At 67.8% G+C, this 115,343-nt stretch carries 95 protein-coding genes, 3 tRNA genes and 1 riboswitch (1 of these 99 running past the window's edge); of the genes, 46 read left to right on the top strand and 52 right to left on the bottom strand.

Features of this window, described 5'->3' with window-relative positions; genetic code table 11:
- Both V2S85_RS05930 and V2S85_RS05925 read right to left on the bottom strand, forming a co-directional pair.
- Positions 1-972: the 5' end (the start) of a MacB family efflux pump subunit gene (locus tag V2S85_RS05930; RefSeq protein ID WP_330701944.1), read on the bottom strand. 978 nt of this gene lie to the left of the window's left edge; 972 of the gene's 1,950 nt are visible here — the first part of the coding sequence; the start codon lies at positions 970-972; the stop codon falls past the left edge of the window.
- Positions 973-986: 14 nt separating this feature from the next.
- Positions 987-2,186 (bottom strand): efflux RND transporter periplasmic adaptor subunit, encoded by a 1,200-nt coding sequence (locus tag V2S85_RS05925; protein WP_330701943.1) that lies wholly within the window; start codon positions 2,184-2,186, stop codon positions 987-989.
- Positions 2,187-2,392: 206 nt separating this feature from the next.
- On the opposite strand from V2S85_RS05925, the gene V2S85_RS05920 reads away from it, so the two are divergent.
- Entirely contained in the window at positions 2,393-3,514 is a 1,122-nt protein-coding gene (locus V2S85_RS05920; RefSeq protein WP_330701942.1) for an acyltransferase, read from the top strand.
- 6 nt (positions 3,515-3,520) lie between these two features.
- On the opposite strand, the gene V2S85_RS05915 is transcribed toward V2S85_RS05920, so the two are convergent.
- From V2S85_RS05915 to V2S85_RS05905, 3 genes are all read right to left on the bottom strand, one after another.
- A complete protein-coding gene (locus tag V2S85_RS05915) occupies positions 3,521-4,375 on the bottom strand; it encodes an SMP-30/gluconolactonase/LRE family protein (protein ID WP_330701941.1) in 855 nt (284 codons plus the stop codon).
- Between the two features lie 156 nt (positions 4,376-4,531).
- Entirely contained in the window at positions 4,532-6,328 is a 1,797-nt protein-coding gene (locus V2S85_RS05910; RefSeq protein ID WP_330701940.1) for an IlvD/Edd family dehydratase, read from the bottom strand.
- 21 nt (positions 6,329-6,349) lie between these two features.
- Complete coding sequence (locus tag V2S85_RS05905) at positions 6,350-7,501, bottom strand: aldose epimerase family protein (RefSeq protein ID WP_330701939.1); 1,152 nt, start codon at positions 7,499-7,501, stop codon at positions 6,350-6,352.
- A 156-nt stretch (positions 7,502-7,657) separates the two neighbouring features.
- Here V2S85_RS05905 and V2S85_RS05900 point away from each other — a divergent pair, with 156 nt between their 5' ends.
- A complete protein-coding gene (locus V2S85_RS05900) occupies positions 7,658-8,971 on the top strand; it encodes a sugar MFS transporter (protein WP_330701938.1) in 1,314 nt (437 codons plus the stop codon).
- A 255-nt stretch (positions 8,972-9,226) separates the two neighbouring features.
- Here V2S85_RS05900 and V2S85_RS05895 read toward each other — a convergent pair whose 3' ends face one another.
- Entirely contained in the window at positions 9,227-9,982 is a 756-nt protein-coding gene (locus V2S85_RS05895) for a FadR/GntR family transcriptional regulator (RefSeq protein ID WP_330701937.1), read from the bottom strand.
- A gap of 111 nt (positions 9,983-10,093) precedes the next feature.
- On the opposite strand from V2S85_RS05895, the gene V2S85_RS05890 reads away from it, so the two are divergent.
- The 8 genes from V2S85_RS05890 to V2S85_RS05855 all read left to right on the top strand — a co-directional run bounded on the left by V2S85_RS05890 (position 10,094) and on the right by V2S85_RS05855 (position 23,115).
- On the top strand, positions 10,094-11,623 hold the full coding sequence (locus V2S85_RS05890; protein ID WP_330701936.1) for an aldehyde dehydrogenase (NADP(+)): 1,530 nt from the start codon (positions 10,094-10,096) through the stop codon (positions 11,621-11,623).
- Between the two features lie 71 nt (positions 11,624-11,694).
- Positions 11,695-12,690 carry an AraD1 family protein gene (gene araD1 / locus V2S85_RS05885; RefSeq protein WP_330701935.1) on the top strand — a complete coding sequence of 332 codons (996 nt, stop codon included), beginning with the start codon at positions 11,695-11,697 and terminating at the stop codon, positions 12,688-12,690.
- Between the two features lie 2 nt (positions 12,691-12,692).
- Positions 12,693-13,619, top strand: coding sequence for a Gfo/Idh/MocA family oxidoreductase (locus tag V2S85_RS05880; RefSeq protein WP_330701934.1), 927 nt, complete (start codon positions 12,693-12,695; stop codon positions 13,617-13,619).
- Between the two features lie 24 nt (positions 13,620-13,643).
- Positions 13,644-15,209 carry an alpha-N-arabinofuranosidase gene (locus V2S85_RS05875; RefSeq protein WP_330701933.1) on the top strand — a complete coding sequence of 522 codons (1,566 nt, stop codon included), beginning with the start codon at positions 13,644-13,646 and terminating at the stop codon, positions 15,207-15,209.
- Positions 15,209-16,213, top strand: coding sequence for an arabinan endo-1,5-alpha-L-arabinosidase (locus tag V2S85_RS05870; RefSeq protein ID WP_330701932.1), 1,005 nt, complete (start codon positions 15,209-15,211; stop codon positions 16,211-16,213). The genes V2S85_RS05875 and V2S85_RS05870 overlap by 1 nt, the downstream gene beginning before the upstream one ends.
- Before the next feature lie 131 nt (positions 16,214-16,344).
- Entirely contained in the window at positions 16,345-17,790 is a 1,446-nt protein-coding gene (locus tag V2S85_RS05865; protein ID WP_330702057.1) for a glycoside hydrolase family 43 protein, read from the top strand.
- A 271-nt stretch (positions 17,791-18,061) separates the two neighbouring features.
- On the top strand, positions 18,062-20,866 hold the full coding sequence (locus tag V2S85_RS05860; protein ID WP_330701931.1) for a TonB-dependent receptor: 2,805 nt from the start codon (positions 18,062-18,064) through the stop codon (positions 20,864-20,866).
- 263 nt (positions 20,867-21,129) lie between these two features.
- Positions 21,130-23,115 (top strand): MGH1-like glycoside hydrolase domain-containing protein, encoded by a 1,986-nt coding sequence (locus V2S85_RS05855; protein WP_330701930.1) that lies wholly within the window; start codon positions 21,130-21,132, stop codon positions 23,113-23,115.
- 130 nt (positions 23,116-23,245) lie between these two features.
- Here V2S85_RS05855 and V2S85_RS05850 read toward each other — a convergent pair whose 3' ends face one another.
- Together V2S85_RS05850 and V2S85_RS05845 are read right to left on the bottom strand one after the other, a co-directional pair.
- Positions 23,246-24,019: an ABC transporter ATP-binding protein gene (locus V2S85_RS05850; RefSeq protein ID WP_330701929.1), complete on the bottom strand. Its 774-nt coding sequence runs from the start codon at positions 24,017-24,019 to the stop codon at positions 23,246-23,248.
- Positions 24,013-25,023, bottom strand: a complete 1,011-nt coding sequence (locus V2S85_RS05845; RefSeq protein WP_419198166.1) for a FecCD family ABC transporter permease — start codon at positions 25,021-25,023, stop codon at positions 24,013-24,015. Before V2S85_RS05845 ends, V2S85_RS05850 begins: the two co-directional genes overlap by 7 nt.
- Before the next feature lie 71 nt (positions 25,024-25,094).
- Between V2S85_RS05845 and V2S85_RS05840 the strand changes: the two genes are divergently transcribed.
- On the top strand, positions 25,095-25,943 hold the full coding sequence (locus V2S85_RS05840) for an ABC transporter substrate-binding protein (RefSeq protein WP_330701928.1): 849 nt from the start codon (positions 25,095-25,097) through the stop codon (positions 25,941-25,943).
- Here V2S85_RS05840 and bluB read toward each other — a convergent pair.
- The 17 genes from bluB to recJ form a co-directional block, all read right to left on the bottom strand.
- Positions 25,930-26,568, bottom strand: coding sequence for a 5,6-dimethylbenzimidazole synthase (gene bluB / locus V2S85_RS05835; protein WP_330701927.1), 639 nt, complete (start codon positions 26,566-26,568; stop codon positions 25,930-25,932). The two genes, V2S85_RS05840 and bluB, sit on opposite strands and share 14 nt — an antisense overlap.
- Positions 26,569-26,754: 186 nt before the next feature.
- Positions 26,755-27,363, bottom strand: a complete 609-nt coding sequence (gene cobO / locus V2S85_RS05830; protein WP_330701926.1) for a cob(I)yrinic acid a,c-diamide adenosyltransferase — start codon at positions 27,361-27,363, stop codon at positions 26,755-26,757.
- Between the two features lie 2 nt (positions 27,364-27,365).
- Positions 27,366-31,256, bottom strand: coding sequence for a cobaltochelatase subunit CobN (gene cobN / locus V2S85_RS05825; RefSeq protein ID WP_330701925.1), 3,891 nt, complete (start codon positions 31,254-31,256; stop codon positions 27,366-27,368).
- On the bottom strand, positions 31,256-32,305 hold the full coding sequence (gene cobW / locus V2S85_RS05820) for a cobalamin biosynthesis protein CobW (RefSeq protein WP_330701924.1): 1,050 nt from the start codon (positions 32,303-32,305) through the stop codon (positions 31,256-31,258). The genes cobN and cobW overlap by 1 nt, the downstream gene beginning before the upstream one ends.
- Before the next feature lie 184 nt (positions 32,306-32,489).
- Positions 32,490-32,737, bottom strand: a riboswitch (cobalamin riboswitch).
- An 84-nt stretch (positions 32,738-32,821) separates the two neighbouring features.
- Positions 32,822-34,135: a HAMP domain-containing sensor histidine kinase gene (locus V2S85_RS05815; RefSeq protein WP_330701923.1), complete on the bottom strand. Its 1,314-nt coding sequence runs from the start codon at positions 34,133-34,135 to the stop codon at positions 32,822-32,824.
- A gap of 214 nt (positions 34,136-34,349) precedes the next feature.
- Positions 34,350-34,868: a DUF6438 domain-containing protein gene (locus V2S85_RS05810; RefSeq protein WP_330701922.1), complete on the bottom strand. Its 519-nt coding sequence runs from the start codon at positions 34,866-34,868 to the stop codon at positions 34,350-34,352.
- A gap of 13 nt (positions 34,869-34,881) precedes the next feature.
- Positions 34,882-38,094, bottom strand: a complete 3,213-nt coding sequence (locus V2S85_RS05805; protein ID WP_330701921.1) for an autotransporter domain-containing protein — start codon at positions 38,092-38,094, stop codon at positions 34,882-34,884.
- A 507-nt stretch (positions 38,095-38,601) separates the two neighbouring features.
- The gene (locus V2S85_RS05800) at positions 38,602-41,034 is read right to left on the bottom strand and encodes a TonB-dependent receptor (RefSeq protein ID WP_330701920.1); all 2,433 of its coding nucleotides are present in this window, start codon (positions 41,032-41,034) and stop codon (positions 38,602-38,604) included.
- A 4-nt stretch (positions 41,035-41,038) separates the two neighbouring features.
- Positions 41,039-41,971 carry a FecR family protein gene (locus V2S85_RS05795; RefSeq protein WP_330701919.1) on the bottom strand — a complete coding sequence of 311 codons (933 nt, stop codon included), beginning with the start codon at positions 41,969-41,971 and terminating at the stop codon, positions 41,039-41,041.
- 75 nt (positions 41,972-42,046) lie between these two features.
- Complete coding sequence (locus V2S85_RS05790; protein WP_330702056.1) at positions 42,047-42,571, bottom strand: RNA polymerase sigma factor; 525 nt, start codon at positions 42,569-42,571, stop codon at positions 42,047-42,049.
- Positions 42,572-42,754: 183 nt separating this feature from the next.
- The gene (locus tag V2S85_RS05785) at positions 42,755-43,015 is read right to left on the bottom strand and encodes a hypothetical protein (RefSeq protein ID WP_330701918.1); all 261 of its coding nucleotides are present in this window, start codon (positions 43,013-43,015) and stop codon (positions 42,755-42,757) included.
- Positions 43,016-43,081: 66 nt separating this feature from the next.
- Positions 43,082-44,506 (bottom strand): UdgX family uracil-DNA binding protein, encoded by a 1,425-nt coding sequence (locus V2S85_RS05780; protein WP_330701917.1) that lies wholly within the window; start codon positions 44,504-44,506, stop codon positions 43,082-43,084.
- On the bottom strand, positions 44,503-45,762 hold the full coding sequence (locus V2S85_RS05775; RefSeq protein WP_330701916.1) for a putative DNA modification/repair radical SAM protein: 1,260 nt from the start codon (positions 45,760-45,762) through the stop codon (positions 44,503-44,505). The genes V2S85_RS05780 and V2S85_RS05775 overlap by 4 nt, the downstream gene beginning before the upstream one ends.
- A 269-nt stretch (positions 45,763-46,031) precedes the next feature.
- Positions 46,032-46,107, bottom strand: a tRNA-Glu gene (locus tag V2S85_RS05770).
- 37 nt (positions 46,108-46,144) lie between these two features.
- A tRNA-Glu gene (locus V2S85_RS05765) sits at positions 46,145-46,219 on the bottom strand.
- A 35-nt stretch (positions 46,220-46,254) separates the two neighbouring features.
- Positions 46,255-46,330, bottom strand: a tRNA-Glu gene (locus tag V2S85_RS05760).
- Positions 46,331-46,423: 93 nt separating this feature from the next.
- Complete coding sequence (recJ, locus tag V2S85_RS05755; protein ID WP_330701915.1) at positions 46,424-48,211, bottom strand: single-stranded-DNA-specific exonuclease RecJ; 1,788 nt, start codon at positions 48,209-48,211, stop codon at positions 46,424-46,426.
- Between the two features lie 178 nt (positions 48,212-48,389).
- On the opposite strand from recJ, the gene V2S85_RS05750 reads away from it, so the two are divergent.
- Genes V2S85_RS05750 through V2S85_RS05735 form a run of 4 tightly spaced genes read left to right on the top strand, consistent with a single transcriptional unit; the run spans position 48,390 to position 51,552 of the window.
- Positions 48,390-49,604 (top strand): hypothetical protein, encoded by a 1,215-nt coding sequence (locus V2S85_RS05750; protein WP_330701914.1) that lies wholly within the window; start codon positions 48,390-48,392, stop codon positions 49,602-49,604.
- A gap of 49 nt (positions 49,605-49,653) precedes the next feature.
- A complete protein-coding gene (locus V2S85_RS05745) occupies positions 49,654-50,082 on the top strand; it encodes a flavodoxin family protein (protein WP_330701913.1) in 429 nt (142 codons plus the stop codon).
- A gap of 13 nt (positions 50,083-50,095) precedes the next feature.
- Positions 50,096-50,950: a hypothetical protein gene (locus tag V2S85_RS05740; protein WP_330701912.1), complete on the top strand. Its 855-nt coding sequence runs from the start codon at positions 50,096-50,098 to the stop codon at positions 50,948-50,950.
- Positions 50,929-51,552, top strand: a complete 624-nt coding sequence (locus V2S85_RS05735) for an AHH domain-containing protein (RefSeq protein ID WP_330702055.1) — start codon at positions 50,929-50,931, stop codon at positions 51,550-51,552. Before V2S85_RS05740 ends, V2S85_RS05735 begins: the two co-directional genes overlap by 22 nt.
- Here the strand turns inward: V2S85_RS05735 and V2S85_RS05730 are convergent.
- Entirely contained in the window at positions 51,507-52,457 is a 951-nt protein-coding gene (locus tag V2S85_RS05730; protein WP_330701911.1) for a nitronate monooxygenase family protein, read from the bottom strand. The genes V2S85_RS05735 and V2S85_RS05730 overlap by 46 nt on opposite strands.
- A gap of 179 nt (positions 52,458-52,636) precedes the next feature.
- On the opposite strand from V2S85_RS05730, the gene V2S85_RS05725 reads away from it, so the two are divergent.
- Positions 52,637-53,806, top strand: coding sequence for an FAS1-like dehydratase domain-containing protein (locus tag V2S85_RS05725; protein WP_330701910.1), 1,170 nt, complete (start codon positions 52,637-52,639; stop codon positions 53,804-53,806).
- A 337-nt stretch (positions 53,807-54,143) separates the two neighbouring features.
- Here V2S85_RS05725 and V2S85_RS05720 read toward each other — a convergent pair whose 3' ends face one another.
- From V2S85_RS05720 to V2S85_RS05680, 9 genes are all read right to left on the bottom strand, one after another.
- Positions 54,144-55,790 carry a hypothetical protein gene (locus V2S85_RS05720; protein WP_330701909.1) on the bottom strand — a complete coding sequence of 549 codons (1,647 nt, stop codon included), beginning with the start codon at positions 55,788-55,790 and terminating at the stop codon, positions 54,144-54,146.
- Between the two features lie 380 nt (positions 55,791-56,170).
- Entirely contained in the window at positions 56,171-57,838 is a 1,668-nt protein-coding gene (leuA, locus tag V2S85_RS05715; protein WP_330701908.1) for a 2-isopropylmalate synthase, read from the bottom strand.
- A gap of 194 nt (positions 57,839-58,032) precedes the next feature.
- Positions 58,033-58,347 carry an I78 family peptidase inhibitor gene (locus V2S85_RS05710; protein ID WP_330701907.1) on the bottom strand — a complete coding sequence of 105 codons (315 nt, stop codon included), beginning with the start codon at positions 58,345-58,347 and terminating at the stop codon, positions 58,033-58,035.
- A gap of 55 nt (positions 58,348-58,402) precedes the next feature.
- Positions 58,403-59,908 carry a hypothetical protein gene (locus tag V2S85_RS05705; RefSeq protein WP_330701906.1) on the bottom strand — a complete coding sequence of 502 codons (1,506 nt, stop codon included), beginning with the start codon at positions 59,906-59,908 and terminating at the stop codon, positions 58,403-58,405.
- A 257-nt stretch (positions 59,909-60,165) separates the two neighbouring features.
- Positions 60,166-60,423 carry an ATP synthase F1 subunit epsilon gene (locus V2S85_RS05700; protein WP_330701905.1) on the bottom strand — a complete coding sequence of 86 codons (258 nt, stop codon included), beginning with the start codon at positions 60,421-60,423 and terminating at the stop codon, positions 60,166-60,168.
- 1 nt (position 60,424) lies between these two features.
- Positions 60,425-61,882: a F0F1 ATP synthase subunit beta gene (atpD, locus tag V2S85_RS05695; RefSeq protein ID WP_330701904.1), complete on the bottom strand. Its 1,458-nt coding sequence runs from the start codon at positions 61,880-61,882 to the stop codon at positions 60,425-60,427.
- 25 nt (positions 61,883-61,907) lie between these two features.
- On the bottom strand, positions 61,908-62,783 hold the full coding sequence (locus V2S85_RS05690) for a F0F1 ATP synthase subunit gamma (RefSeq protein WP_330701903.1): 876 nt from the start codon (positions 62,781-62,783) through the stop codon (positions 61,908-61,910).
- A 124-nt stretch (positions 62,784-62,907) separates the two neighbouring features.
- On the bottom strand, positions 62,908-64,437 hold the full coding sequence (atpA, locus tag V2S85_RS05685; protein ID WP_330701902.1) for a F0F1 ATP synthase subunit alpha: 1,530 nt from the start codon (positions 64,435-64,437) through the stop codon (positions 62,908-62,910).
- Positions 64,438-64,450: 13 nt separating this feature from the next.
- On the bottom strand, positions 64,451-65,005 hold the full coding sequence (locus V2S85_RS05680; protein ID WP_008830032.1) for a F0F1 ATP synthase subunit delta: 555 nt from the start codon (positions 65,003-65,005) through the stop codon (positions 64,451-64,453).
- Between the two features lie 230 nt (positions 65,006-65,235).
- On the opposite strand from V2S85_RS05680, the gene V2S85_RS05675 reads away from it, so the two are divergent.
- From V2S85_RS05675 to V2S85_RS05665, 3 genes are all read left to right on the top strand, one after another.
- Positions 65,236-65,718, top strand: a complete 483-nt coding sequence (locus tag V2S85_RS05675) for a DUF1203 domain-containing protein (RefSeq protein WP_330701901.1) — start codon at positions 65,236-65,238, stop codon at positions 65,716-65,718.
- 8 nt (positions 65,719-65,726) lie between these two features.
- On the top strand, positions 65,727-66,776 hold the full coding sequence (gene ada, locus V2S85_RS05670; RefSeq protein WP_330701900.1) for a bifunctional DNA-binding transcriptional regulator/O6-methylguanine-DNA methyltransferase Ada: 1,050 nt from the start codon (positions 65,727-65,729) through the stop codon (positions 66,774-66,776).
- Between the two features lie 73 nt (positions 66,777-66,849).
- A complete protein-coding gene (locus V2S85_RS05665) occupies positions 66,850-67,740 on the top strand; it encodes a type II CAAX endopeptidase family protein (protein WP_330701899.1) in 891 nt (296 codons plus the stop codon).
- Here the strand turns inward: V2S85_RS05665 and V2S85_RS05660 are convergent.
- Positions 67,725-69,890, bottom strand: coding sequence for a primosomal protein N' (locus V2S85_RS05660; protein ID WP_330701898.1), 2,166 nt, complete (start codon positions 69,888-69,890; stop codon positions 67,725-67,727). The genes V2S85_RS05665 and V2S85_RS05660 overlap by 16 nt on opposite strands.
- Positions 69,891-69,940: 50 nt before the next feature.
- On the opposite strand from V2S85_RS05660, the gene V2S85_RS05655 reads away from it, so the two are divergent.
- The 4 genes from V2S85_RS05655 (at position 69,941) to cysS (ending at position 75,003) form a co-directional block, all read left to right on the top strand.
- Positions 69,941-70,636 carry a DUF4197 domain-containing protein gene (locus tag V2S85_RS05655; RefSeq protein WP_330701897.1) on the top strand — a complete coding sequence of 232 codons (696 nt, stop codon included), beginning with the start codon at positions 69,941-69,943 and terminating at the stop codon, positions 70,634-70,636.
- A gap of 192 nt (positions 70,637-70,828) precedes the next feature.
- Positions 70,829-71,479 (top strand): fructose-6-phosphate aldolase, encoded by a 651-nt coding sequence (gene fsa, locus V2S85_RS05650; RefSeq protein ID WP_330701896.1) that lies wholly within the window; start codon positions 70,829-70,831, stop codon positions 71,477-71,479.
- Positions 71,480-71,686: 207 nt separating this feature from the next.
- Positions 71,687-73,501, top strand: coding sequence for a cobaltochelatase subunit CobT (cobT, locus tag V2S85_RS05645; RefSeq protein WP_330701895.1), 1,815 nt, complete (start codon positions 71,687-71,689; stop codon positions 73,499-73,501).
- Between the two features lie 50 nt (positions 73,502-73,551).
- Positions 73,552-75,003, top strand: coding sequence for a cysteine--tRNA ligase (cysS, locus tag V2S85_RS05640; protein WP_330701894.1), 1,452 nt, complete (start codon positions 73,552-73,554; stop codon positions 75,001-75,003).
- 3 nt (positions 75,004-75,006) lie between these two features.
- Here the strand turns inward: cysS and V2S85_RS05635 are convergent, their stop codons facing one another.
- Positions 75,007-75,726: a TonB-dependent receptor gene (locus V2S85_RS05635; RefSeq protein ID WP_330701893.1), complete on the bottom strand. Its 720-nt coding sequence runs from the start codon at positions 75,724-75,726 to the stop codon at positions 75,007-75,009.
- 61 nt (positions 75,727-75,787) lie between these two features.
- Between V2S85_RS05635 and V2S85_RS05630 the strand changes: the two genes are divergently transcribed.
- Positions 75,788-76,726: a D-2-hydroxyacid dehydrogenase gene (locus V2S85_RS05630; RefSeq protein WP_330701892.1), complete on the top strand. Its 939-nt coding sequence runs from the start codon at positions 75,788-75,790 to the stop codon at positions 76,724-76,726.
- Positions 76,727-77,048: 322 nt separating this feature from the next.
- Complete coding sequence (locus V2S85_RS05625) at positions 77,049-78,722, top strand: acetolactate synthase large subunit (RefSeq protein ID WP_330701891.1); 1,674 nt, start codon at positions 77,049-77,051, stop codon at positions 78,720-78,722.
- Positions 78,723-78,839: 117 nt separating this feature from the next.
- Here V2S85_RS05625 and V2S85_RS05620 read toward each other — a convergent pair whose 3' ends face one another.
- Together V2S85_RS05620 and V2S85_RS05615 are read right to left on the bottom strand one after the other, a co-directional pair.
- Positions 78,840-79,211, bottom strand: coding sequence for a hypothetical protein (locus V2S85_RS05620; RefSeq protein ID WP_330701890.1), 372 nt, complete (start codon positions 79,209-79,211; stop codon positions 78,840-78,842).
- Positions 79,201-79,401, bottom strand: a complete 201-nt coding sequence (locus V2S85_RS05615; RefSeq protein WP_330701889.1) for a hypothetical protein — start codon at positions 79,399-79,401, stop codon at positions 79,201-79,203. Before V2S85_RS05615 ends, V2S85_RS05620 begins: the two co-directional genes overlap by 11 nt.
- Positions 79,402-79,502: 101 nt before the next feature.
- On the opposite strand from V2S85_RS05615, the gene V2S85_RS05610 reads away from it, so the two are divergent.
- Entirely contained in the window at positions 79,503-80,168 is a 666-nt protein-coding gene (locus V2S85_RS05610; protein ID WP_330701888.1) for a S24 family peptidase, read from the top strand.
- Positions 80,169-80,254: 86 nt separating this feature from the next.
- Positions 80,255-80,911 (top strand): MBL fold metallo-hydrolase, encoded by a 657-nt coding sequence (locus V2S85_RS05605; RefSeq protein ID WP_419198165.1) that lies wholly within the window; start codon positions 80,255-80,257, stop codon positions 80,909-80,911.
- Between the two features lie 63 nt (positions 80,912-80,974).
- Here the strand turns inward: V2S85_RS05605 and V2S85_RS05600 are convergent, their stop codons facing one another.
- A complete protein-coding gene (locus V2S85_RS05600; protein ID WP_330701886.1) occupies positions 80,975-81,367 on the bottom strand; it encodes an MAPEG family protein in 393 nt (130 codons plus the stop codon).
- Positions 81,368-81,527: 160 nt separating this feature from the next.
- Here V2S85_RS05600 and rpmF point away from each other — a divergent pair, with 160 nt between their 5' ends.
- The 5 genes from rpmF (at position 81,528) to V2S85_RS05575 (ending at position 84,677) form a co-directional block, all read left to right on the top strand.
- Positions 81,528-81,707, top strand: coding sequence for a 50S ribosomal protein L32 (gene rpmF / locus V2S85_RS05595; RefSeq protein WP_330701885.1), 180 nt, complete (start codon positions 81,528-81,530; stop codon positions 81,705-81,707).
- Between the two features lie 36 nt (positions 81,708-81,743).
- Positions 81,744-82,829: a phosphate acyltransferase PlsX gene (plsX, locus tag V2S85_RS05590; protein ID WP_330701884.1), complete on the top strand. Its 1,086-nt coding sequence runs from the start codon at positions 81,744-81,746 to the stop codon at positions 82,827-82,829.
- Positions 82,829-83,800 carry a beta-ketoacyl-ACP synthase III gene (locus tag V2S85_RS05585; protein ID WP_330701883.1) on the top strand — a complete coding sequence of 324 codons (972 nt, stop codon included), beginning with the start codon at positions 82,829-82,831 and terminating at the stop codon, positions 83,798-83,800. The genes plsX and V2S85_RS05585 overlap by 1 nt, the downstream gene beginning before the upstream one ends.
- Positions 83,801-83,908: 108 nt before the next feature.
- A complete protein-coding gene (locus V2S85_RS05580) occupies positions 83,909-84,205 on the top strand; it encodes an integration host factor subunit alpha (RefSeq protein ID WP_330702054.1) in 297 nt (98 codons plus the stop codon).
- A gap of 28 nt (positions 84,206-84,233) precedes the next feature.
- On the top strand, positions 84,234-84,677 hold the full coding sequence (locus V2S85_RS05575) for a MerR family transcriptional regulator (RefSeq protein WP_330701882.1): 444 nt from the start codon (positions 84,234-84,236) through the stop codon (positions 84,675-84,677).
- A 13-nt stretch (positions 84,678-84,690) separates the two neighbouring features.
- Here V2S85_RS05575 and V2S85_RS05570 read toward each other — a convergent pair whose 3' ends face one another.
- The 4 genes from V2S85_RS05570 to V2S85_RS05555 are packed head-to-tail and all read right to left on the bottom strand — an operon-like array spanning position 84,691 to position 87,459.
- On the bottom strand, positions 84,691-85,473 hold the full coding sequence (locus tag V2S85_RS05570; protein ID WP_330701881.1) for a hydrolase 1, exosortase A system-associated: 783 nt from the start codon (positions 85,471-85,473) through the stop codon (positions 84,691-84,693).
- A complete protein-coding gene (locus V2S85_RS05565) occupies positions 85,470-86,144 on the bottom strand; it encodes a hypothetical protein (protein WP_330701880.1) in 675 nt (224 codons plus the stop codon). Before V2S85_RS05565 ends, V2S85_RS05570 begins: the two co-directional genes overlap by 4 nt.
- Positions 86,144-86,404: a phosphopantetheine-binding protein gene (locus tag V2S85_RS05560; RefSeq protein WP_330701879.1), complete on the bottom strand. Its 261-nt coding sequence runs from the start codon at positions 86,402-86,404 to the stop codon at positions 86,144-86,146. The genes V2S85_RS05565 and V2S85_RS05560 overlap by 1 nt, the downstream gene beginning before the upstream one ends.
- A gap of 35 nt (positions 86,405-86,439) precedes the next feature.
- On the bottom strand, positions 86,440-87,459 hold the full coding sequence (locus V2S85_RS05555; RefSeq protein ID WP_330701878.1) for a GNAT family N-acetyltransferase: 1,020 nt from the start codon (positions 87,457-87,459) through the stop codon (positions 86,440-86,442).
- Positions 87,460-87,486: 27 nt separating this feature from the next.
- On the opposite strand from V2S85_RS05555, the gene V2S85_RS05550 reads away from it, so the two are divergent.
- From V2S85_RS05550 to V2S85_RS05490, 13 genes are all read left to right on the top strand, one after another.
- Positions 87,487-89,052, top strand: a complete 1,566-nt coding sequence (locus V2S85_RS05550) for an acyl-CoA ligase (AMP-forming), exosortase A system-associated (protein ID WP_330701877.1) — start codon at positions 87,487-87,489, stop codon at positions 89,050-89,052.
- Positions 89,049-90,275, top strand: coding sequence for a pyridoxal-dependent decarboxylase, exosortase A system-associated (locus tag V2S85_RS05545; RefSeq protein ID WP_330701876.1), 1,227 nt, complete (start codon positions 89,049-89,051; stop codon positions 90,273-90,275). The genes V2S85_RS05550 and V2S85_RS05545 overlap by 4 nt, the downstream gene beginning before the upstream one ends.
- Positions 90,276-90,566: 291 nt before the next feature.
- Positions 90,567-91,208 (top strand): XrtA/PEP-CTERM system exopolysaccharide export protein, encoded by a 642-nt coding sequence (locus tag V2S85_RS05540; protein ID WP_330701875.1) that lies wholly within the window; start codon positions 90,567-90,569, stop codon positions 91,206-91,208.
- Between the two features lie 2 nt (positions 91,209-91,210).
- On the top strand, positions 91,211-92,734 hold the full coding sequence (locus tag V2S85_RS05535; RefSeq protein ID WP_330701874.1) for an XrtA system polysaccharide chain length determinant: 1,524 nt from the start codon (positions 91,211-91,213) through the stop codon (positions 92,732-92,734).
- Between the two features lie 10 nt (positions 92,735-92,744).
- Positions 92,745-93,821, top strand: coding sequence for an AAA family ATPase (locus tag V2S85_RS05530; protein WP_330701873.1), 1,077 nt, complete (start codon positions 92,745-92,747; stop codon positions 93,819-93,821).
- Between the two features lie 6 nt (positions 93,822-93,827).
- A complete protein-coding gene (locus tag V2S85_RS05525) occupies positions 93,828-95,606 on the top strand; it encodes a preprotein translocase subunit YajC (protein ID WP_330701872.1) in 1,779 nt (592 codons plus the stop codon).
- A gap of 13 nt (positions 95,607-95,619) precedes the next feature.
- Positions 95,620-96,945 (top strand): XrtA/PEP-CTERM system-associated ATPase, encoded by a 1,326-nt coding sequence (locus V2S85_RS05520; RefSeq protein ID WP_330701871.1) that lies wholly within the window; start codon positions 95,620-95,622, stop codon positions 96,943-96,945.
- Between the two features lie 15 nt (positions 96,946-96,960).
- Positions 96,961-97,833 carry an XrtA system polysaccharide deacetylase gene (locus V2S85_RS05515; RefSeq protein WP_330701870.1) on the top strand — a complete coding sequence of 291 codons (873 nt, stop codon included), beginning with the start codon at positions 96,961-96,963 and terminating at the stop codon, positions 97,831-97,833.
- Complete coding sequence (locus V2S85_RS05510) at positions 97,830-98,906, top strand: FemAB family XrtA/PEP-CTERM system-associated protein (protein ID WP_330701869.1); 1,077 nt, start codon at positions 97,830-97,832, stop codon at positions 98,904-98,906. The genes V2S85_RS05515 and V2S85_RS05510 overlap by 4 nt, the downstream gene beginning before the upstream one ends.
- Entirely contained in the window at positions 98,906-100,132 is a 1,227-nt protein-coding gene (locus V2S85_RS05505; protein WP_330701868.1) for a TIGR03087 family PEP-CTERM/XrtA system glycosyltransferase, read from the top strand. Before V2S85_RS05510 ends, V2S85_RS05505 begins: the two co-directional genes overlap by 1 nt.
- Positions 100,133-100,148: 16 nt before the next feature.
- Positions 100,149-101,711, top strand: coding sequence for an exosortase A (xrtA, locus tag V2S85_RS05500; RefSeq protein WP_419198164.1), 1,563 nt, complete (start codon positions 100,149-100,151; stop codon positions 101,709-101,711).
- A gap of 10 nt (positions 101,712-101,721) precedes the next feature.
- Positions 101,722-103,617 carry an XrtA/PEP-CTERM system amidotransferase gene (locus tag V2S85_RS05495; protein ID WP_330701867.1) on the top strand — a complete coding sequence of 632 codons (1,896 nt, stop codon included), beginning with the start codon at positions 101,722-101,724 and terminating at the stop codon, positions 103,615-103,617.
- Between the two features lie 250 nt (positions 103,618-103,867).
- On the top strand, positions 103,868-106,171 hold the full coding sequence (locus V2S85_RS05490) for an EAL domain-containing protein (protein WP_330701866.1): 2,304 nt from the start codon (positions 103,868-103,870) through the stop codon (positions 106,169-106,171).
- A gap of 63 nt (positions 106,172-106,234) precedes the next feature.
- Here the strand turns inward: V2S85_RS05490 and V2S85_RS05485 are convergent, their stop codons facing one another.
- The 7 genes from V2S85_RS05485 to V2S85_RS05455 form a co-directional block, all read right to left on the bottom strand.
- Complete coding sequence (locus V2S85_RS05485) at positions 106,235-106,426, bottom strand: hypothetical protein (RefSeq protein WP_330701865.1); 192 nt, start codon at positions 106,424-106,426, stop codon at positions 106,235-106,237.
- A 148-nt stretch (positions 106,427-106,574) separates the two neighbouring features.
- Positions 106,575-107,690 carry a cell division protein ZapE gene (gene zapE, locus V2S85_RS05480; protein WP_330701864.1) on the bottom strand — a complete coding sequence of 372 codons (1,116 nt, stop codon included), beginning with the start codon at positions 107,688-107,690 and terminating at the stop codon, positions 106,575-106,577.
- On the bottom strand, positions 107,687-108,193 hold the full coding sequence (locus tag V2S85_RS05475) for a PaaI family thioesterase (RefSeq protein WP_330701863.1): 507 nt from the start codon (positions 108,191-108,193) through the stop codon (positions 107,687-107,689). The genes zapE and V2S85_RS05475 overlap by 4 nt, the downstream gene beginning before the upstream one ends.
- 28 nt (positions 108,194-108,221) lie before the next feature.
- Positions 108,222-109,004 carry a succinate dehydrogenase iron-sulfur subunit gene (locus tag V2S85_RS05470; RefSeq protein ID WP_330701862.1) on the bottom strand — a complete coding sequence of 261 codons (783 nt, stop codon included), beginning with the start codon at positions 109,002-109,004 and terminating at the stop codon, positions 108,222-108,224.
- 346 nt (positions 109,005-109,350) lie between these two features.
- Positions 109,351-110,133, bottom strand: coding sequence for an alpha/beta hydrolase (locus V2S85_RS05465; protein WP_330701861.1), 783 nt, complete (start codon positions 110,131-110,133; stop codon positions 109,351-109,353).
- A 22-nt stretch (positions 110,134-110,155) separates the two neighbouring features.
- Positions 110,156-110,935, bottom strand: coding sequence for an SDR family oxidoreductase (locus V2S85_RS05460; RefSeq protein ID WP_330701860.1), 780 nt, complete (start codon positions 110,933-110,935; stop codon positions 110,156-110,158).
- 43 nt (positions 110,936-110,978) lie between these two features.
- Positions 110,979-111,806 (bottom strand): alpha/beta hydrolase, encoded by an 828-nt coding sequence (locus tag V2S85_RS05455; RefSeq protein ID WP_330701859.1) that lies wholly within the window; start codon positions 111,804-111,806, stop codon positions 110,979-110,981.
- Positions 111,807-111,932: 126 nt separating this feature from the next.
- On the opposite strand from V2S85_RS05455, the gene V2S85_RS05450 reads away from it, so the two are divergent.
- A complete protein-coding gene (locus V2S85_RS05450; protein ID WP_330701858.1) occupies positions 111,933-112,922 on the top strand; it encodes a GlxA family transcriptional regulator in 990 nt (329 codons plus the stop codon).
- A 177-nt stretch (positions 112,923-113,099) separates the two neighbouring features.
- On the opposite strand, the gene V2S85_RS05445 is transcribed toward V2S85_RS05450, so the two are convergent.
- Positions 113,100-115,199: an ATP-binding protein gene (locus V2S85_RS05445; RefSeq protein ID WP_330701857.1), complete on the bottom strand. Its 2,100-nt coding sequence runs from the start codon at positions 115,197-115,199 to the stop codon at positions 113,100-113,102.
- Positions 115,200-115,343 lie beyond the last annotated feature (144 nt).

Raw genomic sequence — 115,343 nt, 5'->3', positions numbered from 1 at the left:
CATGTCGCCGAAGCTCTTGCCGGGGTAGACCGTCAGGGTGTTGGTGCCCAGGCTGGAGATATCGGAGAGGATCTTGGCCTGCGAGCCGTTGCCCAGCGCCACCACCGAGACCACCGAGGCGATGCCGATGATGATGCCCAGCATCGTCAGGAAGGTGCGCAGCTTGTGGGCCGACATCGCCAGCACCGCCATGCGGAAGGCTTCGCGGAACCGGTCGGCGAGCTGCCCGAAGCCGCTGGAGCCGGCTGGCGGCGGCGCCAGGGTGGGCGCCGTGCGCGGCGCCGCGGTGCGGCGGTCGTCGATGATCTCGCCGTCGCGGATCTCGATGATGCGCTCGGCGTGCTCGGCCACCTTCATGTCGTGAGTGACGATGATGACGGTGTGGCCCTCGGCGTGGAGTTCGCCGAGGATCGCCATGACTTCGACGCCGCTGGCGGAATCGAGCGCGCCGGTGGGTTCGTCGGCGAAGATCACCTCGCCCCCGTTCATCAGCGCGCGCGCGATCGAGACGCGCTGCTGCTGGCCGCCCGAGAGCTGGCCGGGACGGTGCCCGGTACGCTCGCCCAGGCCGAGGCGCGAGAGGATCTGGCTCGCCCGCGCCGCCCGTTCGCCGCGCGGCTTGCCGGCGTAGACGGCGGGCACCTCGACGTTGCCGAGCGCGGTGAGGTCCGTCAGCAGGTGGTAGCGCTGGAAGATGAAGCCGAAATGCTCGCGGCGCAGCGCCGCCAGTTCGTCCGGTTCGAGATTGGCGGTGTCGCGGCCGTCCACCCGGTACGATCCCGAGGTCGGCCGGTCGAGGCAGCCCAGGATGTTCATCAGCGTGGACTTGCCCGAGCCGGACTGGCCGACGATCGCCACCATCTCGCCGGCGTGGATCGTCAGGTCGATGTCCTTGAGCGCGGCGAACACGCCGTCGCCGGACGGATATTCGCGCCGGACGTGCGAGAGCGAGAGGAGCGGGGTGGGGGTCATCGTCTGCGTCCCGCTCAGAACGGCGGCGGTCCCATGCGGCCGCCGCCCGAAGTGCTGGCCGCCTTGGCTTCGCCGATCACCACCGCCTCGCCTTCCCTGAGGCCCGACAGCACTTCGACGTTGACGTTGTTGTTGAGACCGATCCTGACCTGGCGCGTCTCGATCCGGCCGTCCTCGGTCTTGACCCGAACGGCATAGGCGCCGTCCTTGCCCCTGGCGCCGAGGGCGGTCGCCGGGATCGTCAGCGCGTTGGCGCGGCGGTCGAGGACGATGGTGACCTTGGCGGTCATCAGCGCACGCAGTCGCTTGTCGTCGTTGGGCACTTCGAACAGCGCGTTGTAGTAGATCGCCGTGTCCGTGGACGTGCTCGACGAGGACGAGGTGCTGGAACTCGAGCTGACTTCGTCGACGATCGATTCCGGGGCCGGCTCGATCATCCGCAGCTTGGCTTCATAACGCTTGTCGGGATCGCCCAGGATGGTGAAGTAGACCGGCAGGTCGGGCTTGACGTTGATGACGTCGGCCTCGGAGACTTCGGCCTTGATCGTCATCACGTCCAGCTTGGCGAGGATCACGATCGTCGGCGCGGACTGCGCGGCGTTGACCGTCTGGCCCTGCTTGGTGACTACGGCGACGACGACGCCGTCCATCGGCGCGGTGATCTTGGTGTAGCCCAGCTGGACCTCGGCGGTGTTGACGCTGACGCTCGCGGAGCGGATCTGCGCCTGCAGCGCGTCGTAGCTGGCCTGCGCGGACTGCAGTTCCTGCCGCGCCGTCTCGAAGTCCTGCTGCGATGTCGCCTCGCCGGCACCCAGCGCCTTCTGGCGCTCGAAGGCAAGCCGGGTCCGCGCGAGCGTCGCCTGGGCGCCCGCCGCCTGCGCCTTCATGTTGGCCAGGTCCGCGCGTGCGGTTTCCAGGCTGTTGGTCTGGGTGCGCGGGTCGATCAGGCCGATGAGGTCGCCCTTGTGGACCACGTCGCCGACGCCGAAGTTCAGCTCGTCGAGTCGGCCGGATACCTGGGCGCCGACGCTGACGAGTTCCTTGGGCTCCAGCGTGCCGGTCGCCTCGACCGTGCGCTCCAGCGCCCCGCGTGAGACCTTGACGGTGGCGACGTCGGGCGTGGCAGGCCCCGAAAGGAACAGCTTCCATACCAGCAGGAGGATGAGTGCGCCGGCCACGGCGCCGCCGATCACGATACGACGAGTAGTGAACATCCGCTTCGTATGGCGGCTGGGTTCCGGCTTGTAAGCAGGATTTTGGTTGCAATGTGTAACGCTGCCGCGGGCTGCCTGCCTACGCCCATGCCGATACATTGCCCTCCCAGTTTCACGGTCCCGGTTTACCGTCCCTTTCCGGGCGATGCCGGGGCCGTTGCCGGAGTGCTAGCGTCGGCTTCGCATTCTGCCATGCCGGAGCCGCGATGACCCGCAGTGCCAAGACCTTGCCGATGCTCGTCCCGGCCGATCCCGCCGGGATGCGGCGCAACCATTTCAACGCCATCCGACTGGCCATGGCCATGGCGGTGATCTGGTCGCACAGTTTCGCGATCCATCGGGGATCCGAGGATACCGAGCCCGTCTCGCTGCTGCTGGGCGGCTTCTACAACGCGGGCAGCGTCGGGGTGCGGGTGTTCTTCATCGTCAGCGGTTTCCTCATCGCCCGCAGCTGGCTGGCGAGCCCGCAGGCGGCCGGCTACTTCGCCAAGCGGGCGAGGCGCATCTACCCCGGCTTCATCGTCGCCACGGCGATCTGCGCGTTCGTCGTGGTTCCGCTCCATGCCACTGCGGGCTGGACGCTGGTGAGTCCGGCGGCGGTGCTCGACTGGTCGTGGCGGGCGCTGACGCTGCACGGCGGCGTCCCCGGCGCCGACGCCTTCGGAGGGCAGGCGGTCAACGGAGCCTTGTGGAGCATCCGCTACGAGGCGTGGTGCTACGTCGGCGTGGCGGTCGCGGGGGGGCTGGGGCTGATGCGCCGACCGGGCCTGCTGGTCGCGGCCACGCTTGGGGTGATGGTGGGCAAGGCGATGCTGGACGTGATGGGCAAGCAACCCGGTGGCGGCCTCGTCGAAGCGGTGTTCGGCTGGCCCTACGCCTGGTTCTCGCTGGCGCCGTGTTTCCTGATGGGGATGCTGGCGCAGTGCTACGGGCGTTTCGTCCCGCGCAGCATGGCCGGGCTGTGCGTGCTGCTGGCAGGGCTGGTGGCGACGACGCAGCTTGGCGGCGGATCGCGGATCGCCTTCGACCTGCTGTTCCCCCTTGCCGCGACATATGCGGTGCTGTTCGCCGCGTTCAGCCCGGTGCGCCTGCCGGACGCCGCGCGCTTCGGGGACTTTTCCTATGGGGCCTATCTCTACGGGTTTCCGATCCAGCAGATGCTCAAGTGGGGTCTCGCCTTGTCGTTTCCCGTCTACGTGCTGGCGAGCTTCGGGTTCTCCCTGCTTGCCGGCGCCGCAAGTTGGGTGCTGGTGGAGCAGTGGTTCGTCCGCAGGCCGGTGCGCGCCGCGCGCGCCGTGGCGCCGCCGCCGGAGCTGCAGCCGGCCTGATGCGGATCAGCCCGCGTAGACCCCGGCAGGCAGGCCGCGCACACCTGCGTCGACCTCGAACAGTGCCCCTTCGAACTCCGATGCGGGGAGCCCGGTGGCCGCGGAGGTCACGAACATCCGGTCGAGTTGCTCGCCCGCGAAGGCGATGTTGGTGATGCGACTGGCGGGAAGTTCGATCGAGCGCTCGCGCGTGCCGTCCGGCGCGAATCGGCTGATACGGCCGCCGTCCCAGTGCGCCACCCACAGGAACCCTTCCGCATCGGTGGTCATGCCGTCGGGGTAGCCGTCGTCCTCGGAGAAGCGGATGAACTCCTGCCGGTCGCCGGCGCCGTTCCCGTCGAGCGCGAAGCGGTAGATCGTACGGCGTCCGGAATCGGTGTGGTAGAGCCAGTTCCCGCAAGGCGAGAACGCCGGGCCGTTGGTCACGGTGTAGCCGGTGTCGACGACCTGCCATTCGCCCTGCGGCGAGAGGCGGTAGAACGAGCCGGAGACTTCCTCCTCGGCCATGTCCATGGTGCCGCACCAGATGGCACCGTGGCGGTCGGCCTTGCCGTCGTTCATGCGGTTGCCGGGCAGGTGCGGCTCGGGGTCGGAGCGCTTGCCGATGGTCAGCGGATCGAGCGTGATCGATGCAACACCGTCCCGGAAGCCGCCGACGAAGCCGCCGGAAGCACGTGGAGCCACCCAGCCTAGCGGTGCGGGCATGTCCCAGCGTTCAATGCTGCCATCGGCCAGCGTCAGTCGGTTGAGGGCGGGGGCGAGGATGTCTACCCAGTAGAACGCGCCATCTCGCTCGCACCAGAGCGCGCCTTCGCCGAGGGTGTCGCGCACGTCGCGCTCGATCTTGCGCCAGAGGGTCATTCGCCGTCTCTCCCGGTCGGGGGTGAGGGAGGCCCACCCCGCTGCGACTAGGCAGCAAGCTGCCAAGTCTCACTGCCCCTCCCGCAAGCGGGAGGGGCATCTTCATGTCTCCCCTCCCGCTTGCGGGAGGGGTTGGGGGTGGACCTCTTCCCGGCCTCAGTGGTTGTCGCGCGGCAGGCCCATGGTCTGGGCGATGCGCTGGTACTTCTCGGCGCCCTCGAGGATCGCGCCGGTATCCATCTGGCCCACGAGGGCGCGCTGGATTTCCTGCCAGGGCGTCTGCGAGGCGGGGTACTGGTAACCGCCGGCGGCCTCCAGCTCGGCGCGGCGCGTTGCCATCTCCTCGTCGGAGATCAGCACGTCCACCTTGCCCGCCTTGAGGTCCATGCGCACCCGGTCGCCGGTCCGGAGCAGCGCCAGACCGCCCATCGCCGCCGCTTCCGGCGAGGCGTTGAGGATCGAGGGACTGCCCGAGGTGCCCGACTGGCGGCCGTCGCCGATGCAGGGAAGGGCGCTAACACCCTCGGTGATGAGGTAGGCGGGCGGGCGCATGTTCACGACTTCGGCCGCGCCGGGGTAGCCGATCGGCCCCGCGCCGCGCATGAACATCAGCGTGTCGGCAGTGATGCCCATCGCCGGGTCGTCGATGCGGTGGTGGTAGTCCTCCGGGCCGTCGAACACGATCGCCGGGCCTTCGAAGGCGTCCGGGTCTTCGGGGTTCGAGAGGTAGCGGTCGCGGAATTCCTTGGAGATCACGCTGGTCTTCATGATCGCCGCATCGAACAGGTTGCCCGACAGGACCAAGAAGCCCGCTTCCTCGACCAGAGGCTGGTCGAAGGTCTTGATGACCTTGTCGTCCTCGATCGTGGCGTCGCGGCAGTTGTCGCCGATGGTCTTGCCGTTGACGGTGAGGGCGCTTTCCTGGATCAGCCCCTGGCCGATCAGCTGCGCGACGACGGCGGGGACGCCGCCCGCGTGGTAGTAGTCCTCGCCCAGATACTCACCGGCGGGCTGCAGGTTCACCAGCAGCGGGATCTTGTGGCCGAGGCGCTCCCAGTCCTTGAGCGGCAGGTCCACGCCGACGTGGCGGGCCAGCGCGGCAAGGTGGATCGGCGCGTTGGTCGAACCGCCGATCGCGGCATTGACGACGATCGCGTTGTGGAAGGCGTCGAGGGTCAGGATGTCTGAGGGCTTGAGGTCCTCCCGCACCATGTCCACGATGCGCTTGCCGGTGTGGTAGGCGCATTCCTGGCGGTCGCGGTAAGGCGCGGGGATCGCCGCCGAGCCGGGCAGCATCATGCCCAGCGCTTCGGCGAGCGAGTTCATCGTCGTCGCCGTGCCCATGGTGTTGCAGTAGCCGGTGGAGGGCGCGGAGGAGGCGACGAGCTTGATGAAGCCGTCCGCGTCCAACTCGCCCGCCGCCATCATCTGGCGGCCCTTCCAGACGATCGTGCCCGAACCGGTGCGCTCGCCCTTGTGCCAGCCGTTGAGCATCGGGCCGACCGACAGCGCAATGGCGGGGATATTGACGGTCGCGGCGGCCATGAGCATCGCCGGGGTCGTCTTGTCGCAGCCGGTGGTCAGCACCACGCCGTCGAGTGGGTAGCCGTAAAGCGCTTCGACGAGGCCGAGGTAGGACAAGTTGCGGTCGAGCCCGGCGGTGGGGCGCTTGCCGGTTTCCTGGATCGGGTGGACCGGGAATTCCAGAGCGATGCCGCCCATCTCGCGGATGCCTTCGCGGATGCGCTCGGCCAGCACGAGGTGGTGGCGGTTGCACGGGCTAAGGTCGCTGCCCGACTGGGCGATGCCGATGATCGGCTTGCCCGAACGCAGTTCCTCAAGGCTGAGGCCGAAGTTCAGGTATCGCTCCAGGTAGAGCGAGGTCATGTCGATGTTGTCGGGATTGTCGAACCAGGCGCGCGAGCGCAGCTTGGGAGCAGGAGTATCGGTCATGGTTTGTCGTTTCGTTCTGGTTCAGCGCGGAGAAGTGGTGACGCGGTAGATCATGACATGCCTGTACGGCTTGCCGGGATCGACGCGGGTGCTCGGGAAGTTGGCGTGGTTGGGGCTGTCGGGGAACTTTTGCGGTTCCAGCGCGATGCCGTCGCCCATGCGATAGAGATGGCCCTGCTTGCCGATGAAGGTGCCGTCGAGGAAGTTGCCGGAGTAGAACTGGACGCCGGGCTCGGTCGTCAGCAGTTCCAGCACACGGCCCGAGACAGGGTCCTCGAGGCGGGCGGCGAGTTCGGGGGTCTTGGTCTGGCCCTTGTCGAGCGCGAAGTTGTGATCGAAGCCGCGGCCGTAGACGATCTGCTGGTCGTTGCCGTCGCGCAGGCCCACCGCGACCGGCTTGCCCTTGCGGAAGTCGAACGGCGTGCCTTCGACGGCGCGCAGTTCGCCGGTCGGGATCAGCTTGTCGTTGACGGGGGTGTACTTGCTCGCCGGGAGGGTGAGCACGTTGGTCATCGCGTCACGCTCCGACCCTTCGCCCGCCATGTTGAAGATGGCGTGGTTGGTCATGTTGAGCACGGTCGGCTTGTCGGTCGTCGCGTCGAAGACGATCTGCAGGTTGCCGGATTCGTCGAGCGAATAGGTGACCTTGGCCTTCACGGTGCCGGGATAGCCGGAATCGCCGTCAGGGCTGACCAGCGAGAACACCGCCGTCGCCACCTTGCCCGACTTGACCGATTCGAGCTTCCAGTTCTGGACGTCGAAGCCCTTGCCGCCGCCGTGGAGCGACTGGCCGTGGTCGTTGCCGGGCAGCTGGTAGGTCTTGCCGTCGAGCGTGAACTTGCCGTCCGCGATGCGGTTGCCGTAGCGGCCGATGGTCGCTCCCCAGAAGTTCGGGCGCGTCTCGAAGTCGGAGAGCTTGTCGTAAGCGACGAGGACGTCGGCGGTCTTGCCGTCGCGATCGGGCGCATTCAGCTTCCACAGCGTCGCGCCGAAGGTCAGGATCGTGGCGGAAACGCCGTTACCTGCCGTCAGCGTCACCGCGGTGACTTCGCTGCCGTTCGACAGCTTGCCCGCGCTCGCCTGCGTCGCTTCGGTGGCCAGCGCGGCATTGGCGCCGAATGCCAGTGCCAGAACGGACGCTGCCGTCGTGATGGCCTTGACCGGATTCCTCATTCCCTTAGCTCCCGCATTTCGGTGAGATTTCGATTCTTGTACGAAGACGCGCCCCATTGACGACGCCGCTTCGCGCATATAGTCCGACAAATAGAAAGAGCGCAAGCCGGTTCACGGTACAAGTGGTCGTCCGGCGTCGCTATCGAGAGGAATGTCATGCCCCCAGTGGTCTCATCCACCGACGCCCCGGTGCTGCACGCCCAGCCCGCAGGCGTGCGCTACGGTCCCGCGCTTACGCTGCTCGCCAGCCTGTTCTTCATGTGGGGCTTCATCACCGTCATCAACAATACGCTGCTGCCGCACCTGCGCAGCGTATTCGAGTTGAGCTACACCCAGACGACGCTGATCGAATCGGTATGGTTCATCGCCTACTTCGTGGCCTCGATCCCGTCAGCCAAGCTGATCGAGCGGATCGGCTATCAGAAGTCGCTCGTCGCGGGCCTGCTCATCATGGCCGCAGGCGCATGTGGCATGATGCTGGCCGCCAGCATTCCGTCCTACGGCGTCACGCTCGTCATGCTCTTCGTCATCGCCAGCGGCATCACGCTGCTGCAGGTGGCCGCGAACCCCTACGTCGCCGTCGTCGGCAAGCCCGAGACCGCCTCCTCGCGCCTCAATCTGGTGCAGGCGTTGAACTCGGCGGGCACGATGCTGGCGCCGCTCTTCGGGGCCTACCTGATCCTCGGCCGCTCCAAGGGTGGCACGGCCACCGCCGGGACCGTCCTGACCGAAGCCGAGCGCATGGCGGACGCCCACTCGGTGATCCTGCCTTACGCGCTCGTCGCCGTGGTGCTGGTGATCCTCGCGGTCATCATCGCCAGGTTCCCGCTGCCCGCAATGGGTTCGGCCGGCTCGCGCGCCGCCAAGGAGGAGCGCAAGCACCTCTCGCTCTGGAACCACCGCAACCTGGTGTTCGGCGTGCCCGCGATCTTCATCTACCTGATCGCGGAAATCGGCGTCGCCAACCTCTTCGTGAATTTCGTCAGCCAGCCTGACATCGCCAACCTGACGCATGAGCAGGCCGGCAAGTATCTGTCGTTCCTGTGGGGCGGCATGATGGTCGGTCGCTTCGCCGGGTCGCTCGTGATGCAGCGCTTCGACGCAGGCAAGGTGCTGGCGTTCTTCTCGATCGGGGCCTTCGCGGTGATGATGGTCACCGTGTTCGCGCACGGCGAAGTGGCGATGTGGTCGCTGATCCTCGTCGGCCTGTTCCACTCGATCATGTTTCCGACCATCTTCACCCTCGGCATCAAGGGCCTCGGCCCGCTGACCGAGGAAGGTTCGGGCCTGCTCGTCATGGCGATCGCAGGCGGCGCGCTGGTCGTGGTGCAGGGGTGGCTGGCCGACAACTACGGACTGCAGACTTCGTTCCTGCTGACGGCAGCCTGTGAACTCTACGTGCTGTTCTACGCCTTGTGGGGCAGCAAGGCGACCAATGCGGTGCCGCCGCCGGAAGCGACTTTCGAATAAGCGCTCGGCAGATAGGAAATGAGCCCCGGCGAGAGATCGTCGGGGCTTTTTTGTTTAAGAAGGGAAGAAGGAAGGCAGGGGTTTACCGCCCCTGCACCCCGTGGACTTGGCGGCGTGATGCGCGCAGCAGTCTCGGTGCTCTATTGCGCCGCAGGCTATTCAGTCTCCCGGCTCGCCGTTGTGCCTGAGGAGGCGGCGCGCGTGCCCTCGACGATTACGGGGTGCAGGGGTGGTAAACCCCTGCTTTTCCCCTGTTCAATCTTCCATCGAGCTACGCGTATCTTCCAGAGCCAGATCCACCAGCACGTTCATCGCCTCCGCAGCGGCAGCCGCCTCCCCTGCGGCGATCGCGTCGTAGACCTTGACGTGATCCGGGATCGGATTGCGCGGCAGGGCGCGGGCGCGTTGCTTGAACTGCGTGGTCCAGTTCACCGCCGCGCCGATCGAGGCGCTGAGCGTGAGGAGCGCGTCGTTGCGTGTCGCCTGGAGGATCGCCTTGTGAAAATCGCGGTCAGCGGCGCGTCCGGCCTCGGTGGTGAGGGTGTGGCGGCGCATGGCGGCGAGGGCGTCCTTCATCGCCTTGAGGTCCGCCTTGTCGCGGCGCTGGGCGGCGAGGCGGGCGGCGGCGGGTTCGACGATGGCGCGCAGTTCGAACAGGCTCCGGACGAATTCGATGTCGGGCTCGCCCGCGAAGGCCCAGCCGAGCACTTCGGGGTCGAGCAGGTTCCAGCGATCACGCGGGAGGACGCGGGTGCCGGCCTTGGGGCGGCTCGCGACGAGGCCCTTGGCGGTCAGCACCTGGATCGCCTCCCGATAGGCGCTGCGTGAAACCTGCAGTTCCTCGGCGAAGGCGACTTCGCCTGACAGAATGTCGCCGGGAGCATATTTGCCTGACAAGATGGCAGTACCGAGCTTGTGTGCAATGGCTCCGTGCAGTCTGCGGCCGGGGCCCCGGGCTTCTTCGCCTTGTTTGGTGTTTTCGTCGGCGGTCGTCAAATCGGCATCTGGCACAGGTAAGGGCTCCTCCGGGAGCGAAACTAACAGCGGTTTGCGCGAGAAGGAACGACAAACATTGCGTTTCGCTCGCACAGGAAATATGTCGGAGTAAATAGGGAGTGCCCAATGACTGAATTTCGTTCCATCGTCGCTGCTACCGGTGAGCCTCAGGGTGAGCCGCTCGCCATCAGCACCACCGCCGATGTGGCCGCTGCCTGCGCTGCCGCGGCTGCTGCGTTCGATACCTATCGCGCGACCGATCGCGAGACGCGCGCTGCGTTCCTTGAGCGAATCGCCGACGAGATCATGGCGATCGGCGAGTCGCTGATCGAAGCCTACATCGCCGAGAGCGGCCTGCCGCGTGGTCGTGGTGAGGGCGAGCGTGGCCGGACCTGTGGTCAGCTGCGCCTGTTCGCCGATGTGGTCCGCAAGGGCCAGTGGCAGCAGCTGCGTATCGACCCCGCGCTGCCTGACCGCGCGCCGCTGCCGCGTCCGGACCTGCGCCTGCGCATGATCCCGGTCGGCCCGGTCGCCGTGTTCGGTGCTTCGAACTTCCCGCTCGCGTTCTCGACGGCCGGTGGTGACACCGCTTCGGCGTTGGCTGCTGGTTGCCCGGTTGTCGTCAAGGGCCACCCGGCGCACCCGGTCACCGGTTCGCTGATCGCCGCTGCCATCACCAAGGCGGTGAAGGATGCGGGTCTGCCCGAGGGCGTGTTCCAGCACCTCGTCGGTCCCTCGAACGAACTGGGCGCGGCGCTCGTGCAGCACCCGGCGATCATGGCGGTCGGCTTCACCGGTTCGCGTGGTGGCGGTCTGGCTCTCGCCAGGCTGGCGCAGGCGCGCGAAGTGCCGATCCCGGTCTATGCCGAAATGTCGAGCATCAACCCCGTCCTGCTGCTCCCCGAGGCGCTCAAGGCGCGCGGCGAAGCGCTCGGCGCGGCTTTCGTCGGCTCGCTGACGATGGGTGCAGGCCAGTTCTGCACCAACCCCGGGCTGATCCTCGCCGTCGAGGGTGAGGGGCTCGATGCCTTCGTGACCGCCGCCACCACCGGCGTGTCGGAAGCCAAGCCGCAGACCATGCTCACCACTGGCATCGCCGCCGCCTATGCCAAGGGCGTCGAGGCGCTGGCCGCCGTTCCGGGCGTCGAGACGCTGGCCAAGGGCGAGGAAGGCAGCCGCACCACCGGCGGCGCGATCCTGTTCCAGACCTCGGCCGCTCAGTTCCTTGCGGACAAGGCTGCGGGCGACGAAGTGTTCGGCGCCTCCTCGATCGTCGTGCGCTGCAAGGACGAAGCCGAGCTGCTGACCGTACTCGAAGGCCTCGAAGGCCAGCTGACCGCCACCCTGCACATGGACGATGCCGACGAGGGCGCCGCCGCCCGCGTCCTGCCGGTGCTGGAGCGCAAGGTCGGTCGCATCCTCGTCAACGGCTGGCCCACCGGCGTCGAAGTGTGCCACGCGATGGTTCACGGCGGTCCGTTCCCCTCTACCTCCGACCCGCGCACCACGTCGGTCGGCAGCCTTGCGATCGATCGCTACCTGCGTCCGGTTAGCTACCAGAACTTTGCGCAAGGTCTTCTTCCGGCCGAACTGCGCGACAATGCCTTCGGCGACGGCGCCCCGCGCCTGATCGACGGCACGCTTACCCTCAACTGATCCAACCATCCGGGCGGCGCGCTCTCAAGAAGTGCGCCGCCTTTGGGCCCAGAGCCCTTGGGAGAGTACCCATGACTTATCTTCGCCTGCTTCAGCACCTGAGCGCCGAGGGCGTTCGTTCCGTCATTCTCGCCGACGGTGATGCCGCCCATTTCCTGCCGGGCGTCGCTTCGGTGCGTGAACTCGCGCTGAGCGCGATCGCTGCGGGCCAGACGCTCGCTGAGGCCGCCAAGGATGCCGGGCAGGGCGAAGCTGTCGACATCGCCGCCGAGTTCGCGGCGGGCCGCCTGCTCGCGCCGATCGACCACGAGGACGGCGCGCACCTGCTGCTCGCGGGCACCGGCCTGACCCACCTCGGCTCGGCCGAGGGCCGCGACAAGATGCACAAGGCGGCCGCTTCCGAGGAGAAGCCGACCGACTCCATGCGCATGTTTTTGGAAGGCCTCGAAGGCGGCAAGCCCGCGCCGGGCGAAGTCGGCCAGCAGCCGGAATGGTTCTACAAGGGCGACGGTTCGCAGCTCGTCGGCCCGACCGACGACCTCGAAATGCCCGCTTTCGCCAAGGACGGCGGCGAGGAGCCCGAGCTGGCAGGCATCTATCTGATCGGCGAGGACGGCACCGCCTATCGGCTCGGCCTTGCGCTCGCCAACGAGTATTCGGACCACGTCACCGAGCGTCACAACTACCTGTGGCTGGCCCACTCCAAGCTGCGTCAGGCCGCGCTCGGCCCGGAGCTGCTGCTCGGCACGCCGCCCTCGCACATCGAGGGCACCAGCAAGGTCATCCGGGGCGGCGAGACGATCTGGGAAAAGCCCTTCCTCTCGGGCGAGGGCAACATGTCGCACACCTTCGCGAACCTTGAGCATCACCACTTCAAGTACGACCTGTTCCGCCGCGCGGGCGACGTGCACGTCCACTTCTTCGGCACCGCGACGCTCTCGTTCAGCGACGGCGTGCAGACGCAGGAAGGCGACGTTTTCGAGATTTCGGCCGCACCCTTCACGCTGCCGGTCGCCAACAAACTGGTCCGCGTTCCCGAGCGCGCCTTCGCGGTGAAGGCGCTCTGATCGTGGACCCGATCCGCATTGCGGTGGTGGGCGTGGGCAAGATCGCCCGCGACCAGCACCTTCCTGCCATCGCCGGGAACAAGGCGTTCAGCCTTGCCGCCACCGTCAGCCCGCGTGATCCGGGCGTCGAGGGCGTGCCGCACGCGAAGAGCCTCGACGAACTGATCGCGAATGGCCCGGCGGTGGACGCGGTGGCGCTCTGCACGCCGCCGCAGGTCCGCTATGATCTGGCCGTGCAGGCGCTGTCGAAGGGCATGCATGTGTTCCTCGAAAAGCCGCCGGGCGCGACGCTGTCCGAAGTCGTGGCGCTGGAAAGCCGTGCCGAGAAGGTCGGCGCGACGCTGTTCGCCTCGTGGCATTCGCGCTTTGCGGCGGGCGTGGCCCCGGCGCGGGCGTGGCTGTCCGACCGCAGAATCGAGAAGGTCTCGATCGTGTGGCGCGAGGACGTGCGCGTGTGGCATCCGGGCCAGGCCTGGATCTGGGAGCCGGGCGGCCTTGGCGTGTTCGATCCGGGCATCAATGCGCTCTCGATCGTCACGCACATCCTGCCGCGCCCGATGTTCCTACAGGGCGCGACGCTGGAAATTCCGGCCAACCGCGCCGCGCCGATCGCCGCGGACATCGAGTTCCGCGACACCGCAGGCGCGCCGATCCACATGGACCTCGACTGGCGCCAGACCGGCCCGCAGTCCTGGGACATCGTCGTGGAGACGGACGCGGGCACGCTCAAGCTCGCCAACGGCGGCGCCGTGCTGACGCTGCCGAGCGGCACCGAGCATGCCGAGGACATGGAGTATCCGGGCCTCTACGCGCGCTTCGCCAGCCTCGTTCGCGGCGGTCGCAGCGACGTGGACGTGGCCCCGCTGCGCCTCGTCGCCGACGCCTTCCTGCGCGGCCACCGCAAGCTGGTGGACGAATTCCACGACTGACCAATCCCTAGGGAGGGGATACGTATGACCAAGTTGTTCCGTCGCACGTCGCTCGCCATGCTGATGGCAGCGACGGTGCTTTCCGCGCCCGTTTCCGCCGATACCGGCGGGCAGCCCACTACCGCCACGATCGAGGGCAGCAAGCCCGGTCCGGTCTACAACAAGGACGTCTTCACCCAGTTCGCCGAGCATCTGGGCGAGGGCATCTACGGCGGCCTGTGGGTCGGCAAGGGCAGCAAGATCCCCAACACCAACGGCTTCCGCAACGACGTGGTCAAGGCGCTGAAGGACTTGTCGGTGCCGGTGATCCGCTGGCCCGGCGGTTGCTTCGCCGACGAGTACAACTGGCGCGAGGGCATCGGCCCGCAGGCCAAGCGCCCGGTCAAGATCAACACCCACTGGGGTGGTGTGACCGAGCCCAACGCGGTCGGCACGCACGAGTTCTTCGAACTGATCCGCCAGGTCGGCGCCGAGGCCTACGTCGCGGGCAACGTCGGCAACGGCACCCCGCGCGAGATGGCCGAATGGGTCGAATACATGACCTCGCCCGCCGGTTCGCTGGCGGATGAGCGCGCCAAGAACGGCCACAAGGAACCATGGAAGGTCAAGTACTTCGGCGTCGGCAACGAGCTGTGGGGCTGCGGTGGCAACATGCGCCCCGAGTTCGCGGCGGACGAGACGCGCCGCTATGCCACCTTCATCAAGCCGCCCGCCGGGACCAAGATCCTGAAGGTCGCGGCAGGCGCCAACGTCGACGACTACAACTGGACCGAGACTATGATGCGCGTCGCGGCGAACCAGCTCGACGGCGTCTCGCTGCACTATTACGTCCACCCCGCCGGGGGCTGGCCGCCGCGTGCGCCCGCCGTCAACTTCGACGAGCATGGCTGGGCCGATGCGCTGAACGGCGCGCGGCACATGGACGAACTGATCACCAAGCACTCGGCGATCATGGACAAGTACGACCCCGAGAAGCGCGTCTTCCTCGCGGTCGACGAGTGGGGTTCGTGGTATGCGCAGGACGAGGGGACGCACCCCGGATTCCTGAGGCAGCAGAACACCTTGCGTGATGCGCTGATCGCGTCCGTCCACCTCGACATCTTCGCGAAGCACGCCGATCGCGTGCGCATGACCGCCATCGCGCAGATGGTGAACGTGCTGCAGGCGATGATCTTCACGCAGGGCAGCAAGATGGTGCTGACCCCGACCTACCACGTCTTCGAGATGTACAAGCCCTGGCAGGATGCCACCGTGCTGCCGCTCGAGATCAAGTCGCCGTGGTATTCCAAGGACGAGTTCACGATGCCCGCCGTCAGCGGCTCGGCGGTCAGGGCGAAGGACGGCAAGGTGCATGTCGCGCTGTCGAACCTCGATCCGAACCAGTCGAACACGGTGACGATCAGGCTCGACGGTGTCAGCGCTTCGGCGGTTTCCGGGCGGATTCTGACGGCTTCGGCGATCAATTCGCACAACACCTTCGACGCGCCTGACGTGGTCAAGCCCGCCGCCTTCACCGGGGCGAGCGTGCAGGGTGGCCAACTGGTCGTGACGCTGCCGGCGAAGTCGGTGGTGGTGCTGGAACTGCAGTGATGAAGGCGGCCTTCCTCGGTCTCGCGGCGCTGGCTCTTGCCGGTTCCGCGAGCGCCCAGCAGGTCGGCGAGAAGGGTGCCGGGACGCTGAATTCGCAGCTTTCCGGCGACCTTGTCGTGCATGATCCGGTCATCATCCGCGAGGGGGACACGTATTACGTGTTCAGCACCGTGGGCAAGTATATCGGTATCAAGACCTCGACCGACCTGAAGGTCTGGAAGGATGCCGGTTCGGTGTTCTCCGAAATACCGGCATGGGCGAAAGATGCTGTGCCCGGAACCGAAGGTATATGGGCACCGGATATTTCGTATGTGAACGGCGAATACCGGCTTTACTATTCGGTCTCGACCTTCGGGTCGAACCGCTCGGCGATCGGCCTCGCTACAGCCAAGACCCTCGGCGCAAAGGCGAAATGGCAGGATCATGGCCTTGTCGTCATGTCCACCAAGGACGATGACTTCAACGCCATCGATCCCAATTTCGTCGTCGATGCGCAGGGACGCCAGTGGCTGTCGCTCGGCAGTTTCTGGAGCGGTCTCAAGCTGTTCCCGCTCGACGCGAAGACCGGGAAGGTCGTGCCCGGCACCGAGCCGTACGCCATCGCGCGCCGCCGCGCGCCTGTGGGGGCGGCGGCGCCGGTGGAGGCGCCGTTCATCATTCCGCACGGCGGCTGGTACTTCCTGATCGCGTCCTACGACTATTGCTGCAAGGGCGTGAACTCGACGTATTACACCGTCGTCGGCCGCTCGAAGAAGATCACCGGCCCGTATCTGGGCCGTGACGGCAGTTCGATGATGGAGGGCGAGGGGACCATCCTGCTGCGCTCCGACCTGCAGGAAAAGCAGCGTTTCCGCGGGCCTGGCCATGCCGGAGCGTTCACCGACAAGGACGGCACGACCTACCTCGTCTACCACGCCTACGACAAGGAAGCCGACGGTCGGCCCACGCTGCGCATCGCGCCGCTGCGGTGGGACGCGGACGGCTGGCCTGTTGCCGAATACTGAGAACACCCACCTGAATACGCCCCGGCCGCCTATCGATACTTGGCCGGGGCGTCTTTTTCGGGTGGCACTGAGCGGCACCTAACGTACCCCTAACGCTACCACAACGCACCAGAACCGCCGGAGAGGCCATGATGAACTTCCCCCTGTCGCGCCGCAGCTTCGCCACCAGTCTTGGCATCGGCGCATCGCTGCTTCCGATCGCCTGCACCGCGCCGGGCAAGAGCGTGATCGGCACTTCGAAAAGCCCGCAGGCGCCGCTGGCGAGCAACCCGCTCATCAAGCAGCGCGCCGACACCCAGATCTTCCGCCACGACGACGGCTGGTACTACGCGATGGGCTCGGTGCCCGAGTACGACCGCCTCGCGCTGCGCCGGTCGAAGACGCTGGCGGGCCTGACCGATGCCGAGGAGCGGGTGCTCTGGCGCCATGAGGCGAGCGGGCCGATGTCGGGCTTCCTGTGGGCGCCGGAACTGCACTATGTCGACGGCAAGTGGATCGTCTACTTCGCGGCCGGTCCCAGCGGCGGCGGCGAGGACGTGTTCCGCATCCGCACTTTCGCCGTGGTCTGCGATGGACCCGATCCGATGACCGGCAACTGGTCCGTCCTCGGCGAGTTCAAGGCGCCGTGGGACAGCTTCAACCTCGACTCGACGATCTTCACGCATCGGGGCGTGCGCTACTTCTCGTGGGCGCAGCGCGAGCCGGGGATCGAGACCAATTCCAACGTCTATATCGCGCCGATGAAGGACGCGCTGACGCTGGCTTCCGCGCCTGCGCGGCTGACGGTGCCGACGCTCGACTGGGAAGTGCGCGGCTTCAAGGTCAACGAGGGCTCGGCCTTCCTCAACCGCAACGGCCGCCTGTTCATGACCTATTCGGCCAGCGCCACCGATGCGCGCTACTGCATGGGCCTGCTCAGCGTGGACGAGACCGCCAACATCATGGACCCGCGCAACTGGGTGAAGTCTCCCCGGCCAGTCTTTGAAACCTGCCGTGAAACCTCGGTCTACGGCCCCGGCCACAACAGCTTCACCGTGGACGAAGAGGGCCGCGACATCCTCGTCTACCACGGGCGCGACTACGAGAAGATCGAAGGCGACCCGCTGTTCAACCCTGACCGCCACACCCGCATCCAGCGCATCTATTACGATGCGGACGGGGTGCCCGACTTCGGCGTGCCGGTGGGCAACGGCGCGATCCCCGAGCGCTTTACCCCTGCCGTGCGTCGCACCGTGCGTCTGGCCTGCGACGGCATGACCCTTTCGGTGAGCGATGCACCGCTGGCGCAGACGCAGTTCCGCTCGGTCGATGCGGGCGAGACGGAAGTGCAACTCGTCCCGATCCTGCGGCCCGACTTGTGCCTGGCCGCCGGTCCCGACGGAGCGGTGCGCCTCGCCCCGCGCGACGTGGTCAGCGACGTCGCCGCCGAGGACCGCTTCCGCCGCGAGGTCGGCCCCGCCACCGGCACCGTGCGCTTCGCCTCGGTGGCTTACGAGGGCAGGGCGCTCGCGCATTTGGGCGACCGGGTGGTGCTGGCCGACGACTACGACGCCAGCGTGGCGTGGTTGGCGGACTGACGCCATGGGGTGATCGGAGCGCCACGAGCCGGTCACCCTCCATCTCGTCATTGCGAGCGATAGGGGGAGGCTTATTGTCTGATTAATTGAGTGGAAGTCGGCCAGCACGTTCAGGAGATGCCGCCAAGGTGCGCCTCATATGCCACATGTCCCCGCCCTTTTTGTCGGAGCAATGCATTTTCCACTTGCGCCTAAATAGTCCGACTAATAATCAGGCGCCACAGTTTATCGGGGCATGGTAATCGGCCAGCCCCCATGGGAGGGTTGATCCATGGCGCTCAAGCCATTTGCATTCTGCACCGCATCCGTTCTCGCACTCGGCCTTGCTACCGTGGCGCAGGCCCAGGACGCTGCGCCTCAGGATACCGCGCCTCAGGCCGCCGCCGATGATGCGAGTGCCGAGGACATCATCGTCACCGGCGTGCGCGCATCGATCGTCGGCGCGCTCAACGTGCGCAAGAACAGCGTCCAGATCGTCGACTCGATCGTCGCCGAGGACGTCGGCAAGCTGCCCGACAACAACGTCGTCGAGGCGCTGCAGCGCGTCACCGGCGTGCAGGTGACCGACCGCGCCGGCGGCGAGGCGGGCACCGTCACGATCCGTGGCCTTGCCGATCCGCTGACCACGCTCAACGGCCGCAACATCTTCACCGCCGCGGGCCAGTCGTTCGCGCTGCAGGATATCTCGGCGAACCTCGTCAAGCAGGTCGACGTCTTCAAGACCCGCTCGGCCGACCAGATCGAAACCGGCCTTGCCGGCCAGATCGACGTCCAGACCCGCCGCCCGTTCGATTTCGACGGCTTCGCGATCTCGGGCCTCGTGCGCGGCATCTACAACGAGCAGGCGGACAGCTACAACCCGAACGCCGCGCTGCTGGTGTCCAACCGCTGGGAAACCGGCATCGGCGACATCGGCCTGCTGGTGAACGGTTCGTGGAGCCGCACCAAGTACCGCAACATGTCGACGACGGCAGGTGCGCTGGTGCCGTTCGCCACCGAGAACCCGGCCGACGGCACGGGCCTGTCGCCGCTGGAGCGCATCTTCCCCGGTCCCGACAACGAGAACTGGACGCCCGGCCTCAACGCCGGTCTTTCGACCGCGCCGGGCTCGACGCTGAACATCAATGGCGTCGATACCCCGTACTACCTCTCGCGCGATGCGGTGTTCTCCTCGGACCTCTACGGCAAGCGTGAACGGCCTTCGTTCAACGCCGCGCTGCAGTGGGCGCCGAACTCCAGTTCGGTCTACACTGCCGAAGTGTTCTACGCCGGTTTTCGCGGCGAGACCTTCAACTCGCTGCAGTTCAGCTTCGTCGACTACTGGGCCGATCCGCAGTCGCCCACGCTTTACGACGGCACCAACATCGTGAAGTCGCGTACCGCCAACAGCGTCTACGGCTTCAACTCGGGTGACTACACCAAGAGCAGCACCGACAGCTACGTCTATGCCCTGAACGGCAAGTGGGATCTGGGCGATCGCGGCAAGATCATCGGCGACGTTGCGTACCAGACCAGCGTGAACAAGTCGTCGTTCATCGCCATGCGCACCGACCGCGTGGCCGACCAGATCAACGTCGATTTCAACGCCGGTGGCGGCGTGCCTTCGTACCACTTCAATGACGATTCGCAGCTGAACGACACCAGCCTGTGGAACGTCGCGCAGCTCTACGATAACGCCGATCGCAACAAGGGCGATGCCATCACCGGCAGCCTCGACGGCTACTACACCTGGGACGAGGGCTTCCTGCGCCGCATCAAGGCGGGCCTGCGCATCGACCGTCGCACCGCCACCAGCTACACCCGCACCCAGAGCGCCAACAACCTCGGCGTCAGCCTCGCCTCGCTGGGTGAGGATGCGGCCTTCACCAACTCCGACTTCATGTCGGGCGTCGCCGACGTGCCGCGCAGCTGGACGCTGGCCAACGGCTACTGGCTGCATGACAACGCCGATTACGTGCGCGGTCTCTACGGGTTGCCGACCTCGGACGCGCTCTCGCTGGCGAAGACCTTCGACATCGAGGAAACCACGATGTCGGGCTACCTGCTCGCGGACGGCCAGCTGACGATCTTCGGGCGTCCGCTGGATATCCAGGGCGGCGTGCGCTTCGTTTCGGTGGTGACCAACTCGAACTTCTACGACCGCTACAACGGCGGCGCCCTGACGCGCGGCGGCAGCCAGTCGGAGAAGTTCCTGCCGAGCTTCACTGCCCGCTACGAGATCGAGCCGAACCTGCGTGTGCGCTTCAACTACGGCGAGACGCTGCGCCGCCCGAACTTCGGCGACATCAACCCGACCTATGCGCTGACCGGCGACCTCACCAACGTCGGCTACGGCAGCGGCACGGTCGGCAATGCCAGCCTGAAGCCCACGCATTCGAAGAACTTCGACCTTGCGCTGGAATGGTACTTCGAGCGCAACAGCGCGATCACCGTCACCGCCTTCCGCCGCGAGATCAGCGGGCTGGTGGTGCCGCTGACCTCGATGGACTACATCCCGAACAACGGGATCGAGGCGGGCGCGACCGACTACTTCTCGGTCACCCGTCCGGTGAACGCGTCTGACGGCGTGCTCAAGGGCGTGGAAGTGGGCCTGACCTACTACCCGACCTATTTCCCCGGCCTGCTCGACGGCCTCGGTTTCCAGGGCAGCCTGACCGTTCTGGACTCGAGCCAGAACATTCCCGAGGCGGACGAACTGGGCAACATCACCCAGACGCAGTCGCCGTTCTTCAACGTCTCGAAGCTGTCGTACAATGCGACGCTGGCCTACGATCATGGCCCGGTCAGCGCGCGCCTGTCGTACATCTGGCGCAAGGGCTTCCTGCACAACAACGAGGCGCGCCTCTTCGCCAACCCGATCGGCGTGTGGTACAAGTCGGAAGAGAGCCTCGACTTCCAGCTGACGCTGAACGTCATGGACAACGTCGGCATCACCTTCGACGCGGTGAACCTCACCAAGTCGAAGCAGCAGAACTACTACAAGTACGGCAGCGCGGGTAACGCCGAGCAGTTCAACCTGGGTACTCTGCAGCTTGCCCGTACTTTTGCGGTGGGTGCACGCTTCACGTTCAAGTAATTGCCACTTCGGCCGATCCCGGTGCGCTTGCCATTCTGCGCGCCGGGGCCGGCTCAGGGCGGCCGCGCGGGGCCGGGGATCCTTCCTCTCCCAACACTCCGGCCTTGCGCGGCCGTCCATTTGACTGTGCCTGACAGTGTCTTCAGGCGGGGGCTTCGACAAGCTCAGCCTGAGCGGGTTTGAGAGCAGGTCTTTAAATCCCGCTCAGGCTGAGCTTGTCGAAGCCCCCTCAGCTTGGGCCGTTCACGGAAAGGACCGTTGACGTGCGCAAGAAACTGGCCCTGGCGGCGCTGCCCTTCATGGCGCTGCTTGCCGCCGCCGCCAGCCCGCCGATGGACCATGAGGCCATCGCCGAGGCCCGCTACGGCAACGACGCGGCGTGGTACGAGGGGCGGATTCCCTTCTTCGAATCCTCGGACGCGAAGATCGACGCGGTCTACTACTACCGCTGGGGCCTGTATCGCGCGCACCAGCGCGATCTCGGCAAGCAGGGCTACATCACCACCGAGTTCGCCGACGACGTCGACTGGCAGCGCGAGCCTTACGCCAGCCTCAACGACGCGAGCGGCTTCCACATCGCCGAAGGCCGCTGGCTGAACGACCGGCGCTTCACCGACGACTACATCAACTTCATGTACGAGGGCGGCAACGACCGCCACTTCACCGACCACATGGCGGACTCGGTATGGGGCCGCTACCTGGTCGACGGCGACCGCGAGGCATTGCTCGCGCACCTGAAGACGATGCGCCACGTCTACCGTCTGTGGGACGAGAAGTTCGACTTCGACAAGGGCCTGTACTTCGTCGAGCCGCTGCTGGACGCGACCGAGTACACGGTGTCCTCGATCGACGCCTCGGGCGGCAAGGACGGCTTCCGGGGCGGCGATGCGTTCCGGCCTTCGGTCAACGCCTATATGTTCGCCAATGCCCGCGCGCTCTCGCGCATGGCGCAGATGGCTGGCGATACCGCGATGGCGAAGGAATATGCCGCCCGCGCCGAGGCCTTGAAGGCGCGTGTGCTGGCGGACTTGTGGAACCCGAAGCTGCAGCATTTCACCGACCGCCACCAGATTACCAACGAACACGTCAAATACTGGGAGCCGATCCGCAACCGCGAACTCGTTGGCTACCTGCCGTGGATGTTCGATCTCGTCCCCGACGATGCGAAATATGCTGCAGCATGGGTGCACCTGACCGACCCGGGGTCGCTGGCGGGCAAGGCCGGGATGCGCACGGTCGAGAAGGCTTACGAGTACTACATGCGCCAGTACCGCTACCTCGGCCCGGACCCCGAGTGCCAGTGGAACGGCCCAATCTGGCCTTACCAGACGACGCAGGTGCTGACCGCGATGGCCAACCTGCTCGACCATTACGAGGCGCACGGCCCCGTCTCCCGCGCGGACTGGATGGCGATGCTGCGCCAGTACACCCAACTGCACTATCAGGGCGACAAGCTGGACCTGGAAGAAGACTACGACCCGGAGACCGGCAAGCCGATCGTCGGGCTGGACCGCAGCCACCACTACTTCCACTCAGGCTACATCGACCTGATCCTGACCGGCCTCGTCGGCATCCGCCCACGCAGCGACGACGTGCTGGAGGTCAATCCGCTGCAGCAGGGCCTCGACTGGTTCCGCATCGAGCGGGTGCCGTACCACGGGCACGAAGTCTCGGTGACGTGGGATGCGAAGGGCGCGCGCTACGGCAAGGGCCTCGCCGTCATGGTGGATGGGGTGGAAGTGGCCCGCCGCGCCGACCTTGGCCGGATCGAGGTGCCGGTATTGCGCAAGTCCAACGCGCCGATCGTGCGGGAGGAAAACCTTGCGGTGCAGCTGGTGCGCAGCGGTTTCCCGAAGGCCAGCGCCTCGTCCGGCACCGATGCGGAGAAGTTGCACGATGCGGTCGATGGCCGCGCGTGGTTCTACCCGGAACTTCCCAACGGGTGGGACTCGGACGCCTCGGGCAAGGCGCAGTGGTATGCGCTGGACTTCGGCAAGGCGGTTTTGCTGGGCAGCGCCGAGCTGGCGTTCTTCGCCGATGCTGCACGTTTTGCTGCACCGCGCAGCGTCAGCCTCGAAGTGTGGCGCGAGGGCCGGTGGCAGCAGGTCGGCGCGCCGGTGAAGCCGCTTGCCAACGGGGTGACGCGGGTGACGTGGCCTGCGGTCGAGACCGGGAAGTTGCGCGTGTCGATGACGCCAGCGAAGGGCCGCGCAATCCGTCTGGCCGAGGTGAAAGCGTTCGCGCGCTGATCCCACCCGTCGGCGTAAAACGCGGGGGCTTCGACAAGCTCAGCCTGAGCGGGTTTGGGAGGTTTCCACTACCCCCGCTCACCCTGAGCTTGTCGAAGGGTCACGGCTGAGCTTGCCGTAGCCCCGTCTGTCAAACCCGCTCCAGCGGCACCACCATCGCCGAGCCGCCGCCGAACTCGATCCGCCCGGTCACGCCGTAGACCTCGCGCAGCCGGTCGCTCGTCAAGACCTCCTGCGGCGTGCCTTGTGCCACCAGCATGCCGCGATCGACCAGCAGCAGCCGCTTGCAGTAGCGCGCCGCCATCGTCAGGTCGTGCAGCACCGTCACCACCAGCGCACCGCTGCGCGCCTCGGCGGCAAGCAGTTCCATCACGTCGATCTGATGCCCCGGATCGAGCGCGGCGAGCGGCTCGTCCGCGACCAGTCCCGGCGCGCCTACCGCCAGCGCCCGCGCCAGCATCACCCGCGCCCGCTCGCCGCCCGAAAGCTCGGTGGCGGTGCGCCCGGCAAGGTGCAGCACGTCGGCCCGCTCCATGGCGGCATGAACGGCGGCGAGGTCGTCCGCGCCCAGCCGCGACATCGGGCCGAGCCCGGGCAGGCGGCCCAGCGCCACCAGTCGCTCGACGCTGAGCGGCCAGTGCAGCGCCTGCCCCTGCGGCAGGTAGCTGACCAGCCGTGCCAGCGCCTTCGGCGTCATCCGCGCGATGTCGTGCCCGTCGATCTCGACCGCGCCCCGCGTCGCCGGGATCAGCCCGAGCAGCGCGCGCACCAGCGTCGACTTGCCCGCGCCGTTGGGGCCGATGATCCCGGTCAGTTCACCGGGGCGCAGCGTGGCGCTGATCCCGTGCAGCACCGCGCGGTCGCGCAGGTCCACGGAGAGGCCATTGAGGGTCACGGTCACCACAGGCGGCGCTCCTTCAGCAGATGGACGAGGAAGACGGGGACGCCGAGGAACGCCGTCACCACGCCCAGCTTCAACTCGCCCGCGGTCGGGATCAGCCGCACCAGAATATCGGCGCCGGTCAGCAGCACCGCGCCGCCGAGGAACGAGGGCAGTAGCACCGCCGAGGGGCTGCGGTCGGTCAGCGGGCGCACCAGATGCGGCACGATCAGCCCGACGAAGCCGACCGATCCCGACACCGCCACGGCGCCGCCCACGCCGATGGCGACGCCCAGCAGCAGCCGCGCGCGCGTGCGCGTCAGGTCCACGCCGAGCGAGCGCGCCCCGTCCTCGCCCAGCGACAGCGCGTCGAGCGCGCGCCCGTCCCACAGCAGCAGCGCCGCGCCGACGACGATGCAGGGCAGGGCGATCCAGACGTGGTCCATCGCCCGGTTCTCGATCGAGCCGAGCAGCCAGGCCATGATCTCCATCGCCGCGAAAGGATTGGGCGAGAGGTTCAGCGCGAGGCTGATCCCCGCGCCCGCCAGCGTCGAGACGGCGATGCCCGCAAGGATCAGCGCCAGCGGCCCCTCGGCCCGGCCCGCGAGCACGAACAGCAGCGCGAGGCTCGCCAGCGCGGCGAGGATCGCAAGCAGCGGCAGCACGGCGGGGCTGTAATCGCCGATGCCGAAGTAGATCGCCGCGACCGCGCCCAGCGCCGCCGAGTTCGACGCACCGAGCACCGAAGGCTCCGCCAGCGGATTGCGCAAGTACCCCTGCAGCGCGGCTCCCGCGAGGCCGAGCATCCCGCCGACCATCAGCGCCACCAGCGTGCGAGGCAGGCGCAGTTCGAGCAGGATCGCGCGCACCACCGGATCACCTTGGCCTAGCGCAGCATCGACCAGCCGCGCCGTCGGGATCGGCACCGCGCCCAGCATGAGTGAGGCGATCGCCACCAAGGCGATACCCAGCAGGAGAAGCGGAATCAGCGCCCGGTTACGAGCGCGCAGGACGGGAATTTCGGGCACGAGCACCTCTGGCTGGATCGGCTCCCCGTCACGCTTGTGTCCCGGGGTCGTGTTGCTATGGAAACGCGCATATGGCGCTTTCGACTACTCTTCGTTCGGCTTCGGTAGCTTTGCTCGGACTGGCTACGGTCTGCGGCGTTTCCGCGTCGTCTCCCCCTGTATCGAGGGGGCCTGTAGCGGCTCCGAAGCGGATCGTCTCGCTGAACTTGTGCGCCGATCAGCTGGTGCTGGCGCTGGCCGACCGCGAGCAGATCGCCGGGCTCACTCGCTATGCCGCCGATCCCGCCATGTCGGCCGAGGCGGTGCGGGCGAAGGGCCTGCCGATCCTGCGCGGCGCGGCGGAGGAGATCATGGCGATCGACCCGGACCTCGTTGTCGGCATGCCCGCGCGGCGTAACCCCGCGATCAAGGCGCTCAAGACGCGTTATCCCGCCGTCGATCTCAAGTCCGCCGATGGCTACGACGCGATCCTCGCGTCGATCCGCAAGGTGGCGCTCGCGGTCGGCCATCCCGAGCGCGGCGAGGCGCTGATCGTGGGCATGGAGCGCGACCTTGCGCATATCCCGCGCGCGCGGAAGGGTGTGGTCGCCGCCTACTGGCAGCGCCGCGGCTACCTGACCGGCACCGGCACGCTGATCGACGATCTGATGACCCGCGTGGGCGTGACCAATCTTGCGGGCAAGCTGGGCAAGCCCGCGCTCTCGCAGATGGGGATCGAGGAACTGGCGGCCGCGCGTCCCGACGTGATCGTGGTCGATGCTGCGACCGATAAGGCAGTCGATCAGGGCACCGCGATGATGCACCACCCGGTGCTGGACGGCATTCCGCGGGTCGCCATTCCGCAGGCTTGGACGGTCTGCGGCGGCCCCGCCTACGTCAAGGCGGCGCGGGCGCTGGCGAAAGGCGTCAACGCTCGCTGACATGCGCGTGTCCGCCAAGCCGGGCCTGCCAGCCCTTGCGTTCGAGTTCGGGTACGTCGTCCGGCTCCTCGGGATAGCCGAGGCAGAGCAGGGCGACGAAGCGCCATGACGGCGGCGTTTCCAGCAGGTCGGTGACCGTTTCCGGTTTGACGATCGACACCCAGCCGAGCCCGAGTCCTTGCGCGTGGGCGGCGAGCCACAGCGTGTGGATCGCCATGACCACCGACCACTCGCGCGTCTGCGGCATCGTCGCCGCGCCAAGGCCCATGCCGATGGGGGTGGCCTCGTCGCAGAACACCGCGATGACTTCGGGGGCGTGGTCGAGCGCGTGGAGTTTCAGCGCGGTGTAAGCGGCGTGGCGCTCGCCCTCGTAGGCGGTGTCGCCCGCGCGGGAGACTTCGGCATCGGCATGCGCGGCGAGCACTTCGCGCAAGGCGGGAGAGCGCACGCGCACGAAGCGCCAAGGCTGCGAATTGCCGACCGAGGGCGCCAGTTGCGCGGTGGCGAGCAGGTCGGCGACGAGACTCTCGTCCAGCGGACCCTGCCGGAAATGCCGCACGTCGCGCCGCCATGCGAGCAGGGCGGCGAGGTCTTCGCGGAAGCGAGGGGAGAAGGTTGGCGGCACTACATCGTCATCCCAGCGAAGGCTGGGACCGCCGGCGGTGCACAGTCCGGCTGTCGGTTTGGGCCGCAGGGGGCTTCGACAAGCTCAGCCTGAGCGGTTTTGAGAGGTTACCTCTAATCCCGCTCAGGCTGAGCTTGTCGAAGCCCCAGCCGGGAAACGCACCCTTTCCGCGAACGGGGCGGATCATCAGAACTCGATCCCCGTCTGCGCCTTCACGCCCTGCTCGCGGAACGGGTGCTTCACCAGCGTCATTTCCGTCACGAGATCCGCCGCGTCGATCAGCCCCTGCGGCGCATTGCGCCCCGTCACGACCACGTGCTTCATCTCCGCACGCGCGGTCAGCACTTCGAGCACTTCCTCAAGCGGCAGGTAGTCATAGCGCAGCACGATGTTCAGCTCATCCGCCAGCACCATGTCGTAGGCCGGATCGGCGACCATGCGCTTCACCTCGTCCCACGCCTCGCGGGCGAGGGCGATGTCGCGGGCGCGGTCCTGGGTGTTCCAGGTGAAGCCTTCGCCCATCGCCTTGAACTCGACGTTGTTCGGGAAGGCATCGAAGACGGCCTTCTCGCCGGTGGTCATCGCGCCCTTCACGAACTGGACGACGCCCACCTTCTTGCCATGTCCGATCATGCGCACCACCATGCCGAGCGCGGCCGTGGTCTTGCCCTTGCCCTTGCCGGTGTTGACGATCAGCAGGCCCTTTTCCACGGTCTTGCCCGCCATGATGCGGTCATGCGCGGCCTGCTTCTTCTTCATCTTCTCGGCGTGCTGTTCGTCGGTGCGTTCGGCCATCATCATGCTCCTGAGACTTGGGCGAGCAGCAGGCCCGCGCTGTTCTTCCGGGGTTTCCACAGGCCGCGCTCCAGCGCCTCGGCCAGCCGCGCGGCGGTCTCGCGCAGAGCTGCGGGGTTGGCCTGCGCCATGAAATCGCGCACCGCCTCGTCCTCGATGAAGGCGGCGTGGACGGCGTCGAAGTGGTGGTCCTTCACCGCGCTGGTCGTAGCGGCGAAGGCGAAGAGGTAATCCACCGAGGCGGCGATCTCGAACGCGCCCTTGTAGCCGTGGCGCATGACGCCCGCGATCCACTTGGGATTGGTCACGCGTCCGCGCACGATGCGGCCGATCTCGTCCGCCAGCGTTCGGATGACCGGGCGTTCGGGACGCGAGTGATCGTTGTGGTAGCTGACCGGCGCGCGGCCCTTCAGGTGCTCGACGGCGGCGGCGATGCCGCCCTCGAACTGGTAGTAGTCGTCGCTGTCGAGCAGGTCGTGCTCGCGGTTGTCCTGGTTCTGGACCACCGCGTCGGCCTGCGTGAGCCGCGCCGCGTAGAGATCGCGTTCGGCATCGCCCTCGACACCCGCGCCATAGGCGTAGCTGCCCCAGCCTAGGTAAACGTTCGCGAGGTCGGCGCGGTCATGCCACAGCTTCTCGTCGATCATCGCCTGCAGGCCGGCGCCGTAGGCTCCCGGCTTGGAGCCGAACACGCGGGCTCCGGCGCGGCGGGCGGCGACGGCTTCGTCCTGGCCCTCAGCGGCGAGCATCGCGGTTTCGGCGCGGTGGCGGGCGGCGGCGGGGTTGTCCTCGGCGCTTTCCTCCAGCGCCATGACGGCGCGGGCGGCGCTGTCGATCAGGTCCATCTGCTCGGGAAAGGCGTCGCGAAAGAAGCCGGAGACGCGCAAGGTCACGTCCACGCGCGGGCGGCCCAGTTCCGCCAGCGTCATCATCTCGAACCCGGTGACGCGACCCGAAGTCCACTCCCAGCGCGGCCGCACGCCCATCAGCGCGAGGGCCTGCGCGATGTCGTCGCCGCCGGTGCGCATGTTGGCGGTGCCCCATGCCGAGAGGGCGATGGCGCGCGGGTACTCGCCCTCGCGCTGGAGGTAGTCCTCCACCATGAGCTGCGCCGAGCGCTGGCCGAGATCCCAGGCGACGGCGGTGGGCACCGCGCGGGTATCGACCGAGTAGAAGTTGCGGCCGGTAGGCAGCACGTCCGGGCGGCCGCGCGTGGGGGCGCCGGAGGGGCCGGGGGGGACGAAGCGGCCGTCGAGCCCTGCGAGCAGGGCGGCGCTTTCGGCGGGGCCGCAGGCGTCCACGCGCGGGGCGAGGTCGGCGGCGATGGCGTGGAGGACGGCCTGAACCTTGCCGCCACGCACCTCGCCATGTTCCCCAACTTCGTCACCCTGAACTTGTTTCAGGGTCCATCCGGCCTCGGGCGCGGTGTTTTGCGGCGGCGAACCGGCAGCGCCGATGGTGACACCCACCTCAGGGGCAGGCGGAGAAATGGACCCTGAAACGAGTTCAGGGTGACGGGGGGCGAGGGGAGGGGGCAGAGCATCCACCCACTCCGCCGCCAGCAGTTCCAGGCGCTCCACCGTATCGCCCAGCGTGCGCCAGGGCTCACCTGAGACCGCCGCCAGCACCTCCGGCCTCGGGCCATCCCAGCGGTCCGCCATACGGCAGTCGAGCGGGTCGAACCCCAGCGCGAAATCCTCGGCCATCGCGCGCAGCAGGGAGGCTTGGCCCGGTCCGTCATACCCGCGCGGCGTTCGCGCCAGCGCCACCAACAGATCGCGCCGCAAGCGCCCTTCCGGCGATTGCCCGAAGACATGCAGCCCATCGCGGATTTGCAGTTCCTTCAATTCACACAAGTAGTTGTCGATCGCCGACAGCGCATCGTCGCCGTCACCCTCGGCCCCGGCGTCCTTGTCCAGACCCTGCGAGCGGGCGAGGTCGATGATATCGCGCCGCAGCCGTTCCAGACGGCGCGGGTCCATCCCGGCGGCGAGGTAGTATTCGTCCACCAGCGCCTCGAGGTGCTTGAGCGGCCCGTAGCTTTCCGCGCGCGTCAGCGGCGGCGTCAGGTGATCGATGATGACTGCGCCGATGCGGCGCTTGGCCTGCGTGCCCTCGCCGGGGTCGTTGACGATGAAGGGGTAGAGCTGCGGCAGCGGCCCGGCGCAGATCTCGGGGAAGCACGTCGCCGAGAGCGAGATCGCCTTGCCCGGCAGCCATTCGAGATTGCCGTGCTTGCCCACATGCACCAGCGCCTGCGCGCCGAACCGCCGCTCCAGCCATACGTGAAAGGCGAGGTAGGCGTGCGGCGGCGGCAGCGCCGGGTCGTGGTAGGTTTCCTTGGCGTCGATGTTGTACCCGCGCGCCGGCTGCACCGCGACGCAGACATTGCCGAAGCGGTGGACCGCCAGCCGGAACGAGCCGTCCTTCACGAAGGGATCGGCGGAGGGTACGCCCCAGCGCTCCAGCATCTTCGCGCGCGCGCCTTCGGGCACCTCGGCGAAGGCGGCTTCATAGTCGGAGAGCGGCAGCGAAATCTCACCGGACCGGTCGAGCGAGGTCAGGTCGTTGGTCACCCCGCCGGTCATCAGCCGCATCAGCGCTTGCCCGTCCTTGGGCGCGGCGCCGGTATCGTACCCGGCGGTACGCAGGCTCGCGAGGATCGACGCTGCGCTGGCAGGCGTATCCAGCCCCACGCCATTACCGATCCGTCCATCGCGATTGGGATAGTTCGCCAGCACCAGCGCCACCTTGCGCTGCGCGGGCGCGGTGCGGCGCAGGCTCGCCCAGTTGGCGGCGAGGTGGGCGACGAAGGCCACCCGGTCCGGCGCGACGCGGGGGACGACGATGCCGCATTTCGTCACGTCGTCGAAGCGTTCGGCGGCCTTGAAGGCGACGGCGCGGGTGAACAGGCGGCCGTCGAGTTCGGGCAGCGCCACGTTCATCGCCAGATCGCGCGGGCCGAGGCCGCGTGCGGCGGCCTGCCAGTCGGCTTCCTCGACACCCGCGAAGGCGACCTGCAGGATCGGGCAGTCGGCGCGTTCGAGCACGCCGCCGACGCGCGGTTCTCCCGAGGAAGAGGAGGCGAAGCTGGTGGCGTTGACGATCACGTCGGGCGCAATCTCGGCCATCAGGCCGCCGAGCCAGTCGATCGCGAAAGGCTCTCGCAGCGCCCGGACATGGACGGCGGCGACGTTGAACCCGCGCATTTGCAATGCGGCGACCATCGCATCCACGGCGTCGAGCGTGCCCGCGATCATCAGCGCGCGGTAGAATACCAGCAGCACGACGGGGGCGTCCGGGCACCATGAGGCGCGCAAGTCGGCCAAGCTCGGTCGGTCCACGCCTTGCAGGTAGAGCCCGGCGTCGGCCACCGGCACTGGATCGTCCGGCTGGCCGCAGTCTTCTCCGATCAGCCTTGCGGCGGTGCGCAGGAACGACAGGGCATTGGCGCTGCCGCCCTGCCGCAGGTAGTCGCGCAAGCGCTCGACCGTCGCGGCGGGGAGGGTGGAGGCGACCGTCAGCGTCGGATCATCCTCGCGCCCGTCGGCGATGGCGGCGAAGGCGATGCCCTTCTCGCGGGCGATCAGCGCGATTTCGTCGATGCCGTAGGGCCAGTAGCTCTTGCCGCCGAGCAGCACCACGCAGACGAACCTGGCGTGGGCGATGACCTTTTCGACGTAGAGATCGACCGAGTAGGGGTGCCGCAGTTGCAGCAGGTTGGCGAGGCGGACGCTGGGCGCGCCCTCGGGCAACCCAGCCGCCGCCTTGGCGAAGCAGGCGAGTTCGCTGTCCGCCACCGTCAGGATGACGATGTCGCCCGGCGGCTGGTCGAGGTCGATGGCCTCCTCGCCGTTGGAGATCGTGCCCGGGGTGGCGGAAAGCAGGTGCATCAGGCGGCGACTGTGCCCAGCACGCCTGCCAGCGCGGCTTCGATCGCCGCTTGGTCCAGCCCCTTCTGGCCGATCACCACCAGCTGCGTGCGGCGCGGTTCTTCGGCCTTCCATGCGCGGTCGAAGAAATGCTGGATGCGGGGGCCGACGCCCTGCAGCACGAGGCGGCTGGGCTTGCCCGCCAGCGCGACCATGCCCTTCACGCGCAGCACGTCATGCGCGGCGATCTGTTCCTTGAGGCCTGCCAGCAGCGCGTCGAGATCGGCCACTTCGCCGCCGTTCAGGATGAAGGTGTCGAAGTCGTCATGGTCGTGATCGTCGTCGAGGCCGTCGATATGCGACTTGCGGCTGTCGAGGTCGTCCTCGGCCGCCGCGACGATGCCGAGCAGCGCGGCGATGTCCACCGCGCCGTGGTCCGCGCGCACGATCTTGACGCCGGGGCGCGTCTCGGCGGCGACGGTCTTCTCGACTTCGGCCAGCACGGCCGCATCGACGAGGTCGGTCTTGTTGAGCACCACCATGTCGGCGCAGCCCAGCTGTTCCTCGAACAGTTCCTCGAGCGGGCTGTCGTGGTCGAGGTTGGGATCGGCGGCGCGGGCGGCGGCGAGGGCTTCCTCGTCCGTGGCGAAGCGACCGGCGGCGACGGCATCGGCATCGATCAGGGCGATCACGCCGTCCACCGTCGCGCGGGTGCGGATGTCCGGCCATTGGAAGGCCTTCACCAGCGGTTTGGGCAGCGCGAGGCCGGAGGTTTCGATGATGATGTGGTCGGGCGGGGTTTCGCGGTCGAGCAGCTTCTGCATCGTCGGAAGGAAGTCGTCGGCCACGGTGCAGCAGATGCAGCCGTTGGCGAGTTCGAGGATATCGTCCTCGGGGCAGGCCTCGTTGTTGCAGCCCTTGACCAGTTCGCTGTCGACGCCGACGTCGCCGAACTCGTTGATGACGAGGGCGAGGCGGCGGCCCTTGGCGTTCTGCAGCAGGTGGCGGATCAGCGTGGTCTTGCCGGCGCCGAGGAAGCCGGTGATGACGGTGGTGGGTACTTTGCTCAAGGCTCTCAACTCCCGCGCCGGCGACTTCTCGCGGCGGGGCGTACCGGTGCGTCAACACCGGCGCGGGGCAGGGGCGACGGACAGGCGCGAAGACGCCCGGCGACCTGCTCCGCCGCGGCCCCGGGCCGCATGCGTGTCGTCGCTCAGACGGTGAACCGTGCCGCGGCCATCCCCTGGACCAAGGCAAGAGCGACCAGACGCCGGCAGGTCTCCTGGCTCGCGGGTCACAGCTTGATGCACGGCCTTCCCGAAGCCTCGCATGTCGCAGCGTCCGGCCTCAGTGGCTGCCTCCCCGCACGGTGAGGGGGGAAGCGATGTGCATCGCGCTCGCCGCTTACAGTTGCAGGGACAGCTGCGGATTCGAACGGCGAACCGTTCCCACCGCCTTCCCTTTTAAGCCCCTTGCGGGGCACCGGCGCGATCTTGTTCCCGGCGGATACCGGGGCGTGGGGGTGGGCGCAAGTGTTGGTTTGCCTCGTTGCCCGATCCGAAACCGCGTTTCCGATCGTTCGGACTTCAAGGCCGGGTCGGCGCTTCGTGCGGGTGCGGCACGTCCAGCCGGGCGACGAGGCCGCCGCCGGGCGCGGCGGCGAACGTCAGCTGGCCGTCGAAGCGCATCATCAGGCGGTGCGCGGTCGGGATGCCGAGGCCGAAGCCCTTGGTGTCGCGGGCGCGGGCGGGGTCGAGGCGGAAGAACGGGTCGAGGATCGCCTCGAAATAGGCCGAAGGGATGCCGGGCCCCGAATCGGCGATGGCGATGCGCCAGTGTCCCTCGTGGCGGTCGATGGAGATGCGCGCCTCGCCGCCGAACTGGATCGCATTTTCGACGAGCGCGGTCAGCGCCAGCGCCAGCGGCTCGCGGAAGGTGCGGGCGATGATCGGCTCAGGGATGTCGGCAAGGGCGTGCTCGCCGTAAGGGAACAGCACCTGGCGCACGAGTTCGGCAAGGTCGAGCGTCTCGGGCTCCGCCTCCAGGTGCTGTGCGCGCAGGAAGCGCTGCAGCGAGGCGAGCAGCGCCTCCATCTCGTCCACGCTGGTCAGGATGACGCCGGCGAGTTCGGTGTCGTCGATCAGTTCGGCGGCGACTTTCTGGCGCGACAGCGGGGTACGCAAGTCGTGGCTGATCGCCTCGAACGAGCGGGCCTGGTCCTGCAGCAGGCGGGCGATGCGCTCCTGCATGAGGTTCATCGAGTGCGCCAGCTGCCGCAAGTCCGGGGTGCCGCCCTCGGCGATGACGACCTGCCGACCCCGGCCGATGGCGTCGGCGGCGTCGCTCATGCGCCGCAGCGGGCGGGTCAGGACGTGGAGCGCGACGAGGCCGATGGCGAGGAAGGCCACCGTCGTCGCCAGCGTCAGCACCGTGGCGCGCAGGGCGACCGGCCACATCGCGTTGATATCGCGCGAGCGGAAGTTGAGCCAGTGCCCGTCCGTCAGCCGGATCGAGCCGACGAGGTCGCACTTGCCCCCCGGCGGCCCCTGCATCGCGAGCCGCAGCGAGCGCCCGCCGAGCGAGGGTTCCCATTCGACGATGCGGCGCGCGATCCGGGCGAGCGCCTCGTCGGTGGTCGGTGCGGCGACCCTGGGGGCATGGCTGACCGCGGCGGCGAGATGGCGCGTGCTCATGGTGGTGGCGGTGAGGTCGGGGTCGGCGGCGTGGATGCGGTCGCTGACGACCAGCAGTTCGGCGATCCGCCGCGCATGGTCCTCGTTCAGCGTCTGCCGGTCGATCGACTGGTAGAACACCAGGCTCGCAGCCAGTTGCAGCACGCCGAGCAGCATGAACACCAGTGCGACATAGACCGCGAAACGCGGCGCGAAGGGACGGGCCACTTCTTGATCCTCTCCAACGGAGCACCGGCTCGGCCGCACGACGATGCACCTCGTGTTCCCGCACACACCCCGGCGCGGCGCGCGTCAACCGGAGCCGCGTGTCCAGCAACGATTTGATACGCAATCGCGCGGAGGCGCAAGGCTTTGGGGGAGGGGGCCTGTTACCGGTTCATCCCCGTCATCCCGGCGCATGCCGGGATGACGGGGGGAATCGCTACCCCCGCGTATCGCCCGGCCAGGTCTTCTGTGCGGCCCAGCCGTCCACCCCCAGTTGCCGGAGCTGTTCCTCCACCGTGCGGCCGAGGCGGGTGGCGGCTTTGCCGCGGCAGCCCAGGTTCCAGGTCAGTGCGGTGCGGGTGCCATCGGCGGCGACCCATTCTGCGGTGAACTGCGACATGTCCGTGGCCTGCAGCGTGCAGGGCAAGGCGCGCTCGGTGCCGGTGTCCGGGCGCAGCGGGGCGAGCGCCTTGCGCAGGCCCTCGTAGCCTGCCGGACCCGCCGCGCGTGCGCGTTCGCCGATGACGGCGGTGTGCCGTTTGCCGGAGAAGCCGACCAGGCCGCCGGGCGTCACCGCCACCGTGTAGATCGGGCAGAAGCCGAAGCAGGGCCCCCGCGAAATGCGTATCTCTTCCCCCGCGAGCGCGGGGGAAGAGACGCCGGGCTGCACGCGGGGGGTGCAGCTTATCAGCAGCCCGGCGCCCAGGACGATGACCGAGAGGAGTGGCCCGCGCATCATCGCCCTATCCTTACCAGCCAATCGTGACCGAGCCGCGCAGGGCCAGGTCGACGCGTCCGTGGCGATCCTCGGCGGAGAGTTCGCCGCCCATCGTGAAGCCGGAGGAACCGCCGATCGCCCGCAGGCGCGCGAACCAGCCGCTGGTCGCACCGTCGCCGGTCAGGGTGAAGTTCTCGCCGTCCTTGAAGTGCGCGGTCGTCGCGCCCAGTCCGCCGCTGACGATCTCGCGCCAGCCGCCCTCGGTCTCGACGCGGAACCAGTTCTCGTCGCGCGCCTTCATGCCGAGGAAGTCCACGCCCACGGTCATGCTGGGGTTCACCGCCAGCTCGTCGCTGGTGCGCCCGGCGACGGTCAGGTCTAGGCTCTCGCCGCCGGTCTCGGTGTAGCCGTCTTCCTTCAGGCGGGTGTAGTCCACGGTGACGCCGGGGCGGAAGAAGAAGTACTGCGAGCCGCCCTCGATCGCGGCGCCGCCGGCGGCGGTGACGAACTTGCCGTCCCAGCTGGCATCCATCGTGCGCGTCACGCTCTCCGATCCGATCACGCCGTAGAAGCTGCGCTCCCCGTCGAAGTCGGCCTTGCCCACCGAGCCGCGCGCGAAGGCGCTGACCGCGCCGAACTTGCCGCGCCAGTGCGCCGCCAGTTCGAGCGCGTTCGCCTTCACTTCGCTGAGGTCGCCGTTCTTGTGGTTGTTGTTGAGGTAGGCGAGCGTCCCGCCGAAGCGGCCGATGCCGGTCTCGTACTCGGCGGTGGCCGACCAGGCATAGCCGTTCAGCTTGTAGGCGGCGGTGTTCCCGGTCTTCCGGTCGCTGCCCCAGATCGCCATGTTGAGCGTGGTGGAGAAGCGGGTGCTGCTCTTGATCGGGCCCATCGGATCCTGCAGCTGGCGGGCCAGCGCGCGGGTACCCAGGCTCACGCCCTCGAAGCCGCCGCCGGCATGATCGGGCAGCATCTGGCCGACGGCCGAGCGGAAAGCGTCGGCATTGGTGATGCCCAGGAACACGTCCCCGATCTTGTCGTCCTTGCCAAGCTGCTTGAACACCGCGTCATAGGCGGCCGCGCCCGAGCGGTTGAGGCCCAGTTCGCTGACGGTGCGGCGCGAGACGTCGACGACGATGGTGTTCGCGGGCGCGTCCTTGTCCAGTTCGGCCTTGAACATGAAGGGGACGAGGTCGGTGTTGGTGGCCAGCTTGTCCCGCCCGGTGAGAGTGCCGGCGCTGAGCACCTGATAGCTGCCCTCGGCGGTGGAGACGTCGGCCAGGCGGATCGCCAGCTTGGCGCCTTCCGCGAAGCTGGCATTGCCCGAGACGGTATAGGCCGAGCCCGATCCCGCCGTCTTGTCGAGCGTCACCACCAGCATGCCGGTGGCGCCGACGTCGAGCGAGGCGATCGAGGCGGGCTTGTTGATGTCGAGCGTACCGCCCGCCACCGTGACCGCCATCTGCGCCGAATTGGCGATCGAGCCGCCGAAGTAGGCGGAGCCCGAAAGGTTGAGCACGTCGGCGCCGCCGCCGAAGTCCATCGCCCCCGAATAGGCGCTGGTGCCTGCCAGGGTCACCGTGTCGTTGCCCGCGCCGAAGCTTACCGCGCCGGTCTGCACCGCATCGCCCGACAGGTTCAGGCGGTTGTTGCCCGCGCCGAACGAGACGGTGCCGGCAAGGGTGCCGTCGGCGAGGTCGAGCAGGTCGTTGCCGCCCGCGAAGCGCACGTCGCCGACGATGGAGGGCGCGGTGATGCCCGAGGCCACTTGGGTCTGCCGCACGGTGACGTCGCCGGTCGCGGCGGTGAGGTCGATGGCGACGTTGCGGCTGGGGCTTCCGGCCACGTCCTTGGCGCCGGTGGCCGAGATGGTGCCCGCGTTCTCGATCAGGTTGAGGGTGCCGCTGGCATCGGAGATCGCGGTGGCCGATCCCTTCTCTCCGGCGACCGCCTTGATCGTGCCGCTGTTGCGGATCGTCGGCAGGCTGCCGCCCGCGTCGATGCGCACGGCGGTGGCCAGCGCGGTGTCGGCATTGCCGCTGGACGCGCCGATCGTGCCGGTGTTCTGGAGCAGGGGCGTCGCCGCGCCCGCGCCGATGCGCAGGGCGGTGGCATTGGCGCCGTTGGCGCTCGCGGTCACGCTGCCCGAGACGCCGATGCCGTTGGCGATCGTCACCGCGCCGCCGCGTCCGCCGACGACGAGGCCATTGCCCGCGACGCCCGAATAGACGCCCTGGCCATCGACCGCACCCTCGATGATGAGGCCGAACTTGCTGGCGGTATTGGCGACCGGGCCGATCGTCACGGCATGGTCGGCGGCGCCGATCTGCATGGCGGCGGCGCTGCCGTAGGAGACGACCCTGGCGGTGCCTTCCTTGGAATCGTCGATGCCGTCGCCGTCGGAATCGGGCTTGCTGGCATCGACCTTGGGCGCGGCGGCGAGCACGATGCCGCCCGATACGCTGCCCTCGACGATCAGCGCCGAACCGCCCTGCAGCAGGTCGTCGGCGTCGAGCTTGGAAGGATCGGCGGGCGCGGTGGTGTAGCGGTAGCCGGTCGCGGCGACGGTGCCCTGGACCACCATGGCGCCGTTGACGTCGCCCGCGAAGCGCGCGCCGACCGCGTCCTTGCCCTGCGCCGAGACGCTGCCGGCAAGGCGCACGTTGCCGTCGATGCCCTGCGCCGAGACGCCGACGGTGCGGTCGCCCAGGACGGTGGTGGTGCCGTCATGCGTGAAGGCGCCGGTCAGCTTGCCGCCCAGCACGATGCCGGCGGAATCGTTGCCCTTGACGGTGATCGTGCCGCTCTGGGTCAGCTTGCCGGTGTGATCCCCGGCGATGCGGATGCCGGTGCGGCCCGAGCCGAGCGCGAAGGGTCCGTCGAGGTCGCCGTCCTTGTCGGTGTCGGTCGGGGTGTAGGTCTCGTCGACCGTGATCGTGCCGGTATTGACGATGTCACCCGCGCCCGAGGTCGAGAGGATGCCGGTGGCGCCATCGGCATTGGTGATGGTGATCGCGCCGGCATTGCTGACGGCGTGGGCGCTGTCCTGGGTGACGGCGGTGCCGCCGGTCAGCACCACCGAGCCGTCCTTGGTGATCGCGATGGCGTCCGCGGCGCCGTTCTTGATGGTCGAGGTGCGGATCGGGGAGGTGAGCTTGGTCTTGACCTCCTCCGCATGCGCGGCGGTCGCGATGGCGAAGATCGCCGTGGTCGCGAGGAGGGTCTTGGCAGTCAGGTGCGCAGGCATCGTCGTCCCTTTGAGGTCTGTAGTCAGCCTGCAGACGGAGACCTTGCGCGGGAGCCTTGAAAAAAGTTCGGAGGTGGTGGGAATGGGTGGTGAACTGAGTGTCTATCCCAAACCCGCCCCTTTCCCGATAGGCTTCGTCATCCTGAACTTGTTTCAGGATCCATCGGGCAGTTGGTGCCGAAACCGGAAGACGAAAACCGCCCCGTCGATTTGGCGGCTCATGAACTGAGCTATCGGCTTGATGGACCCTGAAACAAGTTCAGGGTGACGACGGATTTGGATGGGAAGCGGACGTCGGTTCCTCCCCGGCACGGGGAGGGGGACCACCCGCAGGGTGGTGGAGGGGCACCCTCGGTTTGCATGCCACCGCGTTGATACGGTTGCAAATGCACGCCGATCGAGGTTCGGCGATCTTCCGCGTGCCCCTCCACCATGCTTCGCACGGTCCCCCTCCCCCAAGGGGGAGGAACGGGGCGCAACAGGTCGCACCGCCCCCACCACGCCGCCCTAGAACCGCGCGTCGAAGCCCAGCCGGATCGTGCGGGGCCGCAGCGGCGTGGTCTGGTCGCGGCCGGTGCCGAACGGGGTGCCGAGCGAGAAGCGGTTCCCGCGCGCGTTGGTGATGTTGCTCAGCGCCAGCGTCACCCCGTAGCGCTCGGTGCCGACGCGCAGGTCCGCCCCGCTGTCGAGGTAGTTGCCCTGGGGGTCGCCCAGTTCCGGCCCGATGCCGAGGCGCGACTTGCCGACGTAGCTGGCCCAGCCATTGGCGGTCAGCCGCAACGCGTCGCTCAACTGCCGGTTCCAGCCCAGGCTCATGCGGCCGGAGAACTGCGCGATGTTGGGCACCTGCATCGAGCGGGCGAGGGCGGCGTCCACCAGCGTCGCCTTCGACAGGTCGGCGAGCGGCATCGCCCGCGCCACCAGCGCGAGCAGTTCGGTCGGCGGCTGGTCGACCTTGCTGCGGTTCCACGTCGCCCCGGCCTCCAGCCGCAGGCCGGTGGCCAGTTCGATCCCGGCGGTCACGCTCGCCGACCAGACCCGGCCGTCGCCGATGTTGGCGGTGCTGGGCAGGCCAGAGTTGTCGATGAAGTCCGCCTGGATGTCCTGCCAGCGGGTATAGGAGACGCTGGCGGCAAGGTCGAACGGGCTGGCGCCCGGCGCGCCGTGCTTGACGCCGAATTCCCAGGTCCGGGTGCGGTCGCTCTGGAAGCGGCGCACGAAGTCGCTCTCGATCGCGAAGCCGCCGGGGCGGAAGCCCTCCTGGTAGCGCATGTAGAGCGCGGTGCGCTCCAGCACCTCGGCATTGAGCGCGATCGAGGGCAGCACGGTCGTCGCGGTGCGGTCGGCGGTGACTTGCGCGCGGGCGAAGGCGGCCATCGCGGTGGCCGCCGGCGCCACGTCCTCGCCCGAGCCGCCCAGGCGCGAGTGAGTCACGCGCCCGCCCGCCGTGGCGGTGAGGCCGGGGCGGATGCGCAGGCTGGCCTCGGCATAGAGGGTGAATTCGTCGGTGGTGTTGCGCACGCCGGTCGTTGCCACGGAATCGGCCTGCGTCCACGCGAACGTCTCGAAGCCGCGCGTCAGCACGGTGCGGTTGTGGGTGTAGCTGGCCCCCACCAGCCAGCCGAAGCCGTGGCTTTCCGGCTGCCATATCCGCGTTTCGTGCGCGATCATGCGCGTCCGGTTGTCCTGCGCGAACAGGCGCGGGGCGGAGACATCGACGGTGGCGTCGTAGCGCTCCTGCAGGTGCTGGCGCACCGCCCCGGTGGTCGAGCGCACCCGCAGGGCGCCGATCCGGCCCGAGACCACCAGCTGCCCCATCGCATAGTCGGCGTCGGACCCTTCGCGCACCCGCGCGGCGCTGGAGAGCGGCGGCTCGGCGTCGCGCCCGGCGTACTGGCTGTCACGCGCGTCGGTGGACTGGCCGAGGCCGATCACGTCGACGGTCCAGTCCGGCGATAGTTCAGCCCGCAGACCCGCCCGGCCGCCGAGGATGCGGGTGCGGTTGACATCCTTGCGGCCCAGCAGCGGCTTGTCGATATAGCCGCCCAGCGTCGCCGCATCGAAATTCGCGCGCAGGGCGACGTGCTCGCTCACCGGCAGGTTGACCATGGCCGCCCCGTCGCCGCCGGGAGCGCCGTGCTGGGTCAGCGATCCGCCGACCGCGATGCTGCCGCCGGTCTCGCCGATCACCGGCGGGTTGGGGACGAGGCGGATGATGCCCCCCAGCGATCCCGCGCCGTAAAGCGTGCCCTGCGGTCCTTCGAGCACTTCGACGCGCGCCATGTCGGACAGGCGCAGGTCCGGGTCCGGGGCATTGTAGCTGAGCCGCAGGTCGCCGAGGTATTGCCCCACCGTCGCCTGTGTCGGCCCGGTGAAGCTGGAATCGGCGATGCCCCGGATGAACAGCTTGTTGCGCCCGCTGCCCAGGTGCGTGGAGGTGACCGTGGCGATGCGCTGCGTGATCTTCTCGGTCCCGCCGACGCCGCCAGCCTCCAGCGTCTCGCCGTCGAGCACGGTGACCTGGCCGGGGATCTGCGCGATCGTCAGGTCGCGCTTGGAGGCGACGACGACGATCGGGTCGGCGCCTTGCGCGTCGATGGCGACGGGCACGGCATGACGCGGCGCCGCCGGGCGCAGGGGCGCAGGGGGCGCCGCCTCGATCCGCCATGCCCCCGGCGCCACGGGAACCGCGCGGCCGCCGATGCTGCGGGCTAGCCGGCGCACCGCCTCGGCGGCATCCATGCGCCCGCGCATCGCCGGAACCATGCGCCGCGCCACCGCCGGATCGGCGACGACCACGCTGGAGCCGGTCTGGCGGGCGATCTCGATCGCGACCTGCCCCGCCGAACCGCTGCGCGTCTCAATGTGACGCGCCTCTCCGGCGAAGGCGGTGGCGGGCATGGCCAGCACGGCCGCCGCGATCCAGACGGGTCGCAGCATGATGTCAGCGCGCGCCGATCACCCAGCGTCCATGGTCGGCGCGCACGGCGAGGCCCAGCAGCGGGCCGATCGCGGCCGGATCCTTGCGCAGCGGCGCGACCAGGATCGAGCCCGAGACCGCGCCTTCGCCCTTTGCCGCCGCGACGTACGCTATGCCGGTCGCTCGGCTGAGCCGGGCGGCGACGTCCTCGATCGAGGCGGCCTCGAAGGTCAGCCGGCCCTCGCGCCATTCGCCGACCTGCTCGGCGGGCAGGCGGGTGAGGGTATAGGCGTCCGAGCCTGCCGGGCGGCGCAGCACCTGCCCGGGAGAGACACGCACGTCGGCGCCGTCGGGGTCGAACTGCACCGCACCTTCGGAGACCGCGACGCTCAGGCCCCCGGCATCGCTGGCGACGTCGAACACGGTGCCGATGTCGACCAGCCGCTCGTCGCCGACCCGCACCTCGAAGGGGTGGGCGGCGTCGTGGCGCACGGTGAACAGCGCCTGCCCGTGCGCGAGCCGGGCGTAGCGCTTGTCCTTGCGGTCGAATTCCACGGCCGATCCGCCCGCCACGTCCACGCGGGTATCGGCGTCTAGGGTGACGCGGGTGGTCTCTCCGGCCGGGGTGGCGACGGTGTAGAGATCGCGCCGCTCGCCCTGGAAGGCCCAGACCGCGCCGACCACCGCCACGCTCGCGGCGATCGCGCTGGCGAGCCACGGACGCCGTCGCCGGGGCGGCGCCGACACATCGTCGTTGGCGGGGGCCGACGACGCGACGCAGGCGGCGGCCTCGTCCACGGCGGCGGTCACCGCGTCATAGGCGCGGGCGTGCGCCGGGTCGGCCTCCAGCCAGAGAGTGAATGCCTCCCAGTCGTCGAACGCGGGATCGCCCGCGCGCACCGCCCAGTGCGCCGCTTCGTCGCGCAGCTTCTCGTCAATCGCCATGTCGTTCGCCATCGGGCGCTCCTTCTGCGGCGAAGACGGAGACGATCGCGCGCGGCCTTGAATTGCTGAGGTGCCTGTCGAGGGGGGTCATTCCGGCCGCTCCCTCCATTCGGCGAGGGCGCGGTAGGCGACGCGCAAGTCGCTCTCGACGGTGCTCAGGCTTACGCCCAGTTCCGCCGCGATGACCTTTTGCGGGGCGCCTTCGATGCGGTGGCGGCGGAAGATCGCGGCGACCCTCGGGCCGAGGCCGTCGAGCAGCGCCAGCACGCGCGCGGCTTCCTGCGCGGCGGCCACGCGCCGCTCGGCCGAGGGTTCGGCGGAGACGCCGGGAGGATCGCCAAGGTTGAGGTCGGTCCAGTCGCGGTCGCGCGCGCCGGACTGCCGGGCCGAACGGAAACGGTCGATCATCAGCAGGTCGGCGGTGCGGAACAGGTAGGACAGCGGCGAGGCCACCGGGCCGGGGCGGCTGGCGGCGATCCGCAGCCAGACGTCCTGCACGAGGTCTTCGGCGGCATCGCCCGCGCCCCGCGCGCGCAGGAATCGCACCAGCTTATCTCGGTTTTCGAGAAAAGCCGCTTCAAGGCCGGCGGCCTGGGAAGAATTTGCGTAAATATCTGCGGTCACGAAAGGTTCGGGCTGCTGTAGTCGCGCAGCCTGATAGACGGTCGCGTGCCGACGGGGAAGGGGGTGTGGGCGGGGAAACACGCAGCCCCGTTGCTATTGCGCTCCTCCCTTCGTCATTGCGAGCGGAACTTCGCTGCGCTCGCAATGACGATGTTGGTCTTATACAGCCGCTCAGTTCACCGCGCGGATATGTCCCGGTACCTCGGCGCCGCGTCCGGCGATCGGCGTGGCTGCCACGATCGCGTCGTGTTCGGCGAAGATGCGCTCGATCTCGGTGCGCTTGTCGAAGATCATCCGGGCGACGCCGGAGGTCATGCCGCCTTCGTCACCGACGCGGCCGAGGACCGCGGCGAGGTCTTCCAGCGTCGCACGTTCGGCGCTGCTGTGCAGGCCGCCCTTGGCGTCGCGGTAGGCTGTGCATTCGCTTGCCATGTTGCATTCCCCTTGATTGGCTTACTTCAGAAGAAATGCGCAAAGCGGTCCGAAGTTGCAGGGGACTTACGCAGATTCGCCCAGCAATCGCGCAAGTCCCGCCAGATCCTGCGCAAAACGGCCGTGCTCGCGTTCGCGCGCCTCGCCGTCGAGACGCAGCAGGTAGCTGGGATGCGCGGTCAGCCATATCGTGCCGCCATCGGGCAGCGCGATCGCCTGTCCACGCTCGCGCCCGATCGCGGGGGTGCGGCCGAGCAGCCCGCGCGCGCTGCTCGCCCCCAGCGCCAGGATCACGCGCGGACGCACCAGCGCCCGCTCGGCATCGAGCCACCAGCGGCACATGTCGATCTCGCCCGCCGTCGGTGCCTGATGCAGGCGGCGCTTGCCGCGCGGGGCGAACTTGAAATGCTTGACCGCGTTGGTGACGTAGGCACGCGCCCGGTCCACCCCCGCCGTCGCCAGCGCCGCGTCGAGCAACTGGCCCGCCGGGCCGACGAAGGGACGCCCCTCCCGCTCCTCGGTGTCGCCGGGCTGTTCGCCGATAATCATGAGGCCCGCGCTTGCCGGGCCTTCGCCGACGACCGCGCGGGTGCCGTTGCAGCCGATCGCGCAGCGGCGGCACCGGGCGATGCCCTCGGCCACCGCGGACAAGCTGGCGGGCGGCGTCTCGGCGGCGAACAGGTCGGTGCCGGTGGCGATCATCGCCGCCTCGCGCTGCTGCGCCCCGGCGACGAGTTCGGGGATCGCCCGCGCCTCGGGCAGGTTCTTCCAGTAGCGGCGCGGCATCTCGCGCACCATCATCCCGATCTTGAGCCGGGCCGGGTTGAAGATCGAGCGGTAGTAGCCCAGCCACAGTTCCTCGGTCGCATCCTCTGCGGGCGCGTCGGCGCGGGTGGCGGGCGGGCCTTCGAGCAGCGCCGCACCGTCCCAGTGCAGCGACAGGCGCGGGGTCAGGATCGACCATTGCTGGCTGGCGAAGCGGTTGACGAAGAACGCGGCGTTGGCGCGCTCGATCCGGTGGTCAGGCTCGAACCACGCCACGAAGCGCTCGCCCCCGTCCTCCAGCGGCCCGTTCTCCAGCGGCCCGTCCTCCAGCGGCATCGTGCGGAAGCGGACGAAGGCGCGCATCTTGTGGATGTCGCGCCGCACCTGCCGGGCGAGGCGCTCCAGCGCGGCGACGTCGCGATCGGCCGCATCGTCGAGCAGGCGAGGGTGCTCCTGCAGCCGCCACAGCACCCGGTAGAGCAGGCCGAGGCGTGCCGGATCGGAATGGAGCACGGCGCTGCGGGCCAAGTTCATGAAGGCGCGGCTGGCGCGTACCTCGCGGGCCCTGTCCACCGACACAGGGGCGGCGGCGGGAGCGGCGAACAGGTCGGCCGTGTCCTCGTGCCACCCGGCGGCATCGGGCGATACGCCGCGCTCGACCAGCCTGCGGGCCTCGGCGCGCCAGGCTTCGAAGTCGTCCGGCTCGGCAAGCGTAGTGGCGATCATCCGAACAGTTCCATCTGCCGCGCCGGCGGGGCCAGCCGCGCACGCAAGTCGGCGCGGTCGGTCAGCAGGGTGGGGCGCCAGTCTGCGGTGACGACGAAGGGCCGCAGCTTCTTCAGCGAGGCGGTCATGCGCCGCAGATCCTCCAGCCGGATCGTGCGATGGCGGCGCGCGGCCAGGATCGCCTCCACCGCCTTCATGCCGAGGCCCGGCACCCGCAGCATCGCCTCCTTCGGCGCGCGGTTGAGATCGACCGGGAAGCGCTCGCGGAACTTGAGCGCCCAGGCCAGCTTCGGGTCGATGTCGAGCGGGAGCATGCCGTCGGCTTCGGTCGCCTGCTGCACTTCGGCGGGGGCGAAGCCGTAGAAGCGCATCAGCCAGTCGGACTGGTAGAGCCGGTGCTCGCGCATCAGCGGCGGGCGCCTGAGCGGCAGCACCGCGCTTGCCTCCGGGATCGGGCTGAAGGCGGAATAGTAGACCCGCTTGAGCGCGAAGCGATCATAGAGCGTGCTCGCCTTGCCGACGATCTGCGCGTCGCTGGCGCCGTCCGCGCCGACGATCATCTGGGTGGATTGCCCGGCGGGCGCGAAGCTGGGGGCGGAGCGGAAGCGGCGGCGGGCGTCGTGCGCCTCGGTGATCGCGCCGGAAAGCTTGCCCATCGCGCCCTCGATCGTCGTCCCGTCCTTGTCGGGGGCGAGGCGGGCGAGGCCGGCTACGGTCGGCAGTTCGACGTTGATCGAGACGCGGTCCGCCCAGAGTCCGGCCTGCGCGACCAATTCGGGATCGGCCTCGGGAATGGTCTTGAGGTGGATGTAGCCGCGAAAATCGTGCTCCTCGCGCAGGATGCGGGCGACCTCGATCATCTGCTCCATCGTGTGGCTGGACGACTTGACGATGCCGGAGGAGAGGAACAGCCCCTCGATATAGTTGCGGCGGTAGAACGAGAGCGTCAGGTCCACCACTTCCTGCGGGGTGAAGCGCGCGCGCCGCACGTTCGAACTCTTGCGGTTGATGCAATAGTGGCAGTCGAAGATGCAGTGGTTGGTCAGCAGCAGCTTGAGCAGCGAGATGCAGCGACCATCGGGCGCATAGGCGTGGCAGATCCCCATGCCCTCCGTCGAGCCGAGGCCCTTTCCGTCACGGCTGTCACGCTTTGCGGTTCCGGAGGACGCGCAGGAGGCATCGTACTTGGCGGCATCGGCGAGGATTTCGAGGCGATCCTTGATGGACGGCCGGGTCGTGATCGTGGAACAGGACATATGTTCCTTTTATGTTCCATCGATCTGCGATGCAAGCGACGGTGATTCGTCCTGCCGCAAAATCCGGATTGGTCGGCAGGCGCATCGGCGCGACAGTGGCGCTGCTGCCGAGGGTCAGCCCTTGCTACCCCCTGTCAACGGCAGCGGTCGCGGCGGCCGGTGTCCCGGCCGTCGCGGCCTTCCCTCGCAATGACGATAAAAGGGAGGCGAAGCGGCGTCGGCCGCCAAGGCGTCCTTGCGCGATCGCACCGTCGATATGGAGGAGAAGGTGGTGACCCCTACGGGAATCGAACCCGTGTTTCAGCCGTGAAAGGGCCGCGTCCTAGACCGCTAGACGAAGGGGCCATGAGGGCAGGCCGAAACGGCCTTCCCGGTTTGCAAATGGTGACCCCTACGAGAATCGAACTCGTGTTTCAGCCGTGAGAGGGCCGCGTCCTAACCGCTAGACGAAGGGGCCGTGAAGCCATTTGAAACCGCACCCCGGCAAACCGATGGTGACCCCTACGGGAATCGAACCCGTGTTTCAGCCGTGAAAGGGCCGCGTCCTAGACCGCTAGACGAAGGGGCCAAACCGGGTTGCGCCGGAGGCAGGACCGGCCCTCTAGCGGCAGGTCCGGGGGTGGTCAAGCCCCGATATCGCAACTTTTTCAGGCCCGCCGATTCAGTCGCAGAAAGCCGCGTCGTCGAGGTGCAGTTCGGCGGCCGGGCGGCTGCCCCAGTCGTCGATCTTCGCGCGTCCGGCCAGCCACAGCTTGCGTCCCTGCGCGGCGTGGAGGAGGGCCTGGCCCATCTCCGTCTCGGCGCTGCGGAAGGCCATCGCCTTGAAGCGGCTGCCGTCGGGGCCCGAGACGATCAGCCGCAGGTGATCCGCGCCCACCACGTCGGCCTTGACGATGCGCACCGGCCCCACCGCCACGCGCGGCCCCGGCCAGCCCATGCCGTAAGGCCCGGCGCTCTCCAGCGTCTCCACCAGCGAGGGCACCAGCCCGCCAGGGTTGACCGCGAGATCGAGCAGCATGTGCCGGTTGGCGCTGGCGTTCGATACGTCCGTGGCCAGCCGCTCGTCCAGCCATTGCGAGAGGGCTTCCAACTGGTCGGGCGCGATGGTCAGGCCGCAGGCCATGGCGTGCCCGCCGCCCGCCACCAGTAGCCCCGCCTCGCGCGCGGCGATGATCGCGGCGCCAAGGTCGACGCCGGGGATCGAGCGGCCCGAGCCCTTGCCGTTGCCCGCCTCGTCGGCGCCCAGCGCGATGACGAGCGCGGGCTTTCCGGTCTTTTCCTTGATGCGCCCGGCGACGATGCCGATGACGCCCGGGTGCCAGCCGTCGCCGGCGCAGACGATCACCGCGCGGTTGTGCTGGCGGTCGATCTGCGCCTCGGCTATTTCCTGCACCACCTGCTCGATCGAGCGGCGCTCGTCGTTGAGGCGCGAGAGCTGGGCGGCGATGTCCTTCGCCTCGTCGGCGTCGGTGGTGGTCAGCAGCCGCACGCCGAGCGTCGATTCGCCCACGCGCCCGCCCGCATTGATGCGCGGCCCCAGCGCGAAGCCGAGGTCACTGCAGGTCGGTGCGCGGCCAAGGCGGCTTGCGTCGATCAGCGCCGACATGCCGATGTTGTCGCGCTTGGCCATGACCTTGAGCCCTTGCGCCACCAGCGCGCGGTTGAGGCCGTGGAGCGCGGCGACGTCGGCCACGGTGCCCAGCGCGACGAGATCGAGCAGGGCGAACAGGTCGGGCTCGCGCCGGCTCTCGAAGTAGCCCCGCCGGCGCAGCGTGCGCACCGTGGCGATCGCCAGCAGGAAGGCGACACCGACCGCCGCGAGGTGCCCGTGCGCGGCGGCAAGGTCGTCCTCGTCGAGGCGGTTGGGGTTTACCAGCGCGGCGGCGCGCGGCAGCACCGGCGAGCACTTGTGGTGATCGACGACGATGACGTCGACGCCCGCCTCGTGCGCCATGTCGAGCGCCTCGTGCGCCATTGCCCCGCAGTCCACGGTGACGATCAGGCTGGAGCCTTCGCCGGCGATCTTCACCAGCGCCTCGCCCGAGGGGCCGTAGCCTTCGAGTAGGCGGTCGGGGATATAGTAGCGCGCCTGATGGCCCAGCGCGCGCAGCAGCAGCACCAGCAGCGCCGCGCTGGTGGCGCCGTCGACGTCGTAGTCGCCGTAGATGGTGACCGTCTCGTTCGTCATCACCGCCTGGGCCATGCGCTCGGCGGCGGCGTCCATGTCGCGGAAGGCGGAAGGGTCGGGCAGGAAGGCCCGCAGCGACGGGTTGCGGTGACGCTCGAGATCCTCACGCGGGACGCCGCGCGAGAGCAGGAGCTGGGTGACGATGTCGTCCTCGAGACCGGAAGACCTCTCGGAGAGGTCCATGTTGCCGCCGCGCCAGCGCCAGGCCTTGCCGGTCAGCGAACGGTCGATCCCGAAGACACAGGCGGATCGTGATTCCATGGCGGCAGCGTTACCCGACCCGGCGCTCGGCGGGAAGAGAGCGATGTGCGGGCTTCCCACGCATTTCGTGACGGCATTTGTGTTTGGTCTGACCCGTTGCAGTACCGTAAATTACAAATAGACTTGGGGAGAATACGGTATGTCGCGTAGTATATATACAAGTATAGCGCTGATTTCATTGCCGCTTATTGCCATTCCCGTTGCGGTATCCGGGCAGGGCAACTCCGCGCCGGTCGCCCGCTACGACATGCGTGCGGGCACCGTTTCCGGCTTCGGCGGCGCGGGCGGCGGAGGCATGGGCGCGGCGATGAGCATGATGATGGGCGGGGGCGGCAGCAACGTGCAGCACGAACTGTACTTGCGGCTTGGCTCGCAGCAGGCGCCGACGGGAGGCAAGGCGAAGGCCGATCACTTCGTGCCGCCGGCCGCGAAGCTGGGCAAGTCGGTGGCGCTCGCGCCGCTGCCGCGCGAACCCGCAGATCCCGAACTGCTGCCGGAGAAGCCCAGGGGGAGGCTGCTGATCTTCTGGGGCTGCGGCGAACATGCGCCCAAGGGTCAGCCGGTGGTGCTCGACTTCGCGAAGATCGCCGCCGGGCAGAAGCCGCCCGCGCTGCCCGGCTCGTCGGTGGTGCGCGACTGGGGGCCGACGCCGGAGAATTCGCGCAGCTTCACCCGCTGGCCGGCGGACGACCGCAAGTTCGTCAAGGCCGACAGTTCGCTGATCGGCGCGCACAAGGTGGTGAGCACGTATGCGCCGCAGATCGACTTCACGCTGGCGAAGGACTTCATGGCGCCGATCACCTCGCGTACCGCGACGCTGCCGAGTGGCGCCTCGCGGCTGAGCTGGACGGGGATCCCCGGCGCGACGGCGTGGCTGGCGTTCCTGACCGGGGGCCGGCAGGGGGCCGATGGCGAGGCGACCGGTGACGTCGTGATGTGGACCAGCAGCGCCGATAAGCAGTTCGGCGGCGGGCTGATGGACTGGATCACGCCCGATCAGGCGGCCTCGCTGGTGAAGGCGGGCACGCTGATGGCACCCACCGCGACGAGCTGCGTGATCCCGGCCGAAGTGACGGCCGCTTCGCCCGATTTCCGCGTCGGCACGCTGACCGCGTTCGGGCCGCAGGAAAGCTTCGCCTATCCACCGCGTCCGGCCGATCCCAAGGTCGCCTGGCGGCCCGAGTGGACCGCGCGCATCCGCCACCGCTCGACCACCAGCTGGATGCAGGCGCAGGGCATGACGATGGGAGGCGCGGGGATGAGCGGCGCGGCTGCCTCTGGCGAGGCGGGCGGAGGCGGCGAGCGCAAGCCGGCCTGCAAGCCGAAGAAGGGTCTGGGTGGCATGCTGGGCGGTCTTGGCGGTATGGTGGGGGGAGGCAACAAGGGCTGCTGATTCTCTGCTCGCGATTCTTTGGCACAGCCGCACCGGCGCCGCGCGCGCCATGGCCGAGGCGCTCCATGCCGGGGCGGATGGGGACGCGCGCCTGATCGCCGTTTCGGACGTATCGGCGCAAGACCTGCTCGGCGCCTCGGGCTATGCCTTCGTCTGTCCGGAGAATCTGGGCACCATGACCGGGCTGGCCAAGGAGATGTTCGACCGCTGCTACTACCCGCTGCTCGGCCGGGTCGAGGGGCGGCCTTACGTCACTGCCATCGCGGCGGGCTCGGACGGGCGCGGGGCGACCGCGCAGATCGACCGGATCGTCACCGGCTGGCGCCTGCGGCGCGTGGCGGAGCCGCTGATCGTCAACCTCTCCGCGCAGACGCCCGAGGCGATCCTGGCGCCCAAGCAGGTGCCGCAGGACCGTCTCGATGCCTGCCACGATCTGGGCGCGGCCCTGGCCGAGGGGCTGAGGATGGGAATTTTCTGAGGAGGACAGGACGGTGCCGAACGGACTCGACGCTACGCTGGAAATGGTGCCTACTCGCCCGATGGCGCAGGGCAGTGATGGCGATGCGGGCAGCGACCCGGCGGAGGGCGCATGGGCCGGCAGCGCGGGCCTCACGCTCATCTTCGCCCCCGGCACGCGTCCCGATGCGGATGGCGTGGCGCGCCTGATCGCGGCCTCGCGCGAGGCCGGGCTGGCCGCCAGCGTCAGCCACCGCCCTGTCGGCGAGGCGACGTGGCTGGAACTGCTCGCCAGCGGGCTGACCTTCGATCTGGTCGGCCTGGCGCCGGGTAAAGGGGCTCCGATACCCGAGCCCGTGCAGCGCTTCGGCTTGGATGAAGGGGATGATCCGGGTGCCGGAGAGGCGATCGCGCTGGTGCCTTCCGGGCATATCCTGGGCGGCGCGGGCATGCAGCCGGTGATGCGGATCATGCTGGGGCTGGCGGCCAATCTGGTGCTGGGGCTGAAGGCCGAAACCCCGGTGCGCGCGGTCGCCTGGGGGCCGGCGCGCACGCTGATGGAGCCGCGCTATTTCTGCCGCATGGTGCTGGCTTGGCTGGGCGGCGGGGCCTTCCCGGCGCTGGGGCTGACCGCGCTGCTCGCCGCGCCGGACGGCAGCGTCGCCAGCCGGGGCCTGGCCCATTTCACCGGGCAGGAAATCCAGCTGGAGGCGCGTGAGGGAGAGAGCGCGGCCGATACCGTCAAGCTCGCCGTGCGGGTGATCGACCACCTCGTGCGGCGCGGACGGCTGACTGCACCGCTGCGCATCGAGGCGGCCCCGCAGGCGCTGCTGGCCGAACCGTCGCAAGTGGGCAAGCTGGTGCTGATCTGGCGCGAGGATGGCGACTGAGCGCAGTTCGCCGATATCTCTCGTTCCGCGCCGTCAACCGCAGCGACGCACCGGGGCACGATCCCGGCCTGCAGCGTCATCACCTGCTGCCGCGTCAGTTGCTTGGCCGCGCGGCGTTCCAGCACATGTTCGAGAGCATCGGCGGCCAGCGCTACCGCTTCGAGGATTTCCGCGAGAACGGCCTGCTGCTCCCCTGCGACGAGCCCGCGGCGCTGCGCATGGGCCTGCCGCTGCACCGGGGGCCGCACCGGCACTACAGCCAGTTGGTGATGGAGCGGGTCGGCCAGATCGAGAGCGCCTGGGCCCGGCTGAGCACGCGTGACCCCCATGCCGCGCAAGTGCAGGCGCATATGCGGCTGGAACTGCTGCAGCGCGCGCTGCGGCGCTATCTGCTCGACGGGCAGCGGCGGCGGCTCAAGCTCAACAGCCGCGATCCGCTGGGGGCGGGGGTGGACTTCGTCGCGCTGGACGCGATGGTCGAGGCGCTGTGGGGCGCCACCCGCCCCGCCGAAGCCGCCGCCCGCCCCGCCGAAGCCGCCGCCACCGTCGAGGCGCTTCAGCCGATGCCCGCGCGGGCGCGCAGTTCGTCCTTCGCGGCCTGATACTGCGCGGTGAGGGCGGCGACGCGGTCCGCCACCGGCTCGACGGCGTGGATCGCGCCGATGCCTTGCCCGGCGCCCCAGATGTCCTTCCAGGCCTTGGCGGCGCTCGAACCGCCGGAGCCGAAGTCCATCTGGCTCTTGTCGCCCTGCGGCAGGTTGTCCGGGTCCATCCCCGCCGCCACGATCGAGGGGCGCAGGTAATTGCCGTGGACCCCGGTGAAGAGGTTGGAATTGACGATGTCGGCGGCATGGCCATCGACGATCGCCTGCTTGTAGCCCGCTACCGCGCCGGCTTCGGGCGTGGCGATCCAGGGCGTGCCGATATAGGCGAAGTCCGCCCCCATCGCCTGCGCCGCCAGGATCGAGCGGCCGTTGGCGATCGCGCCCGACAGCGCCACCGGTCCTTCGAACCAGGCGCGGATCTCCTGCATCAGCGCGAAGGGCGATTGCGGCCCGGCATGGCCACCGGCCCCCGCCGCCACCGCGATCAGGCCGTCGGCGCCCTTTTCCACCGCCTTGCGCGCGAAGCGGTCGTCGATGACGTCGTGCATCACCTTGCCGCCCCAGCCGTGGACCGCCGCGTTGACTTCCACGTTGGCGCCCAGCGAGGTGATGACCAGCGGCACCTTCCACTTTTCCAGCACCGCCAGGTCTTCCTGCAGCCGCGTGTTGGTGCGGTGGACGATCAGGTTCACCGCGAAAGGCGCGGCGCACCCTTGCGTCTCCTGCGTGATGCGGTGCAGCCATTCGTCGAGCTGGCTGGCGGGCCGCGCGTTGAGCGCCGGGAAGCTGCCGACGATCCCGCTGCGCATTTGCGCGATCACCAGCTCAGGGTTCGAGACGATGAACATCGGCGCCGCGATCACCGGCAGGCGCAGCGATTCGAAAAGGGCGGGCAAAGGCATCTCGTCTCCGTTTAATCGTTCGATTAAATTGCGGCATAATCCGGCGCGCACGGGCTGTCGAGCAATACCCGCCATACCGCCCCGGCGTTTCCGTAGGCCGAGTGTCCGGAAGCGCGTGACCTCGCTCGCTCCGCGAAATAGACACCACTGTCGATTAACGAAGAGAGAGGATCATCATCATGTCGGACGTGGCGGAGCAGACGCTCGATTGCTCGGACATCGACCAGTACCTCGGCAAGGTCATCGATTCCTCGCCGATCCGCGAACCGCTGGGCAACAATGACATCCGGCGCTGGGTGCAGGCGATGCATTACCCCAACCTCGTGCATTTCGATCCGGCTTATGCGGCCGCCAGCCGCTGGGGCAAGCTGGTGGCACCGCAGAGCTTCCCGATCGTCATGGATGACGGCCACGGCACCGCGCCTTCGTGCATGGGCAAGATCGCCGATTCGCACCTGCTGTTCGGCGGCGACGAGTTCTGGCACTACGGCCCGCGCGTGTTCGGCGGCGACGTCGTCAGCAACGAGCGCATCCCGTTCGACTACGTGGTGAAGAACACCGGCTTCGGCCCGACCTGCTTCCAGCGCGGCGACAATTTCTATCGCAACCAGAACGGCGAACTGATCGCCAAGCAGCGTTCCACCGCGATCCGCTACCGCGCGGCGGCGGGCGGCGACACCGTCAACACCGCCGAGTTCGAGGAGCCCGAATGGACCGATGCCGAGCTGGACGCGCTGGAAGAGCGCAAGTTCGCCTGGGTGCAGATGCTCCACGATCTCGGCCATGGCGAGCGCTGGTGGGATGACGTGACCGTCGGCGACCATCTGCCCGAGCGCGTGTTCGGCCCGCACACCGTCGCCAGCTTCACCACCGAGTGGCGCTCGTTCCTGTTCACCACCTGGGGGACGCTCGACCGGCGCGATCTGGACCTCGAGGCGCTCGGCTTCACCAAGGAGATGGCCGGGCACGAGAACGACCCGCACATGGAGCGGATCAATCCGGAACTGACCGACGGCGCTTATTTCGGCCCCTCGCGCGGGCACCTGTTCCCCAAGTACGCCCGCCGCATCGGCATGCCGCGCGCTTATGGCTACGGCGCCTCGATGGGGGCCTGGGTGACGGACTATCTTGCCGGCTGGGCGGGAGAGTGGGGCATGGTGGTCCACTCGACGGCGAACTATCGCGGGCCGGCGCTGTCGGGCGACGTCACCATCCAGAGCGCCGAAGTGGTCGACAAGATGATCGACGATGAGGGCCGCCACCTCGTCCAGGTGAAGCACCTGATGCAGAACCAAAAGGGCGTTAAGATGTGCCTGGGCACTGCGGAGATCGAATTGCCCAAAAGGTGACCGGCTGCGTTCCTCCGAAGGAGCGGTTCTGATTCAAAACACGATCGCGTTTCGAAGCCTATTTCGTCATTGCGAGCGAAACGAAGCAACCCAGGGCAGCACTACGCCGCCCTGGGTTGCTTCGTTTCGCTCGCAATGACGAAAGTGAGGTGGAAAGTTCAGCCGGTGTTCTTGGGCTCGACACGGGGTTATTTTCCCGAACCGAAAGGAGGCGGCCCCGGCAAGAGCCGCCTCCTCCCCCTGTCCCGATATCGGAAGATTCCGTTACCCGGCCAGGGTCGCAGCGTGTCCCCCCTGGGGGAGGGCAACAGAGCGGAAGGACACGCAGGCCTTCATCTCAGTTGCCCGAGCTGCCCCCCAGCAGCCCCCCGACGAGACCCGTGACGGTGCCGGTGACGGGGGTAAGTGCGGTACCGGAGCCGGACGTGCCGCCGAGCAGTCCGCTGACGAGGCCGGTGACCGGAGCCAGCACGTTGCCGGTGCCCGAGCCGCCGGCGATGCCGCCGAGCAGCCCGCCGCTGACGCTTCCTTCGACACTGCCGCTGAGGCCGACCGTCAGGCCGCCAACGAGACCGCCGACCACGCCGGTGACGGGAGCGAGCACGTTGCCCGAGCCGGTTCCGCCGGTCAGGCCGCCGAGCAGTCCGGTAACCGGGGCTAGGACGTCGCCCGAACCGGTTCCGCCGGTAACGCCGCCAAGCAGCCCGGTGACCGGGGCGAGGACGTCGCCAGAGCCCGAGCCGCCGGTCAGGCCGCCGAGCAGACCCGTCACCGGCTCCAGCAGTGAGCCCGTACCTGTGCCACCGGTGAGGCCGCCCGTGAGGCCGCCGACGACACCGCCGAGCGATCCGTTGACCGCATCCAGCACCGGCGAGACGACCGAATCGACCGTGCTGGTGACCGGGGCGACGACCGGCGAAAGACCGTCGGTGAGCTGCGTGACCGCACCGCCGACTTGCGGCCCGAGCAGCGCTCCGGTGAGCTGGCCGACCGGAGCGAGGCCCTGCTTGACCCCATCGGCGGTGGTGGCCAGCGAGACGTCCAGGATGTTACCGTCCGCCAGCACGTCTGCGGTGACCAGTTGGCCGGAAACCAGGCCGGGGTTTTCGGACAGCAGGTTGACCCCGGCGATGGTGCCGCCGGTGCTTGGTCCGGTCAGGACGTTGTTGCCCAGGTCCAGTCCGACCAGCGGGCCGGTGTAGGTCGTCGAGCCGGAGCCGCCCGGCAGCGAGCCGGTGAGCCCTTCGACCAGTTGGCCGAGCTGGCCGGTGACGGGCGCGAGCAATCCGCTCTGCCCGACCACCGGGGCCAGCACCGCGTCGACCGTTCCCAGCAGCGGCGTGGTCACCTGGCTGACCGTGGAGGTCACCGTGGCGACCGTGGGCGAGAGGCCGTCGGTCAGCGAGTTGACCGCCCCGCCGACTTGCGGTCCGAGCAGGGCACCTGCCAGCGCCCCGACCGGTGCCAGCGCCGCCTGCGTATCCGCGGTCGTCGTCGGCAGGGTGACCGCCACGACCTTGCCGTCGCCGCTCAGCACGTCGACCGCGATCCCGGCGGTGCTTTGTCCGGCCGTCGTCGGGGCGACGTTGACGTCGATGATCGTGTTCGTCCCGCTCTCGCCGAGGAGGGGCGTGCCACCCACCGTCACGCCGGCGACGGGACCGGTGGTGGTGGTCGTGGTCGGCGTAGGCGTTGGAGTGGGCGTAGGGGTCGGGGTCGGGGTCGGAGTGGGCGTTGGGGTCGGAGTGGGCGTTGGGGTCGGAGTGGGCGTTGGGGTCGGAGTCGGCGTAGGCGTAGGAGTCGGAGTAGGCGTGGGTGTCGGGGTAGGCGTCGGCGTTCCGCCGCCACCGCCGCCGGCGCCTGCGTTGAAGCCGACACCGTCGGCACAGCCGCCCAGCATCAGGAAGGGGATGGCTGCTGCGCACAGCAGGACGTGACGCGTCTTGGCACGAGGGGTGGTGGGGCGCGGTGTGGTGACCGACATGATGATTCCTCCATTTAATGCTCTGTGCGCAGAGCGTTACGCCTGTGCCAAAGCGCCCGCTCGGGCAGACGAAGCCGCCATGGCGCTTTGCCTGCGAAGCCGCCGGATGGAGGGGAATTGCCGCTCGGCAACATTTCGGGTGATCCGGAAGGGCGGGGCATATTGCCGGGCTGCACGCACGCAACCACGCAAATCCCAGCGCCTTGCGGCACGCAAAGCGGGATTTGCGACACGCAAAGCCGCATTTCGGCCTCGGTGTGCCCTTGCCGCCGGATCGGTGGTGATTGGCGTCGGATCGCGGCGCCATCCCGCGGCGTACGAAAAAGGGCCCGGCCGTTTCCGGCCGAGCCCCTTTCGGAAGTTCGATGATGTTGCCGAGATCAGGCCGCGTTGGCGGCACTCAGCACGGCGCGCACGCTGGCGGTGGCGACGTCCTCGTCGATGCCCACGCCCCAGACCGTGCGGCCATCGGGCAGGACGCATTCGACATAGGCCGCAGCGCGCGCGTCGGTGCTCTTGCCCATCGAGTGCTCGGCATAGTCCTTCACGTCGAGGCTGACACCGAAGCTCTCCGCGATCGTTGCGGTGACCGAGGAGATCAGGCCGTTGCCTTTGCCGGACACCGACTGCTCCTTGCCTCCGACACCGATCTTGCCGGCGAAGACGCGGGTGTTGTCCGGGCCCTTGGCCTCGTCCCAGTCGATCAGCTGGAAGCGCTGCTCGCCGCTCAGGCGGTAGGCCTTCTGGAACACGTCCCAGATGTCGCCCGCCTGCAGTTCGCGGCCGAGTTCGTCAGCCAGTTCCTGCACGTGCTTGGAGAAGTGCGCCTGCATCCGCTTGGGCAGCTTGAGGCCCTGGTCCTGCTCGATCACCCAGGCGAAGCCGCCCTTGCCGGACTGCGAGTTGACGCGGATCACCGCCTCGTAGCTGCGCCCCAGATCGGCGGGGTCGATCGGCAGGTAGGGCACCGACCAGATCTGGTCGTTGCGCTTTTCCTGCGCGGCGAAGCCCTTCTTGATCGCGTCCTGGTGCGAGCCCGAGAACGCGGTGAAGACCAGTTCGCCGCCGTAGGGATGACGCTCGGCCACCTTGAGCTGGTTGCAGTACTCGACCGTCTGGATCACCTCGTCGATGTCCGAGAAGTCCAGCTCCGGGTTCACCCCTTGCGTGTACATGTTCATCGCCACGGTCACGAGGCAGCAGTTGCCGGTACGCTCGCCGTTGCCGAACAGGCAGCCCTCGACGCGGTCGGCGCCCGCCATCAGGCCCAGTTCCGCCGCCGCGACGCCGGTGCCGCGATCGTTGTGGGTGTGCAGCGAGATCACCGCCGCATCGCGGTTGGGCAGGTTGCGGCAGAAGTACTCGATCTGGTCCGCGTAGATGTTCGGCGTCGCCGCCTCGACCGTCGCGGGCAGGTTGAGGATGATCGGGTTCTCGGGCGTGGGCTTCAGGATCTCCATCACCGCTTCGCAGCACTCGATCGAGAAATCGAGTTCGGCGGTCGAGAACGTCTCCGGCGAGTATTCGAAGTGCCACTTGGTCTGCGGGTACTTCGCCGCCTGATCGCGCATGATCTTCGCGCCGGTCTCGGCGATGCCGCGAATCTCGTGGCGCTCCATGCCGAACACGACGCTCCGCCACAGCGGCGAGACGGCGTTGTAGAGGTGGACGATGCCCGCGTGCACGCCGGCCAGGCTCTCGAACGTGCGCTCGATCAGATCCTGGCGGGACTGGGTCAGCACCTGGACCAGCACGTCATCGGGGATGCGGCCGTTGTCGACGAGGCCGCGGATGAAGTCGAATTCGGTCGCGCCGGCGCTGGGGAAACCGACCTCGATTTCCTTGAGGCCGACTTTCACCAGCAGGTCGAAGAAGCGGCTCTTCTTCTCCGCGCCCATCGGGTCGATCAGCGCCTGGTTGCCGTCGCGCAGGTCGGTGGAGAGCCAGCGCGGCGCCTTGGTGATGACCTGCGATGGCCACTGGCGGTTCGGCAGGTCGATCTGCGGGAAGGGGCGATACTTGACCGAAGGGTCTTTCAGCATGGTCATGGGGTATTCTCGCTCGGTAATTCGTCTGCAGGCAAAGTCGGTTCAGGTCCCCTTGAGCGCCGAGCGCGCCGCAGGCCGACGCACTACTTCACGCCCAAGGGCGGATAAGTCGCAGGGTAAGGCCGAGCAGAAGGGTCATGCCCTCGCCTATGGGCACGGCGGGGCACGATGTAAAGAGCCAAAAGCGCGTGGCCTTACGAGCAGTAGAAGCGCCTGATGGTCCCGCTGTCGTCGACGTCGACGTTCAGGCGCTCCGCGCGGTAATCCATCGTGACGGCCATGCCGGGCCTGATGACACGGATCGGCTTGTCGCCGCGTGCGGCCTGGATCGCCGCGATGGCCGCATCGCTCGCCGGCTTGCCCACATAGTCGGCGAACTGATCGGCGCCGCAGCCGGGCGCGGCCTCGGCCACGGGCGGACTATCCTTTGGAGGGGTGCCATTCGCGCAGGCCGACAGCGATGCGGCGAGCAGGACGGGCAGGGCGGCGGTCTTGATGATGGGGTACATGAAGTCTCTCCTTGCCGGACGATCTAGCCTAGCCAAGCTGAACCTGCATGCAACGTCATCCGCCGCAGCGGGTGAACACGGTGTAGGTTTGTTCGCCGTTGTGGTCGTAGATCGTGAAAAGACGGCGCGCGCCGCAATGCGCGGTATAGGCGCGCATCATCTTCATGGTCGTCTCGTTGAGTGGCGCGGTGAAGAGCGGGTTCTGTTCCACCACCGTCTCGGGCCTGGCCGCGAAGACACGGCGCAGTTCGGCCACTTCGTCGATGCCGGTCCATTCCCGGCCCTCGTAGAAATGCGGCGGGAACGCGAGCACGCTCATCGGCGCCGCGCCGACCTTCGAATAGAGGTAGCTCGCCGCGCCCCATACGACGATGCGTTTATGCGGGCTGGCGGCGTCCACGTAGTCCGCCAGGGCGTCCTCGGCGGCGCGGGCCCGCCAGCGGTCGTGCAGGTGGAAAGTGCCGGACAGAATCAGGCTCAATCCGATCAGCACCGTCAGCGCCGGCCAAACCGGTTTGCGGACAAGCGCGGCGGCGCACAGGATGGCGAGCGGCGGCAAGGTCGGTTGTCCGTAGTGGACGTAAATGTTGGGGAACGAGAACAGGAGCACCAGTGTGGCAAGGCTCCAGGCCGCGACCAGCCACAGGACCGGACTGCGCTTCGACATTCGGGCACGGGCCGACATGAAGCCCAGCACCGCGAAGAACAAGGGGATGCCGAGCATTCCGGCCATCACGAAAACCCGCTCCAGCCGGATACCGGGATCGGCGTAGCCGCGTGCGACATTGGAGGTGACCAGAGCGCTCCACAACTCGGGAAAATGACCGTGGAACTGGTAGAACAGGCCGGTTGCCAGCAGCGGCAAGGCCCCGGCCGCCCCGAGCAGGGCTATGCGCCACAGCGTCTGCAGGAGCGGGCGGCCCGAGCGGAGGAGCAGCAGGCTCGCCGCGAGTCCGAAGACCACGCCTTCCACTGCGGCGGTCTGCTTGGTGGCGATGGCCATCCCTGCCAGAAGGAAGCCGCCGCACAGCAAGGCGTCGATCCGGCCGCTGCGCAGAAGTGGCAGCCGGGATACGAGGGCGCAGGCCGCGCCAATGATCGCGGTATTGACGAATACGCCGGCCTGCAGGTTCTCGCCCTGAAAACGGCTGAGCAGGGCAAGGTAGACCAGCCCGCCCGCCAGTGCGGCCAGGGGCGTAGTGATGTGCCGGGCAATGCGATTGACGCCGTAGGCGCCCAGCGCCGCGCTGAGTGTTCCCCCGACCTGATAGGCCAGCATCGTGGGAGAGATCAGGGCGATGCCTGAGAAAATCAGGTAGAGCAGCGGACCCTTGCGATCCCATATATCGACGTAAAGCAATTCACCGTGCAGCAGTCGTTCGCCCACAAGGGCATAGAACTGGTCGTCGATACCAAAATTCCACTCACCCCAGGCCGGGCAGCGGATCAGGACGGCGAAGGCGAGCAGGCAGGCGAACTGCGCGAGGCGGCTGCAGGCGATGGTGCGCGCGACGCTCTGTTCCCACCTGCCGTCCGGCGCCTCCGTCGCTATGCCTGACATCGAAATCCCCGCAAAATCACGGGACTTCATAGTCAAGAAAGTCTTACCATTTGGCGAATGCGTATCCTGCGAAGGGGAGTCGCCCAACCCGCCTCGGGCAGGCTGAGCTTGTCGAAGCCCGCTACGGCGTGGCGCTGTGCCTCCCATCCTTCGACAAGCTCAGGATGAGCGTGGTTTGGTGCGAGAGGAATGCACCAAAAGCAAAGGGCGCCGCCGGTTTCCCGGCGACGCCCTTTGCTTTTGCCTGTTCGCGAAGATCAGCCTTCGACGTGCTCGGCCAGCACGGTCAGGCCCGCATCGCCCACTTCGGCGAAGCCACCGGTGATGCGGATTTCCTCAGGAGCGCCGTTCTCGGTCCTGTAGATCTTGAGCGCGCCGTCCTTGATCGTCGACATGAAGGGCGCGTGGCCAGCCAGCACGCCGAACTCGCCTTCGGTGCCGGGGACGACCACCATGTGGACGTCCTCGGAACGGACCAGCTTCGCAGGCGTGACGAGTTCGAAGTGCAGGGGCATATCAGGCGTCCGCCGCCAGCTTCTTGGCCTTCTCGACCGCTTCGTCGATGCCGCCGACCATGTAGAACGCGGCTTCCGGCAGGTGGTCGTACTCACCGTCGACGACGGCCTTGAACGACTTCACGGTGTCTTCCAGCTGGACGAACTTGCCCGAGATGCCGGTGAAGACTTCTGCCACGTGGAACGGCTGCGAGAGGAACTTCTGGATCTTGCGGGCGCGGGCGACCGTGACCTTGTCCTCTTCCGACAGCTCGTCCATGCCGAGAATGGCGATGATGTCCTGCAGCGACTTGTACTTCTGCAGGGTTTCCTGGACGCGGCGGGCGGTCTGGTAGTGCTCGGCACCGACGATGCGCGGCTCGAGAACGCGCGAGGTCGAGTCGAGCGGGTCGACTGCCGGGTAGATGCCCAGCTCCGAGATGGCGCGGTTCAGCGTGGTCGTCGCGTCGAGGTGCGCGAACGAGGCGGCCGGCGCCGGGTCGGTAAGGTCGTCCGCGGGAACGTAGATCGCCTGGACCGAGGTGATCGAACCCTTGGTGGTCGAGGTGATGCGCTCCTGCAGCGCGCCCATGTCGGTGGACAGGGTCGGCTGGTAGCCCACGGCCGAAGGAATACGGCCAAGGAGAGCCGACACTTCTGCACCCGCCTGCGTGAAGCGGAAGATGTTGTCGACGAAGAACAGGACGTCCTGGCCTTCCTGGTCGCGGAAGTATTCGGCCATGGTCAGGCCCGACAGGGCGACGCGGGCGCGGGCGCCCGGGGGCTCGTTCATCTGGCCGAAAACGAGGGCGACCTTGGAACCTTCCGAGGTGGCGTTGCCTTCGGCGTCCTTGGCGATGACGCCGGCGTCGAGGAACTCGTGGTAGAGGTCGTTGCCCTCACGGGTACGCTCACCGACGCCCGCGAAGACCGAGACGCCGCCGTGGCCCTTGGCGATGTTGTTGATCAGTTCCTGGATGAGAACCGTCTTGCCGACGCCCGCGCCGCCGAACAGGCCGATCTTGCCGCCCTTGGCGTAAGGCGCGAGAAGGTCGATGACCTTGATGCCGGTGACCAGGATCGAGGCTTCGGTCGACTGTTCGATGAACGGCGGGGCTTCGGCGTGGATCGCGGCGAACATGTCCGAACCGATCGGGCCACGCTCGTCGATCGGATCGCCGACGACGTTCATGATGCGGCCGAGGGTCTTGGGACCGACCGGAACGGTGATCTGCTTGCCGGTGTTGGCAACGCCCTGACCACGGGTCAGGCCGTCGGTGCCGTCCATCGCGATGGTGCGCACGGTGTTTTCGCCGAGGTGCTGGGCGACTTCGAGAACCAGCTTCTGGCCGTTGTTCTCGGTCTCCAGCGCGGAGAGGATGGCGGGCAGCTCGCCTTCGAAGGTCACGTCGACGACGGCGCCGATGACCTGGCTGATCTTGCCGGTAGTGGTGAGGTTGAGCACGGGTGCGGTGGCCATTGTGGTTTCCTTAGCCTGCGGTTTCTTAGAGCGCTTCCGCGCCCGCGATGATTTCGACGAGTTCGGTGGTGATCGCAGCCTGGCGGGTGCGGTTGTAGACGATCGTCAGCTTCTTGATGAGGTCGCCCGCATTGCGCGTGGCGTTGTCCATCGCCGTCATCGACGCACCCTGTTCGGACGCGGCGTTCTCCAGCAGCGCGCCGAAGAGCTGGGTCTTCAGATAGCGCGGGAGCAGGGCGGCGAGGATTTCCTCCTCATCAGGCTCGTATTCGGTGACCGCGTCGGCAGTCTGGGCAACGGCCTTGGGGGCCGGGACCGGGATAATCTGCTGGTCGGTCGGTTCCTGCAGCAGCGCCGAACGGAACTTCGAGTAGAACAGGTGCGCCACGTCGAACTTGCCCGCCTCGTACATTGCGACGAGTTCGTCGGCGACGCGCTCCGCTTCGTCGTAACCGGGGTTACGCACGTCCGAGGTGTCGAACATGTGGGCGATCTGGCTGGGGTGCTCGCGGCGGATCACCGCGCGGCCCTTGCGGCCCACGAGGTAGAACAGCACGGTCTTGCCCTGCGCCTGCAGATCACGCGCCTTGGCGAGGGCCGCCTTGACGATGTTCGAGTTGAACGCGCCGCACAGGCCCTTGTCGGAGTTCGCGACGACGAGCAGGTGCACCTTGTCGCTGCCGGTTCCGGCGAGCAGCTTGGGGCTGTTGTCGGAGACGGTGATCTTCGACGCCAGCGATCCCATCACTTCGGCGAGACGCGCCGCGTAAGGGCGAGCGTCTTCGGCGGCGGCCTGCGCCTTGCGCAGCTTGGCCGCGGCGACCATCTGCTTGGCCTTGGTGATCTTCTGGGTCGACTTGACCGAGTTGATGCGGCCTTTGAGTTCCTTGAGCGAAGCCACTCGTTGTTCCTCGTTGCGTCGTCCCGGATCTGGTCCGGGACCGGTGGCGGTCTTTACGCTTGGCCGTTGAGGGCTGCTTCAAGACCGCCTGCGATCCCGGCTTTCGCCGGGATGACGGTTTAACTTAAGCGAACTGCTTGGCGAAGGCGTCGAGCGCGGCCTTGGTCTTGCTCTTGGCTTCGTCGCCGAAGTCCTTGGTCGAGCGGATCAGCGCCAGCACGTCGGCATGTTCCGAGTGCATGTAGCTGAGCATCTCGGCCTCGTACTCGGTGACCTTCGAGACCGGCAGGGCGTCGAGGTAGCCGTTGGTGCCGGCAAAGATCGACACGGTCTGCTCTTCGAAGGCGAGCGGCGAGAACTGCTTCTGCTTGAGCAGCTCGGTCAGGCGCGCACCGCGGTTGAGCAGCTTCTGGGTCGAGGCGTCGAGGTCCGAACCGAACTGGGCGAATGCCGCCATTTCGCGGTACTGCGCCAGCTCCAGCTTGATCGAACCGGCGACCTTCTTCATCGCCTTGGTCTGGGCCGAACCGCCGACGCGCGACACCGACAGACCCACGTTGATGGCCGGACGGATGCCCTGGTAGAACAGGCCGGTTTCAAGGAAGATCTGGCCGTCGGTGATCGAGATCACGTTGGTCGGGATGTATGCCGAAACGTCGCCGGCCTGCGTCTCGATGACGGGAAGGGCGGTCAGCGAACCGGCGCCGTTCTCGTCGTTCAGCTTCGCAGCGCGCTCGAGCAGGCGGCTGTGGAGGTAGAACACGTCGCCGGGGTAGGCTTCGCGGCCCGGCGGGCGACGCAGAAGGAGCGACATCTGGCGGTAGGCGACGGCCTGCTTGGAAAGGTCGTCGTACACGATGACGGCGTGCATGCCGTTGTCGCGGAAGAATTCGCCCATCGCGGCGCCGGTGTAGGGCGCGAGGTACTGCAGCGGAGCCGGCTCCGAAGCGGTCGCGGCGACGACGATGGAGTATTCCATCGCGCCGTTCTCTTCGAGCTGACGGACGATCTGCGCGACGGTCGAGCGCTTCTGGCCGACGGCGACGTAGATGCAGTAGAGCTTCTTGCCCTCGTCGTCGCCCTGGTTCGCTTCCTTCTGGTTGATGAAGGTGTCGATCGCAACGGCGGTCTTGCCGGTCTGGCGGTCACCGATGATCAGCTCGCGCTGGCCACGGCCGACGGGAACGAGAGCGTCGATCGCCTTCAGGCCGGTCTGCACGGGCTCGTGCACCGACTTGCGCGGGATGATGCCCGGAGCCTTCGATTCGACGCGGGCGCGCTTGTCGGCAATGATCGGGCCCTTGCCGTCGATCGGGTTGCCGAGCGCGTCGACCACGCGGCCGAGCAGGCCCTTGCCGACGGGAACGTCGACGATGGTGCCGGTGCGCTTGACGCTGTCGCCTTCCTTGATCTCGGCGTCCGAGCCGAAGATCACGACGCCGACATTGTCGGCTTCGAGGTTGAGGGCCATGCCCTGCACGCCGTTCGAGAATTCGACCATCTCGCCGGCCTGGCAGTTGTCGAGGCCGTGGATGCGGGCGATGCCATCACCGACCGACAGAACCGAACCGACTTCCGAAACCTGGGCTTCGGTGCCGAAGCTGGCGATCTGGTCCTTGATGACCTTCGAGATTTCTGCTGCGCGGATATCCATTGTTCTGCCTTTCTTAGCCCTTCATGGCCTGGGCGAGCGAATTGAGACGGGTGCGGATCGAGCTGTCGATGCGCTTGGAACCGATGGTGACGACGAGGCCGCCAAGCAGTTCCGGATCGACGCTGGTCTTGATCTTGACCTTGCGACCCTCACGCACTTCCAGCTTCTGGCGAAGCTGTTCGACCTGTTCGTCGGAAAGCGCGTGGGCGGATGCGACTTCGGCCGTCGCTTCGCCGCGCTGGGCGGCGGCGATGCTGGCGAAGGCGCGGATGATCTCGGGCAGGGCCGACAGGCGGCGATTGCCTGCCAGAACGCCGAGGAAGTTCTTCGTGAGCGGCGAGGTGCCGAGCACGCCCGCGACCGCTTCGATCGCCTTGGCGGCGGCATCGCGGCTGATCTGCGGATTGCGAATCAGCGCGGCAAGCTCGTCGCTCTCGCGCAGGGCCTGGCCGAGGTTGTCGAGGTCGTTCTCAACGGCCGAAACCGAGCCGTTCTCGCTCGCGAGATCGAACAACGCCGAAGCGTAGCGTCCCTGCAAGCTGGCCTTGATGCCTCCGGAATTCTCCACGCCTGTCCTATCCTTACATCGCAGGTGGGTTCGGGTCGGGGACGCAACAACAGCGCGTGCTCCCCCAGCCCGCTGACGGGGCGCGCATAGCGACGATACCGTTACAACGCAAGGTGCCCCTTTGGCCCTGGGGACAAAGGACAGGTAAACAGTTTAAAAGCAAGCGGCGGGAAGCCTGCCGGCGAGGCGGCGTGCAATGCATCGGACGAACTCGAAAAGGAGTGTTTCCGATGAGCTATCGAATCGAGGGCCTGTCGCGCTCGGATTTCTCCGAGTATTACGGCCGGAGCCCAGAAGAACTCGCCAGGATGGATGCAGTGCGGGTGGTGGCCGATGCTAATGACGGCTTTCCCTGCCGCGTGACTTTGCAGGATGCGCGTGCGGGCGATCGGCTGATCCTGCTCAACTTCACCAGCCACCGGGTAAGCGGACCCTACAGGACCGCCTATGCGATATTCGTCCGGGAGGATGCGCAGGATGGCGCAGGCGAGCCGGTCTGGGTCGATCGTCTGCCGCCGATCCTGCAGGGGCGGACGCTGTCGCTGCGCGGATTCGATGAGGCTGGCATGCTCCATGCCGCCGTGCTGGTCGGGCCGGGGGAGGCGGAGCAGGGCATCGCAGACTTGTTCGCGAAGGGCCCGGTCGCCTACATCCATGCCCATTACGCGACATACGGGTGCTTCGCCGCCCGCATCGACCGCGCGGGAGAATGATCGTGTGCATGCAAACCGGCGGGGAGACCCATGGAGGTGTGAGCGACGAGCGGGCCTGGCAGGCAGTGCTCGCGCGTGACCGCGATTTCGACGGGCGCTTCGTGACCGGAGTGCTGTCCACCGGAATATATTGTCGCCCCTCGTGCTCGGCCCGTCATCCGCGCCGGGAGAATGTCCGGTTCTTCGCCCAACCCGATGCGGCCGAGGCGGCAGGGCTGCGCGCCTGCCTGCGCTGCCGCCCGGACGACGTCGCGCGCGACGAGGCGGCGGTGACCCGGGCGCTGGCGCTGCTGGACGATGGCGAGCAGGCGCTCTCGCTCGGCGAACTGGCCGGTGTGGTCGGCTACAGCCCCACGCATTTCCAGCGGGTGTTCAAGCGCTCCGTCGGGCTTTCGCCTGCCGAATATGCCCGCGCGCGCAAGGTCGAGCGCGTCGGCGATGCGCTGAGCGAAGGCGGGAGCGTGACCGATGCGATCTACGAGGCCGGCTTCGGCGCTGCCTCGCGGTTCTACGAGGCGACGCAGGGTCGCCTCGGCATGAGCCCCTCGGCCTGGCGCGACGGCGGCAGGGGAGTGACGATTCGCTGGGCCGTGGTTCCGACGACGCTGGGCGAGATGCTGGTCGCGGCGACCGACAAGGGCGTGTGCCGCCTTTCCTTCGCAGAAGGTCGCGATGCCCTTGCCGCGCGGTTTCCCAATGCGGACCTTGTCGAGGGCGACGAGGCTTTCGCGGCGCTGCTGGGCGAAGTCGTCAGCGCCGTCGAGCAGCCGGGCCATTCGCGGGCGATTCCCCTCGACGTGCAGGGCACCGCGTTCCAGGAGGCGGTCTGGCGCGAGTTGCAGCGCATTCCCGCGGGTGAGACGCGCAGCTATGCGCAGATTGCCGCTGCGGTCGGCAAGCCGGGGGCGGTGCGGGCGGCGGGATCGGCCAACGGGGCAAACAACGTCGCGGTGCTGATCCCGTGCCACCGCGTCATCCGGTCGGACGGCTCGCTCGGCGGCTATGCCTATGGCGAGGCGGTGAAGCGCGAACTGCTGAAGCGCGAGCGCCGGGGCTGATCGCGGCTTGGCTCGCTCGACACGCGCCTGAACTTGGGCTTCAACCCGAGGGTAGATCTCGGGGGCGAACGTGATGAATGATATCGAGGATAGTGCGCCAGAGCCCGGACGCCTGCGCCGTATAGTGGCCTATCCGCTCGTGCTGCTGCCGATCGGGGTGGTTCTCGTCGCCTTGGGAGCGATCCTGCCCGCCGTCGCGACCGGCGCGTTGCACATCGACCGGTCCTCGCCGCTGCGGGCGCTGTCGGGCCTGCTGATCGGCATCTGCGGGCTGCTGGCGTATCAGGCCTTTCAGCGATGGATCGTGCGGGAGCCACGCAAAGCGACCCAGTCCGGCCGCGCCGCCCGCGAGCTGGTGGCAGGCGTCCTCGGCGGCGTGGTGCTGTTCAGCATCATCGTCGGAGCGGTCGCACTGCTTGGCGGTCTTTCGGTCGTTGGCCTCAGGGGCATGGGGGACTTGTGGGTCTGGCTCGGCATCGCGTTCTCTAGTGGAATGGTGGAGGAGGCCTTGTTTCGCGGCGTCATCCAGCGCCAGTTGGAGGCCGTGTTCGGGACATGGGCGGCGCTGGCGGCGACGTCCGCTTTCTTTGGCCTCGCGCATCTGATGAACCCCGGCGCCAGCCTCTTCGCCGCCTTCGCGATTGCCTGTGAGGCCGGCATCCTGCTGGGCGCGGCCTACCTCGTGACGCGCCGTCTGTGGGTGCCGATCGGGCTGCACATGGGCTGGAATTTCACGCAAGGGTGGATCTGGTCGATCCCCGTTTCCGGGGGAGAGACGCCGCGCGGACTGGTGGAGACGCGCCTCGGCGGGCCTGAACTCCTGACCGGCGGGGCGTTCGGGCTCGAAGCCTCGGGCGTGGCGCTGGTGATGGCGACGATCGCGGGCGTGGCCCTGCTGCGATACGCATACCGCAAGGGGGAGTTCATGCCGCCGCGCTGGAAGCGGGGTCAGACGAACGAATAGGGATCGATGTCGATGTTCACGCGAACCCCGCGTGGAAACTCCAGCGGATCGAGCCATTCGCGCAAGGTTTTCTGCAGTTCCGCCGAGCGGCGCGCGTTGATCAGCAGCCGGAAGCGATGGCGGCCACGCAGCAGGGAGAGGGGCGCGGGGGCGGGACCGAGCACCAGCATGTCGGGGAGGTTCGGCGCTGTCCCGCCGATCGCGCGGGCGGCGGATAGCGCCTCGGCCTGATCCTCCGAACTGACGATGATCGCAGCCCAGCGGCCGAAGGGCGGGGCTCCGGCGTCGCGGCGGGCTTCGGTCTCGGCGGCGTAGAAGGCGTCGCGGTCGCCGTTCGCCAGGGCGGCGATGACGGCGGCTTCGGGGTGGCGGGTCTGGATGAGGACTTCGCCGGGCTTCTCGCCGCGTCCGGCACGGCCGGCGACCTGGGCGATCTGCTGGTAAGTCCTTTCACCGGCTCGTAAATCTCCGCCTTCGAGGCCGAGGTCGGCGTCGACCACGCCCACCAGCGTCAGGTCGGGGAAGTGGTAGCCCTTGGTCACCAACTGGGTGCCGATGATGACGTCGATCGCCTTGTTTTCCGCCATCGCGACGAATTCGCCGATCGCGGCGGGGGTGTTCATGGTGTCCGAGGTGACCAGCGCGGTGCGCGCTTCGGGCAGGATTTCCGCCACTTCGTCGGCGATGCGCTCCACGCCGGGGCCGCAGGCGACGAGGCAGTCGCCGGTGCCGCAATCGGGGCAGGCTTCCGGCACGGGTGTCTCATGGCCGCAGTGGTGGCAGGCTAACCTCTTGGAAAACCTGTGTTCTACTAGCCACGCCGTGCAGTTGGGGCACTGGAAGCGATAGCCGCAGTTGCGGCACAAGGTCAGCGGCGCATAGCCCCGGCGGTTGAGGAACAGCAGCGACTGCTCGCCCTTGGCCAGCCGGTCCTTCATCGCTTCCACCAGCTTCGGTGCGATCCAGCGGCCGCGTTCGGGGGCCTCTTCGCGCAGGTCGAGGATGTTGATCGCAGGCAATGTCGCGCCGCCGAAGCGCGAGGGCAGGTCGATCTTGCGATAGACACCCGCCTCGGCCAGTTGCATCGATTCCAGCGCCGGGGTCGCGCTGGCGAGAACTATCGGAATTCCTTCGAATTTCGCGCGCATCACGGCCACGTCGCGGGCGTTGTAGCGTACCCCGTCGTCCTGCTTGAACGAGATTTCGTGCGCCTCGTCGACCACGATCAGGCCCAGATTCGCGTAAGGCAGGAACAGCGCGCTTCGGGCACCCACGATGACCTTAGCGGCACCTAACGATACCGCACGCCACGCCCGGCGCCTCTCGCTGGACTTCAGGGAGGAGTGCCACAGCACCGGCGGCACTCCGAAGCGATGCTCGAAGCGGCGCAGGAAATTTTCCGTCAGCGCGATCTCGGGGAGCAGCACCAGCACTTGCCGCTCCATCCGGATCGCTTCGGCGACAGCCTCGAAATAGCACTCGGTCTTGCCCGAGCCGGTGACGCCGTCGAGCAGGAAGGGGGCGAACTTCTTGTCCTTCACCGCCTCGACGAAAATGTCGGCGGCGTGCTGCTGGATGTCGTTGAGCTGCGGCTCTGCGAATTCCGGGCGGGCAGGGGGGTAGGGCCGGTCGAGATCGACCGTCACCGCCTCCAGCAGTCCCGCGCCGACCATGCCGCGCAGCACGCCGTCCGAGACGCTGGCGAGTTCCGCCAGTTCGCGGATCGAGCCTTGCTCCCCCTGCAGCGCATCGAGCGCGGCGGCGCGCTGGGGCGTCAGCCGGGCGGGTTCCACGCCGGTCAGCCGGTATTCCGTGGTCGTCCCGCCGCCGCGCAGTGCCGAGATGCTGCCCAGCGCCATGCGCGCCACTGACGACAGCGGGGCGCAGTAGTAATCGGCGGTCCATTCGATCAGCCGCCGCAACCGCTCCGACAGCGGCGGCGCGGGCATCACGCCGAGCAGGGGACGCAGTTTGCTTTCAGGCACTTCCTGCGTGTTCAGGCGTTCCGGTTCCCAGACGACGCCCAGCACCTGCCGCGGACCGAGGGGGGCGACGACGATCGATCCGAATTCGATCGTCATCCCCTCCGGCACGCGATAGTCGAGGACGCCGAGGGCGGCGTTGAAGACGAGGAGTCGGACACGTTGCATCTGCGTTCATATAGGCGTGCGCAGACAGGGTCGTGAAGGAGTAGCCGCAGATGAATGGGGGATCGAACATGCAGACGATGGGACGCCGGATGGTTCTGGCCGCATTTCTCGCCACCGGGGCACTGGCGCTGCCGGGCTGCACCACGATCGGCAAGCCCAGCTACACCGACATCATCGAGAACCTGCTGATGCTGTCCAGCCAGCGCGCCTTCGCGCGGCTGACCCAGCCGGACGGCTTCTGGGACAGTTCCGTGGCCCGGATCAACCTGCCGGTGCTGTTCGGCCGTCCGGGATCGGTGGCGCAGAAGGTCTTCCGCTCGCCGCTGTTCAAGGAAAAGCTGCAGCACGAACTCAACCGCATCGCCGAGGATGGTGCGCGCGTGGCCGCGCCGATCGTCTACGATGCGGTGCGCTCGCTGACCGTCACCGATGCGCTGGCGCTGCTGCGGGGCGGGGACACTTCGGCCACGACGTTCCTGCGCCAGTCGATGGGCTCGGGCCTGGTCAATGCGATGATTCCCGAACTCGGCCGGGTGATGCAGGTGGCCGAGGATCCCGTCCTCAATACCGCCGTCAATGCGCTGACCGGCGTGAACATGGCGGACGCGGCGCATGCCCTCGCGCTCGAGGCGGACAATGCGATCTGGTACGAGATCGGCGCGCAGGAAGCGGATATCCGCAGGGATCCGCAGAGCACCAACGATGCCGCACTGATCGCGGCATTGAAGCTGGCCAGGGGGATGTAGGCGCTGCGGCGCGGGGGCTTCGACAAGCTCAACCTGAGCGGTTTTGAGAGCAGGTTTTTCAATCCCGCTCAGGCTGAGCTTGTCGAAGCCCCCGACGTCATACGCTGACAGGCTGGCCCCGGTGTCGTGCATTCCCTATAGGGGCGCCCAGAATCGCCGCCCCCATCGCGGCGCTGCAGGGATACGCACGCCATGAAGTTCTTCGCCGACACCGCCGAAATCGCCGACATCAAGGAACTGGCCGACACCGGCCTGCTCGACGGCGTCACCACCAACCCCTCGCTGATCGCCAAGTCGGGCCGTGATTTCATGGAAGTCACCGCCGAGATCTGCAAGCTGACCACCGGCCCCGTCAGCGCCGAAGTCGTCGCGCTCGACCACGCGGGCATGATGCGCGAGGCCGAAATCCTCCGCAAGATCGCCGACAACGTCTGCATCAAGGTGCCGCTCACCATCGACGGCCTGAAGACCTGCAAGGCGCTGACCGGCGAAGGCACCATGGTCAACGTGACCCTGTGCTTCTCGGCCAACCAGGCGCTGCTCGCCGCCAAGGCCGGCGCGACCTTCGTGTCGCCTTTCGTCGGCCGTCACGACGACAACGGCTTCGACGGCATGGCGCTGATCAGCGACATCCGCATCATCTACGACAACTACAACTTCGCGACCGAAATCCTGGTCGCCTCGGTGCGCCACGGCATCCATGTCCTCGAAGCGGCCCGCATCGGCGCCGACGTGATGACCGCGCCGCCCGCCGTCATCAAGGGCCTGGTCAAGCATGTCCTGACCGACAAGGGCATCGAAGGCTTCATGGCCGACTGGGCGAAGACCGGCCAGTCGATCTGAGGTTGCGCTAGACACCCTTCGACAAGCTCAGGGTGAGCGGGGTTGGTGAAATAACTTCTCACTCCGCTCAGGCTGAGCTTGTCGAAGCCCCGGCGGCAAACACATTCCTCGTCATTGCTTCGCTACGCTCGCAATGACGAAATGCGCAGCCCCCTCTCACATCGCCCATTTGAGCCCGCCGCGCCAATGCGCTAGGCACCTCGGGCAATGTCCGACGAATCCCCAACCGATCGCTTCAAGTCCGTCCTCACCGGAGCCTCGCGCGCCATCGCGCAGGAGGCGGAGGTCGAGGTGAACTGGACCGCCGACGCGCCCAGTTCCACCGGCAACACCTTTCGCGTGCCGATGCCCGGCCGCAGCCTGCCGCGCGCCGCCGCGATGCAGGCGCGCGGCTTCGCCGACAGCTTCGCGCTCAAGCTGCGCCACCACGACGACAAGCTGCACATGCGCAATGCCCCGGCCGAGCCGACCGCGCGCGCCGCGTTTGATGCGGTGGAGACGGTGCGCTACGAGGCGCTCGGCGCCAATGCCTACGACGGCATGCGCGACAATCTCGATGCCGCGCTGCTGACGCGCATCACGTCCGATCCGATCAGCCGCGCCGACACGCCGGACGCCGTGCCGGTCCCCGCGGCCCTTGCGCTGCTGCTGCGCGAGCGCCTGACTGGTCAGGAAATCCCCGAGATCGCCCGCCCCGGCGTCGAGATGGTCCGCAAGTGGATCGAGCGCAAGGCGAACGCCGACTTCGACGCGCTGGCGAATTCGCTGCACGACCAGAAGGCGTTCCAGAGCCTGTCGCTCGACATGCTGCAGCACCTCGAACTCACCCGTGCGGAAGAAATCCCGCAGGAACCCACCGACATGGAAGACATGGACGGCGAGGAAGAGACCGAGGAGCAGGAAGAAGGCGGCGAAGAGGGCCAGGACCAGAACCCCGCCGAAATGGCCGCCGAACCCTCGCAGGGCGACGACGAGGGCGAGAGCGAAGCCGAAGGCGAAACCTCCGACGACATGGAGGAGGGCGAAGAGGGCCAGGAAGGCGAGGAGGGCATGCTCCCCGTCCGCCCGAACCGTCCCTGGACCGACATCCCCGACAGCTTCGACTACAAGGAATATACGACCCAGTTCGACGAAATCGTCGGCGCCTCCGATCTCTGCGACGAGGAGGAACTGACCCGCCTGCGCGCCTATCTCGATGCGCAACTCAAGGGCCTGCAGGGCGTGGTCACGCGCCTCGCCAACCGCCTGCAGCGCCGCCTGATGGCGCAGCAGAACCGCTCGTGGGACTTCGATCAGGAAGAGGGGCTGCTTGATGCCGCGCGTCTGGCGCGCGTGGTCGTCTCGCCGGGGCAGTCGCTGTCCTACAAGATCGAGCGCGACGTGGAGTTCAAGGACACCGTCGTCACCCTGCTGCTCGACAATTCCGGCTCGATGCGCGGGCGCCCGATCTCGATCGCGGCGATCAGCGCCGACGTGCTGGCACGCACGCTGGAGCGCTGCGGCGTGAAGGTGGAGATCCTCGGCTTCACCACCCGCGCGTGGAAGGGCGGCCAGAGCCGCGAGAGCTGGCTGGCGAGCGGCAAACCCGCGCACCCCGGCCGCCTCAACGACCTGCGCCACATCGTCTACAAGAAGGCCGACGAGCCCTGGCGCCGCGCCAAGAAGAACCTCGGCCTGATGATGCGCGAGGGGCTTCTCAAGGAGAACATCGACGGCGAGGCGCTGCTCTGGGCGCACAACCGCATGCTGGCGCGTCAGGAGGACCGCCGCATCCTGATGGTCATCTCAGACGGCGCGCCGGTGGACGATTCGACCCTCTCGGTGAACTCGGCGGGCTATCTGGAGGCGCACCTGCGCCGCGTGATCGAATGGATCGAGAGCAAGTCCCCGGTCCAGCTGGTCGCGATCGGCATCGGCCACGACGTGACCCGCTACTACCGCCGCGCGGTGACGATCATGGACGCGGAACAGCTCGGCGGGACGATGATCGAGCAGTTGGCGGGGTTGTTCGAGGAGGAATGAGGCACTGACGGCGGCTTGACTGGCGCGAGCCGCCGCCTATTCGGCAAGCCATGACCGATGCATCCCAGCTGACGCTGTTCAACAGCCTGACCCGCAAGCTCGAAGCTTTCGAGCCCGTCCACCCGGGTGAGGCGCGCGTCTATACCTGCGGGCCGACGGTCTACAACTATCCGCACATCGGCAACATGCGCGCCTATGTCTTCGCCGACATTCTGGGTCGGACGCTGAGCCACAAGGGCTATAAGCTCACCCACGTCATCAACATCACCGACGTCGGCCACCTGACCGACGACGCCGATGCGGGCGAGGACAAGATGGAGAAGATGGCGCGCGTGGCTGCGCAGTCCATCTGGGATATCGCCGAGCATTACACGCAGGCGTACTGGGCGGACATCAAGGCGCTGGGCATCCGCCAGCCCGCGAAGTGGTCGATCGCCACCGACTATGTGCCGCAGATGATCGCATTCGCCGAGAAGATCGCTCCAACGCATTGCTATGAATTGGAAAGTGGCCTCTACTTCGACGTCTCCACCGTCGCCGATTACGGCCGCCTTGCGCGCTCCGTGACCGAAGAGGGCGAGGGGCGCATCGAGGCGGTGGATGGCAAGCGCAATGCCGCCGATTTCGCGATCTGGCGAAAGACCCCGGCGGGCGAGAAGCGGCAGATGGAGTGGGATTCGCCCTGGGGCAAGGGCGCGCCGGGGTGGCATCTGGAATGCTCGGTGATGAGCGGCGACCTGCTCGGCTTCCCGTTCGACATCCACACCGGCGGCATCGACCACCGCGAAATCCACCACCCCAACGAGATCGCCCAGAACCAGGCATTCTGCTGCACCAATGGGCTAGACGTGCCTGCCAATTCGGGCGCGCGGGTGTGGATGCACAACAACTTCCTCGTCGAGCGTTCCGGCAAGATGAGCAAGTCCTCGGGCGAGTTCCTGCGGCTGCAACTGCTGATCGACAAGGGCTACCACCCGCTCGGCTACCGCATGATGTGCCTGCAGGCGCATTACCGCAGCGAGCTGGAATTTTCGTGGGAAGGTCTCGCCGCCGCGCTGGTGCGCCTCAAGCGCATGATCATCGTCGCCGAACGGCTGGCCGACGTCGAGGCGGGCGAGGCCGCTCATCCCAAGCTCGCGCCGATGCTCGAAACGTTCGAGAAGGCGATCGGCGAGGATCTCAACACCGCCGTCGCGCTCACCGCGCTGGAAGACGTGCTGGCCGCCAAGAAGGTCGATCCCGCCGCCAAGCGCGCCGTCGTCGAGAAGATGGACGCGGTGCTCGGCCTCGACCTGTTCGGCACCTCGCGCGCGGACCTGCGCCTGCGCCCGAAGACCGCCGCGATCTCCGAGGCGGAGATCGAGGACGTTCTGGCCGCCCGCAAGCAGGCGCGCGCCGACAAGGATTTCGCCACCTCCGACGCTTTGCGCGACGGGCTGGCGGCCAAGGGTGTAGAGGCGATGGACGGCGACCCGCTCGGCTGGGAATGGAAGCTGGGCTGAGCCTCAGCGTTTCGGCACCACCACCAGCTTGTAGGGCATGTAGAGCAGCACCTCGGACAATCCCGCGCGCGCCCATTCGACCGGGCGGCTGAGGCCTTCGATCTCGACACCGTAGTCCGGCCCGACCCGCGCGGCCATCTCGCGTGCGTCGCTGGCGATCGCATCGGCCACCGCGCCGCGATACTGGTCCGGCGCGACGACCGAGAGCGTCAGGTCGCCGGTCTCGTTCATCAGCGCGCGCCCGACCGGCTTCACCGATTTCACGAATGCGGTGATCGCGGTCTGCGCGGCCTGGGCGTCGGTGCCGCCGGTCAGCGCGACTTTGGCGAGGAACGCGGTACGCTGGCTGTCCGGCCTTCCGTCGCCCGAAAGCGTGAGTTCGCGGTAGTTCGCCAGCGTCAGCGGCTGCAGCGTACGCTCGCCATAGGCCAGTTGCACGCCCGATCGCGGCGCGGCGGCGATGGCGCTGCGGATCATGTCGTAGATTTCGGCCTCGCGCTGGGCCTTGTCGCGGGTATCGCCCGAGACCGCGACTTCCACGACCGCGAAGTCGGCTTTGCGGCGCAGGCCCACGGCGGGTCTGTCGGCGCTGTAGTCGTCGGCCTCGCGGCGCATGGCGGTGACGATGACCTCGCCGAGGCCTTCATCCTGTGCAACCGCTTCGGTTCCCGTACCCAGCATCGCCAAAACGGCAATTATCGATGCGAATCCTGCTCTTGTCATGCCCACCCTCCCTGTCAGAACCATGTCCGATCTATTTCTTGCCGAAATCCGGAGCCCGTCAATGACCGTCGCCCTCATCAACGCCAATTCGCGCCCGTGGCTTGAAGGCAAGCTGCCAGGTGGCGTCGAGCCGCTGTGGTTCGAGGACACGGACCAGCTGATGGCGCTGGCGCCGCGCGCCGAAGTGGCCTGGCTCGACATGATCGCGCAGCCTGTCGCGCGCGAGGCGGTCGCGCTGATGACCGGGCTCAGGTGGTACTGCGCGATGTCGTCGGGCGTGGACTGGCTGCCGCTGAACCTGCTTCGCGAGCGAGGCGCGGTGCTGACCAACGGTGCGGGCATCCATGCGCAGACCGTCTCCGAATTCGCGGTGATGGGCATGCTGACGATGGCGAAGGGCTGGCGCGAGGTCGTGCGCGCGCAGGACCGGCATGAGTGGCTGACGCAGCCGCCCGGCACCCGCGAATTGCTGGACAGCGAAGTGCTGGTGATCGGCGCGGGCGAGATCGGCGGGCGGATCGCCGAGATGCTGCGGGTGTTCGGGGCCAAGGTGACCTCTGCGCGCCGCCGTCCGCAGGCGGGCGAACTGGGCGAGGGGGAGTGGCAGGCGGCGCTCGGCCGGTTCGACTGGGTGATCCTGATCGTCCCCTCGACGCCGCAGACCACCGGGATGTTCGGGGCGGAGCAGTTCGCGGCGATGAAGCCCGGCGCCACGCTGCTCAACTTCGCGCGGGGATCGGTGATCGATCAGGATGCGCTGCTGGCGGCGATCGATTCGGGGCATCTGGGCGGCGCGTTCCTCGACGTGACGACGCCTGAGCCGTTGCCCTCCGACCATCCGCTGTGGTCGCGCGGGAACGTGCATATCTCCATGCATCTGTCCGGCCGCGCGCAGGATGCGCTGTTCGCGCGCGGCTCGGCGCGGTTCCTCGACAACCTCGGGCGTTATGTGCGCGGGGAAACGCTGGCGCATCGGGTGGACCTGTCGGCCGGCTACTAGGCTGCGTCTCTGCGCGAACCATTTTCTTTCCCGAACCCGTCATCCCGGCGCATGCCGGGACCGTGGGCCGTCTTTAGAAGCGACCTCACGCCGGGGCGCCCCGGCGAAACCTATCGCCTCAAGATTGGCCCGCGGTCCCGGCATGCGCCGGGATGACGATGGTTGGCTGCATCCGTGCCGTAGCCTTGCTTGGCCGCGCCTGATATTTTCTTCCGCGCGGCTGGCAAATTCATCAGGGACGGCTCCGCGCCAAATCGCGTATCAGCCTCCATCAAGACGGCCGGACACCAGGGACCGGCGCAGGAAGAGGGAAAAGCGGATCATGGCCGAGAGCGACAAGCGCAAGGCGTCGGACCTGTTCATCGAATGTCTGGAGCAGGAAGGCGTCGAATATATCTTCGGCGTGCCCGGCGAGGAGAACCTCGATTTCCTCGATTCGCTCTCGCGCTCCAAGCAGATCAGGCTGATCCTGACGCGGCACGAGCAGGGCGCGGGCTTCATGGCGGCGACATATGGGCGCCACACCGGCAAGGCGGGCGTGTGCCTCTCGACGCTGGGGCCGGGCGCGACCAACTTCGTCACCGCTGCCGCCTATGCGACGCTGGGCGGCATGCCGATGCTGATGATCACCGGCCAGAAGCCGATCAAGAAGTCGAAGCAGGGTCGCTTCCAGATCCTCGACGTCGTCTCGATGATGCAGCCGATCACCAAGTATGCGCACCAGATGGCGTCCTCGGACAACATCCCCAGCCGCGTGCGCGAGGCGTTCCGTATCGCCGAGGAGGAGAAGCCCGGCGCCACCCACATCGAACTGCCCGAGGACATCGCCGACGAGCACACCGATTCGCGCCCCGTCCCGCGCTCGATCGTGCGGCGGCCTTCGGCGGACGTGAAGTCGATCGTCCAGGCGGTGGACGCGCTGCAGACCGCCAAGCGTCCCGTTCTCGTGATCGGCGCAGGCGCCAACCGCAAGATGACCAGCAAGATGCTGGGCGAATTCGTCGAGAAGACCGGCATTCCGTTCCTCACCACGCAGCTCGGCAAGGGCGTGATCGACGAGCGTCATCCCAAGTTCCTGGGCTGCGCCGCGCTGTCCTCGGGCGACTTCGTGCACCGCGCGATCGAGGACGCCGACTGCATCGTCAACATCGGCCACGACGTGATCGAGAAGCCGCCGTTCTTCATGCACAACGACGGCACCCGCGATGACCGCACGGTCATCCACATCTCCACCAAGACGGCGGAGGTGGACCCGGTCTACTTCCCGCATATCGAGGTGATCGGCGATATCGCCAACGCCATGTGGCAGATCAAGGAGGCGATCACGCCGTCGCCCAAGTGGAACTTCGATGCGATGCTGCGCTTCCGCGCCGCAGAGCTGGAGCATACCGCGAAGCTGGCGGCGGACGAGCGCTTCCCGATCTTCCCGCCCCATGCGGTGCAGCAGGTGCGCGATGCGCTGCCTGACGATGCGATCGTCTGCCTCGACAACGGCGTCTACAAGCTGTGGTTCGCGCGCGGCTACTGCGCGACGAAGCCCAATACCGTGCTGCTCGACAACGCACTGGCGACGATGGGCGCGGGCCTTCCCTCGGCGATGGCGAGCGCGATGGTCTATCCGGACCGCAAGGTGCTGGCGGTCTGCGGGGACGGTGGGTTCATGATGAACAGCCAGGAGATGGAGACGGCGGTTCGCCTCGGCCTCAACCTGACGGTGCTGATCCTGAACGACAACGCCTATGGCATGATCCGCTGGAAGCAGGCCAACATGGGCTTTGCGGACTTCGGCTTGAACTACGGCAACCCGGACTTCGTGCAGTACGCGCAGAGCTACGGCGCCAATGGCTATCGGGTGGAGAGCGCGGCGCACCTCAAGGAACTGCTGGCGCATTGCCGCGATACGCCGGGTGTTCACCTGATCGATTGCCCGGTCGACTATTCGGAGAACGACCGCATCCTCAACACCGAGATCAAGGAACTGTCGCGGGCGCTGTAAGGGCGCACGCGGCGGGAAGGCCCACTTCGCCATCACGACCGAAACGAAGCAACCCAAGGCAGCTCGGCGCTGCCCTGGGTTGCTTCGTTTCGGTCGTGATGATGCGGGAAGGGTGGCTCAGCAGTCCTCGAGCACCAGCAGTTCCACTTCCACCGTCAAGCGCGGGGGCGATTGCCGGTGTTCCACTCCGGCGACGACGGCGTCTGCGACGAGATGGCGCGGCACGGTGAATTCATGATCGGGCAGCGCGGCGATCAGCGCTTCGCCCCGCGCGACCCCGTCCAGGCCTTCGAAGGCCAGCACGATCGTGTGCCGCGCGCCGGAGAAGGTGGCGCTGGCCCAGTTGCGCTCGGAATGCCTCAGGAACTCGGCGGAGGGGCCGGCGAGGGCCAGCACCTCGGACAGCAGCCGTAACCAGGGGCCGCGCGCGGGGCGGCGGGCGGTCAGCGCGGGCGGCAGCGGCATGGCGCGTACGAGTTCAGACTGCATGGCGGTTCTCCCCGGTGCCGGTAAGGTAAGTGTTCATGAACTGCTCGACTCGCGCGGCGGTCTCGTCGCGCGGGACGCGGCCGTTGCGCAGGTCCGCCACGAAACGGGGATCCTGGGCGGCGAGGCGGCCGAACTTGGTCCACGGCATCTGGGTCTGGCGTAGGAAGCGCTCGATCTGGCGCAGGAGCATCCGGTCTGGTCCTTTCCTGTACGATTCTGCTTGATGTTTCCTTTTTGTTCCGTTCTAAATCCTACATGTCTAGGAAATTTCCTACGGATATGGATTACAAAATGGTAAGCGATCCGACCCGGTTGAGGCTGCTGGAACTGGCCGCGGCACGGCGCGTCAGCCTGGCCAGGCTGTCCTCGATGCTCGGCAAGAACTCCAGCTATCTGCAGCAGTTCATCCGCAAGGGGAGCCCGCGCAAGCTGGAGGAGCAGGACCGCGGAATGCTCGCGCGCTTCTTCGGCGTGGACGAGGCGGAGCTGGGGGCGTCGAAGGAAAATTCCTATGATGCGCATCCTCCCGCCATGGCGGAGCGATCGCGCCGGCGCAGCTGGATCGACGTGCCGCGCCTCGCGGTGGGCGCCTCGGCCGGGCCGGGCGCCATGGCGGACGGGGAGCAGGCGTTCGACACGATCTGCTTCTCCGGCCGCTGGCTGCGCTCGATGGGCCTGCAGCCGGAGCATCTCTCGACGATCGTGGTGAGCGGCGATTCGATGGAGCCGAGCCTGCGCGACGGCGACGAAATCCTCGTCGATCGCACCCTCCGGGCGTTGCGCGACGGCATCCATGTCGTCAGGCTGGGGGAGAGCCTGCTGGTCAAGCGGCTCGATGTCTCGCGGCCGGGGATCGTCGTGCTCATCAGCGACAATCCGGCCTATCCTCCCGTCGAATGCGCGGCGCAGGACATGGCGGTGGTCGGCCGTGTGGTCTGGAAGGGTGGGCGCATCTAGGTTTTGCCGAAGCGGCGCTGGCCCGGTTGCATTCGCGCGGCGTAGCGGCCATTTCCCGGTGCATGACGCAAGGCACAGAACAACCGATGCGCGTGGGGATCATCCCCGTGACGCCGCTCCAGCAGAACTGCTCGCTGATCTGGTGTACCGCCACCATGAAGGGCGCGCTGGTCGATCCGGGCGGTGACCTGCCCAAGCTTCGCCAGGCGCTGGAAAAGACCGGCGTGCAACTGGAAAAGATCCTCGTCACTCACGGCCACCTCGACCATTGTGGGCAGGCCGGGGTGCTGGCGAAGGAACTCGGCGTGCCGATCGAGGGGCCGCACGAGGAAGACCGGTTCTGGATCGCCCAGCTCAGCGACGACGGCCCGCGCTGGAACATGGAGGCGCATACCTTCGAGCCCGACCGCTGGCTCGAGGATGGCGACACGGTCACCGTCGGCGAACTGGAGCTGGATGTCGTCCACTGCCCCGGCCACACGCCGGGCCACGTCATCTTCCATCATGCGCCGAGCAAGTTCGCGATGGTCGGCGACGTGCTGTTCCAGAACGGCATCGGCCGCTGGGACTTCCCGCGCGGCAATCTCGACGATCTGCTGCACTCGATCACCCGGAAGCTCTGGCCGCTGGGCGACGAGGTCACGTTCGTGCCGGGGCACGGGCCGGTGAGCACGTTCGGGCAGGAGCGCCGGACGAATCCCTACGTCAGTGACGAGGCAATCCGCCGCGGGCTGCCGGTCTAGCAGTCTGACTTAATGCCGGTGCAGCACTGGAAATGCCCCGCTGGGGCATTTCCAGACAGCCTCCTAGAATCGTCCTGCCGCGATCAGGGCGGCAACCGCCGCCAGTCCCAGCAATGTCAGCACGGTGACGATGAAGCCGATGGCGCGCAGGGGCGACTTGTCGGGCTTGTCCATGCCGAAGGCGTGGGCGATGCGCGCCAGCAAGTAGACGGCGCCGACATAGGCCAGCCAGGGTCCCGCCTTGCCCGACAATTCGATGGCCGCGACCAGGACCAGTACGAAAGGCGTGTTCTCTACGTAGTTGGCCTGGGCGCGCATCCGGCGCAGCAGCAGCGGGTTCTCGCCGTCGCCGTGCCATACCTTTGCGGCGAAGCGCACCTTGCCCGCGCGCAGGGCGAGCCAGAAGGCGAGCACTGCCGCTGCGGCGGCAAGGCTCAGGGTCGTCTGCAGAATCATGAATGGCTACTCCCGGTGGAAACCGCGTCATGGTCGAGGGAGTAACGGGTTGCAACTCGCGTGAAATCGGTTATAGGCGCGCCTTCGCAAGCCGCCGTGTCCTCAGACGGTCACCGGCGGCCTTTTTGACAGAAACGTATTTGCAGGAACAGGTGCCGAAATGGCTGTCCCTAAAAGAAAGACCTCCCCCTCCCGCCGGGGCATGCGCCGCAGCCATGACGCGCTGAAGGTTGAAGCATTCCATGAATGCGGCAACTGCGGCGAGCTGAAGCGCCCGCACAACCTGTGCAATGCATGCGGCCACTACAATGGTCGTGAAATCGTCGCGGTCGAAGCCTAAGGCTTAGATCGCAAGACGAATTTCGGAGAGAGCCCCATGAGTTTGCCGCGTATCGCTATCGATGCGATGGGCGGCGACGAGGGCGTGCGCGTCATGATCGAAGGCGCCGCGCTTGCGCGCCGTCGCCATGACCGTTTCAAGTTCCTGCTCGTGGGTGACGAGGTGCGGATCAAGGCCGCGCTCGAGAATCACCCGAATCTGCGGGCAAGCTCCGAAATCCTGCATACCGACGGTGTCATCACCGGCGAGGACAAGCCCAGCCAGGCCCTGCGCCGGGCCAAGGGCACGTCCATGGGGCGCGCGATCGAGGCGGTGAAGCTCGGCCATGCCGGGGCGGCCGTCAGCGGCGGCAATACCGGCGCGCTGATGGCGATCGCCAAGCTTTCGCTGCGCACGATGCCCGGCATCGATCGTCCTGCACTGGCCGCGCTGCTGCCGACGCTGGGCGACAACGACGTCATCATGCTCGACCTCGGCGCCAATACCGAGTGCGACAGCCGCAACCTGGTCCAGTTCGCGATCATGGGGGCGGCGTATGCGCGCGTGGCCACCGGCCGCGACGAACCGCGCGTGCGGCTGCTCAACATCGGCACCGAGGAAACCAAGGGCACCGAGGAACTCCGCGATGCCGCCGCGGTCCTCAAGAGCGCGGCCGAAAACCTCGCGATGTCCTTCGACGGCTTCACTGAGGCGGACAAGATCTGCCGCGGCGACGTCGATGTGGTGGTGACCGACGGGTTCACCGGCAATGTCGCCCTCAAGGCAGTGGAAGGCACGGCGCGTTTTGTCGCCGACCTGCTGCGCCGGGGCTTCACCAGTTCGCTGCGCTCGAAGATCGGCTTTCTCATCTCGAAGCCGGCGACCGACCTGCTCAAGCATCATCTCGATCCCAACAATCACAATGGCGCGGTCTTCCTGGGCCTCAACGGCATTGTCGTGAAGAGCCACGGCAGCGCCAATGCTGCGGGCGTGGCCAATGCCGTGGCGGTCACCGCCCGGCTTCTGGAGGAAAACGTGACCGAGCGCATCTCTGCCGACCTAGCCCGCCTGGGAGGGTCGACCTGGCGCATGCCCCGCGGTTCCGCCGGCGGCGTGAGCGGCGTCGAGGAAGAGCGCGCCTGATGATTCGTTCGGTCCTGATCGGCACCGGTTCGGCCCTGCCGCGCACCGCTGTCAGCAACGCCGAACTGGCCAGCCGGGTCGATACCAGCGACGAGTGGATCGTCGAGCGCACCGGTATTTCCAACCGCCACATCGCGCAGGAGGACGAAACCACCTCCAGCCTTGCCACCGACGCGGCCCGCAAGGCGATCGCGGCGGCGGGGATCGAGGCGGCCTCGATCGATCTCATCGTCCTGGCGACCGCGACTCCGGACCAGACCTTCCCCGCCACCGCGACGATCGTGCAGCATAGCCTGGGCTGCCGTCCCGGCGGTATCGCCTTCGACGTGGCGGCGGTCTGCTCGGGCTTCCTCTATGCGGTCGGCGTCGCCGATTCGATGCTGCGCACCGGCATGGCGAAGCGCGCGCTGGTGATCGGCGCGGAAACCTTCAGCCGCATCCTCGACTGGGAGGACCGCACGACTTGCGTGCTGTTCGGCGACGGTGCCGGCGCGGTCGTGCTGGAGGCGCAGGAACAGGAGGGGGAAACCCACCGGGGAATCCTCGCCACCCGCCTTCACGCCGATGGCGCGCACAACCAGCTGCTGTTCGTCGATGGCGGTCCCTCGACCACCGGAACCGTCGGCAAGCTGCGCATGAAGGGCCGCGAGGTGTTCCGCCACGCTGTCGTCAATCTTGCCGAAGTCTTGCGCGAAGTCGTTGAAGAGGCAGGCATTTCCACCCAGGATATCGACTGGCTGGTGCCGCATCAGGCGAATGCGCGAATCCTTGACGCCACTGCGCGCAAGCTCAACCTGCCGCCCGAAAAGGTGGTGATGACGGTGGGCCAGCACGCCAATACCTCGGCCGCATCGGTGCCGCTGGCGCTCGACCAAGCGGTGCGCGACGGGCGAATCAAGCAGGGCGATCTGGTCATGCTGGAGGCCATGGGCGGCGGATTCACCTGGGGCGCGAGCCTCATTCGGGTCTGATCCACTCCATATCGACGGACGTTGCGTTCAATATTGGACGCACCGTTGCTTTCTTCTCTGATTCTAATATTATCCGGGCAATCGGCGCACTATGGGGATGCGGGCTTGATGCGCTCAACGGATACTTTGACCAGGGCTGAGATTGCCGAAGCCATTCATCGCAAGCTGGGCATATCTCGTGCCGAGTCGCTTGCCATGGTGGAAGCGATCCTGCAGCAGATGTGCTCGGCGCTCAGCCATGGCGAGAACGTCAAGATCTCGGGTTTCGGCACTTTCCTGCTGCGCGACAAGGGCGAGCGGGTGGGACGCAATCCCAAGACCGGCGTAGAAGTGCCGATTACGCCCCGGCGCGTGATGACCTTCCGCGCAAGCCAGATGCTGAAGGATCGTATCGCCCAGGATTGACGGGAAAATCCCGTCCGGAAAGGCAGGTATGAACGATTCGGTTTCCCTCGCGCCCGAGACGGCGTCGCTGTTCGATGCGACTCGGAGCGATGCCCCGGTTTTCGATGACGGCAAGGATCCGCTGGCATTGCGGACCATCGGCGAAGTGGCGAAGGCGCTTGGCCTGCGCCCGCATGTGCTGCGCTACTGGGAGGAGCAGTTCGCTGCCCTGCAGCCGGTCAAGCGGAGCGGGAATCGTCGCTACTACCGCCCGGAGGATATCGCGCTCATCGCCGAGATCGACCGTCTGGTCCATCGCGAGGGCTATACCCTGCGCGGCGCGGCCAAGGCGATCGAGGACAAGTTGTCCGGCTCGATCGAAAGTAATGAAGCCGCCGCGCCGAAGCATCGGGACGAGCGGGAATCGGATGATTTCTTCCGGCGACTTACTGGCATTCGCAACCAACTTGCCGAAGCGCTCGTCCGGGCCTGACCATGCGGCCCGATCAGGGGTGGCGCAGCATTTCGAGCACCTGATCGACCAGCCAGTCCTGCGCCGCAGGTTCGACGTAGCTGTGGCTGGCATCGGGGCAGGTGCGGATGCGCGTGTCGCCGGCGGTCCAGCGGGCGGTGAAGGCGAGGCCGGTGCGGTCGCGTCCGGCGACGAGGAAGCACACCGGTCCGGCGAAGTCGCGGATGCCTTGCGCCATTTGCACGGGCAAGCCCTCAGGCGCGGGAGGGGCGGGGCGCAGCGCGGCGAACAGGCTGCGCGCCAGCCCCGGCAGCGAGACCTGTCCCGTCAGCAGCCGCCGGATCGCGGCCGGATCGGCAAGGCGGCGGCGGTAGTGATCGCGCACGACTTCCGCGGGCATGTCTTCGCCGGCATCGTCCTCGATGGTCCAGGGGTTGGACAGGATCAGCCCGTCGAGCCCCGCGCCGCGTGCCAGCATCAGGGCGCTGGCGGCGTCGCAGTTGCCTAGGCCGATCACGCGGCGGACTTGCGGGCATTGGGCCAGCAAGGCGCCGCGCGCGGCGGCGATGTCGGCGGCGCTGGAGCGGAAGCCGCGATTCTCTCCTTCGCTGTCGCCGATCCCCCGGCGATCGAAGCGCAGCACCGGGAAGCCCCGCGCCGCGATCCGCGCGGCGAAGCGGGCCTGGCCGTTCCACGCACCCGCGCGCACTTCGTTGCCGCCGGAAACCAGCAGCAGCGCGGTCCGTTCCGGTCCCGGATCGAGCGTGCCGACCAGGCGCTGCCCTTCGCAAGGGAAGTTCAGGTGCAGGCGGCTCATGCGCCGATGATCCCGGCGACGAGAGCGGCCAGCGCATCGGCCTGGGCGGGGTTTTCGTCCGGTTCGGCGCGCAGCCACAGGCCGCTGCCGCCGATCTGGTTCTGCGCGATCACGGTGGCCGCCGCGCCCGGCTCCATCGCTTCGAAGCCGCGGTAGAAATCGGCGCCGAGCGGGTAGCCCGCGAGGGTCAAGCCCCCGGCCAGCGCCTGCGCAGCCAGCGCTTCGCGGGTCTCGTCGATGCCGGCTTCGCGGGAGGAGAGGATGCGCGCGCGCAGCATCTGGCGCAGGATCGCGGCGGCCTTGACCGGGGCGTAGTGGAAGGCAGGCAGCGCGGCGGGCGTGAACAGGCAGCCGCCGCGCAAGGCCAGCGTGGCGGCCGCGCCGAAGTGGCGGGCGGCCGCCGCCATCGCCTCGCGCCATTCACCGGGATGCCGGTTTTCGAGCGGCAGTAGGCTCTCGTTGCAGCCGGGCAGGTCGGGGAGTAGCGAATCGATGCCTGCCGCGTCGAGGCGGCGCATGACCTCCACGGTGAAGCGCCGCAGCTTGTTGCCTTCGTCGAACAGCGCGGGGACGACGAGCAGCCGCCGGGCCCGGCCTCTGTCGCAGGCCAGCGCGAATTCGGAGCTGGTGCCGCCGTCTGCAAGCGGGCAGGGCCAGCTCGCGACTTCCATCAGGCGCCGCGCTTGGCCTCGACGAACGCGAGCAGGCCGCCGTAGCTCTCCAGCATCTCGCCTTCGATCTCGTCGTCCTCGATGATGATGTCGAGGCGGTCTTCCAGTTCGGTCAGGAGCCCGGCGACGGCCATCGAATCCAGTTCGGGCAAGTGTCCGAACAGGCCGGTATCGGCATCGAATTCATCGGCCTGACCCGGCTTGAGCCCCAGCACATCGGTCAGGATGCGGCGCAGCAGCAGGTCGGTTTGGTCTGACATGGCCCCTCGGCGTTCTTTCGTTCTCGACCGGCCCTCTAGCCGCGCTTCGCACTTGCGGCAAGGGAGCGCAGCGCGATGCGGGCGAGGGGCGGCCAGTTGCGCGGCGCCATCGGCCTGAACATGTCGAGCCGCCAGCGCGGGCGATGCGCTTCCATCCAGTCGCGCTTGTAGGGATCGTCGCCGGTGCCGAAGTCGACGAGATCGACGCGGTCGATGTCGATGACGTGGCTCATCAGCGCGGCGGTCAGCACCGAGCCTGGGGAGAGCGGCCTGGCCGATTCGCGGTGGGCGAGCTTGTGGATGAAGGCGGCGGCGCCCTCCACCGTCCACATCTGCGCGGCGATGGCGGGGCCGTCCGGATCGTCGGCCGCATGCGCGAGCGCGAGGCGCAGGCGGCCGGCGGCGCCTTCCTGCCGGGCGAAATCGCGCAGGAACGCCGGCGAGCCTTCCTCCGGCTTCCAGCTCTCGGCGTAGATCGCCTCGTACTGGTCCCAAGCGGCGGGGTCGAAAGCGGTGAGGATACGGGTCGTCACTTTGCCCGACTTGCGCTTGAGCGTGGTGCGCAAGGGGCCGGGACGGGAGGCGAGGTAGGCGGCATAATCGCGTCCGGAGACGGGCAGCACGCGGTTGGTGTCGCAAGGCTCGGCGCGGACCAGCCAGCCGGCGGCCGCGAAGGCGGAGCGCAGCGCGGCGGCGCTGCCGTCCTCGTCGGGGACGCCATGGAGCGTGATGCGGTGCGCGCGGCGGGCCAGATCGCGCGCGAGCGCGGCCAGCGGAGCGTCGCCGGAAAGGATCGGGCGGAAGCGGAAGGTGTACCAGTTCGCCAGCGCGCTCAGGTGCCCCGAGGTGCCCGCCAGCGGTAGTACCGCGATGTCGTCATCCGAGCGGGCGACGGCGAGCAGCGGCGCCAGCGTGCAGTGCTCCGCCAGCCCCTGCCACCACGCCAGCCGATCGAACGGCGCGTGCTGCTGCGCACTGGAGAGCAGCGCGGCAAGCCGTTCATCCGATTGCACTTCCTTAAGATCGGAGTGATAGTCGATCCGCAACCTTGCCACTTACCCCTCGCGGAGCCTTTCCTTCACATGTCCGGCACACCACCGCGCGGCAGCGCCGAAACCCCGATACTGCCGCTCGACCACCTGGCCTTTCGCGGGGCCGACGCGGACGATGCACTGGTGCTTCGTGACGGCACGCTTAGCTGGAAGGACTTAAGAACGCGTGTCTGCCGCCTCGCTGGCTGGCTTTCGCGTGAGGTACACGAGAAGGGCGCGCGAGTCGCGACCTGGGCGGCCAAGGGCGAACTGACCTGCCTGATGCCGCTGGCGGCGGCGCGCGCCGGGCTGGTGCATGTCCCGATCAATCCGCTGCTCAAGCACGCACAAGTCGCGCATATCCTTGCCGACAGCGGCGCGGCGCTGCTGATCGGCACGCCGGCGCGGCTGAAGACGCTCGACGCGGCCGACGTGCCCGCCGGTTGCCGCCTGCTGGCCGAGGACGAGGCGCTGGCGACGGCGGCGGAACTGGACGCGGCGATGCTGCCGTCGCAGGCCGATCCGCAGGACCTGGCGGCGATCCTCTATACCAGCGGCTCCACCGGCCGGCCCAAGGGGGTCATGCTGACTCACGCCAACATGTGGCTGGGGGCGGAAAGCGTCGCCGGCTACCTCGGCCTGGCGGCGGACGACCGCACGCTGGCGGTGCTGCCGCTTTCGTTCGACTATGGGCAGAACCAGCTCCTCTCGACCTGGTACGCGGGCGGCTGCGTGGTCCCGCTGGACTACCTGATGCCGCGCGATGTGGCGAAGGCGGTGGAGCGCCATGCGATCACCACGCTCGCCGCCGTGCCGCCGCTGTGGGTGCAGCTTACCGAACTCGACTGGCCGCCGGAGACGGCGGCGCGGCTGCGGCGGCTGACCAACAGCGGCGGAGCGCTGACGGTGGACCTCGTGCGGCGGCTGCGCGCGCTGTTCCCGCAGGCGCGGCTGTTCCCGATGTACGGCCTGACCGAGGCGTTTCGTTCGACGTATCTCGACCCGGCGCTCGTCGATACGCACCCGACTTCGATGGGCAAGGCGATCCCGCATGCCGAGATCCTCGTCATCGATGACCGGGGAGAGGTCGCGGCGGACGGGGAGGAGGGCGAACTCGTCCACTGCGGACCGCTGGTGGCGCAAGGGTACTGGCACGATGCCGAGCGGACCGCGGAACGCTATCGGCCCGCGCCTGCCGCCTCGCGCTATGGCGGGATCGCGGTGTGGTCGGGCGACCGGGTCCGGCGCGAGGCTGACGGGTTGCTCTATTTCGTCGGGCGGCGCGATGCGATGATAAAGAGCGCGGGCAACCGCATCTCTCCGCAGGAAGTGGAGGAAGCGGCGCTGGCGACCGGTCTCGTCGCCGAGGCGGTGGCGCTGGGCGTCGCCGACGAGCGGCTGGGCCAGGCGGTCCATCTGGTAGCGCGCGCCGCGCCTGGGGCCATCGACGCGGCGGTGGAACTGCCGCGCAGGCTCATGCAGGAACTGCCCAATTTCATGCAGCCCAAGGTCGTTCACTGGCGCGAATCGATGCCGGTGGGGCCCAATGGCAAGCTGGACCGGACCGGGCTGGCTGCCGAGATCGGTGCCCGAATTGGCGCAGGAGCCGTGTCATGAAGCCGCTGGGACCGATTCCTTCGGGCTATGAAGCCATCGACGGCGTTCTTGCGGTCGGCGGGCGGCCGGTGACGCAGTGGGTCGAGCAGGCGGGAGGAACGCCGCTGTTCGTCTATTCCGCCGATCTGGTGCGTGCGCGCGTCACGCAACTCCGGGCCGCGCTGCCGGGCCGCGTGGCGCTGCACTATGCGGTGAAGGCCAATCCCTTCGTGCCGTTGCTCGAACTGATGGCGGGGCTGGTCGACGGCTTCGACATCGCTTCGGGCGGCGAGCTGGAGATCGTGCGCGGCGCCGGGCTGCCTCTCGGCAAGGTGAGCTTCGCCGGGCCGGGCAAGCGTGACGCGGAACTGCAGGCGGGCATCGCGGCGGGGGTGACGCTCAATCTCGAATCGGAAGGCGAGGCGGCGCGCGCGCTGGCGATCGGCGATCGGCTGGGCGTGGTCCCGCGCCTTGCCGTGCGCGTGAACCCCAGCTTCGACCTCAAGGGATCGGGCATGAAGATGGGCGGCGGCGCCAAGCCCTTCGGCGTCGATGCCGAGCGGGTGCCGGCGCTGGTGCGCGAGGTCATCGCCGCCGGTGCCGAGTGGCGCGGCTTCCACATCTTCGCCGGGAGCCAGGCGCTCGGCGCCGAGGCGATTGCCGAGACGCAGGAACAGGCGCTGGCGCTGGCGGCGCGGCTGGCCGAGGAAAGCGGCGCGGCGCTGCCGCACTGCAATCTCGGCGGCGGCCTCGGCATTCCCTACTTCCCGGGCGACACGCCGCTCGACCTCGCGCTCGTCGGCGAGCGGTTGGCGGCGTGCATGGCCGATCTGCCGCCGGTGCTGCAGGAGACCGAATTCTGCATCGAGCTGGGGCGCTATCTCGTCGGCGAGGCGGGCGTCTACCTTGCGCGGATCGTCGATCGCAAGGTCAGCCATGGCGAGGTGTTCCTCGTCACCGACGGCGGCCTGCATCACCAGCTGGCGGCCTCGGGCAACTTCGGCACGGTGGTTCGGCGCAATTACCCTTCCGCCATCGCCACGCGCTTCGGGGCCGAGGCCGAGGAGGAGGCTTCGATCGTCGGCTGCCTGTGTACTCCGCTCGACAAGCTGGCCGACAAGGGCGGTTTTCCGCGCGCCGAGGTGGGAGACCTGATCGCGGTGTTCTGTGCCGGCGCTTACGGGGCCAGCGCCAGTCCGGCGCATTTCCTGGGGCAGGGCCCGGCGCTGGAAATGCTGGTGTGACGGAGGCATTTTGCCGCTCGCGTCGATGTTGAAATGACCCGCGCTTCGTGATTGCGAGCGCAGCGAAGCCCTGGGTTGCTTCGCTGCGCTCGCAATGACGAATTTGGGACTTTCCCATCCATTAACCCCGTCCCGCAGCGCGTCCCGATTTGGGACCGCCGAGGAATTAGCCTTGCAAGGCTAACGCAATATTCACCGTTTGGACGGATACCGGGGGCCGAATTCCGCCGCCCTTGCCTTGCGCGTCATCCGCGCGGGGGAAGGAACAGGCGCCAAGACGAGGACATGTTCATGCCGCATCTTCCAGCCCGACTTCTCGCCGCAGCGACGCTGGGCAGTGTCGTCCTGACCGGATGCGGAGGGGCTGGCCCCGCTCGGGAACTGCCGCCCGCCTCGTTCGTGGCGATGCAGGAAGGGCCGGGCGAGGAATACGTCATCGGCCCGCTCGACCAGCTGACCGTGTTCGTCTGGCGCAATCCGGAGCTGGGCGCGAAAGTGCAGGTCCGTCCCGACGGGCGCATAACCACGCCGCTCATCACCGACATGCCCGCGGTCGGCAAGACGCCCTCGATGCTCGCGGAGGACATCCGCCTGCAGCTCTCGCAGTATATCGAGGATCCGCTGGTCTCGGTCATCGTCGATGGCTTCTCGGGCACGTTCAGCCAGCAGATCCGCGTCGTCGGTGCGACCGAGAAGCCGGCCTCGATCCCCTACCGCGCCAACATGACCGTGCTCGACGCGATGATCGCGGTGGGCGGCCTGTCGGAATATGCGGCGGGCAACAACGCCCGGCTGATCCGCTTCGACAAGGAGAGCGGCAAGCAGCAGGAATACAAGCTGCGGCTGGGCGACCTGCTCAAGAAGGGTGACAGCAAGGCCAACGTCATGCTGAGCCCCGGCGACGTCATCATCATCCCGGAAAGCATGTTCTAAGCATGGATTCGCTCTACGAAGAACTGCTCGCCGGGCTGCACAGCATCTGGCACCGTCGCTGGATCGCGCTGGCGGCCGCCTGGGCGATCTGCCTGGCCGGCTGGCTGGTGGTGGCGCTGATCCCCAACAGCTACCAGTCCCGCGCGCGCATCTTCATCCAGCTCGACGACGCGCTCGCCGAGCAGGTGGGCATCGGCGTCGCCGACAAGAAGCGCGACATCGAGCGGATTCGCCAGACCCTGACCAGCGCGGTCAACCTGGAGAAGGTGGTGCGCTCGACGCGGCTGGGCGACACCATCGACAGCCCCAAGGCGATGGAGGCGGCGGTGCTCAAGCTGGGCAAGAACGTCCAGGTCGTGAGCCAGGAGGACAACCTCTTCGAGATCACCGCGACCGCCGATGACAGTTCCTTCTCCGATGCCGAGAACGCCAAGCTGGCGCAGAGCGTCGCGCAGAAGCTGATCGACATCTTCCGCGAGGAGAACCTGGCCGGCAATCGCGGCGACATGGTCGAGACGCTGGAATTCGTGAACCAGCAGCTGCGCGCCCGTGAGCGCGAACTCGAATCGGCCGAGACCAAGCGCACCGCCTTCGAGGCGCAGCATCCCGAGATGGCGCTGGGCGGCGCGGCGGTGGCGCAGCGGCTGGAAACCTCGCGCTCCTCGCTGCGGGACATGGAGGCGGATCTCTCGGCGGCGCAGAGCGCGCTGGCGGCGATCGACGGCCAGCTCGCCGGAACCCCGCGCACGATCGCGGGCGGCGCGGCCGACGGCGGCGCGCAGTCCGCGCTGGCGCGGGCGCAGTCCGACCTTGCGGCGATGCGCGCGCGCGGCCTGACCGAGAATCATCCCGACGTGATCGCCGCCAAGAACCAGGTCGCCGCGCTGCGCGGCCCCGCATCGCAGGAAGCGGCGAGCGGCGGCGGCACGATCAACCCGGCCTACAGTTCGCTCCAGTCGATCCGCGCCGAGCGGCAGGCCAACGTCCAGGCGCTGCAGTCGCGCAAGGCGGCGGCGCAGTCCGACATCGCTTCCCTTACGGCCTCGGCGATCCAGGATCCGGAACTCGCCACCCAGGCGCAGCGTATTAACCGCGACTACGACGTGCTGCGCCAGCAGTATGACAAGCTCCTGCAGGACCGCGAGGAACTGCGCCTGCGCGGCGAAGTGCGCACCGAGCGCGAGGCGGTGAAGTTCGAGGTGGTCGATCCGCCGACGAGCCCGCGCACCCCGGTCGCGCCCAATCGTCCGGTGCTGCTGCTGGGCGTGCTGATCGTCGGACTTGCCGGCGGCTGCGCCGGGGCCTTCGCGCTCAGCCGCGTGCGCTCGGTCTTCGCGACCACGGCGGGGCTGGAGAAGGCCACCGGCCTGCCGGTGCTGGGGGCGATCTCGCAGACCCTGACCGACCAGGCACGGGCGCTGCGGGCGAAGCGGCTGAAATATTTCTACGCCGGGACCGCCGCGCTTTGCGGGCTGTTCGTGGTGCTGCTCGCCGCCGAGTTCATCCAGCGTGGCATGGTGGCGTGAGGGAACCGACATGACCGATCATCGCAAGATTCCCGTGCCCAACCCGTTCCCGGGCGGCCAGTTCTCCGGCAGCCGCCTGCCCGGCGGCGAGGCCGACGAGCCCGAAGGCGAATCGCTGTTCGAGCGCGCCAACGGCCGGTTCGATTTCAACAGCCTGATCGCGAAGCCGGTGGCGTTCCCCGAGCGTCCTGCCCGGCGGGCGCCTGCCACGCCGCAGGCGGCGGCTCCGGTCGTTCAGACGCCGGCTGCTTCTGCCCCGGCCGGTTCTGCTCCGTCCGTCCCGGCCCCCGCCGCGCCGCTGCCGGTGCAGGCCGCCGAGCCGGTCGCCGAACCCGAAGCGGCCCGCTTCGAAGGCGCCGTGCATGCCGTCGATCGCGAGCACTTGCGCGAACAGGGCCTGATCGTGCCCGAAGGCACCGTCACCGAGCTTCTCGAGGAGTTCCGCATCGTCAAGCGCCAGCTGCTCGTGCAGGCGGCCGATCTGCGCCGCCAGAAGGCCGGGCCGATGGCGCAGCGGGTGCTGATCTCCTCGCCCCATCCGGGCGAGGGCAAGACGTACTGCGCGCTCAACCTCGCGCTGTCGATCGCGGCGGAGAAGGAGAGCGAAGTGCTCCTCGTCGATGCCGATTTCGCCAAGCCCTCGATCCTGTCGGCGCTGGGGCTGCCCGGCGGTCCCGGCCTGATGGACGCGCTGATGGACGAGACGATCGACGTCGCCGACTGCGTGCTGGGCACCGACATTCCGGGCCTGTGGGTGCTGCCGGCGGGCGACACCACCAGCCATGACAGCGAATACCTCTCCAGCTCGCGCACCGCGCGGGTGCTGGACCGGCTGACGCAGGGCGCGCCCAATCGCATGGTGATCTTCGATTCGCCCCCGGCGCTGGCGGCCTCGCCCGCCGCGGAACTGGCGAAGTACGCCGGGCAGACGGTGGTGATCGTGCGCGCCGACAGGACCGGGCGCGGGGCGCTCGACGATGCGATCTCGCTGCTGAACGGTTGCCCCAACGTGCAACTGCTGCTCAACGCCGCGCAGTTCAGCCCGAGCGGTCGCCGCTTCGGCTCCTATTACGGATACAAGGGTTAAATGGGGATGACCCGCATGAAACAGGCGCGCGTCAGGCAGGTAGGCAGTCCCGTGGCGATGCTGGCCGCACTGGCGGCGACGGGTGCCGTCATGGCCATGCCCGCCGTGGCGCAGGCACAGTCGATCGGTGGCGACAGCATGGGCGGCGGGGCAGGGAGCGGCATGGGCGGCTCGGATGCCAACGCGTCCGACGGCTCGCTGCGCAAGTCCGACCGCTCCTCGCGCCGGGGCGGGCGCGGGCAGGGCGGCAAGCGGATCGAGATCGCGCCCTACATCGAGATCGACCAGGTCGTCACCGCCCAGCTTTCGCCCGGCAGCGACGTGCTGACCTATACGCAGGCGGCGGTCGGCGTGGATGCCTCCATCCAGGGACGCAACAACGGCCTTGCCGCTTCGGTCCGCTACCAGCGGCAGTTCGGCTGGGGCAGGAAGGCCGGCGACGGCGATGCCATCAGCGGCCTCGTGCGCGGCTATGCCACGGTGCTGCCCGGCGTGACCGTGGAGGCCGGCGGCCTCGCCTCGCAAGTCGATGTCGAGAACGGCGGCGCGGCGCTCGCCGCCGGCACGCTCTCGGGCAACGGCAAGTCGACGGTCTATTCGGTCTATGCCGGTCCCTCGGTCCAGACCCGCGCCGGCGACCTCGACGTCGCGGCGAACTACCGCGCGGGCTTCACCAAGGTCGACCAGTCGAACAGCGCGCGCGACGCGCAGACCGGTGCCGCGGCCGACGTGTTCGACAAGAGCGTGACGCAGATGGCGGACGTGCAGGCGGGCTTCGCGCCGGGCACGGTGCTGCCGGTGGGCGTGGGCGCGGCGGGCAGCTTCTACCAGGAGGACATCTCCAACCTCGACCAGCGCGCCCGCGACATGCAGGCGCGGGCGATGGTGACGGTGCCGGTCAGCCGCACCGTCCAGGTGGTCGGCGCGATCGGCTACGAGGACGTCGAGATCTCCAGCCGCGACGCGGTGCGCGATGCGGATGGCAACCCGGTGATCGGCTCCGACGGCCGCTACGTCACGGACAAGTCTTCCCCTCGCGAACTGGCTTACGACGTCAGCGGGCTGATCTGGGACGTCGCCGTCATGTGGCGGCCGAGCCGGCGGACCTCGCTCTCGGCCCATGTCGGGCGGCGCTACGGCTCGACCAGCTTTGGCGGCACGCTGGCCTATGCGCCGAACGATCGCAGCCAGTTCAGCGTCTCGGTCTACGACAATGTCTCGGGCTTCGGCGGCCAGCTCAACCGCGCGCTGGACCAGCTGCCGGACGATTTCGAGGTGGTCCGCGATCCGGTCACCGGCGAACTGCGCGGCTGCGTGTCCTCGCTGGAGAGCGGCAACTGCCTGTCGGGCGTGCTCGGCTCGGTGCGCTCGTCCACGTTCCGGGCGCGCGGCATCGCGGCCAACTACTCGATGCAGATCGGCCGCCTCAGCGCCGGGATCGGCGCGGGCTACGACCGGCGCAAGTACATCGCGGCGGCGGGCACCGTGCTGGCCTCGGCCAACGGCGTGATCGACGAGAACTGGTGGCTGGCCGCGTACCTGAGCGGCGACCTGGGCCGCGATGCGGGCTGGTCGGCCAATGTCTACGCCAACTGGATCAGCAGCGACGATGCCCTGACCGGCGACGTCGCCGGCTACGGCGCCTCGGCCAGCGTCTACAAGAACTTCATGCCCCGTCTGCGTGGTACGCTGGCGGTGGCGCTCAACGGGCAGCAGTACAAGGCGCCCGCCATCGACGACCTGTGGACCGCCTCGGCGCTCGCGGGTCTGCGCTACAGTTTCTGAGAGGAGCAACCCGATGTTCGACGACTTCTACGGGCTCGACGCGAGGCCTTTCCAGCTCACCCCCGACCCGGCGTTCTATTTCGAGAGTTCGACGCACAGGAAGGCGCTGTCCTACCTCGGCTACGGCCTGGCGCAGGGCGAGGGCTTCGTGGTCATCACCGGCGAGGTCGGCGCGGGCAAGTCCACGCTCGTCGCCTACCTGATGGCGACGATCGATCCGGCACGCATGACCGCCGCCAACGTCGTGACCAGCGCGCTCGACGGCGAGGAGATCGTCCATGTCGTCGCGCAGTCGTTCGGGCTGCCGGTGCAGGGCCATGACAAGGCCTCCGCTCTCGGCACGCTGGAGGCGTTCTTCCACGAAGAGGCGCGCGCCGGCCGCCGCTGCCTGCTGATCGTCGACGAGGCGCAGAACCTCTCGGTCAGCGCGCTGGAGGAGCTGCGCATGCTCTCCAACTTCCAGCTCGGCTCGCACCCGCTGCTGCAGACGCTGCTGCTCGGCCAGCCCGAATTCCGCGAGACGCTGCTGGAAAGCAACCAGCTCGAACAGCTGCGCCAGCGCGTGATCGCCACCCATCACCTTGGCCCCATGCACGTCCGCGAGGTGCAGGCCTATGTCGAGCATCGTCTCGGCTGCGTGGGCTGGAAGGGCAATCCGGCCTTCGAACCGGCGATCTTCCCGGCGATCCACGAGGCGACCGGCGGCATCCCGCGCCGCATCAACCAGATCATCAACCGCCTGCTCCTGCTTGGCGCGGTCGATCGGCGCGAGCATCTCGACACCGCGATGCTGGAGCAGGTGCTCGACGAGATGAACGACGACGGCGCGCTGGCCGTGGTGTCGAAGGTCCAAGCCCCCGAGGCTCCGGTGGCTACGATGCCGCAGCATTTCGCTGCCGCGCCTGAGGGTGAACCGGTCGATGCGATCGACACCGCCGCTGCCGTGGCGCTGATCGAGGCCGCCTTCGCGGATCGCGACACGGTGGACGCCGCCCGCGTGAGCGCGCTGATCGAAGCGGCGCTGGCGGACCGCGAATCGCTCGGCTCGGTCGAGGCGACGGCGCTGATCGAGGCCGCGCTGGCGGATCGTGATACGCAGATCGGCGAGTTGCAGTCCGCCGTGGTCGAACTCGCCGCCGCTGCGGAAGAGCGCGAGGCCACCGCCTCGCGCCTGCAGTCCGACCAGATCGCCGCCCTCGTGCAGCAGCTGGCGGACACCGCGGCGCGCGCCGACGGGCTCGAAACGCGCCTCGGCGAAACCGAGCGCACCTTGCGTCACACGCTGACCATGCTGATCGAATGGATCGAAAGCGGCGACGGCGAACGCCGGGTCGCCTGAGGGAGCGTCAGTCGCATGTCGGTGCCGATCAACGGCCTCTCCGTCGATGTCGAGGACTGGTTCCAGGTCGGTGCCTTCGAGAAGGTGATCGACCGCGAGAACTGGGGCGCGCTGGCCACGCGGGTCGAGCGCAACTGCGACGAGATCCTGCAGCTTTTCGCCGATGCCGGGGTGAAGGGCACGTTCTTCACGCTCGGCTGGGTGGCCGAGCGTCACCCCGCGCTGATGCGCCGCATCGCGCAGGAAGGGCACGAGATCGCCAGCCATGGCTGGGACCATGAGCGCGTGTTCCGGCTTGGCCGCGAGGCGTTCGCCGCCGATATCGCCCGGGCCCGCACGGTGATCGAGCAGACATCGGGGCAGGCGGTGAAGGGTTACCGCGCGCCCAGCTTCTCGATCGACGCGCGCACGCCCTGGGCCTTCGAGGTGCTGGCGGAGCAGGGCTATGCCTATAGTTCCAGCGTCGCGCCGATCGCGCACGATCACTACGGCTGGCGCGAGGCCCCGCGCTTCGCCTTCCGGCCGATCGCGGATGCCGATCTGGTGGAGATCCCGGTGACCACCGCGCGCTTTGCCGGGCGGCGGCTGGCGGCGGGCGGCGGCGGGTTCTTCCGCGTGCTGCCTTATGCCTTCTCGCGCTGGGCGATCCGGCAGGTCAACCGCGAGGACGAGCGCCCGGCGGTGTTCTACTTCCACCCCTGGGAAATCGACCCCGGCCAGCCCCGTGTCGCAGGCGCGCCGCTGCGTTCGCGGCTGCGCCACTACACCAACCTGTCGGTGATGGCGGACAAGCTGGAGCGGCTGGTCGGCGACTTTCGCTGGGGCCGCATGGACGAACTCGCCGCGCGCGAGGCCCTGCGCGCCGAGCCGCTGGCGCTGGCCGCGTGAATGCGCCGTTCGTCCCATTGAGCGTGCGCACCCGTCTGGTCGACCTTGGCGATCCGAACGAGATCGCGCGGCTGGAGGGCTTCGTCGCGCGCCATCCGCTCGGCACGCCGTTCCATCGCCCGGCGTGGTTCGTCTCGGTGGCGCGGGCGACCGGCAATCGCGCGCTGGCGCTGGTGCAGGAGCATGAAGGCGCGATCGTCGCCCTGCTGCCGCTCGATGCCATCCATTCGCCGGTGTTCGGCCGCCTGCTCGCCTCGACCGGCTTCGCGGTCGGCGGGGGGCTGCTGGTGACCGATGGCGCCGATCCCGCCGCGATGTTCGCCGCGCTGGAGGAACTGGCGCTGCGGTTGACCTGCCCGACCATCGAGCTGCGCGGCGGGGTGCTGCCGGACGACGGTGGTGGCTGGGCGCTCAGGACCGAATCGCACGCCAACTTCGCCCGCGCGTTGGCGGCCGACGACGAGGCGCAGCTTCTCGACATTCCGCGCAAGCAGCGCGCCGAAGTGCGCCGCGCGCTGGGCATCGACCTGACCGTCGAGGTCGGCACCGCCGAGGCGGATCGCGCCGCGCACTACGCGGTGTTCTGCGAGAGCTATCGCAACCTCGGCACCCCGGTGTTCCCGCGCGCGCTGCTCGACGCGGTGGTGGACGGGTTCGGCGAGGATGCCGATATCCTCACTGTGCGCCATCAGGGCAAGCCGGTGGCGAGCGTCATCAGCGTCTACCACCAGGGCGCGGTCATGCCCTACTGGGGCGGCGGGACGTGGGATGCGCGGCGGCTGCGGGCCAACGATCGCATGTACTACGAACTGATGCGCCACGCGCGCCGGCGCGGCTGCACGGTGTTCGACTTCGGCCGTTCCAAGACCGGCAGCGGCGCCTACCATTTCAAGCGCAACTGGGGCTTCGAGCCCGAGCCGCTGACGTATGCGACCTGGACCGCGCCCGGCAACCCGGTGCGCGATGCCAACCCCGCCAGCGGCAAGCTGTCGCTGCAGATCAAGCTGTGGCAGCGGCTGCCGCTCGGCATCGCCAATCGCCTTGGCCCGCTGATCGCGCGCGGTATCGGCTGATGGGCGAGATCCTGTTCCTGTCGCACCGCATCCCGTTTCCGCCGGATCGCGGTGACAAGATCCGCTCGCATCACGTCCTCAGGGCGCTGGCGGGCATGGCCCCGGTCCATGTCGCGACGTTCTGCGACGACGAGCAGGACCGGCGGTTCGAGGGTGATCTTGCCGGGCTCGCGGCCAGCTACCGCCTTGTCGAGCGCAGGAAGCCGCTGCCGGTCGCGGGTGTCGAGGCGCTTGCCAGCGGCCGCGCGCTCAGCCTTGCGGCCTTCCACGACCGGCGGCTGGAGGATTATGTGCGCACGGTGCTGGCGGAGCGTGAGATCGATACCGTCTACGTCTTTTCCGGCCAGATGATGCAATACGTTCCGCAGGACTTCGCGGGCCGGGTGGTGGCCGACCTCGTCGACGTCGATTCCGCCAAGTTCGAGGCCTACGGCGCCCGGGGACGCGGCGTGCGGGCGTGGATGGAGCGGCGCGAGGCGCGGCTCCTGCGCGAGGAGGAGGCCCGCATCTGCGCCTCGGCCACCGTCACGCTGCTGATAAGCGCGGCGGAGGCGGACCTGCTGCGCCTGCGCGCGGGCGAGGCGTACGGGCGCGTAAGGGCGATGGGCAACGGCCTTGACGCGGCATGCTTCGATCCCGCCGTGGTCGCGCCCGAGCCGCGCATGCTGGCGCACGGCGGGCCGCGCATCGTCTTCACCGGGCAGATGGACTACGCCCCCAACATCGAGGCGGCGACGCGCGCCATCGAGCGGGTGCTGCCGCTGGTGCGCCGGACATGCCCGGAGGCCACGCTGCACATCGTCGGGCGCAATCCGCCGCCCGCGCTGACCGCGCGTTCGGGCCGGGGCGGTGTCGAAGTCTGGGGCAGGGTCGAGGATATCCGTCCCTGGCTTGCCGCCGCCGACGTCGCGCTGGTGCCGCTGGAGATCGCGCGCGGGGTGCAGAACAAGGTGCTCGAAGCGATGGCGATGGGGCTTCCCGTGGTGCTCTCTTCGGGAGCGGCGACGGGCATCGATGCGCTCGACGGGCGCGATTTCGCGGTGCGCGACAGCGACGCCGCGATGGCGCAGGCCGTCGCCGACCTCGCGCGCGCACCCGATGCCGCCAGGGTCATGGGGCAGGCGGCGCGCGAGTGGATCCTTGCCCATGCCAGCTGGGAAGCGGCGCTGGCGCGGTTGCCCGAATATCTCGGACTGATGAGCGAGAACCTGACCCATGTGGCCTGACGCCGGGCGCGTGCCCGTGTCCCGGATCCTGCGCGACCTCGCATCCGCGCCGCGAAGGGCGTGGCTGGCGCTGAACGCCGAATGGCGCGGCGCGGCGGTGCGGCTGGCGATCGCCTGGGGCGTGCTGCTCGTCGCCTTTCCCGGCGACTGGGGCGCGATGGCCCGGCAGTGGTGGGACATCTCGACCTACAATCACGTCCTGCTGATCCCGGCGATCCTCGGCTGGCTGGTGTGGCAGCGCTGGCCGCAACTGGAACGGCTGGCGCCTTCGCCGTGGTGGCCGGGGCTGGTGCTGCTCGCCGGCGCGGCCTTCCTGTGGCTGCTGGGCGCGATGTCGGGGCTGGACCTCGCGCGGCAGGCGGGGGTGGTCGCCATGCTGGGCGCCTGCGTGCCGCTGATGCTGGGCGTGCGGGTCAGCGCGGCGCTGGTCTTCCCGCTCTGCTACCTCGTCTTCCTCGTTCCGGTGGGCGAGGAACTGGTTAACGTGCTGCAGACGATAACCGCCAAGATCACCATCGTCCTCACGCACCTGAGCGGCATTCCCGCCGAGATCGACGGCGTCTTCATCGATACCCCGGCGGGTCTGTTCGAAGTGGCGGAAGCCTGTTCGGGCGTGAAGTTCCTGATCGCCATGGTCGCCTTCGGCGTGCTCGCCGCGAACGTCTGCTTCCTGAGCTGGCGGCGGCGCGCGGTGATGCTGCTGGCCTGCGTGGTCGTGCCGATCGTGGCGAACGGCATCCGCGCCTGGGGCACGATCTATGCGGCGCAGATCTTCGGCATCGAGGCCGCGGCGGGCATCGACCACATCGTCTACGGCTGGTTCTTCTTCGCGATCGTGCTGGCGCTGGTGATCGCCTGCGCCTGGCGGTTCTTCGACCGGCCGCTGAACGCGCCCGTCGTCGATCTCGAAGCAATCGAGGGCGCGCGCTGGCTTGCCCGGCTGGAGCGGTTCGCCGCGGCGCCGCGCGCCGCGCTGGGCGGCTTCGCGCTGGTGCTCGTGCTGGCATGGTGCTGGGCGCTCGTCGCGGACACGCTGGAGGCGCCGATGCCCGCGCGCATAGACCTTCCCGCCGTGCCGGGATGGACCCGCGTGGATTATGCGCCGACGATCTGGTGGGAGCCGCGCGCCGAGGGCGCCGAGCATCGCCTGCTGGGCCGCTATCGCAATGCGCAGGGGCGCGAAGTGGACGTTTTCCTGGCGCTTTACGACAGCCAGGGCGAAGGGCGCGAGGCCGGCGGCTTCGGCCAGGGCGCGCTCGTGCCCGACAGTCCCTGGGCGTGGCAGTCGCCCGCCGCCGCCATCGATGGCGGCAAGGGCGAACGCCTGCTCGGCAATGGCCGCGTCGAGCGCATCGCGATGACCTGGTATCGCCAGGGCGGGTTGCTGAGCGGCAGCAATGCCCGGCTCAAGCTGGCGGTGATCGCCGATCACCTGCTGTTCCGCGCCGAGCCGACCACGATGCTGATCCTTTCGGCGCAGGATGCCCCGCGCGGTTCGGCCGGGCAGGCGATCGCGGCCTTCCGGGCCTCCACCGGTCCCCTTGCGGGCTGGATGGACCGCATCGGTCAGGTCAGGTAGGGCGAAGTCCATGTGCGGTATCGCCGGAATCTATCACCTGGAGACCCCCAAGCCGGTCGATCGCGCCCGCGTCGAGGCGATGTGCGACGCGATCGCGCATCGCGGGCCGGACGGGCAGGGGGTGTGGACCGCGCCGGGGGTGGCGCTGGGCCATCGCCGGCTCTCGATCATCGACCTTGCCGGATCACCCCAGCCGATGGCCTCGCCCGATGGCCGGGCGATGCTGGTGTTCAACGGCGAGATCTACAACTACCGCGAACTGCGGCAGGAACTGAGGGCGCTCGGCGAGGAGTTCCGCACCGACGGCGACAGCGAGGTGATCCTTGCCGCCTGGCGCCGCTGGGGGCCGCAGTGCGTGACGCGGCTGTTCGGGATGTTCGCCTTCGCGATCTACGACCTCGATGCGCGCACGCTGTTCCTGGCGCGCGACCGGCTGGGCGTGAAGCCGCTCTATTACGCGCAGCTCAGCGACGGCAGCCTGGCGTTCGGCTCCGAACTCAAGGCGCTGACCGCTCACCCGCTGCTGCGGCGCGAGATCGATCCGCTGGCGGTCGAGGACTACCTGACCTGGGGCTACGTTCCCGATAGCCGCGCGATCCTCAAGGGCGTGTGCAAGCTGCCCGCCGGTCATTCCCTGCTGCTGCGCCACGGCGCGCCGCTGCCGCGCCCGGCGCAATGGTGGGACGTCTCGTTCGCCGAGCGCCGCCGGGGCAAGCCCGCCGACCTCGAGGCCGAACTGCTGCACCTGATGCGCCAGGCGGTGTCCTCGCGGATGATCTCGGACGTGCCGCTCGGCGCCTTTCTGTCGGGCGGGGTGGACAGCTCCAGCGTGGTCGCCTTCATGGCCGAGGCGAGCGGCAATCCGGTGCGCACCTGCTCGATCGGGTTCGACGTCGTCGGGCTGGACGAGAGCGCCTATGCGACGAAAGTGGCGCGGCTGTTCGGCACCGACCATGCCGCGCGCACGGTCTCGCCGGACGATTTTTCCGCGATCGAGCTGCTGGCCGGCATGTTCGACGAACCTTTCGCCGATGCCTCGGCCCTGCCGACATGGCGGGTCTGCCAGCTGGCGCGCGAATCGGTGACGGTGGCGCTTTCGGGCGACGGCGCCGACGAGGCGCTCGGCGGGTATCGCCGCCATGTGTTCCAGGCCGGCGAGGACAAGGTGCGCGCGCTGCTGCCGCAGTCGCTGCGCGGGCCGGTGTTCGGGGCGCTGGGCAGGGCCTATCCCAAGGCGGACTGGGCGCCGCGTCCCTTGCGCGCGAAATCGACGCTGCTGTCGCTGGCGGGCGATTCGGCGCAAGGCTACGCGCGCTCGATGGCGTTCCTGCCGCCCGAACTGCGCGATACGCTCTATTCCCCGGACTTCCTGCGGCTGCGCGGCGATTACCGGGCAGAGGACGAGGTTCTGGCGCTGATGCGGCAGGCTCCGGCGCGATCCGGGCTCGACCGCGCGCAATATGCCGACCTCAAGTTCTGGCTGCCCGGCGATATCCTCACCAAGGTCGATCGCACCAGCATGGCGGTCAGCCTGGAAGCGCGCGAGCCGCTGCTCGACCACCGCCTGATCGAATTCGCGGCGAGCCTGCCCGAACGGATGCGGGTCCAGCGCGGGCAGGGCAAGTGGCTGATGAAGCGCGCGATGCGGCGCTATCTGCCTGACGACGTGCTCTATCGTCCCAAGCAGGGCTTCGTCACGCCGATCGCGCAGTGGTTCCGCGGCCCCCTGGCCCAGACCGCGCGCGAGATCGCGGCAAGCGCCCCGCTCGCCCGGACCGGCTGGTTCGACCAGCGCCGGCTGCAGGCGCTGGTGGAGGCGCATGTCGCGGGAACATCGGACAATTCCCGGTTGCTGTGGCAGCTGCTGATGCTTGACCGGGCGTTTACCGGACTGGGTATCCTTTAGCAGCGCGGCGTCGTGCGGGTTTCGGGCGCCTTGGTACCTCCTGGGTGCCGTTGAGTGCCTTTGTGCGCCTCTCCCATTAACTACACGGATTCTTAGTACCTTTGCGATAGTCCATGCTCAACAGCACCGCTTTCGGCAGGGGTTGAATGAACAGAATCGGTCGCCATTGCCGGTATTCGGAGCGGAAGTTTTCCGCGCCGGTGACGCGCGCCGAAAGGCTGCGACGGCCCGCTCCGGAAGGCTGCAGGGCATGACCGGCATCTGGTCAAGCATCAGAAATTTCTGGAAAAACCCTCGGGTCCGGATCCTGTTCTGGGCCACGCTGATCGGTCTCGTCATGGGGCTGAGCGAGCTTGGCATGCCGCTTGAGGACGCCATGCGCAACATGCGCTGGTGGATGCACCCGCGCGCCTCGGACAACAAGGTTCTGGTGGTCCTGCAGGATGACCGGACCCTCGACGAACTGGGGCAGAGCGACGTCAGCCGGAGCGACGATGCGGCCGTTCTGCGCCGCCTTTTCGCAGCCGGCGCGAACGACGTCTATTTCGTGCGGTCGTTCTCGAAGCATGGCGGGGTCGAGGGCGATCGCCGTTTCGTGGAAGCGCTGCGTGAGAATTCCGGCAAGGTCTACCTTGGCGCCGTGCTTGGCGACAGCGCCGGCAAGGGAAACTACGTCGGCGCCTTGCCGTTGAAGGAATTCCGCGAATACGCCCGGCCCGTGTCGATCATCGTGCGCCATCGACCGCTGAATCTCAATGTCCAGCTGCCCTATTCGTCGGATAGCCCGATCGGGCGCATCCCCTCGGTCGCGGCGCAGATGGCGGGTATCGATCGCAGCCCGGACCAGTTGTTCTTCCCCGACTTCTCGATCGCGGTGAACACGATCCCGAGCCTCAGCTACATCGACGTGCTGCGCGACAATTTCGACGCGTCCGGTGTCAAGGGCAAGAGCATCGTGGTTGCTCCGGCGGCCGTCGGTTTCAACGACGTCTATCGCATTCCCGGGCAGAACGTTGGCGCCCCGGGAGGTTTCTTCCATGTCATCGGTGCCCAGACGCTCCGGGCGAGCACGCCCAGGGACTGGGGCTGGTTGCCGGAACTGCTGGTGGTCGTGCTGGTGATCGCGTCCGGCTTCCGCCGTGGCAACGCTTTGGATGCGTACCGTTTTACGGCGCTCGTCGGTGTCCTCGGGGCGGCGCCCTTCGTGCTCGATTACTTCGGGATCCAGGTGGACATCATCCCCGCCTGCGCGGTCGCGCTGATCTCCGTGGTGCGCATGCGTAACCTCGATCGCGTCGAGGAGGCGAGCGAGACCAATGCCGGATCAGGCCTTCCCAGCGTGCAGGCGCTGCGCAATTCGGCGGACTTGTCCACGCGCATCCTGGTCTCGCTCAAGATTCGCAACTACGGCGGCATCATCGGCAGCTTCGCCGAGCATGTGGAGGCGCAGCTCGCCAAGGAGATCGTGCGGCGCATCCGCATCAGCGACGAGAGCGTGCTGATCTATCACGAAGGCGGGATGTTCGTCTGGCTTTCGTCGATCCGCAGTACCTTCGACCTGTTCGAGAACCTCGAGGGCCTGCACCGGATCGTCCAGAACGGCATTCAGGTCGGCGGTATCGACATCGACCTGTCGTTCAACTGCGGCATCGATTCGGAATTCGACCGTCCGCTGTCCGGCCGTGTCGCCAGCGCGATGCAGGCGGCCGAGGAGGCGGTGCGCAACGATGAACTCGTCTACCAGAACGACAATCGCAAGCATGAGGCGCAGTGGGAGATCTCGCTGCTGACCTCGCTCGATCGCGCGATCGACAATGGCGAGGTCTGGGTGGCCTACCAGCCCAAGCTCGAACTGCGCTCCAATCGCATCAGCGGCGCCGAGGCGCTGGTGCGCTGGACGCATCCCGAGCGCGGGCCGATCCCGCCCGACAAGTTCATCCGCATCGCCGAGGAGTTCCATCGGATCGAGCGCATCACCCGCTTCGTCATCAACGATGCGGTGCGCGTCGCCGTCGAACTCGAGCGGCAGGGCTACGAGATGACGATGTCGGTCAACATCTCCGCCCAGTTGCTGCGTAACCCGGGCCTGCCGGGGATGATCGCCGAGATTCTCGCGGCGCACGGCCTGTCGCCCAATCGCCTGATCCTGGAGATCACCGAGACCGACCGCCTCGATCGCAGTTCGAAGACCTTCCAGATGCTGCAGCGGCTGGTGCAGTCGGGTCTGCGGCTTTCGATCGACGACTTCGGAACCGGCAACGCCACGATCGACTATTTGCGTTACCTGCCCGCCAGCGAGGTGAAGATCGACAAGAGCTTCGTCTCTTCGATGGAGGGCCGGAAGGAAGACCTGCTGCTGGTCCAGTCCATCATCGAAATGGCGCATTCGCTCGACCGCGTGGTCGTGGCGGAAGGCGTCGAGACGGCGAAGGTTCTGGAGATGCTGTCCGGCCTCCAGTGCGATCTCGTGCAAGGCTATCATATCAGCCGGCCTGTCCCGTTCCGGGATTTTCTCGACTTCGTGTCGGGGAGAAGGGCGCGGCTGATTGGTTAAAAATTCCTTGATGCATCGTTAACTAATCATTATCCATTTGTTCGGCCGCAGCGATGCGGTCGTTCACATGGGGAAATGATGATGAACAAGGGTATCTGGGGCGGTGGTTGGTGGGGCAACGGCATCTGATTGATGCCAATGCCTGCCGTAATCCGCACCGTTAGGGCGGATCACCGCAAGTAAAAAGAAGCGCTTTCCAGAAGAACTCCTGTCTTTTGGAAAGCGCTTTTTCTTTGCCCGGCGTCCGCGCATCATCGGGCGATCGATATCGTTACCTCCCTCGCAGCGCACGTTGGCGCGTCACGAGGTAGTCATTAGGTTAACGTGACTGAAAGGCTGGCCGCAGCAAGCGATGGCCGCAGTGCTGCGAGTCCCATCCCGATTCGGGATTCGTTAACGAAGTTCAGCCTTCGCCATGGCCGAGAGCGAGATAATCGGCGCTCTGCATTTCGTTGAGACGGCTGATAGTGCGGTCGAATTCGAAGCGGCCCGTCCCGCTCTGGTAAAGGTCTTCGGGGGACGCATCGGCCGCCGCGATGAGCTTGACCTTGTTCTCGTAAAGCGCGTCGATCAGCGTCACGAACCGCGCCGCCTCGTTGCGCCGGTCGGGGCCAAGCTTCGGGATGCCGACAAGGATCACCGTATGGTAGATCCGGGCGATCGCCAGGTAGTCGGCAGCACCGCGCGCCTCGCCGCACAGCCGCTTGAAGCTGAAGACGCCGACGCCTTTGAGGCTCTTGGGGACGTGCAGCATGCGGCCGCCGCCGACGTCGATATCGGCCGAAGGGACGTGCTCGCTGTCCTCGGGCGGATAGTCGGTGAGACGGTAGAACGCCTCGCGCGCGGCTTCGGTGGCCGGTTCGCCCAGCGGCATGTGCCAGGTCGCCATGCCGCCGAGGCGCTGCATGCGGTAATCCGTGGGCCCGTTGAGGGTCAGCACGTCGAGTTCCTGCTCGATCAGGCCGATGAAGGGCAGGAAGTGCTCGCGGTTCAGCCCGTCCTTGTAGAGTTCCCCGGGGGCCCGGTTCGAAGTCGTCACGATGGTCACGCCTTCGTTCACGATCAGGTACGTGAACAGCCGGCTCATGATCATCGCATCGGCCGAGTTGTTGACGACCATCTCGTCGAAGGCGAGGCAGCGCAGGTTACGGGCGATGGCGGCGGCGACCGGGGGAATCGGATCGCCGCTCTCCTTCTTGCGCTCGTCGCGCAGCAGGGCGTGGACTTCCAGCATGAAGGCGTGGAAGTGGATGCGACGCTTGCCGGGGATGTCGAGGGTCTGGACGAACAGGTCCATCAGCATCGACTTGCCGCGCCCGACACCGCCCCACATGTAGACGCCGCGCGGGCTCGCGGCCTTCTTGCCGAGCAGCTTGCCCAGCAGGCCGGTCGAGGAATTGGCCTTGTAGAGTTCGCGCTGCAGGCGGTTCAGCCGCTCTGCCGCTGCGGCCTGCTCCGGGTCGGAGCGCAGTTCGCCGGTCGCCACCAGCGCCTCGTAGCGTTCGAGCATCGCGCTCATCGCGGTTCGCTCGGCAGCGGTGTGCTGGGTGGGGGCGTGCTGGGTAGGGGCGTACTGGGCTTGCGCAGGGTGCCCATGAAGCTGGCGACCAGGTGATCGCCCTGCATCGCGGTGCCGCGCACGAAGACCAGGCGACGGGTTTCCTTCATGATCTCGGAAACGACGTCGAGCGGTTCGCCGATCCTTCCGGCACCGATGAACTGGTTCTGCAGGTCGAGCGTGACCGAGCCGGCGGCATCGGCGCCGAGCACCGTATACATCGCAGCGAACATCCCGACGTCGATCAGGGCCAGGATCACGCCGCCATGAATCGCGTCGAGGACGTTGCTGTGCTGCATGCCCACTTCGAGGAGACGAAGGCGAGCCCCGCGCTCACCTTCGTCGCGGACCAGCATCCGGCCGAGCCCCTGCGAGTTGAAGCGCGAGCCTTCGTTCAGCTGCCACGTATGCCAGCCCGGAAACTCCGGGTCCGGCTCGTGGATGAATGCACTGTGCTTCGCCACGGAAGGCTACCGGTCGCGGTGCGCAGGCTCAGACCTGGCGCTCGGCCTGCATCTTCTTGATTTCGGCGATGGCGCGCGCGGGCGAGAGGCCCTTGGGGCACACGTTGGCGCAGTTCATGATGGTGTGGCAGCGGTAGAGGCGGAAGGGATCCTCCAGCTCGTCAAGGCGCTCACCGGTCATCTCGTCGCGGCTGTCGGCCAGCCAGCGGTAGGCCTGGAGCAGGATCGCCGGGCCGAGGAACTTGTCGGAATTCCACCAGTAGCTCGGGCACGAGGTCGAGCAGCAGGCGCACAGGATGCACTCGTAGAGGCCGTCCAGCTTCTCGCGCTGTTCGGGGCTCTGCAGGCGCTCCTTGCCCGACGGGGTGGTCGAGACGGTCTGCAGCCAGGGGCGGATCGAGGCGTACTGCGCGTAGAAGTGCGTGAAGTCCGGCACCAGATCCTTGATGACGTCCATGTGCGGCAGCGGGGTGATGCGGATATCGCCCTTGAGATCCTCGATCGCGGTGGTGCAGGCGAGGCCGTTCTTGCCGTTCATGTTCATCGCGCACGAACCGCAGATGCCTTCGCGGCAGGAGCGGCGGAACGTCAGCGAGGGGTCGATCTCGTTCTTGATCTTGATGATCGCGTCGAGCACCATCGGGCCGCACTTGTCGAGGTCGATCTCGAACTGGTCGTAGCGCGGGTTCTCGCCCGAATCCGGGTCGTAGCGGTAGACGGTGAACTTCTTGACCTTGGTGGCGCCCTCAGCCTTGTGGACGTTGCCACGCTTGCTGATCTTGCTGTTCGCCGGGAGGGTGAAGGTCGCCATGGTAGAATCCCCGTGATCTTGCAGTGCGGCATGGGCCGCTTGTGGACCCCTCTAGCGATTCGTCGCCATAGGGCAAGAGGTGACTATGGAGAGGCGGCCCGTGGAATATCGGGAAAAGCACGGATAGCGGCGTCATCGCGGCCTTGGCCGTGCCGTGGATTGCAAGTGCTGTTGCGAACTTGTGACTCGCGGGCTGTTTCCGGCCTTCGGATGTCAGGCGTCGAAACGCGCAAATCGACCAAGCGATAGTCCGTCGTTCAGGTGAAACGGCAATTCGCGAGCGTTTCGCCTTTGCAGGAACGTATCGCCACCTCCTGCTTGCGCCGCGAGCAGGAGGGCATGTCGTTCATGGGTTTGCGCCCTGCTGGTGCTCGGCCCAGTCGAGGGCAGCGTCGGCCACTTGCTCCCAGCCGGGTTCCAGCAGTGTCCAGTGCGACCGCTCGGCGAATTCCAGATAGTCCGTGCGCGATGGAGCGCGGCTCTGCCGGGCGTGGATCGCGCGGGTCATGGCGGCGTCGGCGATCAGGTCCTTGCCGCCGCCGATCAGCAGCAGCGGGGGACGCTTGGGATTGGCCCAGTCGATCTTCATCGGCCCCACGATCCCGTCCCAGTAGACGCGTCCCGGCGTCGGCACGACGTAGCGATCGTAGGCCGCGTCCGCCTTGTCGGCGGGCAGGGTCTGCGCGAAGCGCCGGGCGAAGAAACGGCGCGACATGTGCTTGGCCTTGCCCCGGCTGAACGGATCGAAGAACACCGGCAGCGCGGAGACGAGGGCATGCGGATAGATCGGCACCCCGGGCGTCGGCGCGGGATCGATGGCGATGCCGGCCACGCCCAGCCCGCGGTCGAGGAGGTGCTGGACCACCACGCCGCCGAGCGAATGCCCGATGAGGATCGGCACCTCCGGCAGGGCGCGGATGATCGCCTCGTAGTGATCGACGATCCGACGCTGGCCGAGCGCGCCGAGGCTCGGGTGAGGGGCCGCGCGCAGGGCGGCGGGCTCCCCTTCGTCGAGCGGCCAGTCGGGGGCGATGACGGTGTATCCGCGCGCTTCGTAGCGGGATTTCACGTGCTCCCAGCTGCGGGCATTGAGCCAGGCGCCGTGGATGAGAACGATGGTCTTGCTCATGGCATGTCTCCTTGGGGCGGCGTCAGCGGCCGTAGCGTTCGGCGGGGCGGTTGCGCGACAGGTTCGGGCGCAGCGCGCGGCGGGCGTTCAGGTAGGCGTCGAGGTCGGCGTTGTCGGGCAGCGCCGGGATGGTGATCGTCTCGCCGAGGTCGAGGCCTTTCAGCGCCGCATCGACCATGTCGTCGACGTCCATGACCATCTCGGCGGGGAAGTTCGCCAGTTGCGCCTCGGTCCAGATCGGGGTGCGGGTGATTCCCGGCAGCACCGCCTGCACGCGCACGCCTTTCGCGCCCAGCTCGGTTTCCAGCGCCTCGGTGAAGGCGAGGACGTAGGCCTTGGTCGCGGGATAGACCGCCGTGAAGCCGTCGGGCATCAGCGCGGTCACCGAGGTCATGTTGATGATCGTCCCGCCGCCGATTTCGGCAAGGCGCGGCGCGATCGCGGCGGCGAGGCGGGTCACGGCCAGCACGTTGAGGTCGATCATCCCGGTGAGGTAGGCGGGGTCGGCACCGGCGAAGGTGGTCTCCCCGGCGATCCCGGCATTGTTGACGAGGCCGGTGATCGCCGCGTCCTCGCGCAGCCGCTGTTCGACGCGGGCGAGATCGTCCGCCCTGGCGAGATCGGCGCCGAGGGTTTCGACCCTGACGCCGGTTTCGGCGGTGATCGTCGCGGCCAGTGCTTCCAGCTTGTCCGCCCGGCGGGCGACCAGGATCAGGTCGTGGCCGCGCCGGGCCAGACGGTCGGCATAGACCGCGCCGATGCCGTCCGACGCGCCGGTGATGAGGAAAGTGCCCTTGGTCATGATGTGTCTCCTTGAGGGTGCTTGTGGTACGGTTGGGTGCCGTTCAGTGCCGGATGAAATCGAGCAGATCGGCGTTGAAGCGGTCCTGGTGCGTCTGTGTCAGGCCGTGGTCCGCGCCATGGTACACCTTGAGCACCGCACCCGGCACGATCTTCACCGTTTCCAGCGCGGAAGCGCCGATCGGCACGATCTGGTCGTCGTCGCCATGCAGGACGAGCGTGGGCACGTCGAAACGGGCGAGATCGGCGTGGAAGTCGCTTTCGGAAAAGGCGCGGATACTGTCGAGCTGGCCCTTGAGGCCGCCCATCATGCCCTGCCGCCAGAATTCCTCGCGGATGCCTTCGGAGATCGCGGCACCCTCGCGGTTGTAGCCGTAGAAGGGGATGGTGAGGTCGCGGAAGAACTGGCTGCGGTTGTCGTAAGTGCCCTTGCGGATGGCATCGAAGGCGTCGATCGGCAGGCCGCCGGGATTGGCCTCGGTCTTCAGCATCAGCGGCGGAACCGCGCCGATCAGCGCCACTTTTGCGACGCGGGCGGTGCCATGGCGGCCGACGTAGCGGGTCACTTCGCCGCCGCCGGTCGAGTGGCCGACGAGGATCACGTCGCGCAGGTCCAGCGCCTCGATCAGTTCGGCGAGGTCATCGGCGTACTGGTCCATGGTGTTGGCGTCCCAGACCTGGTCCGAGCGGCCGTGGCTGCGGCGGTCGTGGGCGATCGTGCGGAAACCCTCGTTCGCGAAGAAGACCATCTGCGCGTCCCAGGCATCGGCGGAAAGCGGCCAGCCGTGGGAGAAGACGATCGGCTGGGCGTCCTTTGCACCCCAGTCCTTGTAGAAGATGCGGGTTCCGTCGGTGGTGGTGATCGTGGTCATGTCGCTTTCTCCGTTCTCGATGGGCCCGTTGCGCCCTGTGAGGAGAGAGATAGACTGCGCCGCCGGCCTGCAGGATCGGCGGTTCCGACATAAGGCAGGCCAAAACCGACAAAGGGGGCTTCGGGCATGGCCGTAGACGCGCGCATCAAGGCCGAGATCGGTCTCGTCCTCTATCCGGGCTGCCAGGCGGCGATGGTCCACGGGATCACCGACCTGTTCGCGATAGCCTCGCACTTTTCGGCGGAACGCGGCGGGTACAAGCTGCGTGTAAGCCATTGGGAGATGGACGCGGCGGGGGGCTTCACGCGCGGTTTCGACACCGATCCCGGGGAGGGCGGAAGCCCGCAACTGCTGATCGTGCCGGGTCGCCTGACGGGCCCTGTCGGTGCCGAAGAGGCGGTGCCCTACGCACGCTGGCTGCTCGACCGACATGCCGCCGGTGCGACGCTGGCATCCACCTGCGGGGGGACGTTCATGCTGGCTGCGACGGGGCTGTTGTCAGGCCGTCCCGCCACCACGCACTGGCTTTTTGCCGAACCCTTTCGCGCACGGTTCCCGGAGGTCAGACTGGAGCCCGACAAGATGGTTATCGAGGATGGCGACATCATCACCGCCGGCGGCCTGATGGCCTGGACCGACCTGGGCATGCGGATCGTCGACCGCCTGCTGGGCCCCACGGTGATGATCGAGACCGGAAAGTTCCTGCTGGTCGATCCTTCCGGGCGGGAACAACGGCATTACAGCAGCTTTGCGCCGCGCCTGACGCATGGGGATGAGGCGATCCTCAAGGTCCAGCACTGGCTGCAGGGGCGGGCGGAGCGGTCTGTCGCGGTGCCTGACATGGCCGGACAGGCGGGGCTGGAGGAGCGCACGTTCCTGCGCCGCTTCAAGGCGGCGACGGGTCTGAAGCCCGTCGAATACGTCCAGAACCTGCGGGTCGGCAAGGCGCGTGAACTGCTGGAATTCACGCGCCGCTCGGTGGACCAGATCGCCTGGGCCGTGGGCTATGAGGACGCAACCGCGTTTCGCAGGGTCTTCAATCGCGTCATGGGCCTGTCTCCGGGGGAATATCGGAATCGCTTCTCCAGCGGTTCGGAACTGCCAGTTGCCGCATGACGGCGCGGAAAGCCCGGAGCTTCGAGAGGGTGAGAGATAAGTGCGGCACGCGAAGCGTCAGCTCGGACCACGAGACATCCGGGTCATGCGGTGCCGCCCCTTGCGGTGGCAGACCGGGCAGTCGTTGCGCAAGGTCGTGACCTGAACGTCAGCTTCCCGGCCGGCAGCCTCGATGCATCAATCCGGCGGCGTGCCGGCGATCATGTCCCTAACCTTCGTCGCCAGCACATCGGCGGCAAACGGCTTGGTCAGCATGTCCATGCCTTCGTTGAGAAAGCCCGATCGTATCGTGGCATTCTGGGCATAGCCGGTGATGAAAAGGACATTGAGACCGGGCCGGATCTCGCGTGCGATTTCTGCCAGTTGGCGGCCGTTCATTCCCGGCAGCCCCACATCCGTCACCAGCAGATCGATCCTTTCGTCCGATTGCAGCAGGGGGATGGCCGATACGGCATCGACGGCTTCGATCGCGTTGTAGCGCAAGTCCCGAAGCACTTCGGTGACGATAAGGCGCACCGACGGATCGTCCTCCACGACCATCACGGTCTCGCCAAGGCCAAGCGGGAAGCGCGCCTTGCGCTGCTGCACCGTTTCGGTTTCGCCATGGGCACGGGGCACGAACAGCTTGACCGTGGTGCCGAAACCAAGCTCGCTGTAGATTCGCACGTGGCCGCCCGACTGGCGCGCAAAGCCGTAGATCATCGAAAGTCCAAGGCCGGTGCCCTGACCGACGGGCTTGGTCGTGAAGAACGGTTCGAACACTTTCTCCATCGTCGATGCCGTCATGCCTATGCCGGTGTCGCTGACGCTCAGGATTACGTACTCGCCAGGGGCAAGGTCTGGATGATCGCGCGTATAGTGCTCATCGAGATAGATGTTGTCGGTCTCGATAATGAGCCTGCCGCCTTCGGGCATCGCGTCGCGGGCATTGATGCACAAGTTGAGCAGCGCGCTCTCAAGCTGGTTCGTATCGGTGGATGCCGCCCACAACTCGGCCTTGAAATGCGTTTCCAGGACCGTCTGCTCGCCAAGTGTTCTGGTGAGGAGTTCGCTCATGCCGGAGACCAGGGCATTGATGTCGGTCACCCGCAGATCGAGTGATTGACGCCTGCCGAATGCCAGCAGGCGCGACGTCAGCGCGGCGGCGCGCTGGGCGGAGGCATTGCCGGCATCGATATAGCGGTCGACCCGATCGAGCCTGCCCGCCGCGATATTGCGCTGGATGAGATCCAGACTGCCGATGATGCCGGTGAGCATATTGTTGAAGTCGTGGGCGATACCGCCCGTGAGTTGCCCGATGGCCTCCATCTTCCGGCTATGACGCAAAGCCTCCTGCGCGGCCTCCAACTCGCCCTTGCGGGCCTTCGCTTCGGTGAGATCACGACCGACCGCGACGAAGTTGATGCCATCGGGTTCGGGGGCGACGGTCCATTCGATGTTCTTCCAAGTACCGTCCTGCGCGGCGATGCGGTTCTCGAAGCGCGCAGGCTCGCGCGATCGCGCCATCTGCGCGATCACATCCAGCGAATTCGCGACGTCTTCGGGGTGCATGAAACCGGCGTACTCGCGGGTGAGAAGATCATTCTCGCTCCAGCCCAGCACCCGTGTCCAGGCGGGATTCACGGCCGACATCATTCCGGTGAAGTCAGCGCGCGCGAGCATGTCCTGCGACAGATCCCATAGCCGGTCGCGCTCCGCACGGGCCTGCTCGATCGCGGCCTTGACGCGCACGCCAACTTCCTGGACGAGCCTTTCTTCCGCCTCGCTCCAGACGCGAGGCGTGGCATTCTGCACTGCCAGCAGTCCGACCCACTGCTCCTCCTCGAACAGGACGACATCGATAAAGGCGCCCACTTCCCTTGCGGTCAGGCCGTCGCGGGCAGGGGGGCTCAAGCGTTCGTCGCCGGGGACATCATAGACGACGACCGGCGCCCCGTTACGGTAGGCGGCCAGCAGATCGGGCCCGAACGAGGCAAGCGAATGGACACCCGCGATGGAGCCGACGCTGCGTGCGTAATCGCGCTCGACCGTCATCATGCCGCTGCTGGTGATCTCCGCGTAGAAGACCCGGCTGGCATCAAGCAGTTCGCCGATGCGGACTGCGGCAAGATGGGTGATCTCGGCCGGGGTCTTCAGCGATCGAAGGTCGTCGGACAGTGACAGGAGGAACGAATTGCGCCGCTCCGCCGCAACCCGCTGGGTCGTCTCGGACAGGATGCAGATGACGCCTGCAGGGTTACCCTCGATATCGGGGACCGGGGAGTAGTCCAGATCCATCCACACCCGCTCCGGCGGTAATTGCTCACGGGGTCAGCAATTGGGCTCTGATCAGGCGACCACGAACCTGCCGTCGACGAGTTCGCGGATAGCTACGAGGGCCGATTTGCCGCTGAGACGGGCGGTTCCGGTGACGGAGCGATA

The sequence above is a fragment of the Novosphingobium resinovorum genome (assembly GCF_036352595.1).
In the GTDB taxonomy this organism is placed as follows: domain Bacteria; phylum Pseudomonadota; class Alphaproteobacteria; order Sphingomonadales; family Sphingomonadaceae; genus Novosphingobium; species Novosphingobium resinovorum_B.
This window is presented reverse-complemented; position numbering and strand designations above follow the sequence as displayed.

Coding starts and splice junctions, on each gene's coding strand:
- V2S85_RS05925 (WP_330701943.1), bottom strand. CDS start 2,186: ATGTTCACTACTCGTCGTATCGTGATCGGCGGCGCCGTGGCCGGCGCA.
- V2S85_RS05920 (WP_330701942.1), top strand. CDS start 2,393: ATGACCCGCAGTGCCAAGACCTTGCCGATGCTCGTCCCGGCCGATCCC.
- V2S85_RS05915 (WP_330701941.1), bottom strand. CDS start 4,375: ATGACCCTCTGGCGCAAGATCGAGCGCGACGTGCGCGACACCCTCGGC.
- V2S85_RS05910 (WP_330701940.1), bottom strand. CDS start 6,328: ATGACCGATACTCCTGCTCCCAAGCTGCGCTCGCGCGCCTGGTTCGAC.
- V2S85_RS05905 (WP_330701939.1), bottom strand. CDS start 7,501: ATGAGGAATCCGGTCAAGGCCATCACGACGGCAGCGTCCGTTCTGGCA.
- V2S85_RS05900 (WP_330701938.1), top strand. CDS start 7,658: ATGCCCCCAGTGGTCTCATCCACCGACGCCCCGGTGCTGCACGCCCAG.
- V2S85_RS05890 (WP_330701936.1), top strand. CDS start 10,094: ATGACTGAATTTCGTTCCATCGTCGCTGCTACCGGTGAGCCTCAGGGT.
- araD1 (WP_330701935.1), top strand. CDS start 11,695: ATGACTTATCTTCGCCTGCTTCAGCACCTGAGCGCCGAGGGCGTTCGT.
- V2S85_RS05875 (WP_330701933.1), top strand. CDS start 13,644: ATGACCAAGTTGTTCCGTCGCACGTCGCTCGCCATGCTGATGGCAGCG.
- V2S85_RS05870 (WP_330701932.1), top strand. CDS start 15,209: ATGAAGGCGGCCTTCCTCGGTCTCGCGGCGCTGGCTCTTGCCGGTTCC.
- V2S85_RS05865 (WP_330702057.1), top strand. CDS start 16,345: ATGAACTTCCCCCTGTCGCGCCGCAGCTTCGCCACCAGTCTTGGCATC.
- V2S85_RS05860 (WP_330701931.1), top strand. CDS start 18,062: ATGGCGCTCAAGCCATTTGCATTCTGCACCGCATCCGTTCTCGCACTC.
- V2S85_RS05840 (WP_330701928.1), top strand. CDS start 25,095: ATGGCGCTTTCGACTACTCTTCGTTCGGCTTCGGTAGCTTTGCTCGGA.
- cobO (WP_330701926.1), bottom strand. CDS start 27,363: ATGGCCGAACGCACCGACGAACAGCACGCCGAGAAGATGAAGAAGAAG.
- cobN (WP_330701925.1), bottom strand. CDS start 31,256: ATGCACCTGCTTTCCGCCACCCCGGGCACGATCTCCAACGGCGAGGAG.
- V2S85_RS05810 (WP_330701922.1), bottom strand. CDS start 34,868: ATGCGCGGGCCACTCCTCTCGGTCATCGTCCTGGGCGCCGGGCTGCTG.
- V2S85_RS05805 (WP_330701921.1), bottom strand. CDS start 38,094: ATGCCTGCGCACCTGACTGCCAAGACCCTCCTCGCGACCACGGCGATC.
- V2S85_RS05800 (WP_330701920.1), bottom strand. CDS start 41,034: ATGCTGCGACCCGTCTGGATCGCGGCGGCCGTGCTGGCCATGCCCGCC.
- V2S85_RS05795 (WP_330701919.1), bottom strand. CDS start 41,971: ATGGCGAACGACATGGCGATTGACGAGAAGCTGCGCGACGAAGCGGCG.
- V2S85_RS05785 (WP_330701918.1), bottom strand. CDS start 43,015: ATGGCAAGCGAATGCACAGCCTACCGCGACGCCAAGGGCGGCCTGCAC.
- V2S85_RS05780 (WP_330701917.1), bottom strand. CDS start 44,506: ATGATCGCCACTACGCTTGCCGAGCCGGACGACTTCGAAGCCTGGCGC.
- V2S85_RS05775 (WP_330701916.1), bottom strand. CDS start 45,762: ATGTCCTGTTCCACGATCACGACCCGGCCGTCCATCAAGGATCGCCTC.
- recJ (WP_330701915.1), bottom strand. CDS start 48,211: ATGGAATCACGATCCGCCTGTGTCTTCGGGATCGACCGTTCGCTGACC.
- V2S85_RS05745 (WP_330701913.1), top strand. CDS start 49,654: ATGGCCGAGGCGCTCCATGCCGGGGCGGATGGGGACGCGCGCCTGATC.
- V2S85_RS05730 (WP_330701911.1), bottom strand. CDS start 52,457: ATGCCTTTGCCCGCCCTTTTCGAATCGCTGCGCCTGCCGGTGATCGCG.
- V2S85_RS05725 (WP_330701910.1), top strand. CDS start 52,637: ATGTCGGACGTGGCGGAGCAGACGCTCGATTGCTCGGACATCGACCAG.
- V2S85_RS05720 (WP_330701909.1), bottom strand. CDS start 55,790: ATGTCGGTCACCACACCGCGCCCCACCACCCCTCGTGCCAAGACGCGT.
- leuA (WP_330701908.1), bottom strand. CDS start 57,838: ATGACCATGCTGAAAGACCCTTCGGTCAAGTATCGCCCCTTCCCGCAG.
- V2S85_RS05710 (WP_330701907.1), bottom strand. CDS start 58,347: ATGTACCCCATCATCAAGACCGCCGCCCTGCCCGTCCTGCTCGCCGCA.
- V2S85_RS05705 (WP_330701906.1), bottom strand. CDS start 59,908: ATGTCAGGCATAGCGACGGAGGCGCCGGACGGCAGGTGGGAACAGAGC.
- V2S85_RS05700 (WP_330701905.1), bottom strand. CDS start 60,423: ATGCCCCTGCACTTCGAACTCGTCACGCCTGCGAAGCTGGTCCGTTCC.
- atpD (WP_330701904.1), bottom strand. CDS start 61,882: ATGGCCACCGCACCCGTGCTCAACCTCACCACTACCGGCAAGATCAGC.
- atpA (WP_330701902.1), bottom strand. CDS start 64,437: ATGGATATCCGCGCAGCAGAAATCTCGAAGGTCATCAAGGACCAGATC.
- V2S85_RS05675 (WP_330701901.1), top strand. CDS start 65,236: ATGAGCTATCGAATCGAGGGCCTGTCGCGCTCGGATTTCTCCGAGTAT.
- ada (WP_330701900.1), top strand. CDS start 65,727: ATGCAAACCGGCGGGGAGACCCATGGAGGTGTGAGCGACGAGCGGGCC.
- V2S85_RS05665 (WP_330701899.1), top strand. CDS start 66,850: ATGAATGATATCGAGGATAGTGCGCCAGAGCCCGGACGCCTGCGCCGT.
- V2S85_RS05660 (WP_330701898.1), bottom strand. CDS start 69,890: ATGCAACGTGTCCGACTCCTCGTCTTCAACGCCGCCCTCGGCGTCCTC.
- V2S85_RS05655 (WP_330701897.1), top strand. CDS start 69,941: ATGAATGGGGGATCGAACATGCAGACGATGGGACGCCGGATGGTTCTG.
- fsa (WP_330701896.1), top strand. CDS start 70,829: ATGAAGTTCTTCGCCGACACCGCCGAAATCGCCGACATCAAGGAACTG.
- cobT (WP_330701895.1), top strand. CDS start 71,687: ATGTCCGACGAATCCCCAACCGATCGCTTCAAGTCCGTCCTCACCGGA.
- cysS (WP_330701894.1), top strand. CDS start 73,552: ATGACCGATGCATCCCAGCTGACGCTGTTCAACAGCCTGACCCGCAAG.
- V2S85_RS05635 (WP_330701893.1), bottom strand. CDS start 75,726: ATGACAAGAGCAGGATTCGCATCGATAATTGCCGTTTTGGCGATGCTG.
- V2S85_RS05630 (WP_330701892.1), top strand. CDS start 75,788: ATGACCGTCGCCCTCATCAACGCCAATTCGCGCCCGTGGCTTGAAGGC.
- V2S85_RS05625 (WP_330701891.1), top strand. CDS start 77,049: ATGGCCGAGAGCGACAAGCGCAAGGCGTCGGACCTGTTCATCGAATGT.
- V2S85_RS05620 (WP_330701890.1), bottom strand. CDS start 79,211: ATGCAGTCTGAACTCGTACGCGCCATGCCGCTGCCGCCCGCGCTGACC.
- V2S85_RS05615 (WP_330701889.1), bottom strand. CDS start 79,401: ATGCTCCTGCGCCAGATCGAGCGCTTCCTACGCCAGACCCAGATGCCG.
- V2S85_RS05610 (WP_330701888.1), top strand. CDS start 79,503: ATGGTAAGCGATCCGACCCGGTTGAGGCTGCTGGAACTGGCCGCGGCA.
- V2S85_RS05605 (WP_419198165.1), top strand. CDS start 80,255: ATGCGCGTGGGGATCATCCCCGTGACGCCGCTCCAGCAGAACTGCTCG.
- V2S85_RS05600 (WP_330701886.1), bottom strand. CDS start 81,367: ATGATTCTGCAGACGACCCTGAGCCTTGCCGCCGCAGCGGCAGTGCTC.
- rpmF (WP_330701885.1), top strand. CDS start 81,528: ATGGCTGTCCCTAAAAGAAAGACCTCCCCCTCCCGCCGGGGCATGCGC.
- plsX (WP_330701884.1), top strand. CDS start 81,744: ATGAGTTTGCCGCGTATCGCTATCGATGCGATGGGCGGCGACGAGGGC.
- V2S85_RS05585 (WP_330701883.1), top strand. CDS start 82,829: ATGATTCGTTCGGTCCTGATCGGCACCGGTTCGGCCCTGCCGCGCACC.
- V2S85_RS05580 (WP_330702054.1), top strand. CDS start 83,909: ATGCGCTCAACGGATACTTTGACCAGGGCTGAGATTGCCGAAGCCATT.
- V2S85_RS05575 (WP_330701882.1), top strand. CDS start 84,234: ATGAACGATTCGGTTTCCCTCGCGCCCGAGACGGCGTCGCTGTTCGAT.
- V2S85_RS05570 (WP_330701881.1), bottom strand. CDS start 85,473: ATGAGCCGCCTGCACCTGAACTTCCCTTGCGAAGGGCAGCGCCTGGTC.
- V2S85_RS05565 (WP_330701880.1), bottom strand. CDS start 86,144: ATGGAAGTCGCGAGCTGGCCCTGCCCGCTTGCAGACGGCGGCACCAGC.
- V2S85_RS05560 (WP_330701879.1), bottom strand. CDS start 86,404: ATGTCAGACCAAACCGACCTGCTGCTGCGCCGCATCCTGACCGATGTG.
- V2S85_RS05550 (WP_330701877.1), top strand. CDS start 87,487: ATGTCCGGCACACCACCGCGCGGCAGCGCCGAAACCCCGATACTGCCG.
- V2S85_RS05545 (WP_330701876.1), top strand. CDS start 89,049: ATGAAGCCGCTGGGACCGATTCCTTCGGGCTATGAAGCCATCGACGGC.
- V2S85_RS05540 (WP_330701875.1), top strand. CDS start 90,567: ATGCCGCATCTTCCAGCCCGACTTCTCGCCGCAGCGACGCTGGGCAGT.
- V2S85_RS05535 (WP_330701874.1), top strand. CDS start 91,211: ATGGATTCGCTCTACGAAGAACTGCTCGCCGGGCTGCACAGCATCTGG.
- V2S85_RS05530 (WP_330701873.1), top strand. CDS start 92,745: ATGACCGATCATCGCAAGATTCCCGTGCCCAACCCGTTCCCGGGCGGC.
- V2S85_RS05525 (WP_330701872.1), top strand. CDS start 93,828: ATGACCCGCATGAAACAGGCGCGCGTCAGGCAGGTAGGCAGTCCCGTG.
- V2S85_RS05520 (WP_330701871.1), top strand. CDS start 95,620: ATGTTCGACGACTTCTACGGGCTCGACGCGAGGCCTTTCCAGCTCACC.
- V2S85_RS05515 (WP_330701870.1), top strand. CDS start 96,961: ATGTCGGTGCCGATCAACGGCCTCTCCGTCGATGTCGAGGACTGGTTC.
- V2S85_RS05505 (WP_330701868.1), top strand. CDS start 98,906: ATGGGCGAGATCCTGTTCCTGTCGCACCGCATCCCGTTTCCGCCGGAT.
- V2S85_RS05495 (WP_330701867.1), top strand. CDS start 101,722: ATGTGCGGTATCGCCGGAATCTATCACCTGGAGACCCCCAAGCCGGTC.
- V2S85_RS05490 (WP_330701866.1), top strand. CDS start 103,868: ATGACCGGCATCTGGTCAAGCATCAGAAATTTCTGGAAAAACCCTCGG.
- V2S85_RS05485 (WP_330701865.1), bottom strand. CDS start 106,426: ATGATGCGCGGACGCCGGGCAAAGAAAAAGCGCTTTCCAAAAGACAGG.
- zapE (WP_330701864.1), bottom strand. CDS start 107,690: ATGAGCGCGATGCTCGAACGCTACGAGGCGCTGGTGGCGACCGGCGAA.
- V2S85_RS05470 (WP_330701862.1), bottom strand. CDS start 109,004: ATGGCGACCTTCACCCTCCCGGCGAACAGCAAGATCAGCAAGCGTGGC.
- V2S85_RS05465 (WP_330701861.1), bottom strand. CDS start 110,133: ATGAGCAAGACCATCGTTCTCATCCACGGCGCCTGGCTCAATGCCCGC.
- V2S85_RS05460 (WP_330701860.1), bottom strand. CDS start 110,935: ATGACCAAGGGCACTTTCCTCATCACCGGCGCGTCGGACGGCATCGGC.
- V2S85_RS05455 (WP_330701859.1), bottom strand. CDS start 111,806: ATGACCACGATCACCACCACCGACGGAACCCGCATCTTCTACAAGGAC.
- V2S85_RS05450 (WP_330701858.1), top strand. CDS start 111,933: ATGGCCGTAGACGCGCGCATCAAGGCCGAGATCGGTCTCGTCCTCTAT.
- V2S85_RS05445 (WP_330701857.1), bottom strand. CDS start 115,199: ATGGATCTGGACTACTCCCCGGTCCCCGATATCGAGGGTAACCCTGCA.